Here is a 115,343-nt window from a genome sequence, read left to right as displayed (position 1 = left end):
CCAACCGCTTCCACCCAGGACTCATCACCGTCAGCACCCGAATCCGGTGCTGAGGTGTCCGCCGAACACAACAGCGCCGATGCCATGTTCGCCCAGATGATGATTCCCCACCACCAGCAGGTAGTGGAAATGAGCGACATGATGCTCGCCAAGGACGGCATCAGCCCTGAGATCACCGACCTCTCCACCAGGATCAAAGCTGCGCAGGGCCCCGAAATAGAAACCATGACCAGCTGGCTAGAAGCCTGGGACCGGCCGGTCATGCCCGAAGGTGGCATGGACGGGCATGACATGGGGTCCATGGGTGGCATGGACGGGATGCTGGACGAGGATCAGATGGCCGAACTACAATCAGCCGAAGGCGACGACGCTGCCCGGATGTTCCTTGAGTTTATGACCGAACACCACAACGGTGCGATCGACATGGCGCAGGAAGAAATCGACAACGGCGAGAACCCGGAAGCGATCGATCTCGCTGAGACGATCGTGGAAACCCAGCAGGCCGAAATCCAGGAGATGGAAGAACTGCTCTCCGAGCTCTAAACATGCCGCGAGTTCACTAGGGGGAGGGCTAGACATCTGGCCCTCCCCACTTTCTCCCTTACTTCCTTGACCCGAAAGATCATCACCGTGCCCCGCACCAAACTTCTTCTCTCATACCCGCAACGACACGCCAAGCTCGTGGTTCTCACGGCCGGCCTCCTGGTCCTCACGGCCTGCTCACCGCAAGCGGCACCGAGCTCCGGCACCAGCGAATCCTTCGGCTCTGCCACAAGCGCGCAGGGCTATCCCACCGGTCACGTCCACGGAATGAGTGTGAATCCGGACACGAACCAAGTCTTGCTGGCCACCCATGATGGGCTGTTCGACATCTCGGAGTCGCCAGCAATCCAGATCGGGCCGACCATCGACCTGATGGGCTTCACCACGGCAGGGAACGGCGACCTATATGCCTCGGGTCATCCCGGTCCGGGAACCAATTTGCCCGACCCGGTGGGGCTGATCCGGTCCACCGATCGAGGCCGAACCTGGGAACCGCTGTCCCGGCAAGGAGAGTCCGACTTCCATGCCCTCGCCGTCACCGACGGAGGAATAGTCGGTTTCGACGGCCAGCTTCAGACCAGCGCCGAGGGAACCTTGTGGCAGCCCGTGGCAGAGCAAATACCCGTGTTCAACCTGGCTGCCAGCCCCCGGGACAGCGTTGTGCTCGCTACCACCGAGGAAGGCCTGCAACGCTCCACCGACGGCGGCGTGACGTGGGCAGCCGTGCCGGAGGCACCGTTGCTGATGTTCACGGCACTTACTGAAGGGAAAGCCGCCGGAATCACGCCCGACGGGCAGATCCATACCAGCGCTGACGCTGGTCTGACCTGGGTCGAACAGGGTTCAGCTCCCGGCGAGGCAGCAGCGGTTGCCACTCAGATGCTCGACGACTCCACACTGCGGATCTGGGTGGCGACCGAAAACAGTGTCCAGGTCTCTAATGACAACGGGCAAACCTTCACGGACATCAGATCCAACCATCAGTAGTTGGTGGTGAAGCACGCATCGCTACAGGAAGCGGCGATCCGGCCATTCGGGCACCTTGCGGCGGAAGCGCTATTCACCGTCGCCGACGGCACAGACGGTATCGAATGATCCCGAGAAGTGGACCCCGGCACGGGGGCCGAAACGCCTTCATAGGTTTGATTTGAGTCGCCGGCACGCAAAACGGCAGGGTCGGTGTAGACCGGCCTCTCGCCGTCATCGGCTGCGAAAATCGCGGCCACCACGCCAGGCGCAATTGCTGCGGCTGCGATCGCGCCTGGGATCCGCGAGGCCCCGGAGTCATCGGAGGAACCACTCACCAACTCGATCTGGATCGGTACACTCCCGCTGCCGTCGTTGGCGGCCATGTCGTCCTCCATGATCTGAGCCGAGCATTGATGGGATAGTCCAGTTTCTCCGGGAAAACCAAGAGGCGAAATGGGGTCCCTCGACCGTCGGTTACCCGTGAGTAGGGCACCACCCTAAAGAGGGCCGTAACCGTAACGTGACATCCATACCTCCGTGGGGTACTCTCATTCGAGTGATCCCGGCACCCCGCCGAGATCACAATCCCGCGCAGAATGCCGAGCCCTGCCGCTGCACCGGGACCCGTTCGCACAATCCAGATGGCAGGGACGGGGGAACCACGTTTCCACCGGGCCACCGCACGCGGTGACCCTCGGGGTTAAGTCGATCTGACTATCCAGTGCAAAATCTGCCGCATCGTTTGCGATGGGCAGAAAGCTCAAGGATGGTGGACGGCCGGGTGACTCCCATCCGAACCCGACAGCTCACCCCGCAGGCATGGGAGAGGCAACCACCATGTCACGTAAGTCCATTTCGGCACGCCACCGCGCGGCCACCACCCACTCCATCGCTCTTGAAGGTCTGACCCAGTCCGCCAAGACCAATGCCGTAGCACTGGGCAAGCCAGCCATCATCGCCGTCGCGACCGGCAGCCTCGTCTTCTCCGTCGGAGCGACCGCCCACGCAGGAACCTACACGCAGGGCGAAGCAACGACCGCCTCCGCAGTCTCAGCACCCGCCGCTTCCGGAGTTCACACTGTTGCTGCCGGGGACACCCTGGGCGCAATCGCGGCACAGAATGGTATCAACCTCGACACCCTCCTGGCGCAGAACGGGCTGTCCTACGCCTCGGTCATCTACCCCGGACAGCAGATCCAGCTCACCGGTGGGGCAGCCGTCAGCGCGGCAGCCGTGCCAGCAGCTACTGCAAGCCAGGCCTTCTACTCGGCACCTGCACCAGTCGCTCCGGCAGCAGCACCAGCCGTTCAGGCAGCAGCACCCGCTCCAGCAGCAGCACCCGTTTCCGCAGAACCAGCAATGATGACCTTGGCTTCCAGCCCCATCACCCCGATTGCGTCTGCAGCTAAGGCAGCTCCGTCAGTTCCAGCCAGCGGAGTCGGCGCAGCACTGGTCGCTTCGGCCTATGGGCAGATCGGGTCCATCCAGGACTGCACCGTCCTCGTCGAACGCGCTCTGCGCTCCATCGGCCTGAACGTCGGCGACCTCGGCCCCTCACAGTTCGCTCAGTACGGCTCGGTTGTATCCTCGCCAGCACCGGGTGACCTCGTGATCAATGCCGGACACATCGCGATCTACGTTGGCGGTGGCAAGGTCATCAGCAGCGGCATGAACGGTGCCAACCTGACGATGGAGCACCCACTGTCCGATCTCGCCGGTTCATACTTCGTGCGAGTCACCGGCTAACATCTCAAGCTCTCGGACTCGTTCCGTGAACTGAACATAAGTGGCAGGTACCCTGGACGGAGGGCACCTGCCACTTATGTGTTCCATCCAACCCCGACTCGACATGCCGCTGTTTTGTCACGGTGTCGTACTTGCTAGCCGGAGATGTTTGCTGCGTCGTACCAGCGCAGAACCCGCAGTGCCCTGAGGGTGTTCCACCGACTCGAGCTGCCATCGGGTTCTTCGAATCGAAAGTGGACCGCGCCGGGGTGAGTCTTATCCAGCAGCCAACCTCCATCTGGCTGACGCTTCGCGCGAACATGTTCGACCGCCTCGGCCAGCCGCGGATCAGCCGGTCCGCCACGCAGGGCGAAGTAGCTTGTCGCCTTGAGCAGGTCATAGTGCCAGCGGGGAGGGTAGGGAAACTGAAGCCATCTCGGGTTCACCACCTCACCGGTGCGCAAGGACCGGAACAGGCTGCGTCGAAGCAGATACTCCTCGCCTTCATAACGGGCCCGGCGGGCCTCGTCGGACCCACCAGTGTTTCGCTCCCACCTCAGTAAGGCGTCGACCACGTCAAGAGTGCTCGCGAAAGATCCGGGAGCCGAACGCGACTCGGCCCAGCAGTTCCAGCCACCATCAGGCAATTGGTCGGCCACGAGTCGCTGCACTACCGGGCCGACGTTGACGCCTAGGTAGGTGCCGATCAGTATCGTGCCGGCATTGATGCAGCAGTCGACTTCACCGGCGAAGAAGGGCAATCCGTCGTACTCCCACCGGCAGTTGCGCGCGACCAGCCGGGCTGTCTCACGCATCACAGCGCTGTTCGGAGGTAAGCCCAAGTGACACAGGTCGAGCAGCACCGGGTAGGTAGAGGTCCATGGTTGCCCCGGCTGTTCACCTGGTGTCTCGGTCGGTTCCACGTCAGGTGATGGGAACGACGGCGGTGGCTCACCAGCAGCAAGGGCCTGCGCCGTGCTTTCGGCGAACGCCGCGGTATTCGGGAAGCATGCGCCGTCCGCCCACTGCCCATCGGGTGCCCGCAAGGCGAGCAACCGAGCGCCCCACCCCACGTGTTCCACCCGCGCCCGCTCTGTTACTACCTCACCCTGCGGGGCGTCGAGGAGATCGCGCAACACCTGCCACCGGATCGCAGGATCGCTTTTCAGGAGCCACTCCACTACCGGGTCGTTCTCGGTCAGCGGTGGCGTTTTCGGGTGGTAGGGATGGTACTTCAGCGAAGTGTCCACCGTTGGATCCTAATTGAAAGCTAGGACGCAAGAAAGGGGCGACGGCATCGGACACCGACCCGCCGCTGCCATCCCATCCGTTCCGATACCCAGCTTCGCCTCAGGTGAGGACGGCTATCACGAGCCGCCTCAACGCAATCATTCCTGTGCAACCAGACCGGACGGACGGCCAGGTCCCGCATCCCGTATCTTTAACTGGTGGTTACACGACGTGAAGCAGCTCAGATTCTCGATATTCCGCTGGAGATGGCACACCGCCACGGTATCCCCAGCAGGCTGACCGACGCCGAACTGTCGGAGCTGGTGGAAAATCCCCCAGCCTGGCTCGTCCAGTCCAGGGAAAACCGGACGGGCAAGCGGCCTGTCTGGGTCCAGCTGACCTGTGTGGTCTGTGGTTTCTCGGAAGCTGCCCGGCCGAAGAAATGGTGGCCGCCGTTCACCTATGTCTCCTGTGCCCACCACTCCCACGATGAAATCCCGCAGGCAATGCCGAGTCTCGTTCGCAGCGAGTACGAAGGAATTGGGAGCCGGTTTGTCGGCATCGTCGATGTAGAAGTGCCCGTCACCTAACCGGGATACGTTTCATCCTGCCCTCGGCCCGGGGGACCGTAGGCGGCAAGGGTCGCTCCACTGCCTGCCGGGCCAACACCGTTCACGCTGGTCACCGCCTCAGCGTCGGCGTCGTAATAGAGATCCCAATTGAATCTGTCCCCGCCAGCGGTCCCGCCCGGGTTGGAGAGCCTCGACTCACGGTCCAGGGGAATGAAAGGCTGCCTTAGCCTAGTGAGGTTTTTCGGCTAACTTCGGTAGGCTCCGGATACCGCTATAAGCGGATCGATAATTGAGGAGGAACCAGCATGGCAGGAAATGTGGTTGTTGGGGTCGATGGCAGCGACACCGCGTATATGGCCGCTTCGCGCGCCGCGGTCCTTGCCGAGGGCCTGGGAGTGGAGCTTGTGGTGCTCAGCGCGCACATCAAGGGCAACACTGAGGTTGTCCGGATCGGAAATGACACCTGGATACTGGACGACGCCGAGCAGGCTCTGAAGTTGGCTGAGCGGGTGGCGGTGAAACTGCGCGAAGAGCACCCCTCGGTGAAGGTCCGTTCGGCCGCGGGCCGGGGCAAACCGCAGGATGTCCTCATCGAGGAAGCCGATCGCATAGGTGCCCAGTTGCTGGTTGTTGGCAACGTGGGTATGACCGGACTGTTGCGGGTTCTGGGAAGCGTCGCGTGGAGCGTCGTGCACAACGCTCCCTGCGACGTACTGGTGGTCAAGACTGCTTCCTAGGGTTCGCCGAAGAAGTGCGGTGGTGCGCTTCCAGGCTGCCCGGTGGCCTGCCACGAGGACAAGTGGCCAGGCCACTGGGAACGCCGACGCCGAGTGATAGGTTTGCGTCCAGTGGACGGCACCCATGGCGGCGCACCACGGACCTGTCCAGGCTGGAGAGGTCTGCTCTCCGAACGCCAAGCACCCGATCCACGCCCAAAATGACACACTTCGCAACGCGAACGCCGTTCTGAGCGGCTGCAGTCGTAACGTTTAAGCGCATCCGGATCTTGTTTTCCTCACTTCGCTTCAAAGGACTTTACGACCTTGTCACTCGAATCATTGCCCGTCCTGGACTACTCACGACTGAGCGCGGGTCAGGAAGAGGCCGCACAATTCAGGGACGATCTGCGCGACGCGATGCACGACGTCGGCTTCCTCTACCTGGGCGGTCATGGCATACCCCAGGACCTCACCGATCAGATGCTCGCCGTCTCCCGTCGCTTCTTCGATTTGTCCGAGGAGCAGAAGCTCGAGCTGGAAAACGTCAACAGTCCCCAGTTCCGCGGCTATACCAGGATGGGCGCCGAGCTCACCGACCGGGCCGTGGACTGGCGCGAGCAGATCGACATCGGTGTGGACCGCGACGCCGTCAAGCCGGGCCCGGGCGTGGCCGACTATTGGCGCCTGGAAGGTCCCAATCTGTGGCCAACTGACCTGCCCGAGATGCAGGAAATTGTTTCTGAGTGGACACAGCGCCTGAGTGCCATTTCCATGGATCTGCTGCGGGCGATAGCGGTGTCCCTGGGCGCACCGTCGAATAGCTTTGACGAAGCGTTTGGCGCCAGGGCCTTTCCGATGCTCAAAATTGTGCGCTATCCGCGGGAAACCGGAGACAAGCCCAAGCAGGGCGTCGGGTCACACCGCGACGGCGGCGTGCTGACACTCCTCCTCGTTGAACCCGGAAAGGGCGGACTCCAGGTCGAACACCAGGGCAAGTGGATCGACGTGCCTGAGGTTCCCGGGACCTTCGTCGTCAACATTGGCGAAATGCTTGAGCTTGCCACCAACGGATTCCTCAAGGCGACCCTGCACCGCGTGATCTCACCGGCAGACGGCGCCGAACGGATCTCCCTGCCCTTTTTCTACAACCCCGCGCTGGACGCCACCATGCCTGCGCTGAGAATGAGTCCGGAGTTTCACGCCAAAGCCGGCGGGCTCTCGGTGGATCCGACCAACAGCCCAATCCTGGAAACCTACGGGGACAACGCGCTCCGCTACCGGCTCCGAGCCCACCCCAATGTCGCCGCTATGCACCACGCCGATCTTCTAACGCAGAGCTCCCCGCGGACCAGCTGACGCACAGCGGATACAGATAGCCCGGGGGAGCCTTCCTCCGGGCTGTCGTGGGGGAGGCGGTGGCTGTCACGAGGGTACCTGGTCGGATCAGCCCTCCTGGAGTATTTTCGCCAGATCCACTAGATCGCGCGCTACGACGTCGGGCGGGGAGAAGTAGGACGGATAAGCGGCCGCGGACCGGTTGATCCACGCGGTCTGGACGCCGGCGGCGTTTGCTCCGTGGATATCCCATGGGTGTACCGCGACCAGCATCAGGTCCTCGGGCGCATGGCCGGTCTCCTGAGCGGCGTACTCGTAGGCCGGGCGGGCAGGCTTCCAGAGCTGTGCGTCCTGAACACTCAGCAGCCGCGAGAATCTGTCCCGGATGCCGCCCCGGGTCAGCAGGGATTCGGCAACGGCAGCGGCGCCGTTACTGAGCGTCACGAGTTGGGTGATTGCGCTGAGTGCCTCGACACCCGGCGCTACATCCGCGTGGAGGGGAAGGTTTCTGAACGCAGTCAACAGGTGATCGATGTGCTCCCGATAGTCGGCTGGCCCCAGATTCTGCATGAGAAGGCGGTGAAAGCTGTCCGAGGCGAGGTCCGCGAACAAGGGGTTGCTACCCGAAGCGGTCAGGGCAAAACCGTCGCGGAGCAACTCCGCGAACCACGGTCGGGGAAGATCGCTGGCCAATCCGGCGTCGATGAAGGTGGATTGCAGCGGCGCCAGATCTGACAGTGTCTCGTTAACGTCAAAGATCAGCGCAGAGGGGTTCGTGGACACGGGGATGGTCCTCCTTAGCTGCCGAGCGCCGCGAGCAGCGGACTCATGCGGTAGGGGATGGGTTGGCGCAGGAACATACTTGTTCGGGTGCGCAGAATTCCTGGGCAGAGGCGGATTTCTTCGGAGACCCGATACAGGTCGTCCGGGTCGCGGGCGACAACCCGGCAGAGAAGGTCTGTCTCACCTGCGGGAGCGAGGCATTCAATGATTTCCGGGATAGCCCGGAGGCCCTCCACCGCAACATCGATTCTGTGCTGATCGAGCTCCGCCGCGACGTGCGCTGAAATGTTCAGGCCAAGCGCCTCGGGTGCTATGCGGACGCTGTGATCCCTCAGCGCACCTTCGCGCTCGTATCGCTCCAACCGGGCCTGGACTGTGCCACGGGCCAGGCCGGTGCGGTGCGCGATGGCGAGCACAGTCATGCGTGAGTCGGCGTCCAATGCCTCGAGGACGGCCCGATCAATGGCGTCCCGGATGGGACGATGATCCCTGGTGGCAACCATGGGTGCTCCTTCATCTCTCGGTCAGGTTATTCGCAGTCAGGATGACCAGGTTTAGCGGTCCCCAGGCTTGAAGTGTAGTCAAATTGACCAGTGCATGCTTTGACTGTTGCACAATGGGACTGCCATGTCGCTCAATGGGAGACAGAACGGTCGGGAAGGGTGATCCTCTACCTCGGCTTCGGGAGCAACCAGTGGGTAACCCCTGACAGGTTGTAGGAACGACGCTCGCACAACGAGCGCCTTGTGGTCCGTGGCACCATCGACAGCAACGGACTCCTCTTTCCAGACTAGCTCCCCGCCGTCGGCAGCGAACCAGTGCCGGCAGGATTGGAAAGGAACTGTGTAAAGGCCAATTCGGCGGCTCCGATCATCATCAGATCGGAGCCCAGCTCAGTGCGGTGGATGGTTACCTCGCTCGCCGGTCCGCCCAACGCCTGCGACAGCAGGTGGTTGTTCAGAGTAGCCGGGGACAGGGCGTGAAGAACGCCGAGGAATTCGTCGAGGACGATGGCGTCCGGGTTGAGGGTGGTGACCGCATTACGGAGGGCTATGCCTAGATACCCCAACTGGCGTGCCACTTGGCTGTCGAGATCGTCGCTCCTGCTGGTGCGGACGAATGTGTGGCCGATTTCCCCCGCGTACCCCGAGGAGCCCCGCAGCAGCGTTCCGTCGGAGACGAGGCCGCCACCGATCCCGCTCGCACCGCCGTTGAGGTAGACAATATTCCGCTGGCCTGCGCCAGCTCCGAAGATGAGCTCGGCTTCCGCCGCCAGGGAAGCGTCTTTGGCCGCGTGGCATACGTAGCCGGACGCCTAGCTCACGGGTGGTGATCGGTTAGCGGTGAAGCCACACGATCACTGGGCGCGGTCACTTCAAAATCTTCTCCAAAATCATCCTCCCGCTGATGCTCCCGGCTCTGGCCACCACCACGATCTTCACGTTCATCTGAACCTGGAGCGACTTCTTCAGCCAACTCATCCACCTCACCAACCCCGAAATGTATACCGTCGCAGCCGCTGACTGCTGGTCCTTCGCAGCGATAGCGACCGGTGAGATGCAACGCGGGACGGAAGCATCAGGACTAGGCTCGGGGACATGGACCACACCATCAGCCTCACCCAGCACGTCAACGCCTCCGCGGAGAAGGTGTGGACGGTCATTTCTGACATCCCCGGTTCAGCTTCGACTCTTTCGGGCGTTCAATCAGTCGAGATGCTGAGCGCGGGACCCTATGGGGAGGGAACCCGCTGGAAAGAGACCCGCACCATGATGGGCAGGACAGAGACGGTTGAGATGTGGGTGACCCAGTCCGACGCGCCCCACAGCACCACGGTGAGGGCGCTGCAGGACGGCGCCGACTACACCTCCCGCATGACGCTGGTCGAGCGCGACGGCGGCACCGACCTCACCATGACCTTCGGAGGGGAGCCGGCCAACCCCTCCCTCCTGACCAGAGTGGGATTGGCAATCTTCGGCAAACTCGGACTACGCATGACCCGCAACGCACTCGCGAAGGACCTCACGGAAATAGCGGCGAAGGCCGAATCGCTCTAACGACCGGTTCACCGGCCCGTGGGAGTCCGCAGTTTCGTCCTAGGCATGCGGGTGGTGGGCGAGCTCGCCGACCACCCAATCGATTTCTTCCTCGAGTAGCTCCAAACTGGTACCGACCGGCTGGTAGCCGAGACGTTCGGAGGCTGCGGTCTCCAGCACAAGGGGGTGAGGGGTGAACCAGGGGTGAGCACCCGGGTTGGGATCGGGTGATTCAGCCAGGAGATTGAGGCTCCCGCTCCATCCCAACCGGGCGGCGATCACCTGGACGATCTGCTCCGCTGTCGGCGTATCCGGGTCGGCGCTATTAAGGACCCGCGCTTCGGGCATGGCGGCGACAGCAGCGATGAGAACGGCTGTGTTCGTGGCCGCGGTCAGATGGTCCACTGTGGCACCTCGATGGGCAAGCGCGATCGTGTCGTCGCCGCGCAGCATGCGTTCGATGAAGAACCGGGTGCGTGGATTCCTGGCCCAGCGGCCATGGACCTTCGACGGACGGATCACGGTAAACGGTAGGCCGCTGTTCAATGCCACCTGCTCGGCGGCCACCTTGGACGGCGCGTATCCTTCACGCGTGAAGGGGTCGACGCCGTCGCCGGCTGGCGGCAGCGTCGGCGTCTGCTCGCTGATCGGCCCTGGGAAGCGTGGTGTGACGTCGCCGTTAAGGTGCCTGCCAACCGGGTCGACGTAGACGGCCCTGCCGGAAACTAGGACCGGGCAAGCGACGGACGACAGCGCGGGGAGCAGTGCCTCGACGTCGGTGCCCCGGTAGGCGAGCAGATCCACCAGAACCTCAGCCCCGGCGCCGACGAGCCGTTCAATGGCATGCACATCGCTCCGGGGAATCGAGTGGAAACGGACACCCACTGCCGCAAGCTCGCCTGGCATCGATGCATGATCACGCCCGGTAACGTCAACGTCCCAGCCCGCGGCAGCGAACCTTGCCGCCGTGGCTCCACCGATTGCACCGGTACCGCCAAGAATGATGGCCCGCACGCGCCCTCCCTTGTAGGATCATTGCCCGATTGGTCGCGGCGAACCGGATTGTGGGCAGCTCTGACACTACGCTCCGCCCCACCCTCAGAGGAAAAGTCTCGGCTGATAGCGTCGTGGCGAGTTCATTCGGTGAGGGCGGTGCTGGGCATGGCAGAGGAAAATTACTATGCGGTTCCTTCTCTGTCGGCCAGGTACGACGGCGATACCCCGATCCGTTCCGCCAGCGCAGGTATAGCCGACTGATGCATATCCTTCGTGTGCTTCAATGGCGGGATGGATATGTGGGGGGACGGCCTGGAGGCTCCAAAGCTTCATAGCGGGGACCGTGTGGCGGTCCTGTCCCCATCCTTTGCGGCCCCCGGTTTCGCTCCCGCCGTTCATGAGCAGGCAATGCGACGACTGACAGAGGCGACCGGTCTCATTCCGGTCGAGTACCCGACAACCCGCCAGCTTGGAGCCACGCCAGAAGCGCGAGCCGCAGACCTTAACGCGGCGTTCGCCGATCCGGCGATCCGTGCCATCCTTTCGACGATCGGGGGCGATGACCAGATCACCGTGATTCCCCACCTTCGAGCCGACTTGGCGCGGGCCGATCCGAAAATTTTCCTCGGATACAGCGACAACACCAACCTGCTCAATTGGTTGTGGGCACAAAGGATCGGTGGGTTCTACGGAGGTTCCACGCAGGTGCATCTTGGTTCCGGACCTGGTATCGATGACATTCATCTGGCCTCCCTCCGTGCTGCCTTGATGATCGGCGGTGAATTGACCATTGGTAACCCGGGAGAATCTGAGGATTTCGGACGCGACTGGCGTGATCCCAGTGCCCTCCTCCGCTATGGTGATCGCGAGCCAACCGAACCCTGGACCTGGGCTGGCCCGGCCCGGCAGGTGACGGGAAGGACTTGGGGTGGTTGCCTGGAAGTCATCGATCAGCTCGCGCTGGCCGGCCGGATACCGCGGCTGGAGCACCTGGCAGGTTCGATCCTGCTCCTGGAGACGAGCGAGCTGATTCCACCCACTGATTGGGTCAAACGGTGGGTTCGGGGGCTGGGGGAGAGGGGAATCCTTAGTGCGGTCCAGGGAGTACTCGTGGCCCGCCCCCCGACCAGCGACTTCGATAGCAGGCCCGACTCTGAACAACGTTCCCGTCTGCGAGCCGACCAGCGGGACACTGTCATCGGCGAGGTAAGCCAGTACAACCCGGAGGCGGTGATCTGCGTCGGGGTGCCCTTCGGCCATACCCGTCCTCAATGGATTCTGCCCTTCGGCGGAATGATCACTCTGGACGGATCACATCACACCATCACGGCGCACTATGGGTGACCGGCGAAAAGGCTCGGACCTAAAGACCGAGGCATCCGCTGGTGCAATGGTTACCGAAATCGGCCGGAGCGGTCATACTCGGCGAATGGTCCGAACCGTTGCAGTCCTGCACGATATCCACGGTGTGCTGCCGGTGACCGTCAATGTATTCCCTGAGCAAGTCCGTGTGACCGCAGTGCCTCGCGTACTCCATAATTCGGTGGATCACCGAGCGCAAACCAGTTGCACCAGTCGCTTGATCTGTTTGTCCACGCTGGTCATCCTTACCGACTCATCATCCGTGCGCCCAAAATATTCGGCGATCCACCCGGGGCCTAGGATTCGACGTCGGCCGCGTCGATTGCCTTGTCCGTGAGGATTGGCATCAGCCCGAGGAGCGCAACGGTTAATAGCCCCATGATGCCGAACATGACCTGCAGCCCCAACCAGTGGGCCAGCAACCCGCCGGTTGCCGCACCCAGGGGCATCGTGCCCCAGGCCAGCAGACGGTAGGCACTGTTAACCCTCCCCAGCAGGCGGTTGGGGGCGATGCGCTGGCGCAGTGACACGGTGATCACGTTCCAGAGCATGAGGAGCATTCCGCCCACAAAGAAGATGCCGCCGAGGACATAGGGGTTATCGGTGATGGCCGGCGCGCCAACGAACAGCGCGCCGCCAGCAATTGTGAGCGCCAATGACCTGGATCGACCCAGCGTGGACTCGGCCCACTCAGAGAGGAATGAGCCTGCGAACGCACCGAGAGCAGACGATGTCAGGAGCACGCCGAAGCCCACCTCGGACAGTCCCATCACCGAAGCTGGGCCCACGGCGAATAGGACAAAGACGGCGAAAGCAGCGCTGGAGGCAAAGTTGAATACCCCTGTCATCACTGCCAGGGTCCGCAGGATCTTTTGGTTCCAAAGGAAACGCAGGCCCTCCGCGATATCGAATCGGAGAGTCGTCTTTTGCTCGCGTTCAATGTGGAAACTGCCGGGCACCAGGAAAAGTGCCCCTACGGCGAGCAGCCACAGGGCTGCGGGCACCCCGAAACCCAGGGCGACGCCGGCTGCCACCAACAATCCCCCGAGCGGAGGCCCGACAAATTGATTTGCGGTGAGTTCGACGGCGTACAGCCGGCCATTCGCGCGGGAGAGCTGATCCCGCCGCACAATCTGCGGCATGAACGATTGGGCCGAGGTGTCGTAAAGAGTTTCGGTGACCCCGACCAGGAGGGCGATCACGTACAGCGCCCACAGGGTTCCGAGATCCAGCAGGATGATCGCTGTCAGTCCGGCGAGCAGTGCCGAGCGGGTGAGGTTCGCTGCCAGCATGAGTGTGCGGCGGTTGAACCGGTCAGCCAACGCACCTGCCGTCAGCGCAAAAAGTAGCCAGGGGAGTGAGGCGGCGACGGCGAGCCCGGCGATCAGCGTGGGGGATTGGGTGAACTGGATCGCGAGCAGAGGCAGGGCGATCTTGAAGACGCCGTCGGCCAGGTTGGACAGCCCTGTCGAGGTCCATAGCTTCCAATATGACGCACCCAGGGGAGCGCTATTTCGCTCCCGCACCCGTTCCATGTTTCTGGTCATATGTGAACAATCTCACGGCGATGTAGAAACTTCAAGGTGATTACAATTACGTACATCAGCCGGTATGCTGGACGCATGACTGATGGCACCCCGACGGGCGAGGGCGCGCTGAATCCCGCGGCGAGCGCGCGCGAAATCAAAGCGCTGGCTCATCCCCTCCGGCTGAGAATTCTGCGTCTATGCGGCCTTCATGAACTGACCAACAAACAGCTCGCTGACCGGTTGGGCCAGGACCCGGGCACCATGCTCTATCACGTTCGGCAGTTGCTCGCGACGGAATTCCTGGAGCCGGGTGAAGTCCGCACCGGGGAGAGCGGTGCGCTGGAAAAACCGTATCGATCGACCGGGCGATCCTGGCGCCTGGATACGGCATTGGACGACGCCGGCTCTAACGGTCCGCTGGCGCCAATCGACGCTCTACGTGAGGAACTGGCTGAATCCGGGCCGCATGCGCTGGCAAGCCTCTCCCGCTTTGTGCTGCATCTTTCGAAAGCCGATGCCGATGACCTCATTTCCCGGATTTACGATGTTCTGAGGGAATACACCGATACCGAGGCTTCGCGGACGGGTGAGCCCGCCTATGGCGGAATGTTTGTGCTTCACCGTTCACCGGACTGAACACCGCTCACCGGACTAGACACCGTTCAGCGGGCCGGGCGTTCAACCGATGTGGACTGCGGAGGTCACCGATGATGAGCGTGGTGCAGCGCCCACCCGTCTTCGGTCTCGTGAAGGAACAGGCCCGCTGACCGAAATTCGCGGACGGTCTGGGCGACAGCGATCAGGCCAACAAGAAGAACGCACGCAACGAACCACCACAGCCAACCAGAGGTGTGAAAAAGGTTCGACGAAACGCTGAACAGCACGACTGGCGCGATCAGCAGCGAGGTTGCTGCGGTCTTCCGAAGTTGTACAGCGGCCGCCCGGCTGACATCCAGATGGGCCTGCTCGGTTGGGATCTTGCGCAGTAGTTGCCGCCGCACCCACTTCTGCTCGTCGCTTTCAAGCGACATCAAGACATTTAGCCTTCCTACCTCGACCGCGGGACGGATGCGCTTTACGTGGTAAATCCAGCCGACCGCCCCTGCAAACGTGAGAAGGATAAGGCTACCCTCCCGTCCTCAGGACCTTTCCGGTACCGAGCTGATCACCAAACTGCCGAGGAGGCTTCCCGTCGAAATCGGTCCGCTGACGACGCCGAGGCGTGATTGGTGGGAGCGGAAGTTTGGCAGGAAACGCTGAACGGGAAGCCCGCGTGAATTAGCCCCTCTTCTGCGCCAGTCTGGCGAGGAGATCCTCCTCAGCGTCCGCTCCGGGCTTGACACCGGTCGGGATTCTGAACAGGAAGAACATTCCAAGTACCCACCACAGCCCAAACAGAATCCACGGCGGCGGCGTAAGCGACGCGGGCATCCCCGGCAGGTACAGGCTGAGCAGTCCGACACAGAGGATGACTGCCGCGAAACCGATAATCACGCCACCGTTGCCTGCGCCACCAATGCGCAGGGGCCGGTCCATTGCCGGTTCCTTGCGGCGCAGGATGATGAACACGATTGCCACCAGTAGGTACGCGATCACAATGCTTGGAGCGCCCGAGTCCACCAGCCACACCAGCATTGCCTCACCGAAGAAGGGAGCGAGGAAGGACAGCCCGCCAATGAACAGCAGGGCGTTCGACGGGGTGCGGTATTTTGGGTGCAATTTGCCGAACCAGCGGGGAAGCATGCCGGAGCGGGCCATCGAGTACATCAGGCGGGAAGCCCCGAGCAGCAGCGAGTTCCAGGACGTGAGAATGCCCGCGATGCCGCCAGCAATCAGGATCTTGGCCATGACATCGGTGCCAAACAGTGCGCCCATCGCATCTGCCGTTGCGATGTCGGCTTGGGCGATCTCGTTCGCGGGCATGGCCGACGAGGTGGTCAGCACGGTCATGACATACCAGATGGTTGCGAGAATCACGGCGATGACCACAAGGCGGCCAATCTGCCTTGCCGGGATATTCACTTCTTCGGCTGACTGCGGGATAACGTCAAATCCGACGAAGAGGAACGGCACCACCACCAGGACGGCGAAGTACCCACCCATGCCACCGGTGAAGAAGGGTTCCATGTTCTCGGTGGAACCACCCGTGAACGAACCGAAGATCAGCATCAGGCCGATGACCATAAGTAGTACCACCACGAAGGTCTGTGCCACGCCGGCAAGTTTCACGCCCCGGATATTAACGGCGGTAATGACGACGGCGGCCACGGCGCCGACCAGAGCCCAGGTCAGGTGGACCTGGCTCCCCGCGATCTCCCAGAGCGGCACCTGATTCAGGTTGGGAAAGAGATACAGCGCGGTGCGGGGGAGAGCGACCGCTTCAAACGCGACAATCGTGACATAGCCGCCAGTGATTGCCCACGATCCGATGAAGGACCAACGCGGTCCCATTCCCCGGAGCAGAAAATTGTGTTCGCCACCCGCCTTCGGCATCGCCGCCGTGAGCTCCGCATAGGTCAGGCCGACCACACCCATGATGACGCCGCCGGTGATCATGGCCAGGGTGGCCCCCATGGTGCCCGCCTCAGCAATCCAGCCGCCGGTCAGGACGACCCAGCCGAACCCGATCATGGCACCGAAGCCCAGTGCAAGGGCGTCCCAGTTACCCAGAACCTTCAGGAGGGAGGTATCCGTCGGTGTTGATGATTCAGTACCCATGGGAGCCTCTTCTTGGTGCTTGATGGATGGCGATTACGATCAGAGTAGTACCGGACGGCGCTTCCAGCGCCAACGAAGCCTCACATTTCTTGGCATCAGCTGGTGAGTTGCAGGATGAGGCCTTCCTCGCTATATTCCTTGGTGCCCTCGCTGGTCTCACTCCGGGGTGGGAGACTGTTCGCATGAGCCTTGGCCTAGCCCCTGAGCATGGCCCTCGCCCTGGCCTGGCTGATCGCCATGACTAGTGGTGACGAAACCCGGGTCCTATCCCGCACAACGTGCGCGATTGTTGGCGGCGGACCAGCCGGGCTGGTGCTGGGTCTGCTCCTTGCCCGCGCGGGCATCCAGGTGACAGTCCTCGAAAAACACGCGGACTTCCTCCGTGACTTCCGCGGGGACACAGTCCATCCGAGTACCCTCGGCCTCCTCGACGAACTCGGCTTGTTCGAGCGGTTTGCTACGCTGCAGCAGTCCCACCTGACTCGGGTGTCAGTGCCGGGTGCCGATGGTGGGCAGGTAGTGCTCGCCGACTTCAGCCGCCTTCCCCTCCGGCATCCCTATATCGCCATGGTCCCGCAATGGGACCTGCTCAACCTCCTTGCTGACGCAGCGGCTAGTGAGCCGAGCTTTACCCTGCTCATGGAACACCCGGTGACGGGAGTGATTCGCGACGGCGACCGGGTGGTTGGCGTGGATTATGACTCCACGGTCGGCCCGGGACGGCTGTCCGCAGATCTGACGATCGCGTGTGACGGACGCTGGTCAGTGGTGCGTCAAAGTGCTGACCTCCCTGCGCGGGAATTCCCCGTCGGCTTCGACGTCTGGTGGTATCGCGTCCCCAGCGACAGCAAGGGAGATGACGCCCTCCTGCCCCGGATCGGAGTGCGCCGCGCCGCGGTCGTGATACCCAGGGAGGGGTACCGACAAGTCGCTGAGCTACGTCTCAAGGGCGCTGACCCGGGAATCCGGGACCGGGGAATCGATGTGTTCCGCAAAGAGTCAGCCGAACTTCTTCCGGATCTGGCAGTTGGCCTCGCCGGTCTGTCCTCGATGGACGACGTGAAACACCTGGACGTGCGCGTCGATCGGCTACAGCGCTGGTATGCCCCGGGCGTGCTCTGTATCGGAGACGCCGCGCACGCCATGTCCCCGGTGGGTGGCGTCGGCATCAACCTCGCCGTTCAGGATGCGGTGGCTGCAGCGCGACTGCTGGCCCGGCCGCTCCGGGAAGGCAGGCTCGCCCATGCGAACAGCACCCGGTACCTCGCCCGTGTCCAGCGCCGACGGATGATTCCCACCGCGTTGTTACAGCGCCTACAGCGGGTGATTCACGCGGCGGTCATCATGCGCGTCCTTCATGGAAAAGTCACCACGCCGCCGCCACTGCTCGGCTGGGTGCTGGAGCGCGTCCCAGCCCTTACCGCGATTCCCGCCTTCCTGATCGGAGTCGGGCCCTGCCCCGAGAGGGCTCCGGGTTGGGCGCGGCGGTCGTCCTAGCCGGATCCAGGCGACCATCAGCCCCACCAATTCGGTCTTCCGGGTCCTCTTCGCGGCCTTGCCCAGCGGATTGTCTTCCGGTCCGCACCATCCGGTCGAAGGTTCCCGACGACGTCCGGACGGTCGATGGGCGAATAGCCCCAGTGGGCCGGGGTGGCTTCACCCGGGCCGAAAATTTCGTCTCTGCACTGGGCACTTGGCACTCGGCCCCGACCGATAGGAATCAGTTACCCGCGACACTTCGTTGTCGGTGAGTAAACTTTCATGCCACAGGACGTACCTCCTTCGCCGAAATGTCGGAAGGTGGTGGCATACTTCCGGTAGTGCGGCGGTACCCTCCGCCACCGTTCACCATGGGGGAAACATGGATCACAGTCTGACTTCCGCTACGCCTGGCCACACTGAACAGCCCGGCGGCGATGACGACAGACCGCCGCAAGACCAGGACGGGCAGATTGTCAGGGTCCCGGACGTTCCTCCCTATGCGCCAGAGTTTCAGCGACACTACTGGCCCTGAACCGGCGCCGTACCCGGACCGCCTACGTCGGGCGCCCCTTTGACCGACGGTGGACTGCGATCGATCCGATGACAATGAGCGCGTTTGCCGCGACGAAGACCCACCCTCGACTCCAGTTCTGCTGCACCAGAATCCAGTAGAGCGTGAGAAAGAGGAGAGTGATTCCAGCTGCCAGGAAGCCCCAGCCAATCAGGGCAACCCACCCCGGCGCGGGCTCCCTTAGGTCTCCCATCTGCGTGCTCCTGGTCGCGATGCGTGAGCCATGCGACCAGAGTAGCCACGCTCAACCTACTCGGCAAACAGTCCAGAACCGGGTCGCTTTTCCTGTGCCGGGTCTTTTTGCCAGTGCCAGTGCTAGTGCCAGTTCCAGTGCCGGTGCCAGTGCCAGTGCCAGTTCCAGTGCTGAAGTCTGCAGCCAGGAGAGGCTTTTGGTAGCTTCCTCCCTCGGGTGCTCAGGGGTGACTGGAAGTCCCGCAGAATGCAGGCTGAGTAGCCGCTACCTGGTCTGGAGGGAGTGAATGAATTCGTCCGCCTGGCGGAGATTCCGGGCGAGCTTCTCCCTTTTGGCCTCCGCTTCGCTGATGTAACGGACGAGGAGGTCCTGATCGTCCGGGTGGGCGTCGGCGCCGTCGAGGCGGCCGATGGCATCGAGTAGCTCGGCCATTTGCTCGAGGGTGAACCCGAGGGGCTTCATCGACCGGATGACCAGGAGCCGCGCGAGGTCAGCCTCCGTGTAGACGCGGAAACCGCCGTCGGTCCGGGTGGTTGCGGGAAGCAGGCCGACGTCGTCGTAATGGCGAATGGTCCGCAGCGAGAGGCCGGTCTCTTCGGCCAGTTCCCCGATATGCATGGTCCGGGCGGCTGTTGCCCCCGGGCGATTGGGCGTTGTCAAAGCCATTCGTTCCTGTCCCGATTGAAACCCTACCCTCACGTTAGGGTAGGGTTTCGATTGTACCGGGTGTTGCAGCTGGCTTGTTGTCCGCCACCCCCGGGTTCCCTTGCAGCTACGCTATCCGCGCAGTGCTGCGCCCCCGATTTTCGACTCCAGGCCCAGCGCGGGCCCTGACCCAGTGAACGGAGCCAGTATGGCTATGAAGACGGCCCCGGCTGAACCGGTCCTGACGCCGGAGCAGCGTCAATCAGTTCGTGCGACCTTGCGATCCCCCCGGCGCCTGAAAACTGAGGTGCTGGCGGGACTGGTTGTAGCGCTGGCCCTGATCCCCGAAGCGATCGCTTTCTCAATCATCGCCGGAGTTGATCCCCGGCTGGGGCTTTTCGCTTCCTTCACCATGGCCGTGTCGATTGCGTTCCTCGGCGGCCGGCCAGCAATGATCAGTGCGGCGACCGGAGCCATCGCCCTGGTGATCGCACCCCTGGTGGCTAGCCACGGCGTGGACTACTTCATAGCGGCGGTGATACTTGCCGGCATCTTCCAGATTGTGCTTGGCCTGTCGGGGGTGGCGAAGCTGATGCGCTTCATTCCCCGCTCGGTAATGGTCGGGTTCGTCAACGCCCTCGCGATCCTTATCTTCATGTCTCAGGTCCCGGAGCTCATCGGTGTCCCGTGGCTCGTGTACCCGCTGGTGATTCTGGGCCTCGTCATTGTCTTCGGACTGCCCAGGCTGACCAGGGCCGTGCCGGCACCGCTGGTAGCGATCGTCGCGTTGACCCTCATCACCGTTTTCGCCGCCGTCGCGGTACCTACCGTCGGCGACAAGGGCGAGCTGCCCGACAGTTTCCCATCCCTGTTCGTGCCCAACGTTCCGCTGACAGTTGAGACCCTGCAGATCATCGCCCCTTTCGCGCTGGCGATGGCGTTCGTCGGTCTGCTGGAGTCGCTGATGACAGCCAAGCTGGTGGATGACGTGACCGACACCCGGTCGAATAAGTCCCGTGAGTCATGGGGGCAGGGAGCCGCCAACATCATCACCGGGTTCTTCGGGGGGATGGGCGGGTGCGCGATGATCGGGCAGACCATGATCAACGTCAAAGCGTCCGGTGCCCGGACCCGGATCTCCACCTTCCTGGCCGGAGTCTTCCTGTTGATCCTCGTGGTGGTGCTGGGTGACATTGTCGCCCTGATCCCCATGGCGGCGCTGGTAGCGGTGATGATTTTCGTGTCAGTGGCCACGTTCGACTGGCACAGTATCCGACCCTCCACCCTGCAGATCATGCCCAAGAGCGAAACCATCGTCATGGTTTCCACCGTGGTGGTGGTCGTTGCCACCCACAACCTGGCCATCGGCGTCGGGGTGGGCGTGCTGGTCGCAATGGTGCTGTTCGCCCGCCGGGTGGCGCACTTCGTCACCGTCGAACGTCAGGTGACCGGGCCCGACGGCGACCAGGTCGCCACCTACCGGGTCACCGGCGAGCTGTTCTTCGCCTCCTCCAATGACCTCTACACCCAGTTCGACTACGCCTTGGACCCGGCCAAGGTGATCATCGACATGAGCGGCTCCCACCTGTGGGATGCGTCGACGATTGCGTCGCTGGATGCGATCACCGAGAAATACCACCGGCACGGGACCCAGGTTGAGGTGACCGGTCTCAACGATGCGAGCGTCCTCATGAGGGACCGCCTCGGTGGCAAGCTGGGGGCGGGTCACTGACCCGACGGTCACTATTGCGGGTTACTGGCCCGACGGTCAGGTAGGCCGATGGTCAACGAGAAAGAGCCAGCCCTCAGCGCGGTAACGCGCGGGGGGCTGGCTCTTTCTCGTTCTTTCAGTTCTGCTGGTGTCAGCGTGGTCCCTGGGCGTCGGCTCCCGGCACGGCGTCATCGGGGTCCGGCGCGGTGATTGTTTCGTCCGCGGGGTTTCCCGGTTCCTGGTAGACATCGGGGATCCCGTCGCCGTCGTCGTCGACGCTCTCCTCAGCTTCGATCGTGCGGTAGTGCTTGTTGCGGGCCTTGAGGATCACTGAGGCAATGAGCGCGGCCAGGATGGACGCCATCAGGATTCCCACCTTGGCGTGATCATTGGTGGTGCCATCGGGCGTGAAACTGAGGTCGGCAATCAGGAGGGAGACGGTGAAACCAATGCCGGCCAGCAGCGCCACCCCAACCAGGTCCACCCAGCGCAGCGCGGGGTCCAGGTTCACCTTGGTGAGCTTCGTGAGGAGCCAGGTGGTGCCCACAATGCCGATCGGCTTGCCCAGCACCAGGCCGAGGATGATGCCCAGTGCAACGGGGTCGGTGACCGCCGAAACGAAGCCGCTCCAGCCGCCGACGGTCACGCCGGCTGAGAAGAAGGCGAAAACCGGGACAGCGAACCCAGCCGACAGCGGGCGGATGCGGTGTTCGAAGAGCTCAGCGAGTCCCGGCCCGGCATCCGGTCCGGCGACGGCCTTGCGGTGCAGAACGGGAACAGCGAATCCGAGGAGGACGCCCGCCACGGTCGCGTGGATCCCACCAGCGTGGACCAGCGCCCACACCACAAACCCGATTGGCAGCAGGATGAACCAGGCGGCAGCAGGTTTCAGATGGAAGAACTGGCGGTATTTCTGCGCCAGGATCGTGTACAGGGCCAGCGGGATCAGGGCCAGGAGCAGGGGAGTGACCTGGATGTCGTCGGAGTAGAAGATCGCAATGATGGAGATGGCAATCAGGTCGTCGACCACTGCGAGCGTGAGGAGGAAGATCCGCAGCGCGCTCGGCAAATGTGAACCGACGATGGCGAGGACCGCGACGGCGAAAGCGATGTCGGTCGCCGTGGGAATGGCCCAGCCACGCAAAGTATCGGGGCTGAAGATGTTGATGCCCACGTACACCAGGGCGGGGACTACGACGCCGCCTATCGCAGCCGCGACAGGGACGATCGCTTTGGCGGGATTGCGCAGGTCGCCCGCAACGAACTCGCGTTTGAGTTCGAGGCCCACCAGGAAGAAGAAGATCGCGAGTAGGCCGTCAGCGGCCCACGCGCCCAGGCTCAGTTCCAGGTGCCACGGCTCGTACCCGAAGGTGAAGTCCCGCAAGGCGAAGTAGCTGTCGGACGCGGGGGAGTTGGCCCAGATGATTGCGGCAGCCGCGGTGATCACCAGCAGGATGCCGCCAACGGTCTCCTTGCGGAGAATCTCACCGACTCGCAGCGATTCGGAATAGGTACCGCGGCCGAGTACGCCTGATTTCGGCTTGGGCTCGGTTGATCGTTCTGCCATGAAGAAGTCTCCTGGATTGGGGTCGCCAAATTTACTGCCGACCAGTCTTCCCGGCTCACCTTTTTTCCAGTCTACCGGCCCGACGAGGGTTCGGGTTCAGCCGGACTGCCCGGCGGCGCGGCCCCGTGGCTCAGGAAATCGTCGGTGTCCTGATCCAGCCGGAACGGCGGGTACTCGTCGCGCATCAGTGCCCCGTACACCAACACCCTGGTGGTCCACCGGTTCAGCCCCAGGATGAAGGCGAAGAGAGGGCGCGGGTAGCTTCCCGTGAACAGCAGCGTCACGACCGCGATCAGTACCAGCAGCCCCAGCAGCGACAGCCCACCGGTGCCGTCATACTCGCCCCGCTGCACCTGCCATCCCCAGGTGGCGGACCCGGTGATTGCCGCCACGAAGAGCAGATGGGGGATGAGGAGGAGCCAGGACTTGATCAGCACGAGGCCGCGGGAGAGCCGTTCCGGGTACTCGACGACGACGTCGGCAGGGTAGTCGGCGCGCGCCAGGGTAAAGGGCGGATACCGGTCAGTGCCGGCGGCGGCGTAGGCATAGAAGGCCACCCGCCAATTCCAGCGGATGACGCCCACATTGAAGTTGAAGAGTGAGCGCGGGTAGCGGCCGGTGAAGAGGATGGCGAACCAGGCGACGATGGTGGTCACCGCGAAGGCGAACCACAAAAAGAACAGAACAAAATAGTGGGGTATCGCCAGGAACCATTTCACCAGCCACAGCCATCGGGAGAGCCCCGGGTCCAGGCGGCCGATGAGTTGGGCGGGGTAGGGCGGCGGCGTCAGGGCGGAAGTTGCCAACCCGGTGGCCGCCGGGGCGGGAATCGATTCACTGCCCTGATCGGAGGACGCCGGGGCAGGCGGAACGGGTGCCGTCGACGTGGGCTGGCCTGGTTCGTGGGCGGCACGCCCCAAACCGACGGCGCCGAGAACCACGAGCGGGACACCGATCGCGAGTGTCACGAGCCCGATGAGGAGGATGGCGGTGCCAGCCGGTTGGATCAGCTCGGAGCGGAAGCCTGCCTGCAGGTCGGCGGAGATTCCGGGGGAGGCATCGGCGTTCATCACCACCACTGTCCAGTCACCCGCGGCGATGTTCCAGGTGATTTCCTGCTCGCCGGGTCCCGAGGCTGCGGCAGCCCAGAACTCCTGGGAATCCGGTGTGCCGGGAGTGGATGACCCCGAAATGTTGCGGTACACGGGTCGGAATGGGTTGAAATCCACGTCGCGCAATACGGTCCGGTCCACCCCCTCCAGGTAGTCGTCCACTGCGTCCTGCGGGGCCAGGCCGATGAAGATCTCGTCCGATGGATCCGATGCGGTGACGCGGATCCTGAGGGTGCCGACGTCAAACGGTAGCCGCTCTGCGGTTCCCTCACCGAAGGCTTCCAGGCGCGGCGACACGAGGGCATGGGAGGCGACGGCGTAACGCTCCGTGGGGGAGGTGAAGTAGCCGTCATCGCGCTGATCGGACGCCAGGACTGCCACGGCCAGGCCGCCCGCGGCCAGTGATACGCCAATGAGCGACAGGACGATCCCGATGATGAGCATTGCAATGGAGCCGGCCCTGTTCATGGAAACGTCCCTCCTGTCGGGCGGCGGCACCCACCCCGCTGTCCTGCCAAGGATGCTGTGGCCAGACTGGTGCTGGTAGGGCCAAAAGTCACCTTCTGGCCGCACAGCGCCAGCTTCGGGGTGTGCTCTTCAGATTGGGGTCGAAAGGCACTTCCGGGCTGCAACACTGGTCGGGTCAGATGAGTCAATGCGCCTTGTCAGCCGGTTCCCTCTGGTCACCACCACTGTGATTGTTGGCGCGTGCACCGCAGTGCTGCTTTTCCTTGGCCAGCCAGGTGCGGCGCAGCTGCTCGCGAGTGGTTTTGCCCTGGCGATAGCGGTGTACCGTTCCGCGTCGATGATCAAAGGACTGCTGCAGGGTCGGCTCGGCATCGACCTGTTGGCAGTCGCCGCCATCGGCGCCACGGTCGCGGTGGGCGAATATGTTGCGTCGCTGATCATCGTGCTGATGCTGACCGGGGGACAGGCCCTGGAGGACTTTGCCCAGGGCAGGGCAACGAGAGAACTGCGGGCGCTCCTTGAGCGTTCGCCACGGGTCGCGCATCGCGAGCTTGAAGGCGGACCGCCCGAAGAAATCCTCGTGGAGGCTGTCCTCCCCGGGGACGTCCTGGTGGTGAAGCCCGCTGAACTGGTGCCGGTGGACGGCACCCTGCTGTCGGACGCCGGGACCTTCGATGAGGCGGCCCTCACCGGCGAGAGCCTGCCAGTGGATCGGGTGGTGGGCGAAGCGCTGCTCAGTGGGACGGTCAACGGGGCTGAGGCGGTGCGGATGGTCGCGACGGCGACCGCCGCCGAGTCTCAGTACAGCCAGATTGTGGCGCTGGTCCGGGAAGCATCGGCCAGCCGCGCGCCGATGGTGAGGATGGCCGACCGGTACGCGGTGCCTTTCACCGCCTTCGCGTTCCTGCTGGCCGCGCTGGCCTGGTTCGTCAGCCAGGACCCGGGCCGCTTCGCCCAGGTGCTGGTGGTGGCCACTCCCTGCCCCCTGCTGATCGCCGCGCCGGTCGCTTTCCTCGCCGGCACGAGCAGGGCCGCCCGCGCCGGCATCATCATCAAGAACGCGGGAACGTTGGAGCAACTGAGCAGGGTCCGGACCGCGGTCTTCGACAAAACCGGCACACTCACGTCGGGGCGTCCCACGTTGTCCCTCGTGCAGGTTGCGGGTGGGGCTTCGCCCGCAATGACCCCCGATCGGGTCCTGCAACTGGCGGCCTCTGCTGAACAGTACTCCTCGCACGTATTGGCGGGGTCGGTCATTGACGCGGCTGCGGCACGCGGGCTGATTCTCCTGCCCGCGGCGAACGCGAGTGAACACGCCACCGAAGGCGTGAGCGCAGTGTGCAGCGCCGGCACAGTGGTTGTTGGCAAGCCCGGCTTCGTGCGTTCCCGCACCACGGGGTTCGAGCTGGCGTCCCTCCACGGCGGACAGCTTGGCATCTATGTGGGAGTCGATGGGGTGTTCGTAGGGTCACTGATCATGAGTGACCCGCTGCGGCTGAATGCCGCCGACACCCTGGCCGATTTGGTCCGGCTTGGGGTGACTGAAACGGTACTCCTGACGGGGGACACCTCGCTGACCGCTGAACATATTGCCAGGGAGGCGGCGATCACGCGGGTGGTCGCCGATTGTCTGCCGGGCGACAAGGTGCGGGTGGTTGCGTCGCTTCCGTTGCGCCCGGTGCTGATGGTGGGGGATGGCGTGAACGACGCGCCTGTCCTCGCTTCGGCCGACGTGGGCATCGCGATGGGCGCTAAGGGCGCAACCGCGGCAAGTGAATCGGCGGATGCGGTGCTCCTGGTGGATGATCTGTCCCTGGTCGCCACCGCGGTGGAGATCGGTCAGCACACCATCCGGGTTGCGCGCACCAGCATCTGGACCGGGATCATCCTCAGCGTGGGGCTGATGGTTGCGGCAATGTTCGGAACCATCCCCGCAGTGACCGGGGCGCTGCTCCAGGAATTGGTCGATCTCGCGGCGATCCTGAACGCACTGAGGGCGCTCGGAGGCGGACGATCGGCGCGGACCCCACGGATGAAAGGGTCACGGGTCAGTAGCGGTCCGGCTCCCCGCCCAATTCAAAGTGGCGACCGTGGACCGTTGTAGGGACGATCTCGACGTAGGTGTACTTTCGGGTGCCGGTCCAGGGCTTGAGAGGTAGCTGATCGACGACGTCTACCTCGGACTGGGTATCGATCACCCGTGCCACCCCCTTGACCACCACGCTCCGGGCTTCTGCCTCGTCGATTTCGTCCACCTCGAAGGCCACCCGGTTGTTCACGGTGAGTTCCGCGAGCTTGGTGCCGGGGTTGGTCCGGAAGAGGAGACGGTTGTCGTGGGCCAGGAAGTTGATCGGATAGATGTCGGGCGCGCCGAGGACGCTCACCGCCAACCGGCCATGCTGGTTGCGTTCGAGGACCCGCCAGGAGTCTTCGGCGGAGAGGACAGTTCCGGGTCGATCGTCATTCACCACAGTGGTCTCCTTTGACAGCTATCCGGTACACCGGGTTAGCGATTAGGGCTTCCAGCGTGCGCCCGAGTGCAGGCACACACTAGGGCCGAAGGGCACGAATCAGGGGATTCCTGCCGCAAACGATGGCTACCGCAGGGGTGGCGATCGATTCCCCAGGGGAAGTCCGCGTCAATGACCGATCCGTTCCTCGCAGGTCGCCGGAGGATTCACCCGAAGCGGCTCAACAGCGGCAGCAGCGCAGGCCCGGCCAAGGTTCCAGCCCTGCCAGTCATCGGTCGTCCCGGTGGCCGGCTGCAGCGCCACCACACACTGCGCCACCTCCCTGGGCAGCCCCCCAGTAATCGCTGGAATGGCGTCGGCGCCGAGCGTGGCGAGGTAGGCAACATCCAGTTTGCCGGTGAGCTCGTACCGCTGGATATTCTGTTCCGCCACCCACGCCTCCGGGTTGGCCAGACCAAGGGCGAGCACCAGTGCGGTACCGGTCGCCAGCGCGGCCCGGGGGAGCCAGCGTCCGGATAAGCGCACCCCGGCGATCATCACCAGCACCACGAGGACACCAAGCCACACCTCGAACGCGTCCACGAGCACCCGCAGCACCGTGAAGCCGTAGGCCTCCTGGTAAACGGACATGCGGTAGAGAGCCGACGCCACGACCACCAGGGTGAGAACCGACAACGTGCCCAGCATGACGCGCAGCAGGAGCCGGTCCCGGACGGTGGTCTGGGGGGCTTTGCGGACGGCGAGCGCAATGGTGGCCAGGGTCAGCGCCGTGGCGATCGTCAGCTGGGCGAAACCCTGGTGGACGTAATCCGCATAGCTCACACCGGTGGTGCTCCGCACAAACGCGTGGCCTCCCCACATCACCGAGGCCTGCGCGACGACGAACGTCAGGAACACGGCGACGACCACACCGACCGGAACCAGCCATTCCCACGGCCGGGTGACCGCTTGCCCGGGTCCCAGGGCGGACTTCTCCACCAGGGGCGGGTTGAGGGCCAGGTAGCAGGCGGCGAGGACCACTCCGCCGACGACGAACCAGACGAAAGCGCGCAGCACGAGGGTATCCGCAACCTGCACGTCGGGGAGAAGTGTCTGCACCCAGGAGCCGAAGACCGCGTCTCCGGAGGCGAATAGGCCACCAAAGACGACCAGCGCGACCAGCGAGATCGCAGCGGTCCGCAGCATCGGCCAGAGCGCGCGGCGGCTGGTGGTGGCCGCCATGGTGCGGCCCAGCAGTGGAAGGCCCCGAATCCCGCTCAGCACCCAGGCGGCGCCGCTGGCGCACATGGGCAGGAAGCGTCTCGCATCAGTCACGCTGGTGGTGACGAGGATCCCCGCCGCCAGGACGGCCAGCACCGCCAGCCATTCGGCGTCGCGCAGCACAACAAGTGACGCCAGTCCCAGGCAGAGCACCGCTGCCAGTCCCGTCCATGAGCGGCGGCGGTGGATCGACAGGGCCAGCACCAGCCCGCCAGAAACCAGCAGAACCAGCAGGGTGCCGAGGCCCAGGTGGCGGTTGGGCAGGACGACGGCGGCCAGCGCGCCGATCGCAAGCGATGCGTAGACCGGCAGCGGTGCGGTCAGCAACCTGCGTTCCGGCCAGAACCGGTCCACCACCGCCTCAGGAGGGACGGACGCGGGTGGGTCCGCCGCCGCCGTAGCTGGCGACCCCGCCGGTGGGATGGGGTGTGGGTGGCCAACAGGGTTCACGGCAGTCTCCTCGGGGGTGGTCGCAGTGGTGTGCGCTGCAGCGGCGCTGGGGGTCGGCGGCGTTGACGCGGAGGTGACCGAGCCCTGCTCCTCGGGGCGAGGGCTGGGGGTGCGGGGGAACTGGGCCACCACCCGGGCCCCCGCTGCTCCGGGTGCGGCGGGGAGAGCAGCGATAGACCCGCCATGCAGTTGGGCGATCCAGCTGGCGATGGCGAGGCCCAGGCCGGTGCCGCCGCTGCTGTCGTCACCGACGCCGAAGCGGGTGAAGACCCGCTGCGCCTGCTCCACCGGTATCCCCGGTCCCTCGTCGGTGACCGCCAGGGACCAGGAGTCATCCTCCTCAAGGGCAGCGCGGAGGGTGACCGTTCCGTTGGTGGGGCTGTGCCGTACAGCGTTGTCAAGGAGGTTGGACACGACCTGTGCCAGGCGCGCGGCGTCGGCGGTCACCACCAGGCCGGCCGGTTCAACCTCGGTCGTCAACCGGACTGCTCTCCCACCCACCGTTGCCTCGCTGACCGCCTGGTCAAGGAGGTCAGTCACCCGGACGGGCGCCAGGTCAAGTGAGGTCGCGCCGCCGTCGACCCGGCTGACATCGAGGAGGTCGGTGACCAGCCTGCTGAGCCGCTCGGATTGGGCGAGCGCCGATTGCAGGACGGCGTCGTCGGGTTTGACCACCCCATCGACCAGATTCTCGAGGAGGGCCCGCTGCGCCGCGAGGGGTGTGCGGAGTTCGTGGGACACCGTGGCGATCAGTTGCCGGCGCTGCTGCTCATCAGTGGCGAGATCCGTCGCCATGGTATTGAACGCCCGGGCCAGGATCCCCACCTCATCGGCTGAGGTGGCGGTGACGCGGGCCGAATAGTCACCGGTGGCCATCCGGCCGGCTGCCCGTGTCATTTCCCGCAGCGGGGACGTCATCCCGCGCGCCAACCACTGGGTCATCCCGAGGGCCGCGGCAAGCGTGGCGGGCAGGGTCAGCCAGCCTGGCACGCCCGCCCGGATGCCTACCTGCAGGACCACTACCGCGGCGATGATGCTCAGCGCCACCAGAAGGCCGATCTTGACCTTGATGGACGCCACCGGGTCCAGCGGCCGGCGGGGGCGCAGGGGACTGGCCGGCATCGTCACTGCTCCAACGCGTAGCCGACGCCGTGCACGGTGCGGACCCGGGTGGCCCCCACCTTGGCGCGCAGGGATTTCACATGGCTGTCGAGGGTGCGGGTGCCGCGGGCGTCCGCCCAGCCCCAGACCTCGGTCATGAGGGCTTCCCGGGTCCGGACGGTCCCCACCTGCTCGGCGAGCATCGCGAGGAGGTCGAACTCGAGGGGGTGAGATGGATGTCCACGGCGGCGAGCTGCACTCTCCGGGTGTCGCGGTGCAGGACCAGGTCACCGACCGTCACCTTCGGATCCCTGACGACGGCCAACTGGGCAGCCCGGTCAACCCGCCTCAGGAGGGCCCGGACCCGGGCGACCACCTCCCGCATGCGGAACGGCTTGAGCACGTAGTCGTCGGCGCCGACGCCCAGGCCGATCAACAGGTCGGTCTCCTCGACCTTCGCGGTGAGCATCAGGACGGGGATGGGCCGAAGGGCCTGGATCCGTCGGCACACCTCGAGTCCGTCGTAGCCCGGAAGCATAACGTCGAGAATGACCAGCTGCGGATCATGCTCGGTGTACGCGGTGAGGGCCCCCGGCCCGTCGAAGGCGCTGACGGTCCTGAACCCTTCGGCCGCCAGCCGGTCGGCGAGCGCCTGGTTGATGGTCGGATCATCTTCGACGATCAACACTGTGTGGGCTGGTCCGCTGCCGTTTGTCATGGTCCTGAGCCTACAAGCGCGAATCTGGACACGGTTGGGATGACATGTGGAGAACCTGTGAAGCTCTCGGACGCGGGATTGCCCGCCGGTTTCGCGACGGTCAACCAGCTGTTCTACACTGTGTAGAAGTCAGCTTTTCTACGCAGCGTAGAAACCACAATAGTGGACCTCTGTGTGGAAACCCTGGATCGGAGGGCGTCCGCCCTGAAAGGTTCAAAGGAAGTCGTATGGAAGCCCTGGAGCTTGCCCGATGGCAATTCGGTATCACCACCGTGTACCACTTTCTGATGGTGCCCCTCACCATCGGGTTGGGGTTGCTGGTGGCCATCATGCAAACCATGTGGGTCCGCACCGGCAAGGCGCAGTACCTGAGAATGACCAAGTTCTGGGGAAAGCTGTTCCTCATCAACTTCATCATGGGGGTAGCCACCGGGCTGGTGCAGGAATTCCAGTTCGGCATGGCGTGGAGCGAGTATTCGCGGTTCGTCGGCGACGTCTTCGGTGCCCCACTGGCGATGGAGGCGCTGCTCGCATTCTTCGTTGAGTCAGTCTTCCTGGGGCTCTGGATCTTCGGCTGGGACCGCCTCCCCAAAAACCTGCACCTGGCCACCATCTGGGGTGCCAGCACCGCGTCGATCCTCTCGGCCTACTTCATCCTCGCCGCCAACTCCTGGATGCAGCACCCGGTAGGAGTGGAAATGGTGGACGGACGTCCGGTCCTCGTGGACATCTGGGCGGTCCTGACCAACAACACCCTGCTGGTCGCATTCCCGCACACCATCCTGGGTGCGTTTTCGGTGGCCGGCGGGTTCCTGCTCGGCATCAGCTGGTACCACCTGTGGAAGCGCCGCCGCGACGGCATCGACACCGTCGGACCCGATGGCAGGGTCACCGTGGGCAGCGTCGAGAGCACGGGCCGGGACGCCGCCGACCACCAGGTCTGGCTCCGCTCACTGCGGATCGGCGCCGTCGTCGCCGTCGTGTCGTTCGCCGGCGTCGCCGTCACCGGCGACCTGCAGGCCAAACTGATGTTCGAACAGCAGCCGATGAAGATGGCCGCGGCAGAAGCGGCCTGCCACGACGGAACCGGATTCTCCGTGCTGTCGGTCGGCAACCTCGGCTCCCAGAACTGTGATGACATCGTGGCGGTCATCGAGGTCCCCGGCATGCTCTCCTTCATGGCCAACGGGGATTTCGCCACGGAGGTCCAGGGCGTCAATTCCCTGGTGCCGCAGTACCAGGAACAGTACGGAACCCACCTCCCCGATGATCCGATGTACGGGGAACGCGCCGGCATGGAAATCGACTATGTGCCCGTCATGGAAGTGACCTACTGGGGTTTCCGGATGATGATCACCTTCGGAGCGGTGGCAGCATTCGCGGCGGCGGTTGCCCTGTTCCTGACCCGCAGGGGGACGGTCCCGGAATCCAAACGGATCATGCAGCTCGCGGTCCTGGGGATCCTTGCCCCCTTCGGTGCCAACGCCGCTGGCTGGATCTTTACCGAGATGGGCCGGCAGCCGTTTGTGGTGGCCCCCAACCCCGACCCCAGCGGCATCGACAACGTGTTCATGTTCACTGCCGCCGCCGTGTCGCCCGGCGTCTCCGCCGCGGAGCTTGCCATCTCCCTCATCGCCTTCACGGTCGTGTACAGCGTCTTGCTGGTCGTCGAGGTCAAGCTGCTCGTCAAGTACGTGCGAGGGGGCGTGCCCTCGGCCATGCCCGAGCTCCTGCCGCAGCATGACGACCCCGACGACGACACTTCCGGGGGCGACCCCTCCCGGAAAAAGGGCGACGGCGACGTGCTGGCATTCGCGTACTAGCCCGGTGTCCGCCACCGAAGTGTCCACTGCCCCCGTGCTTCCCGCCGCGCACGCGGTGGTCCTGATCGATCGACTGGAGACCTGAGATGGAATTCCTCCCCACCCTATGGTTCGTCATCATCGCGTACCTCTGGACCGGGTACCTCCTGCTGGAGGGCTTCGATCTGGGTGTTGGCATGCTGATGAAACTCTTCGCCCGCACCGACCAGGACCGGCGGGTACTGCTCAACACCGTCGGGCCGGTCTGGGACGGCAACGAGGTCTGGCTGATCACGGCCGGTGCGGCCACCTTTGCTGCCTTCCCCCTCTGGTACGCGTCACTGTTCTCCGCCCTCTACCTGCCCCTGCTGCTCGTCCTGATGGGGTTGATCTTCCGTGCCGTGGGCTTCGAGTACCGGGGGAAAGGCAACAACGACGCGTGGCGCACCCGGTGGGACTGGGCCATCGCGCTCGGATCGCTGGTATCGGCCTTCGGCATCGGAGCGGCCCTGGCGCTGACGACGACGGGCCTGCCCATCAACGACAACGGTGACCGGGTGGGCGGGGCCTTCGCCTGGTTCAACGGCTACGCTGTCCTCGGCGGCTCAGCCGTAGTGCTGTTCAGCCTCGTCCATGCCCTGGGATTCCTGGTGCTCAAGACCGACGGCGAGATCCGTGCCCGTGCACGGCGGCAATTCCTCCGGTGGATGCCCTGGGGGCTGCTGCCGATGGCCGTCTGGGCAATAGTGGTGCACTCCTCGGGTGGCAAGGGCATCACCTGGCTGACGCTGATGCTCGCCGTCGGGGGCGCGGCCTTTGCCTGGGTCATGGCCCGCCGGCGCCGCGACGGGTGGAGCTTCATCGGAATGGCGGCGTTCCTTGCCGCGGGAACCACCACCATCTTCACCGCCGCGTTCCCCGTGGTCCTCCCCTCAACGCTCGACGCGGCGTTCGACCTGACGGTCGCCAACGCCTCCTCCTCCGGGTACACCCTGTCCGTGATGAGCGTCGTCGCGCTGGTGGGACTGCCGGGTGTGCTGGTCTATCAGGGGTGGACCTACTGGGTCTTCCGCAAACGGGTCAGCCGGAGCCACATCCCGCCCGCCCACGCCGTGACAGCCCAATGAGGCCAACGCTGCCGGTGGGTGCCGCCGGTAAACGTGCGCTCTACCTCCTCGGCCTGCTCGCCGCACTGAAAGCGGCGGGCCTGGTCCTGATCGCCCAGGCGGTGGCAACCGGCGTCGCCTCGCTCGCTGTTTCCGGGAACACCCTGGGCGTCGATTTCCCCGCCGTCCTGATGCAGGGGGTCGCCGGAGCGGTCCTCCGCGCGTTAGCGACCTGGTGGCAGGAAACGGTGGCGCAGCGGGCCGCTGCGGGATCGAAAGAGGAGCTGCGCACCGCGATTGCCACCCGCGTGATGAACGACAGCGGTACCTCGGCCGACGCCGGGACCGGCGCCCTGAGCGTCCTGGTCACGCGGGGGCTCGACGGACTCGACAACTACTACACCAAATACCTGCCCGCAGTGGTCACCTGCGCAGTAGTCCCTCTGCTGATCGGTGCGCGTATTCTTGCCGCGGACTGGCTCAGTGCCGCCATCATCGTGGTGACCGTCCCCCTGGTGCCCATCTTCATGATCCTGATCGGGCAGCACACGGAGGATAAGGTAGGGGAGGCCTCGGCTTCGCTGAACCGGCTTTCCGACAACCTCCTCGAGCTGTCCCGCGGACTGCCCGTGCTGGTGGGGCTGGGCCGGGCGGGCAGCCAGACCAGGGCACTCCGCGAGGTCGCCGGGCAGTACCGGACCCGGACCATGGAAACGCTGAGGGTCGCGTTCCTTTCCTCCCTTGCCCTGGAACTTATTGCCACCATCTCGGTTGCGCTGGTGGCCGTGGTGATTGGCGTCCGGCTCATCGGGGGAGACCTGAGCCTCGAGATCGGACTCCTCGCGATCATTCTTGCTCCCGAGTGCTTCGCTCCGCTCCGGGACCTTGGTGCTGCTCATCATGCGAGCGAGGACGGGGTCGACGCGCTGGAACGATCCCGCCGGGTTATCGACGCCCCGCCCATCCGCAGCCTGCTGCCCTCGACCGACCCACAGACGCAACGTTCGACAATCACGGTCAGGGATCTCACCATCGGCTATGAGCGCCGTGTGGGAACGGTGGTGGACGGGCTCAACCTCACGCTGCCCCGCGGAACCATCACCGCCCTCACCGGACCCAGTGGAACAGGGAAAACATCGGTGCTGGAAGTGCTCGCCGGGCTTCGCGGTCACGGGGCAGGTGTGCGGGTATCCGGCACCATCACGGGGATTACCCGGTCGCAGATCGCGTGGATTCCGCAACACCCGGTCCTCACCATGCCCACTGTTGCCGAAGAAATTGGTCTCTACTCCGGGCTGGCCGGTCCGGGCGAACAGCGGAATGCAGCGGTGCGCGCTCTCACCCACCTCGACGCCCTGGATCTGCTGGACGCCGGGAGCGGCGACCTGAGTCCGGGCGAGCTTCGCCGGGTGGCGGTAGCGCGGGCGCTCGCCCGGGTTGAGCACGCCGACGTCGCGTTGCTGCTGGCGGATGAGCCCACCTCCCATCTGGATGCCCGCGCCGCCCGGACCGTGGAGACCGCGCTGGCGGCACTGCGCGGGCGCACCACAGTCCTACTGGTTGCCCATAACCCGGCGACCGTGTCGCTGGCCGACCAGGTGATCGCGGTCGCGGGCGAATCGGCAGGACAGGACGACGGCGGCCCCCCACCGGAGACCCCGGCGATCGCCGCGCTGCCGGCCAGCGCTGCTGTCCAGCGCCGTCGACCCGGCACGTGGCCGCCGGCCCGGACCGGGAAGGTTGCCCTGGCCCGCAGCGTTGCCATGGTCCAACCGTGGCGCCCACGGTTTGTCTCCGCCCTGCTCTTCGGTACCGGCGCCACCCTGTTCGCCGTGGCGCTGACCGCCACCTCGGGGTGGATGATCGTGCGCGCGTCCGAACAGATCCCGATTCTTTTCCTCCTGACCGCCATTGTGGGAGTACGTTTTTTCGGGATTGGGCGCTCGGTGCTGCGCTACTGCGAGCGCCTCCGCCTTCATGACGCCATTTTCGAAAGCACCAACAGGCTGCGGCTGCGGCTGTGGAATGGGCTGCTGGAGCGTCCTGCCGCGTGGCGGAAACTCGGACGCGGCGGCAAGGTCCTTGAACAGCTGGTCGGCGACGTCGACGAGCTGCGGGACCTGTCGCCGCGGGCGATCTTCGCGCCGCTGGTCGGTGTCCTCACCGCTCTGGCCGCAGCCATCACCACCGCCCTGCTGCTTCCCGCGGGTGTGCACTGGCAGTTGGTGCTCCTCGCCCTCTGCCTGGTGGCGGCGCCTGCCCTGGTCCTAGCCGCCGACCGTTCATCGCGCCGCGCCGCGGTGGGACTCAAGGCTGAAATTCTCGACACCACCTCGCGGATGTTCGCCGCCGCACCGGACCTTAGCGCCAACGCCGCAGACGGGCTGCTGCGCGCCGACGTCGCCAGATTGGAGGCGGCACTCTCGGCCAGGCTTGACCGAAGCGCCTGGGCGCAGGGGCTGGCCAACGGGTTGACCGTGCTCGCCTGTTCGCTGGGCGCCCTGGCCATGGTGGGCTCCGCCGCGGGGGTGGACCCGGCCGTGGCCGCCGTCGTCGTGCTCATGCAGTTGGCCCTGATTGAGCCGTTCGTCGCGGTCAACACGGCTGTGCACCAGGTCGGTGCGTGGCGGGCGGTCGGTGACCGGGTGGTGCCCGATCTGGGGTCCACCGAGATCCGGGCCGAGCGGACGGCCGCGACACCGGTCGATTCCCTCGAGCTTCGCGATGCCTCCTACACCTATCCGGACCGGTCGATCCCCGCCTTCGCTGGGCGTGTCGCTGGACCTGCAGCGAGGTGAATGGCTGGCGGTGACGGGACCCTCCGGCAGCGGAAAATCGACGCTGCTGGGAGTGCTCCTTGGGTTTTTGCCGCTCAGTGCCGGCAGCTACCTCATCAATGGTGAACCGACCAGCAATGGTGAACCGACCAGCAATGGTGAACCGACCAGCAATGGTGAACCGACCGGCAATGGTGAACCGACCGGCAGTGGAGAGCCGGGCGGGGCCTGTGCGCCGCGGATCGCGTGGTGCCCGCAGGAGGCGCACCTGTTCCAGTCCAGCGTCCGGGCCAATCTGGCCCTGGCGCGGGATTCGACGGCGTCACCCTCCGACGCCGACCTTTATGCGGCCCTGGACCGTTCCGGATTGGGGGACTTCGTCAGGACGCTGCCTGCAGGGCTGGACACGCAGGTCGGCCCGGGTGGAACCTGGCTGTCCGGTGGGCAGATGCAGCGCCTCGCCGTCGGCCGCGCCCTGCTGACCCAGGCCGACGTCGTGCTGCTCGACGAACCCACCGCGCACCTGGACCCTGCGGCCGCCCGCGAACTGCTGACCGATCTGCGCCGGGGTCTGGCGGACAAGTTCGTGGTGATGGTGACCCACAGCCAGGACGAGGCATCGCGGTGTGAGACGGAGCTTGAGCTGACGAGTCAGGGAACGCTCGCGGCGGTCGCTCGCTAAGCGCCGCGCCGGGGAACAGCAGGTCTGCCGCGAGGTGATCGGCGGACACTGAACCGCGCTGTCCGGGGGCTTTGGCTTTACCTAGCCCGCTTTACCTAACCCGCCCTGACAATGGCGAGTTCGTCCCATTCCGTGGTGTACCGGGGGGAGGAATAGCGGCGGCTCATCGTCCAGTCGGACGGGGCGCTGATGCCGGCCCGTCCCAGTCCAATGCTGGTGGCCCCATACCGGTCGGTTACCTGGCCCAGCAGTGCCCCGATGTTGCGTCGCTCGTGCACCGACACGAACGTATCGAACTGCGGCTGGTAGCCGGCGGGGGAGAGGTCGGTGAGCATCACGCCGGCCCGCGCATAGGGCACGCCCTCGACCAACTGCCCGTCAAGGGCACCGACGGCGGCGCGGGTCAGTAGCACCGGATCGGCTGTCGGAGCGGCCAGCCGGAGCGCCACGGAGGGAAAGGAGGAGGCGGTGTGGTGGAACGGCGATGTCCCCGCGAAGACCGTCAGGCTCTTGGCCAGCTGGTTCGCCCGGGACAGGCGGATGGCGGCTGACTGGGCATAGAGGCTCATCACCTGCTGCATGCCCTCGAGCGTGGTGACCGGCGTCGAGAAGGACCGCGAGAAGATCATCTGCCGTTTGTCCGCGCGCTCCGTTTCCAGCTCGATGCAGGGGATCCCGCGCAACTCCAGAATGGTCCGCTGCATCAGCACCGAAAACTTGCGCCGCATCAGCACCGGATCCGCGGCGCGAAGGTCGGCGATCGTGAAGACCCCGATCGCGTTGAGCCGCTTCCCGAGCCTCCCCGCGATCCCCCAGATGCCGGTCACCGGTACCCGGGACATGATGTGGTCGATATGGGCGTCGGGCATGAGGTCCAGGTTGCACACCCCACCCATTGCGGGGTTCTGTTTCGCCACCCGGTTGGCGAACTTGGCGAGCGTCTTGGTGGGGGCAATCCCGACGCACACCGGAAGGCCCGTATGCAGGGCCATCGCCGTCCGGATGGCTGTCCCCTGCTCCTGCAACGCCCGCGGTGACCCCGTCAGTCCCAGGAACGACTCATCGATCGAATACACCTCCTGCCACGCGGCAAAACGTCCCATCAGCTCCATCGCCCGGGCGCTCAGGTCGCCGTACAGCTCGTAGTTGCTGGACCGCTGGATCATCCCCCACCCGGGTGCCTGCGCCGCGATCTTGAACCAGGGCTCACCAAGGGGGATGCCCAGCGCCTTCGCCTCGTTGGAGCGTGCCACCACGCAGCCGTCGTTGTTGGACAGGACGACGACGGGAACGCCCGCCAGCCGGGGATCGAAGACCCGCTCGCAGCTGACGTAGAAGCTATTGACATCCACCAGCGCTATCCGGGATGTCCCGGTCCGTCCCGCCGCCGCGGCCGAGGGGTGGTGGCCCGGGGTGGCACGCGTGGGACGTTCACCCATGGTGGTGCCTAAACGTAGTGGAGGCAGCGGGTCACGACACCCCACACCGTGAGGTCGGAGAGTTCAGCCACCGTGATGTCGGGGTAGTCCCGGTTGTCGGCTTTGAGAATGATGCCGGCGGCACCGAGGTGCAACCGCTTGATCGTCAGTTCGCCGTCGAGGATCGCCACCACCACCGAGCCGTGGAGGGGAGTGAGGGAGCGGTCGACGATCAGTTCGTCCCCGTCGTTGATGCCGGCACCGGACATGCTGTCCCCGGAGACTCGCACGATGAACGTGCACGTGGTGTCCTTAATGAGGTGCTTGTTGAGGTCGATCCCGCCGTCGTAATAGTCCTGGGCGGGCGACGGGAAACCGGCCGGAACGGAGACCGGGCTGACCTCGGTGAGCTGCCCGGGCGGGGTTCCCTGCAAAGGGGCGATCTGGGCTACAACTGTCACAGCATCCCTTTAAGTAGAACGTATCTTCGAACGTAATCAGCGTAGCACTTGCCGGTCCCGCTGGTGCTAGATTTCACGGGGACGCGGCAACGCTACGGGGGCGACTGGCCAGCCGGGCTGTCGCCTGTAAATGAAGTAGGAAACGAGCGATGGACTGGATCTTGATCCCCGTGCTGGCAGGAGTCGCGGCGGGCTTTGGTTTTGCCGGTGGATGGGCGGCGCTCGCGGTCGACCGCAAGCGGCGCACCCCGGCCGCCGCACCCACCCCCGTGGTGGAACCCGCCGAGGCGCCGCGGGAGAGGGAAGCCGATTGGGCGGTGTACTGGCAGAAGGACAACATCTGGGTACTGACCAACACCGGTTCAGCCAAGGCCACGGGGGTGGATGTGCAGTTCGAGCAGTTCACGGTCGACTCCTCGCACCTGCGGAGTACCATGCAGACCTCGGGGGAAGCCACCTTCAGCGGGTACCTGCGGGGCAAGAAGCCGGCGGTCCTGATTTCCTGGACCACCGAGGACAACGAGCAGCGCGGGCCGTTCCGCCGTGCCATTCCCCTGCAGGGCAACCGCCGCTGGCAGGACTGGTGACGCCAGCCGCCGTCGGGCTCACCTGGGGTCGAGTACCCGGCCGACAATCCAGGCGTGTTTGCCCACCTGGCGGCGGCGGGTAAAGCCGCAGTCCTCGAACAGTTCGACGGTGGCACTGAACAGGAAGTGGCCGTGCGCGGTCCGGCCGGCCGTGACCTCGGGAATCGCTTCCACCAGGCCGCCGCCCCGCCGGGCGATCAGGTCCAGCGCACCCTCAAGTGCCGTCCTGGCAATACCTTGCCCCCGGTGCTTCTTGTCGACGTAGAAGCAGGTGATCCGCCAGTCCGGGACCGGTGGCTCGGCCTTGAGACACTCCCGCTGGTGTTTGATCCGGGTCAGCTCACGGGGACTGCCAAACTGGCACCAGCCCTGCGCGGCGCCGTTATCGTCGAAGACCAGCGCCGCGTGCGCGCGGTCCGAGAACACCCGTTCCCTTTTAGCCTCGCGGTGGTCGAGGCCACGTTCGGCACCTTCCGGATGGAACCCGATGCACCAGCAGCCGCCAAACACGCCGTTGTTGCGTTCCATCAGTTCGGCGAAGGCGTCCCAGGTCGAAGCGTCGAGCGGACGGACGGCGTGCGGCATGATCAGCTCACTTTCACTCGAAGCGGGAGGGGTCACCCATCCCGTGCCGGACCACCTCAGCGACGCCGCTGGAGTAATCAATGACGGTGGTCGGCTCGGCACCGCAGTCCCCGGAGTCGATGACGGCGTCCACCTGGTGGTCGAGCTCTTCCTTGATTTCCCAGCCCTGTGTCAGCGGCGTTTCCTGGTCGGGGAGCAGCAGGGTGCTCGACAGCAGCGGTTCGTCCAGCTCGGCGAGGAGCGCCTGCACCATCCGGTGGTCCGGAATACGGACGCCCACGGTCTTCTTCTTGGGGTGCAGCAGCCGGCGTGGCACTTCCTTGGTGGCGGGCAGGATGAACGTGTAACTCCCCGGCGTCACCGCCTTGATGCTGCGGAACACGTCATTGTCGATGTGCACAAACTGTCCCAGCTGGGAGAAATCCTTGCAGACCAGGGTGAAATGGTGCTTGCTGTCGAGCTTCCGGATGGACCTGATGCGATCCAGTGCGTCCTTGTTCCCCAGCTGTGCGCCCAGTGCGTAACAGGAGTCGGTGGGGTACGCGATCAGCCCGCCGGACCGGATGACGTCGACAATCTGGGCGATCGCGCGCGGCTGCGGATCCTGCGGGTGTACATCGAAAAATTTGGCCATGCGAAGAGCATACGTCGGGCAGCGGCTCTGGGGTCCTATCCCGCGGTGCGCTGGGAGAGCAAACCCGCGAGGGTTTCGTCCCCGGGCGTCGCCCGCTTCTCGTGCTCGCCGGCACGGGGCAAATGACTGTGAGATAACGCGGAAGTAACGCGGCGGGGGATACCTTGGCGGTGCCCCAGAAGATTGTGCGTCAGGTGATTGCCCGGGACCCTATCCCCATGGCTTGATCCCGAAAAGGTTATTCCCCGGAATGCTTTATCGCCCAGCACCCCAAAGGTAGAGTGCCACAATGATTGAATCTGAGTCCTCCGGCAGCCGCTCCCGCGGACAGGAGCCGGAAACCACCGGTCGTTTCATCGTCGTCTTCGCCGACGCGGAACAGGATGCACCAGGTTTCCTGAGGTCCGCAGGGATGGCCAGCATCGCCGACTCCCGCGAGTTCGGGTCCCGTGCAGCGACCCCGGACCAGACCGAGGGCGCAGCTGCCACAGTGTTCTCCCGGCTGGGCGTGGCAGTGGTGTCGGCCGATCCGCAGCAGGCACGGGCGCTGCGCTCCTTTTCCGAGGAGGGCACGATCGCTTCGGTATCGCCCGAGCTGATCCACCATGTGCTGACCGAGTCGCCCGGGGAACCTTCCACACTGTTCCAGGACTCTGGCGAACTGACCTGGGGTCTCCAGGCGGTAGCCGCCGACACCTCGCCGTGGAGTGGAGCGGGCATCCGGGTGGCGGTCCTGGACACGGGCTTCGACTCCAGCCATCCTGATTTCGCCGGACGACAAATCACCACCGAATCGTTCGTGCCGGGTGAAACCTCCCAGGACGGCCACGGCCATGGGACCCACTGCATCGGCACGTCCTGTGGACCGCGGTCGCCGGAGGAGGGCCCGGCGTACGGGGTCGCATTCGAAGCGGATATCTTCGCCGGGAAGGTCCTGGGAGATTCGGGGTCGGGCAGCGACGGTGGCATCATCGCCGGCATCGACTGGGCGATGGCCAACGAGTGTGCAGTGATCTCCATGTCCCTCGGAGCCGACATCGCGCAGGTCCACCCGCCCTACACAGCGGTCGGCCGGCGGGCACTGGATCAGGGGTCACTGATCATCGCGGCGGCCGGAAACAACGCCGACCGGCGGCAGAACGACTACGGATTTGTGGGCGCTCCAGCCAACAGTCCGTTCATCCTGGCGGTCGGAGCGTTGGACCAGCAGCTTGAGATGGCGTTCTTCTCGGCCCGGACGTTACCGGTCCGCGGGGGACAGGTGGACGTGGCCGGCCCCGGATTCCAGGTGAACTCGTCCTGGCTGATGCCAGGGAGGTACCGGAGCATCAGCGGGACGTCGATGGCGACGCCGCACGCGGCCGGCGTCGCCGCGCTCTGGGCTCAGGCTACGGGCTACCGGGGGCGGGAACTGTGGTCGGCGCTGGCGCAGGAGAGCCAGCGCCTCCTGCTGCCCTCCGTCGACGTCGGTTCAGGCCTCGTGTTGGCGCCGCAGGACTAGCTACGACTGAAGGAGGACAGGTGAACTTCACTGTCACCGTGCGGGACTCGCACCGGTCAGAAATCCAGGAGGTCGCTGAACGGTTGCGGTCCTGCGGGCTGGAGATCGATCGGGTCCTGGAAACCGTCGGCATGATCACCGGTTCCGCACCGGACGACCGCCGGTCGGAGTTGGAGGCTGTCGAGGGAGTGTCCTCAGTGGACGGGGAGGTACGGTTCGTGCTGCCTCCGCCGGACAGCGACATCCAGTAGCTCCGACCTGCCCGGCAGCAACACCAGCCAGCTGCCGCGCTAGGGACCGTTCCCGTCGGCGGTTGTCCCCGTCTTGCCGCCGACGTCGTCGAGCACCGTCTGTGCCTGCCGGTCCACCAACCCGGTGAACAGTTGCTGGGCCGCGCCGAAGGTGATGGCCCAGGCGACAATCTGGGCCGGATTGTCCAGGTCGCTGAGGCCCGGGACAAACCCGCCGCGCATCAGCTGCAGGCCCAGGACCGCGGTCAGCGCACCCGCCGGCAGCTTGAGGATGGCGAGGGCGATGGGCAGTCCGTACGGCGTGGAAGTCCCGCGCACGTGCCGGAGCGAAGCGGCACCGGAAACCGCTGCCGCAATCAGCCCGAACGCTTCAATGAAGAAGACGTCCCACGGTCGGGGGCGCTCGCCGGTGGGGCAGACAGATTCCCCGGCAGGCTCGAAGCACAACCGCAGTTCCTCGGGGCGGAACCAGCCGGCGACGGCGAGCGCCGCGGCGAGGATTGCCAGGACCAGGGCACCCATGAAGAGCACGTTGCGGAAGCTGCGGACGCGGGAAAACTCCTCCCGGGATTCCAGGCAGGACGCCCTGAACGCGGCCACTAACGTCATCCGCCCCGACTCGTCCAGAGGGGCTGCTGCTGCGGCCTTCACCACCTTTTCGACGGCGACCCGGTGCGGATCCAGCCGGGGCAGGTGCTGCCGGGCGTGGGCCTGGATGCCGGGCAGCTGCGACTGGACGTAACTCAGCGGTGCCCTGAGCAGCAGCGCCACCTGCGCGGCATCCAGCTGGCTGAGGACCCGTTCCACCACCGCCCCGTTGAAGGAGGTCTGGATGGCGGGTGACCGTTCGGATGCCACGTCTGTGGCCGCGTTCAGATGCCACAGAATTGCGCGATCGAGGGCTGTCTTCGCGCTGGCCTGGCCCGAACTCAGCCCGACGGGCGGGTCCGTCAGACTGACCCATTCGGCGAGGGTCCTCAGCTGGGCGGCGGTGGTGATCGACTGTTCCCGCCAGGTGCGGTTGGTTGGCGGTCCCAGTGGGGGTGGCATGAGTGGTTGGGAGGAGCTGGGCTCGGACATGACTCCACCTACTCAAAGGACGGGTGCAGGCTGACACGGTAGCCGGGTACCGGACCCCGCAGGGTCTGTTCCTGGCCCCCACGCTCCTGGCCCTGCAGCAACGGCCTGATCAGTTCGGTGATCCGCGCCGACGGGCATACTCCGCATTCCTGCTGCAGGGTCGCCAGGTAGGTGCGGTAGCTGCGCATCGCCGACCCGTTGTTTCCGGCCGCCAGGTGGATGCGCAGCAGAGAGCGCTGAGCGCTTTCCAGCAGCGGGTCGAGCGCCACTGCTGCGGTGGCGGCATCGAGGGCTGCCGGCAGCTGCCCCCCAGCCAAATACGTTTCGGCGAGGGTTTCCAGGGCGGCAAGGCGCTGTCGGAAGACCCGGTCCTGGTCGGGAAGCAGCCAGTCCTCGTCCCACCCTGGCAGCAGGTCGGCGGCCCGCAGCTCCGCGGTAAATTCCTGCGGCACGGAGGCGCCCGTGTCCACGAGGCTTATCGTGCCCCGGAGCTCGTCGACGTCGATGGTAATCCCGGGTGCAAGGGCCAGCGTGTCGCTGACGGGGTGGAGCAGCCCGGGAAGCTGGTGTGCAATGTTCCACAGGCAGGCACGCAGGCTTCCCGAGGCCTGGGCATCGGTCCGGTTGGGCCACAGGAGGCCAGCAATATAGCTTCGTCGTCGACCACCGCGGAGCGCGAGGGCCGCGATCAGGCGCTGCTGCCGGAAGGCCACGGTGAGAGGCTGGTGATCCCGTTCAAGGCACCAGTACCCCAACATTTTCAAGTTCCACTGGACCGGAGTGTTCAATGACATGCCCCGTCCCCACTTCCTGCTTCATCGGGGAGAGGCGTCCCCTATCCGCTGAAACGGTTGACCGCTGTCAGTGCTAGCATCCTCAGGCAGCAGAACCTTGTCAATGCCTCAGAAGAAAGTTCACCCGTAGAGGATTACCCCCGTATCGACGGCGGATTCCCGGGCCCCGGAAGCGCGAAAAAATCAGCGTCTATCGCGGATGATGTTGGTGATCCGGGCGGTGGACAGGCGGCGGCCGTCGTCGTCAGTCATCACCACCTCGTGGGTGGTCAGGGTACGTCCCAGATGGACGGCTGTGGCGGTGCCGGTGACCATCCCCGACGACGCCGACCGGTGGTGCGTCGCGCTGATCTCAATGCCCATCGCCTGCCGGTCGCGGCCAGCATGGAGCCCGGCGGCGAACGAGCCCAGGGTCTCCGCGAGGACCAGGTGCGCCCCGCCGTGAAGGATCCCGGCCACCTGTTCGTTCCCCTCGACCGGCATGGTGGCCACCAGATGTTCCGGCGTCATCTCCGTGAACACGATCCCCATCTTCGCGGCGAGACGCCCGATACCGTGGCCGCTCAGCCATTCGTGCATCTCTTCCGGCACACCGGCGGCGGCCAGCTCGGTGGCGTAGGGGTTTGCGGTCGGTTCCTGTCCGGACGGCTCCGGAGTGTAATTGTGGGTCATGGGAACTAGGCTGGCACCTGTGAGTCAAACAACCAAACCCGATGTTCCCCCGGCCGCTGCGACTCTTTCGGACGCTCCTCCCACGGCCACCGAGCCGGCTGACGGATCCCGCAAACGCTTGCTCGTGATCGACGGCCACTCGATGGCCTACCGGGCGTTCTATGCGTTGCCGGCCGAGAACTTTTCCACCGACACGGGGCAGCACACCAACGCCGTCTACGGGTTCACCGCGATGCTGATCAACCTGATCAGAGACCAGAAGCCCACCCATGTGGCGGTTGCACTGGACCTGAGCACCCCGACGTTCCGGACCGAGGAGTACACCGAGTACAAGGCTGGCCGCGCCAAGACGCCCACGGAATTCCACGGCCAGGTGGACCTGATCATCAAGGTGATGCAGGCGATGCACATTCCCACCCTGTCGATGGCAGGCTACGAGGCCGACGACATCATTGCCACCCTGTCGGTCCGTGCCGCGGCCGAGGGCTGGGATGTGCAGGTGGTCAGCGGTGACCGCGACGCCTTCCAGCTGGTCAACGACCGCGTGACGGTGCTGTACCCGAAGCAGGGCGTCACCAACATCCCGCAGATGGATGCGCAGGCGGTGGAGGAAAAATACCTCGTCCCGCCCAACCAGTACTCGGACCTGGCCGCCCTGGTGGGGGAGACCGCCGACAACCTTCCCGGGGTTCCCGGGGTGGGTCCCAAGACTGCCGCCAAATGGATCAAACTCTACGGTGGGCTCGACGGCATCCTCGAGAACCTTGCGGCGATCAAGGGGAAGGTGGGGGACTCCCTCCGAGAGAACGTGGAACTGGTCAAGCGCAACCGCCGACTGAACCAGCTGCACCTTGACCTGGATCTGCCGGTGGAACTGGACACCATGGTGTCCCGCACCCCCGACCGCCCGGCCGTGGAGGAACTGTTCGACTCCCTCCAGTTCAACGTCCTCCGCAAGCGTTTGTTCGACCTGTTCGGAGAGGAGGATGCCGCCGAGTCGCACGACGAAATGACCCCGCCCCAGCACGTGGTCCTCGCCGATGCCGTTGCCTTGACCTCCTGGTTCAAGGCCACAAACCAGGCCACTGCCGCCGTCCAGCTGGTGACCCAGGCGACCACCGGGAACGACGACGTCGCCGGCCTGGCGATGGTGACCTCGACGGAGGCGGCGTACGTGGATCTGGAAACGCTCGACGCCGAAGCGGAGCAGGCGCTTGCCGCCTGGCTGGCTGACCCGGGTGCGCCGAAGGTGGCCCACGATTTCAAGGCGGCGTACAAGCTGCTCGCCGCCCGCGGACTGAAACTTGCGGGGGTCGTGGACGACACCGCCATCTCCGGCTACCTGATCCAGCCCGACCGCCGCGCCTACGACCTCGGTGACCTGAGCCAGTCGCACCTGAAGATGGCCATCGCACCCCCGGCGGAGTCCACGGGTGGTCAGCTCGCGCTCCAGCTGGAGGAGGAAGACGTCGCCTCACCGGCCATCGCCCGTGCGTTCGCGGCCCTGCAGCTCAGTGAGTACTTCGCTGGCCAGCTGGTGGAACGTGGTGCCAACCAGCTGCTGGGTGGGCTTGAACTGCCACTGGCCCAGGTGCTCGCTGAAATGGAACTCACCGGCGTCTCAGTGTCCATGGAGCGGCTCGACCAGCTGTTCGACGACTTCTCGGCGACCATGAGCACCACCAGCGCCGAGGCGTTCAGGATCATCGGCAAGGAGATCAACCTGGGCTCACCCAAGCAGCTCCAGGCGGTCCTGTTCGACGAACTGGAACTCCCCAAGACGAAGAAGATCAAGACCGGCTACTCCACCGATGCCGACGCGCTGACCGACCTGATCGTCAAGACCGGGCACCCGTTCCTGGAACAGCTACTCGCGCACCGCGACGCCTCCAAGCTGCGCCAGACGGTGGAGGGGCTCAGGAAATCAGTGGCCGACGACGGCCGGATCCACACCACCTACGTCCAGACCATCGCGGCGACCGGGCGGCTGTCCTCCACGAACCCGAACCTGCAGAACATCCCGGTCCGGTCGGACGAGGGCCGGCGCATCCGCGAGGTGTTCGTCGTCGGCGACGGGTTCGAGTGCCTGATGACCGCCGACTATTCGCAGATCGAGATGCGGATCATGGCTCACCTCTCCGGCGACGAGGGGCTGATCCAGGCGTTCCGGGAAGGTGAGGACCTGCACCGGTTTGTCGGCGCGCACATTTTCGGGGTCGCCCCCGAGGACGTCACCAGCGCCATGCGGTCCAAGGTGAAAGCCATGTCCTACGGTTTGGTCTACGGCCTCAGCTCATTTGGCCTGTCCAAGCAGCTGGCCATCTCGGTGGATGAGGCACGCACCCTGATGGGCGACTACTTTGATCGGTTCGGCGCCGTCCGCGACTATCTACGCGGAGTGGTGGAACAGGCGCGCGTCGACGGTTTCACGTCCACGATTGAAGGCCGCCGCCGTTACCTGCCGGATCTCTCCAGCGACAACCGGCAGCTCCGCGAAATGGCTGAGCGGGCGGCGCTGAACGCCCCCATCCAGGGCTCGGCAGCGGACATCATCAAGAAGGCGATGCTCGGCGTCGACGCCGAACTGCGCAGGCAGGGCCTGGCCTCCCGGATGCTTCTGCAGGTGCACGATGAACTGGTCCTGGAGATCGCTCCGGGCGAGAAGGACACTGTGGAACTGCTGGTGCGGGAACAGATGGGCTCGGCCGCTGACCTGACCGTACCCCTTGACGTCTCAGTCGGTGTGGGAGCGAGCTGGCACGAGGCTGCCCACTGACCCGCGGTGCTGGTGCGCGGGGTGCTGCGGCACTAGGCTGATGGATCGTGACTGCTTCCCAGGACCCCGCCGCCCCCGCCCCGCTGCGCATTGACACCTTCACGGTGACCGCCGAGACCGATTCGACGCCCGACAGCGCCCTCGCCCACTGGTTTGAGGCGATCCGCTTCGGGTTCCATGAGATAAGGACGGAGCCGGAGGACCTGTCGACCTACGCCGGCGCCTTCGCCTCCGACGGCCGCACCCTCTGGGGCGCCTACGACGACGCAGCGGGCACCCACGCCTGGGATCCCCGGATCCCGGTGGCAACCTACGGAACCATGATCAACACCCTGAACGTGGGGAACGGGCAGCTGATCGACGCGCACCTGATCACGGCCGTCACCGTGCGGCCCACCCACCGCCGCCGTGGCCTGCTCCGCCGGATGATGACCGCCGACCTCGAGGGGGCGGCGGCCAAGGGCTTCGCCGTCGCGGCGCTGACCGCGTCCGAGGCGACCATCTACGGACGGTTCGGTTTCGGCACGGCCACGTTCACCCGCAACATCGAGGTTGACGTGAAGGAACGATTCGCCCTCCGGCCGCCCGCCTATGGTGCCACCGAAGTGGTGTCGCCGGCGTCCGCCGCTGCCCTGTCCGAGCAGATCTTCGGCCGATTCCACCACGCGACCACTGGTTCCCTCGGCCGCCAGTTCTCCTACCCGCAGCGCGCATCGGGCCGGTGGGGTGAGGAGCGGCCCGTCGAGGACAAGGGTGTGCGAACCGCCGTCCACTACGACGATGACGGCCGGCCCGACGGCTATGTCTCCTACAAGTTCTCCGGCTGGGGGACCAACCCCTACACGATGAAGATCATCGATCTGGTGGCCGCCTCCGGCGCCGCCTACCTGGAACTGTGGCGGTATCTGGGATCGATCGACCTGATCGAGCGGATCACCTTCGACCTGGCTCCGGTCAATGACCCGCTGCCCTGGGCGCTGGAGGACCGTCGATGCTACAAACTGACCGGTGACGAGGATGTGCTCTGGCTGCGGATCCTCGACCCGGTGAAGGCGCTGGGAGCGCGCGGGTACCAGGGCACTGGCACGGTGACCCTGGAGATTGTCGATCCGCTCGGCTACGCCACCGGCCGGTACCGGTTGTCGGCCGCCGACGGAACGGGTGCGCTGACGCGCCTCGACGACGACGCCGAGACGCAGCTGCGCGTGGACGTCGCCGCGCTCGGATCGCTCTATCTCGGGGGTGTCCCCGCGCACACTCTGGCCGCGGTTGGTCACATTGCCGAGCAGGGCCCGGATGGGGACGGCAGCATCGCCGTCCTCGACCGGATCTTCCAGACGCCGTCGGACCCGTACTGTATTACCCACTTCTAGCCCGCACTGTATTACCCACTTCATTACCCACTTCGAAACCTTCTTTCGCCGGCGGTGGCGCTTTTGACCTGTGTTGTCGCAGGCGGCTAGACTAAACGGGCGTGTAATGCGCACTGCGAAACGGGTTATCCGACTGTTACTGGTTGGCCGTTTCCTCTCCAAAAGTCCACTTCCGGACGGGTTCCAGAAGAATCAGCAGGGTTTCCTGTTGGCTTGGCGGCGCCCGCCGGATCAACTAATCATCCACAACGGAGTCCCAACTACATGACCATCACCACCACCGAGAAGCCAGGTGCACCGCAGGTCGCGATCAACGACATCGGCACCGCTGAGGACTTCCTCGCAGCCATTGACGCCACCATCAAGTACTTCAACGATGGAGACCTCGTTGAAGGAACGGTCGTCAAGGTTGACCGCGACGAAGTTCTGCTCGACATCGGTTACAAGACCGAGGGTGTCATCCCTTCCCGTGAGCTGTCCATCAAGCACGATGTTGATCCCGGGGACGTTGTCTCCGTTGGCGATCAGGTCGAAGCCCTGGTGCTCACCAAGGAGGACAAAGAAGGCCGCCTGATTCTGTCCAAGAAGCGCGCTCAGTACGAGCGCGCTTGGGGCGACATCGAGAAGGTCAAGGAAGAAGACGGCGTCGTCACCGGTACGGTCATCGAGGTTGTCAAGGGTGGACTCATCCTCGACATCGGCCTCCGCGGCTTCCTGCCTGCGTCCCTGGTTGAAATGCGTCGTGTACGCGATCTGGCTCCGTACATCGGCCAGAAGATCGAAGCGAAAATCATCGAGCTGGACAAGAACCGCAACAACGTGGTCCTGTCCCGTCGTGCGTGGCTTGAGCAGACCCAGTCCGAGGTGCGTTCCACGTTCCTCAACAAGCTGGAAAAGGGCCAGGTTCGTCCCGGCGTTGTCTCCTCGATCGTCAACTTCGGTGCCTTCGTGGACCTCGGCGGCGTCGACGGACTCGTTCACGTCTCCGAGCTGTCCTGGAAGCACATCGACCACCCGTCCGAGGTTGTCGAAGTTGGCCAGGAAGTCACCGTTGAGGTGCTTGAGGTTGACCTGGACCGCGAGCGTGTTTCACTCTCGCTCAAGGCCACCCAGGAAGATCCATGGCAGACCTTCGCCCGCACCCACGCCCTTGGGCAGGTTGTTCCGGGTAAGGTCACCAAGCTGGTTCCGTTCGGCGCGTTTGTTCGTGTCGAAGACGGTATCGAAGGCCTCGTTCACATCTCCGAGCTGGCTGTCCGCCACGTGGAGCTGGCAGAGCAGGTTGTCTCGGTTGGAGACGAACTGTTCGTCAAGGTCATCGACATCGACCTCGAGCGTCGCCGGATCTCGCTCTCCCTCAAGCAGGCCAACGAGGGCGTCGATGCTGACAGCACCGAGTTCGATCCCGCTCTGTACGGTATGGCTGCCGAGTACGACGAAGAAGGCAACTACAAGTACCCCGAGGGCTTCGACCCAGAGTCGAACGAATGGCTCGAGGGTTACGACACCCAGCGCGCTACCTGGGAAGCTCAGTACGCTGAGGCCCAGTCACGCTGGGAAGCACACAAGAAGCAGGTTGTGCAGCACGCATCCGACGATGCAGCTGCGGCCAACGAGCCTGTCGAGTCCAGCTCGACCAGCTACTCGTCCGAGCCAGCCGCTGCTGAGAGCACCAACAACAGCAGCAGCAACAGCAACGTCGGCACGGGTACCCTCGCGTCAGACGAAGCACTTGCTGCACTGCGCGAAAAGCTGACCGGCAACTAGGTCCAGCGTTAGCATCTAAAAAAGGCCCCCACCGCGAGGTGGGGGCCTTTTTTGTGCCGGGAAGGGTGGCAGCTGGCAAGGCTTCCCGCCAGCCAGGGGCGGTGAATGGGACTGTCTAGACAGTCCCATTCACCGCGCCTGATCACTGGGACGGAGCGCCAGGTGCTCCAGCAGTGGGAACCGCATCGGGGCCGGGACCAGAAGCTGAATCACCGGCAACGGGGGGCTGCTGCGTGTCTGGATCCGCCCGTGCCTCGGCGTACGAAGGCTCCCGCAGCGCGCGGGTCCAGGCGTAAGTTTCTGACCCAGGTAGCGGATGACGGATCGGGTCAAAACGAAGACTCGACTGCTCGGGATCGTGGAGCAGCCTCAGGGTGCCGAACCTGATCCACGAACCCAGTGGCCGGCTGAAACACAGTGCGAGCTCCAGCGGTCGCTTCGCCAGTCCGGTGCGGAGGCCTACGGGTGTAGCGGGGAGGTTCCCGCCCGGGTCCAGCGGGAAGGCGCCCAGAAGCACCGCTGACTTATCCCCTTTATACGGCATGAGCGAGGTGAACGTGGCAGCCATAATGTTCTGCTGGGGGACCAGCACAAACCGGCCCGGGAACGATACGCCGGTTGATGCCAAGAGCACATCGAAGTGGTTGGCCCCGCTGGGGACACGGACGGCCAGGCCCAGGATGTCGGGACTCCAGCGGGGGAGTCCCACCGAACGGGACAGGCGGGCCCTGACCTTGTCCTCTCCCGGAGCGTCGATCCAGGAGATGCCGCTCGGGATCACCGGACCTGTGCGGGTGAGGGTCCCGTGCAGCATCACCCCGTCCGGGTGGATGGGCCGGTGCGGTCTGACCTTTTTAATCGCTGCGAACAGTCCGGCGAAACCGGAGCCGAGAGCTGCAGTGGGGCGCATGGGTCAGCCCCCGACCGTGGGGCGCTGGTCGGTGCCTTGAGAATCCGAGCCTCGCCGTGAGGCGAAGCGCTGCACTGCGTAGAGCGCGAGCCCTATCGCCAGGAGGAGAACCACGACGGTTTCGGCCAGCGACGCGAGGTCACCGGTGCTGCTGAGGACCAAAACGGCGGCAGTCGTCACGACAATCGCGGCCCCGGGGGTCCGGCGGTTCGGGAGTACCTGGCCGAGCACGGAGGGAAGCAGCCCCTGTTCTGCCCTGCCATAGGTAACCCGGCTGGCCATGATCATGGTGAGCAGCAAACGGTTGGCGACAGCGATGAGCGCGACGAGCCCGAAGATCCACTCCGGGATACCGAATCCGGTGGCGTTGACGACGCGCTGATCCCCTGCTTGAGTTTCGATGGTGACGGGCGCTGTGCTGTGGTGGACATGCCAGTAGTATATTGCAGAAAGTAAGCCTGCTGACTAGATGACTCTTTCGGGTGCCAAAGGCAGCACCGGATTAGGTCCGCGTTGACACCGTTACGGTGAATTTCGGGTTCCGCGCGGCCTGGCGGGTGGGCCCCACCAGTTGGGTCAGGGGCCCCCGGTACTGCAGGTGGCTGTTCCAGACCGTCCAGAGTTCGCCGCCCGGACGCAGGACCCACCCGGCGTCGGCGAACAGCTTCAGCGCGATTCCTGAGTGGACCGTGCCTTCCAGGTGGAAGGGCGGGTTCAGGACGATCAGGTCGGCTGACGACGCCGCCGCCAGGGACAGCGCGTCGTCACGCACCACGGTGATCCGGTCACCCACGCCGTTGGCTTCAGCGGTGGCCCGGGAGGATGCGACCGCCGACGCCGACTGGTCGGTTGCGGTGACCTGCAGGGTAGGCCGCGTCAGCGCCAGGTAGGCGGCGATCGTGCCGTTGCCCGACCCCAGGTCGATGGCGTGCCCTACTGACCGCGCAGCGGACAGGGCCGGAAGGAGGTAACGGGTACCCGCATCGAGCTTCGCCCCGCCAAAGGTGCTGCCGAACGCCCGCAGGATCAGCGGGGAAGCCAGGCCGACGTCGTGCTGCTCCTCGACGGGGAACCCGCTGACAGCGGATTGCACCGGCCCGGAGGCGGTCAGCACCCGGGACTTCTGGCGGGCCAGCCCCGCCGCTACGGAGCCGAAATGGCGGGCGAGCACGCCGTTCATCGCCGTGGTCATGTGTTTCACCCGGCCGCCCGCGAACACGCGGACATTGGGCGCGGCATGGCGGGCGATCGTCCAGGCGATTTCATCGAGCGCGGCCAGCGACCGGGGAAGTTGCAGCAGGACAATGCGGGCATCGGTCAGCAGCGCGCCGTCCAGCGGGTGGTGGGTGTACCTGTCGGGCAAACGTGTCGCTGTTGCATTGCGGGTCAGCGCGAGCTCCCCGGACAGCGGATCCTGGTGGGTGCGGATCCCCGTCGCACCGTGCAGCGCAGCAGTACCGAGTGTCAGCGCGCCATAGTGATCACCGATCACGACGACGGCCGCCGGATCCTCGCTGATAGCACTGCCGGCGGTGTCCAGGAGCAGACGGTCGGTGGCGTCGAACGCGAAGAGGTTGGGGGCCTCAACATCGGGAGCCCGCCGAAGGTTGTCGAAGGAAAAGTCAGTCACAGTCCACCCATTTCAGGTCTTGGAGTTCGGCGCCGGATTGCCCGGCGGTCAGGGAGGCGAGCCGGGCGGTGAAGTCACTCACCGAGGCTTCCCCGGCTGGCACGGCCACCTGGATCAGCGCACGGTCGGCGAGATAGTCGGTTCCCAGTATCCCGGTGCCAGCGGCTCGCAGATCATTTTCGACCCGACCGGCGTCGGCGTGGGCCACCGGGACCGTCAGCTGCTGGAGTAGTCGGCGCTGAACGGTTGGTGCAGCGTCCAGTGCCTGGGAAACGGCGTCCGAGTAGGCGCGGACCAGGCCGCCGGCACCCAACAGCACACCGCCGAAGTATCTCACCACCACCACGGCGAGGTCGCTCAGATCGGTGGCGCCCCCGGTGGTAACGCGTTTCAGGATGGCGTCCAGCATGGGTGCCCCAGCGGTCCCGGACGGCTCGCCGTCGTCGTTGGCCCGCTGAATTGACCGGTCCGGGCCGAGGACAAACGCGCTGAAGTGGTGGCGTGCATCGTGGAATTCCCGCCGCAGGTCGGTGACGAGTTGCCGCGCGCCATCCTCGGTGTCGGCGCGCCGGACGACCGCGACAAAACGGGACCGGCGAACCTCGGTCTCGTGGCGGTGTTCGCCCCGGACCGTCGTATATCCGGTTATTCCACTGTCGCTCACCGGATCAAGCATACGGGGCGGGCACTGCGAGTGATCCGCGTACTAGGGTGGGGGACATGCTCAGAATCGGCCTCACCGGCGGGATCGCCGCCGGGAAATCACTCGTCGCTCAACGTCTGGAAGAGCTCGGGGCGGTGCTGGTCGACGCGGATGTCCTGGCCCGGGAGGCCGTCGAGCCGGGATCGGCCGGGCTGGCGGCCGTCGTCGCGGAGTTCGGCGCGGAGATGCTCCTGCCCGACGGCGGCCTGAACCGGCCCGCCCTGGCGAAAGCCATCTTCGGGAACCCGTCGCGCCGGATGACCCTGAACTCCATCATCCATCCGCTGGTCCGCGACCGGGCGCGTGAGCTGACCGCCGCCGCTCCGCCGGACGCCGTCGTCGTGCAGGACATTCCCCTGCTCGTGGAGACCGGCCAGCAGCACCAGTTCCATCTGGTGGTAGTGGTCGATGCGTCCGACGAGGTGCGGTTGGGACGGCTGACCACCGACCGCGGGATGAGCGACGCCGACGCACGGGCCCGGATCGCGGCGCAGGCGACGCGGGCCGAGCGCGCCACCGCGGCCGACGTCGTCATCCCCAATGAGGGAACCACCGAAGAACTGCTGGCCGCGGTGGACCGGTTGTGGCGGGACCGGGTGGTCCCGTTCAACACCAACCTGGTCAGGGGTGTGCGTGCGGGACGGACCGGCGGGCCGCAGCTCAAGAAATACCGTGATGACTGGCCGGTGCAGGCGGAGCGGATCGCGGGCCGGCTGCGCCTGGCGGATCCCCTGGTGCTGGGAGTGGACCATATCGGCTCGACAGCGATTCCCGGCCTGCCGGCCAAGGACGTCATCGATCTGCAGGTCACCGTGGCGAGCCTGGCGGACGCCGACAGGATTGCAGACAGACTCACTGCGGCGGGTTTCCCCCTCGTCGAGGGCATTGTGCAGGATGAGCCGAAACCAGCCGCACCCGAGCCGGACCGGTGGGCGAAGCGACTGCACGCCAACGCCGACCCCGGACGCCCGGCGAATGTGCACGTCAGGGTCCAGGGCTCCCCGGGGTGGTGTTACGCGCTGTCCTTCCGGGACTGGCTGCGGTCCGATCCGGACGCCGCAGCCCGGTATCTGGCGGAGAAGGAACGCTGTGCGGCCGACCACGCTGGCGACCAGGGAACGGATGGCTACGCGCAGTGCAAAGAAGCCTGGTTCACCCAGGTTGCCGACCCCCTGCTGACCCGGTGGATCGCCGACACCGGCTGGCGGCCGGGACCGCCTTCCGCCGTCGGCTAAGTCACGGGCATGAGGACAGTAATTGTCCGGGGGAGGGTCTAACGTATTTATATGAGCCTTGCGCAGCAAATTAACCGGGTGGTCGCCCCGTTCGAAGTGATCAGTGATTTCAATCCGGCTGGCGACCAGCCGGCCGCGATCGCCGAGCTGAGCGAGCGGATCAAGGGTGGCGAAAAGGACGTGGTGCTCCTGGGTGCCACCGGCACCGGCAAGAGTGCGACGACGGCGTGGCTGATCGAGCAGGTCCAACGCCCCACCCTGGTGATGGTGCAGAACAAGACCCTCGCCGCACAGCTGGCCAACGAATTCCGTGAACTGCTGCCGAACAATGCCGTCGAGTACTTCGTCTCCTACTACGACTACTACCAGCCTGAAGCCTACGTACCGCAGACCGACACCTTCATTGAGAAGGACTCGTCGGTCAACGAGGAGGTGGAGCGGCTCCGCCACTCGGCCACGAACGCCCTGCTGACCCGCCGGGACGTCATCGTCGTCGCCACGGTGTCCTGCATCTACGGACTGGGCACCCCCGAGGAGTACGTCGCCGGAATGGTCACGCTGGAGACCGGCCAGCAGATGAACCGGGATGACCTGCTGCGAAAGTTCGTGTCAATGCAGTACACCCGCAACGACATCGACTTCCACCGCGGCACGTTCAGGGTGCGCGGCGACACCGTCGAGATCATCCCGATGTATGAGGAGTTGGCGCTCCGCATCGAGTTCTTCGGCGACGAGGTCGAAAAGATCTACACCCTGCACCCCCTGACCGGTGAGATTGTCCGGGAAGAGACCGAGATGTACGTGTTCCCGGCATCGCACTATGTTGCGGGTCCGGAACGGATGAACCGCGCGGTCAAGCAGATCGAGGACGAGCTGCAGGTCCGGCTTGATGAGCTGGAGTCACAGAACAAGCTGGTCGAGGCGCAGCGCCTCCGGATGCGCACCACCTATGACCTGGAAATGATGCAGCAGATGGGGTTCTGCAACGGTATCGAGAACTATTCGCGGCACATTGACGGGCGCGGGCCGGGCTCGGCGTCGCACTGCCTCCTCGACTACTTCCCCGACGATTTCCTGCTGGTCGTGGATGAATCCCACGTGACCATCCCGCAGATCGGCGCCATGTATGAGGGGGACATGTCCCGAAAGCGCACCCTCGTGGACCACGGGTTCCGGTTGCCCTCCGCCATGGACAACCGGCCCCTGAAGTGGGACGAATTCCTCGAAAGGATCGGCCAGACGGTGTACCTGTCGGCGACGCCGGGCAAGTACGAGCTGGGCAAGTCCGACGGTTATGTGCAGCAGATCATCCGTCCGACCGGGCTGATCGACCCGGAGGTCGTGGTCAAGCCGAGCAAGGGCCAGATCGACGACCTGCTGGGCGAGATCCGCACCCGGGTGGAACGCAACGAACGCGTCCTGGTCACCACGCTCACCAAGCGGATGGCCGAGGATCTCACCGGCTACCTGCTGGAACACGGGGTGAAGGTGGAGTACCTGCACTCCGACGTCGACACCCTGCGCCGGGTCGAGCTGCTGCGCGAGCTGCGGCTCGGCACCTTCGACGTCCTGGTGGGCATCAACCTGCTCCGTGAGGGCCTCGACCTCCCCGAGGTCTCACTGGTCAGCATTCTTGACGCCGACAAGGAGGGGTTCCTGCGCAGCGCCACGTCCCTCATCCAGACGATCGGGCGTGCCGCCCGAAACGTTTCCGGCGAAGTGCACATGTACGCCGACCGGATCACCGATTCGATGGCCAAGGCGATTGACGAAACGAACCGGCGCCGCGAAATCCAGGTGGCCTACAACCTCAAGCACGGGGTGGACCCGCAGCCGCTGCGGAAGCGCATTGCCGACATCACCGATTCGATTGCCCAGGAGGACGCCGATACCCGGGCGCTGCTTGAAGAAACAGGCAGGAAACGCAAGGGTGGTAAGACTGCCAAGGGTGGGACTCCGGTCCGTCACGACGGGCTTGCAGCTGTGCCCGCGGAGGACCTGACTGACCTGATCAGCCAGCTCACCGACCAGATGCACTCCGCGGCAGCCGACCTGCACTTCGAGCTGGCCGCCCGGTTGCGCGACGAGGTGGGTGACCTCAAGAAGGAACTACGGCAGATGCAGACGGCCGGGCACGCCTAAACTCCATGACAGGTCGCCGCCCGCCCACCACCGGACCCTTCACCGAGATCCGGGTGCACGGGGTAGGAGACCATGACTACCTGAGCGCGCTGGGACGGCCCCGCGTCCGCCAGTTCAACTCCTGGGTGGAAACGGCCGACGCACCGGCGGTCCCACAGCACCGGCTGAGGATCATCAACTGGTCGCGGTCGAACCGCCGGAACACCGGGTTCCTCTGGTACCTGGCGTTCCCCTTCACCCTGGCCAATGTGGCGGGGCGCATGCACACCGTCGGTCCAGCTGGGGTGGGCGGCCCTCTGTTACGGATGTGCGTCGGCCTGGTGGGACTTGTCCTCACCGTCAGCCAGTTGGCCTGGCTGGTGGTGCTTGGCGAAACCGTGCTGCGCCACCTTCCGCCGGAAGTCAGCGGATCGGCCGCGGGAAGGACGACGGCGATCGTCGCCGCAGTCGGCCTCGCCGGTTGGCTGCTTTACCGGTGGCGGGCGGTCATCAGCCGCCAGGCCGAGGGGCGCCAGCAGGCAGGGAGCCACAGCGAGGGGAGGCGTCAGGGAGGGAGCCACACCGAGGGGCGCCAGCAGGGAGAGCAGAGTCTCCCCGACGCCCGGGGTGTCTTCACCCACCTCGGGCTGATCATGGGCGCAGGATTGGCCGTCGCCTGGCTCCGTCCAGCGCAGCTGGCCTACGGCGGGTGGCCTTCCGTCGCCACCCCCATTTCTGCCAACGCTTCCAGTCAGGTGCCCACCCTGGAGCGGCTGGACGCGATGGCCCTCTGGATGGCGCTCAGCACTGGGGTTGCTGTCCTCGCCGCGACGCTCCTGCTGGTCCGCTATTGGGCGGCGCGTCCGGAAGACCGCCGTGCCCCGGAGGCCGCGGCGGGGGTGCTGCTGGTGGCGGCGGTCCTGCTGCTGCACAGTGTGACGTCCCTGCTGCGCATGGTGCTCGACAACATTCTGGTGTACATCACCGGCCTTTTCGGCGCGTCCAGTGCGGACGGCCCCACCCCTGCCCGCAACACGAGCCACGCGATCCTGCTCGCCTACGACAGCACCGCCGAGGCAGGGGACAGCCGGCTCGATCTTTTCCCCTTCCTTGCGCTGATCGTCGTGGCGGCCGTTGCCCTCGCCGCCGCCGTCGTCCTCTCACTCACCCGGACTCTGGGCCTCCGTGCACTGTGGGGGACCCCGGTGCAGCGGGCCCGGTGGCTCCACCGCCTGACCGCGGGCGCGCCCACGCTGGTGCCCCGGATCCTGCCCGCGGCAGGACTGTTGGCCGCCGCCGGGATCGCCGCTGCGGTCACCCTCGGGGAGGGACGGTTGGGCGGTCCGTGGCTCGCACTGGCCATTCTTGCGCTCCACCTGGCGGGCGCTGCCGTGATCCTGGTGCTGTTGCTCGGCCAGCTCGCACCGGTTCGCAACGTGCTGGGGAAAATCGCCGACATTGCCGGCTTCTGGCCCATCCGTGACCACCCACTCGCCGGGGTCTCCTACCGCGATGCGGTAGTGGAGGGTATCCGGGCCGAAACCCGGCGGGCCGACGTCGGGCAAGTGGTGCTGGTGGCGCATAGCCAAGGTTCAGTGATCTGCGCATGGCTCCTGGCCCACACGCCGAGATCGGACGCCAGTAGTCCCCTCCTGGTCACCGCCGGCTCACCGCTGGCCTCCCTGTACGGTGCGTTCTTTCCCGCCTACTTCAACGATGACCTCTTTCGGCGTATCAGCAGCAACACCGCCGGCCGGGGCTGGGTGAATCTCTGGCGGGATACCGACCCGATTGGGACAGCCGTCCCGTGCGCCGACAACCGGCAGCTCGCTGACCCTGACGCTGTCGGGGTACTCCGTGGGCACGATGACTATTGGACGGCCGCCCAGTTGACCGAGGAAATTGAAAGGTTACGGCTGTCATTTCCTGATCCGAGAGGTGGTTAGGCTACGATGATGCGGACGTAGGGGAGTATCCCGAAGCGCTACGAACGTCAACACGCAGGGCATCGTTGCCCTGCCGGGCGTAGCGGCCGACTGGCAGATGCCGCGGCGGAGAGACTTGCGGACACCGCTGCACCCTCCGAAAGGTCTTTCATGCCCGAACCCACACTGGAGTTGCCGCTGGCTTTCGAGGTCGGCACATTCATTGTGCTTGGCCTCATCCTTCTCTTCGACCTGCTCCTGGTGGTCAAGCGCCCCCACGAGCCGTCCATGAAGGAAGCCGGCCTCTGGGTCACGTTCTACGTGTCCCTCGCCCTGGTCTTCGCCGTCCTGATGTTTATCTTCACCGGCCCTGACTACGGCGGCCAGTTTGTGGCCGGCTGGGTCACCGAGTACAGCCTCAGCATCGATAACCTGTTCGTGTTCATCATCATCATGGCCCGGTTCTCGGTACCCCGGAAATACCAGCAGGAAGTACTGATGGTGGGCATCATCATTGCGCTGGTCCTCCGCGGTATCTTCATCCTCCTGGGCGCCGCATTGATCAGCAACTTCAGCTGGATCTTCTACATCTTCGGCGTTTTCCTGCTTTACACGGCCTATCAGCAGGCCAAGGACAGTGGTGAGGATGAGGAGCATGGCAGCGAGAACAAGCTGATCGGCAACCTCCGTAATGTCCTGCCGATGACCGACAAGTACGACGGCAACAAGATCCGCACCGTGGTTGACGGCCGGAAAGTCTTCACCCCGATGCTCATCGTGTTCGTCACGATCGGCCTCACCGACCTGCTCTTCGCCGTTGACTCCATCCCGGCCATCTTCGGTCTGACCGAGAGCGCGTTCATCGTCTTCACGGCCAACATCTTCGCCCTGATGGGTCTGCGTCAGCTCTACTTCCTGCTCGGTGGACTGATGACCCGCCTGATCTACCTGAAGCACGCACTCTCGGTGATCCTCGCGTTCATCGGCATCAAGCTGATCCTCCACGCCATGCACGAGAACGAGCTTCCATTCATCAACGGCGGGCAGCACATCGAGTGGGCACCGATCATCCCGACGTTTGTGTCGTTGGGCATCATCCTCGGGACCATCGTGATCGCCGTCGTCCTGAGCCTGCTCAGCCCGAAGGCCGAGCAGGCTGCCATCGACGCCCAGCTGGAAGAGGATGCCCGCAAGGCCCGCGCGGCCGACGTCGACAGCTAGCCTCCTCGGCTCTACCAAACGATCAGCGCGCCGCCCCGGCCCGCCAGCACCGCAATTCCGGGACTGGCGGGCCGGCTGCGTATCGGGGCAGCTACTTTTAGGCCGGGTCCGGCATCGGTCCGTTCACTGACTGATCCGGCTAGGCACGCCCGTTCACTGACACATCCGGTCAGGCGAGCGATCCGGTCACTGACCCATCCGGCCAGGCACGCCACCCGGTCAGGCGGGCCATCCGGTCATACCCAGTAGCCGGTTGAAGATCGCTTCGCCGTCGTCGGAGATTCCGTCGTGGTGGAAGTCGGCTGTTTCCCATGCCCGCAAACCGTTGACAGCCCGTGCTGTCTCCATCGACAGACCGTGGTCCACGTAGATGTCCTCCTGATACACGGCGGCGGCGGCAGGAACGGTGTTCCGTGCCAGCTGGTCGACGTCGTACAGGGGGCCCCAGTCGGTCCTGGCGGCTAGGAGGTCGGCGGTTTCCCGCAACGGGGCCAACGCGGGGTCCTGTTGGAAGTACCAGGGGTAGACCATCTCACCGGTCAGGAGGAGCTCGTCAGCGGTGGGAAGGAACTGGGGATAGGCGGCCAGGACCCGGTCCGCGGACCAGGCGGAGGCCGCACCCTGACAGTAGATCGACTCGTGTAACAGTGCGTACAGCGGGTTGGAGGACCGGCTGACCTGCGCCCACACCGCGTCGAGGAACACGTCGGAGAGTCGATCGCCCTCAGGGGCCGCGACGAAGGCGTCCGCCAGGAGATAGTGGAGCGCGTCGACGCGGGTATTGCCGCCCAGGAACGAGCCGATCATCTGGAGGCGTTCGACAGTGAGCCGTTCACCGGTCGGGAGCCGCTCGTCGACGGCGGCGACGTGCCGGGCGATCCGGGTGAGGATGTTCCGATCCCCGGGGTACCTGGCAAAATACTCCCTGTTCCGTGCCTCGACGAGCCGGTAGGTGGCTGCATAGACCCGGTCGGGTGACCCTTCGAGCGGTGCGAGCCCACCAGTGATCAGGGCCCGGTCCATGCCCTCCGGGGCGAAAGAGAGGTACGTCAGGGCGCAGAAACCTCCGAAGCTTTGACCGAAGACCGTCCAGGGCGCTCCGACCAGCTGACGGCGGATCAGTTCAGCATCCGCAACAATCGAGTCGGCCCGGAAGTGCGTGAGGTACTCGGCCTGGGCTGCGGCGTCGCCGCGGGTCGGCAGCGTCCTGGCATCCGCCGGAGTGGACCGGCCGGTGCCCCGCTGATCAAGCATCAAAATCCTGAAGTGTTTGGCCGCTGCTTTCATCCAGCCACCCAGCTGGGTCACCCTGGCGCCGCGGCCGCCGGGGCCGCCCTGCAGGAACAGCAGCCAGGGCAGCCCGGCAACGTCGTCGTGATCCAGGGAGCTGTACTCGCGGGCGAAGACGGTGATGGTTTCGCCGTCGGGCTCGCTGTGGTCCAACGGGACGGTGAAGTGGTGACCGGTGGTGCGGGCACCGTGCATCAGGTGGGTGGTACCGGGCTGATGGGGGACAACGTCGGCCTCTGGCTGAGCACTCACGTGGTGGAACCGCTGGCGACGGCTGTGAGGGCGGGGCCGGTGAGGCGGTAGGTAGTCCACTCGTCCTGGGGGAAGGCGCCGAGGCTGTCGTAGAAGCTGATGGACGGTTCGTTCCAGTTGAGGACCGACCATTCGACCCGGGCGTAACCGCGCTCGGCGGCGATGCGTGCCAGGTTCTGCAGGAGTGCCTTGCCGTGGCCTTCGCCCCGGGCTTCGGGCCGGACATACAAGTCCTCAAGGTAGATCCCGTTGACGCCCTCCCAGGTGGAGTAGTTCAGGAACCAGAGCGCAAAACCCTGAATGGCACCATCTGATTCGGCGACGTGGGCGAACACTGCCGGTGAGTCGCCGAAGAGGGCCTGGTTGAGATGCTCGGGTGTGTTCCTGACGGCGTCGGGTTCCTTCTCGTAGATGGCCAGGTCATGGATGAGCTGGAGGATAGTGGGTACATCCTCCGGGCGGGCGTCTCGGATAGTCATGTCTTCAACCCTAGCGATTCCGCTGGCGGCCGGTAGCCCAGGGGCAGCGTGCGGGAATTCTGGAGAGGCTCGAACCTGCACCTCGCCTGAACCTGTCGTTCAACGGGAGCGATGATGGTTACGTCGACGGGTTGCTTGACGGGTCGCTTAAGGGGGTGCTTGACGGGTTGTTTCGGAGGCCCGACATCAGGGCAGTTTGAGCCGTGCGCGAGGGCCGTTTGAAGGCTGCCAAAGCGATGCCAGAGCAGAATCACCTGCCCAGAAAAAAGATCCAAAAGTTTCTTGGGCACCCCTCGATCGCCCCTTATTTTGTCAGTGCCGGGTGATGGAATTGAGGTATGGAAAGCAGTGAAGCTTCTTCTCCCGGACCGGGATCATCCCCCGATTCTGGCGCGGATTCTGCTTCCGATAGCGGGACTCCGGATACTTCCACGGAGACAGCTGGGGAGACGTCCGGGGATACGTCCGGGGAGACGTCCACTGGGTCTTCCACCGGGTCTTCCTCGGGGTATGGGCCGGCTGGTCCGTTGGGTGTCGAGTCGGTGTGGACGGCCCCGGTAGTTGAGCAGCCCAGGCCCACCGCCGCCACGGACCCCGCTGAGGACGACGCTGATCCGAACCAAGGGGAGACTGCCGAGTCCGATTCAACAGGGCCAGAATCAACGGAGTCAGATTCAACAGAGTCTGAATCTACAGAGTCTGATTCGGCGTGGTTGTTCTCTGAATCGTGGGGTTCCTTTCACCTGGGAGGCGACCCGGATGAACGGGTCCGCTCCAGCAGTGCACCTCCCGCACTGACTGGGCAGCTTCAACTGGCGGCGGTGGGTGGTTTGGATGCCTGTCAGGCGTTGGACACGTTGAAAGACATCGACGAAGCACGGTCCTGGCTCGACGCCCAGGAAGCCAAGATTGTTACCCGGGTCCTGAACCTGCAAACCGAACAAACCCGCCACGACCCCCGAGGTTGGGGTTACGAAACAACCCTTACCGCTAGTGAGGTTGGGGCGGCGTTGCACCTGCCGGACCGGACGGCGGGGTTCCTGGTCGAGCACAGCACCCTGTTGACCCGGTACTACCCGGCCACCCTGGAGGCATTGGAGGCCGGGAAACTCAGCCGGCGGCACGCCTGGGCCGTGGTGGAGGAAGCCACCAGCATCCCCGACACCGACCCGGCGGTCACCGCCGCCTTCGAGGACCGGCTGATCGAAATGGCGTCCCTGACGACCGTGGTGAAGTTTCGGCAGCAGGCGAACCGGCTCCGGGAAAAACTCCACCCCGAAACGATCACTACCAGGCACAAGAGAGCCGTGAAGGAGCGCGGGGTGTACTTGACCCCTTCCTATGACGGGATGGCGTGGCTCGAAGCCTATCTCCCGGTTGATCAGGCTGCCGGGATCTTCCACCGCGTAGACACCGCCGCCCGCGCATTCCAAGGCCCCGACGAACCCCGGACCCTCACCCAGTTACGCGCCGACGTCCTCACCGATGTCCTGACCAGCGCAGGCGCCACCGACGGTGCCGATGCAGCGGGTGGGTTGGCCGGCCGTGGTGGTGCAGGTGCTTACTGGGGTGTGCAGGCGAAGGTATTCGTCACCGTCCCCGTGATGACCCTCCTCGGCGGGGACACCCCCGGTGAACTCGAAGGGTACGGGCCGATCGACCCCGACACTGCCAGGAAACTCGCCGGGCACGCACCATCTTTCACGAGGATCCTCACCCACCCCTTCACCGGTGCCAGACTCGGTGCCGACGCCACCACCTACCGGGTCCCCCAAGACCTCAAGGACGCAGTCAGAGTGCGGGACCGGACCTGCCGGCACCCCGGGTGTAACCGGTTGGCGGTGTTCTGCGAACTCGACCACACAAAGCCTTGGTCACAAGGCGGGAAAACCAGCTACGGCAACCTGGCAGCGTTGTGTAAACGCCACCACAAGCTCAAATCCGAGGGCTACTGGCACTACCGACAACCTGAGCCAGGAATGATCATCGCCATCTCACCCATGGGCGAAACCTACCTCACCCGACCAGACCCACCACCGGCACCACAGGACGACCCGCCACCCTTCTAACCAGATTCGCCTCTCCATCGTGTAGCGCTCTGTGGCCCTGCTCGTGTATGGCTCTGTTCAGATCATGCATAGGTTCAGATCATGCATAGGAAGTCTGGCCGGAAGGGCTGAGAAGGTCGGGCCGGAAGGCCTGTGGCTGGAGCGAACCCGCCTCTGTGTCCCAACCGCGGACACCCTGGACCCGCTAGGAGTTCCAGACCAGCGAGCCCCAGGCCAGTGCGGTCCAGGCCAGCTAGGAAACCCAGTCCAGCTAGGGCGCCCCGACTCCGGTCACCGTGACCACGGGGACGCCGGCCTCGTCGGAGGCCGCCAGATCGATGACGGCATTGATGCCCCAGTCGTGGTTGCCGAACGGGTCCTTGAAGATCTGGCGGACCTTCCAGCTGCCGGGCACCTTCTCGATGATCAGCAGGGCTGGACCGCGGGCCTCGGGGCCGTCGTCGATATCTTCGTAGTCGCCGAAGTAGCCATCGAGGGCTTCAGTCCACCGATCGGTGTCCCACCCGGAGGCACCGTCGAGGGCACCCAGCGCCACGTCGTCCTCGTCGGCAAAGAGCTTGACCCGGTGGAACATCTCGTTGCGGACCATCACCCGGAAGGCACGCTCGTTGGAGGTTACGGAGTCGGGTTCCGGCGGCAGATCAACGGTGGTGTCGCCGTCGGGTCGTCCGCCGGCGGCCAAGAGCTCCCACTCCTCGAGCAGGCTGGAGTCGACCTGGCGGATCAGTTCGCCAAGCCACTCGATGATGTCGGTGAGGTCTTCCCGGAGGGCCTCGGTGGGAACAGTTTGGCGCAGTGCCTTGTAGCAGTCGGCGAGGTAACGCAGGAGGATGCCCTCGGACCGGGTCAGTGAGTAGAAGGCAATGTACTCGCCGAAGTTCATAGCCCGCTCGTACATGTCCCGGACCACCGACTTCGGGGTCAGCTCAAAGTCGCCCAGCCAGGGAGCGCCGCTGCGGTAGACGTCGAACGCCTGGAACAGCAGCTCCGCCATCGGCTGCGGGTAGGTGACTTCCTCGAGGAGCGCCATCCGCTGGTCATACTCGATGCCGTCGGCCTTCATGGCGCCGATCGCCTCGCCGCGGGCCTTCTTCTCCTGGGCGTTGAGGACCTGGCGTGGCTTCTCCAGCGTCGCCTCGATCACCGAGACCACATCCAGCGCGTAGGTGGGACTCTCGGGGTCGAGCAGCTCCAGGCTGGCCAGCGCAAACGGGGACAGCGGCTGGTTCAGTGCGAAGTTGGCCTGTAGGTGCACCTTGAGACGGATCGAGCGTCCGTCGGCATCGGGCTCGGGAAGCCGCTCAACAATGCCGGCAGTGACCAGCGACCGGTAAATACCGATGGCTTTGCGGGTCAGCTGCAGCTGGGATGCGCGGGTCTCATGGTTTTCATTGAGCAACCGCTGCGCCGCCGAGAACGGGTTGCCGGGACGTTCCAGCAGGTTCAGGAGCATCGAATGGCTGACGGCGAAGCTCGACGTGAGCGGTTCGGGCGTGCCAGCGGCCAACCGCTCGTAGGTGGGCTTGCCCCACGAGACGAAACCGGTGGGCGGCTTCTTCCGGACCACCTGGCGGAGCTTCTTCTGGTCGTCACCAAACTTGCCGACGGCCTTGGCCATGGCCCGCGTGTTCTCAACGACGTGGTCGGGGGCCTGCACGACGACGGTTCCCGCCGTGTCATACCCGGCCCGCCCGGCACGGCCGGCGATCTGATGGAACTCGCGGGCGTTGAGCAAACGGGTGCGGACGCCGTCGTACTTGCTGAGCGCTGTCAACAGGACGGTGCGGATGGGGACGTTGATGCCCACGCCCAGCGTGTCGGTTCCGCAGATGACCTTCAGCAGCCCGGCCTGCGCCAGCTGCTCGACCAACCGGCGGTACTTGGGAAGCATGCCGGCGTGGTGGACGCCGATACCGTGCCGGACGAGCCGGTTCAGCGTCTTTCCGAAGCCGGAGGAGAACCGGAACGTGGCGATCAGATCGGCGATCCTGTCCTTCTCCTCCCGGGAGCAGACGTTGACGCTCATCAGGTTCTGCGCCCGCTCGATGGCCTCCGCCTGGCTGAAATGCACCACGTACACCGGCGCCTGCCGGGTACTGAGTAGCTCCTCCAAGGACTCCTGGACGGTCGTCTCGACGTAGTAGAAGTGCAGGGGAATGGGGCGTTCGGCGCTACTGATGGTGGTGCTGGCGCGGCCGGTGAGCTCCGTCAGCGCCTCCTCGAAGCGGGTCATGTCACCGAGTGTCGCCGACATCAGCAGGAACTGGGCCTGCGGCAGCTCCAGCAGCGGGACCTGCCAGGCCCAGCCGCGCTGCGGGTCGGAGTAGAAGTGGAACTCGTCCATGATGACTGTGCCGACGTCGGCCTGTGCACCCTCACGGAGGGCAATATTCGCCAGGATCTCGGCCGTGCAGCAGATGATGGGGGCGTCCTGGTTCACTCCCGAGTCGCCGGTGATCATGCCGACGTTCTCGGCGCCGAACGTCTCGCAGAGGGCGAAGAACTTCTCGGACACGAGCGCCTTGATCGGCGCCGTGTAGTAACTACGCTTGCCGCGGGCGATGGCGTCGAAGTGGGCGGCCACAGCGACCAGCGACTTCCCGGAGCCGGTGGGCGTCGCGAGGATCACGTTGTTGCCCGAGACCAGCTCAAGCACCGCCTCGTCCTGCGCCGGGTACAGGTTCATTCCCTCGCTGGTTGTCCACGCGAGGAACGCGCTGTAGACATCGTCGGCCTGGTCCGTGCCTGCGGGGAGGTGTTCCTGGATTCTCATAGGACTCCAGCCTATCCGTTGCCGCCCTACCGGGGGCACTGGCTGGCTCGTGCGGGCTGCCCGATACGCTGGAAGCATGCGCTGGGATCCCACACAGTACTCACTGTTCTCCGACCACCGTGGCCGGCCGTTCGTCGACCTGGTCGGTCGGATCAACGCCGCCGATCCGCAGGTCGTCATCGACCTGGGGTGCGGGCCGGGGGATCTGACCCGCCTGCTGGCCGACCGCTGGCCCCACGCCGCGGTGTTGGGCATCGACTCATCGGTCGACATGGTACAGCGCGCCAAGGAACAGTCCGGTCTGCCGGCTAACCTGCGGTTCGAGACCGGAGATGTCCGGGACTTCTCACCAGCAGGCGACGTCGACGTCGTCGTGACCAACGCCGTCCTGCAGTGGGTGCCCGGCCAGGCCGGGCTGGTGCAGAAGTGGGCGCGTGCCCTTCGCCCCGGCGGGTGGCTGACCCTGCAGGTTCCCGGCAACTTCGGGTCCCCGGCGCACACCCTGATGCGGGAGCTGGTCGGATCGAACGCCTGGCGGAACAAGCTCGGGGGAGTGCTGAGGCATACCGACGTCGTGTCGGAACCGGATGAGTACCTGCGGATGCTCAGCGACGCAGGGATGACCGCCGACGTCTGGGAGACCACCTACCAGCATGTGCTCGCCGGACCAGATCCGGTCCTGCGATGGCTCAAGGGCACCGGATTGCGCCCAGTGCTGGACGCGCTCTCCATCGACGACGCCGCGGCCTTTGTCGACCAGTACACCGATCTGCTGCGCGGCGCCTACCCCAAGGAACCATGGGGCACGGTCTTCGGGTTCCGGCGGATCTTCGCCGTCGGCGTCAAGAACGACGAAAACTAGGCTGGTCGGCCGCGGCTACCAGCCGCGAGCCCGCCATTCGTCGAGATGGGGCCGTTCGGCCCCTAGCGTGGTGCCCTTGCCATGGCCCGGGTGCACGATGGTGTCGTCCGGCAGGTAGTCGAAGACCCGCTCCGACACGTCGTTCAGCAGCGACTCGAACCGGCCCGCGTCACCCTGGGTGTTTCCCACGCCACCGGGAAACAGCGAGTCCCCGGTGAACAGGTGCGCCGGACCGTGCGGATCGCGATACAGCAACGCCACGCTGCCCGGCGTGTGCCCGCGCAGCTTGATCGCCTCGAGGTCGAAACCATCGAAGTTGCCGATGTCCCCGTGATCGAGGGAAACGTCGGTGGGTACAGCGATATCCGAAGTGTCCTCCCTTCCGGCGGCGGTCCGCGCCTTCGTCTTCCCGACGACGTCGGCCAGCGCCCGCACATGATCCCAGTGCGAGTGGGTGGTGATGATCAGCGCCAGCTTGGTCTCGGCGGTGCTGTCGGCGGCGCCATCCTGCAGCAGCTGGCCGATGGCGGCGGCGTCGTCAGCAGCGTCGATCAGCACCTGGACGCCGGTCGCCTTCGAGGTCAGCAGGTACACGTTGTTATCCATCTCACCCGTTGAAATGTAGCGAATGGTTACCACAGAAAGATCGGCTATCAGCATGCGGTCAGCCTACACACAAGAGCGCCCTGCGTAGAAGATTACGTAGGGCGCTGAGGTTAAGCGCTTCAGTCAATCCTCAGGTCTTTCCTCATGAGGTTCAGTATGTTTTGGATGCGCTCATCAACGGGCATGATATTGGCTTCGTTGGGCTTCTGAGCGGTCCAGTCATCTATGTAGGCATTCGTCCTCCGTAATACTTCGCCTACCTCTGCTGTGATCTGGGTAGGCAGGAAGAGAGTTGATTGATTTTTCTTTAGCCGTTCCGTGGTTGCCTTCACTTCAAGCAGACTTTCGATCGGTACACCCCTAGACCTTCGCGGAAGGCTTTCGCTTAAGTGTGCTAGTTCTTGATACAGGTGCCAGTACTGCTGTCGTTTTTCGTTACGTAGCCACTGCTCATGCTCCGTCTTCTTGCCCCAGCGGGTACCTAGCCAGCCACCCAAGAGGGCAAAAGCGCCGCCTGTAGCTGTTGTAATTACCGCGATCTGCCAGGGTTCCATATTTAGACGCTATCAAGCTGTGTTTGAGCGACGGTTTAGTAAGCTAACCCAATGAGCAAATATCGCATGCGGATCACAGTGGATATCGAGGTACCCGAGCTGTCGTTAAGACAGGCGGCTCTATCTCGCCCGGTCTTCGACAATGACGGGGATGCGGGACCTGATGCTCAGCTTTCACTTTCGAATGATGCAGAAGCCGCGCTGGGCCTGATTTTCATTGACCCGATCACGGATCTTGTCCAATCAAAGTTGGCGGATTCCGTAGTGACCTTGCGTGCCTTCGGTGCAGTAGAGCTGGATAATTCTAAAGACGAATGACAAGGCCCCCACCCTCTTTCGAGGGTAGGGGCCATCATTTCTAACGTGTGCGTTTGCGAGCCTGCGCTAACGCGCTTGCTGCTGCAGACTTCGAGGCCTTGCTGGTGCGTCCATCGCGCAAGATCTTGCTTGCGATTCTGGCGACTTTTGAACTGGTTTGTTTGGTGTTGGCCATTTCAAAGCTCCTAGCAAATTCAGTAGAGTGGCCACGCGAGTGGCGAGTGCACCGCTGGCGGGACCCTGACGACTGTGCGCTAAATCAGCGCAGTACAGGGCGGATCCTGATGGTCCGCTTGATACGAATGCGTACAACCCGTGAAGGCATAACGCACCCCCCTTCTTGAATCGGGGGAAAATCCAGATCGTAGCCACGCGGCGGTCATAATTGACTACCGAACCCAGCACTCATAAGCTAGTGGAACTTCGTGAAAGAAGAAGGAACCACTCATAGACTGCGATCTTTCTTGGTCTTCCCTATGGTGTTTTCAATCAGAAGCGCCGCCGTCTCACCGGTGGCGCTTCTGGTGTATCGAGCCGTTTTTGCCTCGATATGTAAATTCTACCTCGCGAGCAAACCCATGGATACGGACCGGGGAAGATGTATTACATGTTTGTCATTCATCGGCCGGTTCGTCCACAGGTAATGCACAATCGGACAGGGATAGATCCGCGGAAATCCGCTGATCTCCGGCCATAATCCACACCTCTGTGGAGTACTTGCGCACAGGCAAAATACTTTCGTTTCGCTAACAGCCGGCGTGTCGTCGGTGACGGCAGGGTTAACGGGACTATTCTTTTAAATCTGGATTTTGATACAAAAGCGCCCCGCAGCCGGGAGAACTGAGAGACGCTGGTCTATTCAGAAGTCTCGCGGTCTTCCGAAGCTTCGGTCCCCTGCGGAACAGCTTCGCAGATGGCACAAGCGCCAAGTTCGGCTTACAAGAATATTTAGCTATTCCGAGGCAGTACTGGTATCGACCCGAGGCAGTACCGTTTCCTCATGATTAATCTCGTTGGTAGCTCACGTGAGCCGAGGCTACCCCCATGTCTACGGTGTGGGACTGAGGCCTGGAAAATCGCGTACGGCGAATACTTCCCTGACGTCCAAGAAACGATGCCCAACACGGTCTTCGCAGGCTGCTGCGTGGAGATGCTGGAACAGATCAGCCTCCGGACTGGACTACTTGAGCGGAAATCTGCCAGATGGAAGTGCCAGAACCGCTCTTGCGGGTTTCGCTGGTGGTGATCTCGCCGCTTCCCGCAGCTTCGGAGATCTCCGGATTGGTGTAAGTCACGCGTCTTTCTGGTTACCACGCTGAAGGCGGTCTGGGACATATGATCGAATAGCTGGATCGGAGTCTCATCCAGCATGATCTGATGTCTATTCTCTGGGGGCACCGTGGCTACCACGTTCGATTCTCTGCTTGATTCATACCGCGATCTAGCGGATTCAGAGCGGATGAAAGGCAACTACTTCGAACAGCTGGTAGGGCAGTATCTGGATAATGACGGGGTTCAGGCACCGCAGTACCGCAACGTGTGGTTGTGGCGAGACTGGCCGGATCGGGCCGGGAAGAAGGACAACGGAATCGACCTGGTGGCGGAGCGCCAAGATGGTGGTTTCACCGCCATCCAGTGCAAGTTTTACGCCGAGGGCCACCGTATCCAGAAGTCGGACATCGATTCGTTCATTTCCGTTTCCGGCAAGCCACCCTTCACGCACCGCCTCATCGTAGATACGACGGGTAGGGAATGGTCGCCCAACGCGGAAGAGATGCTGGAGAACCAGCATGTTCCGGTACAGCGCATTGGTCTGACCGATTTCCGGAACTCCAACATCGACTGGGCAACCTACGAGCTGACCGACCCGGCAACGGCACCGCGTCTACACGAGAAGAAGCAATTGCGGACGCACCAGCACGAGGCGGTGAACGCTGCGATGAAGGGTTTTGAGACTAACCATCGCGGCAAGCTCATTATGGCCTGCGGTACCGGCAAGACCTTCACCGCGCTGAAGGTCGCAGAGCGTTTTGCTGAGCAGGAGGGCCACGCCCGGATCCTGTTCCTTGTCCCCTCACTTGCGTTGATGTCTCAGACGCTTAAGGAATGGTCGGATGAGACGACGCAGGTCCTGCACGCCTATGCAGTGTGCTCTGATACGAAGGTCGGGCGGCAGAAAAACTCAGACTTTACCGACGTCGCTCTCCACGACCTGCAGATCCCAGCCACCACGGATGGGACCACGCTGCTTGACGCGATGGGCTCTCGCGAGCTTGATGAGGGCATGACGGTGGTGTTCTCCACCTACCAGTCCATCGAAGCGGTATCCCAGGCGCAGAAGGCCGGGCTTCCAGACTTTGATCTGATCATCTGCGACGAGGCTCACCGGACAACCGGTGCCACCTTGGCCGGCACTGCGGAATCCCACTTTGTGAAGGTGCACCGCAATGACATCGTTTCCGGCGTGAAGCGCTTGTACATGACAGCCACACCCCGCCTGTTCAACGACGACACAAAGAACAAAGCACTTGAGCGCGACGCAATCCTGTGCTCCATGGACGACGAGAGCATGTACGGGCCGGTGTTTTACCGCATCGGCTTCGGCGAAGCAGTCACTAAGAAGCTTCTGACCGACTACAAAGTCCTAGTCTTGGGGGTAGAGCAAAGCCAGGTCGTGTCGAGCTTTCAAGACCAGCTCGCGGACTCCAACATGGAATTGCAGATCGACGACGTCGCGAAACTCATCGGCTGCTGGAACGGGCTTGCCAAACGCCGCTCCGGCCTGCATGAAGCGTCCTTCGGCAACGACACTGCTCCCATGCGCCGAGCGGTCGCCTTCAATCGGGACATTAAGTCCTCCAAGCTCGTCGAGTCTGAGTTTGGGGACTTAGTTCGTGTGCATCTGACCAATCTCGACAACGACGATGTCACAGACGACCTGAGCGTCGAAGTGAAACACGTAGACGGTGGCTTCAACGCCATTACCCGCGCCGAGCGCCTGGACTGGCTCAAGGAGGAGCTCGATACCGATCACCCGAAGTGTCGGATCCTCACCAACGCCCGCTGCCTCACCGAAGGCATCGACGTCCCTTCCCTGGACGCTGTCCTGTTCCTCAACCCTCGAAACTCAATGGTTGACGTCATCCAGGCCGTCGGTCGCGTGATGCGCATCGCCGAGGGCAAGCAGTTCGGGTACATCGTCCTGCCGATCGCCATCCCCGACGGTATGTCCACATCCGAGGCGCTTCGGGATAACGACCGGTACAAGGTGGTCTGGCAGGTCCTGCAAGCTCTGCGCGCCCACGATGAGCGGATGGACGCCGCAATCAACCAGATCGAGCTCAACGCCAAAGCACCCGAATCTATTCTCGTCGAGACTGTCGACCTGGCACCGAAGAAGAAGGCCAAAACCAACGTTGGCGCGAACTCCCAAAGTGGATATTCCTCCGGTGACGCAGGCGGCGAGCGCGAAAGTGGCGAGAGCCAGTCCGTCTATGAGCAGCCCGAGCTGTTGTTCCCGGTGAATGAGTGGAAGGACGCCGTCTACGCGAAGATCGTGGACAAGTGCGGCAATCGTATGTACTGGGAAGACTGGTCCAAGGATATCGCGGACATCGCCGGCAAGCATATCGCCCTCATCAACAACCTCCTGAACGAAGCGAACTCAGAACATCGAGAAGCCTTTGATGACTTCATTCAAGGCCTGCAAGCGAACCTGAACCCGGACATCGACCAAGCGCAGGCAGTCGAGATGCTCGCTCAGCACTTGGTCACCAAGCCCGTCTTTGACGCCATGTTCAAGGACTCCAACTTTACCGAGCACAACCCCGTGTCCGTGGCGATGCAGAACATCCTGAACCAACTCGATGAGAACTCGGCTTTCGAGAGGGAACGCGCTGGCTTGGAGAAGTTCTACGATTCCGTCCGAGCCCGAGTACAGTCGATCGACAACGCAGCCGCCAAGCAGAAAATCATTCTGGAGCTGTATGACAACTTCTTCCGTAATGCCTTTCCCCGCGTCGCGGACCGGCTTGGCATAGTATTCACCCCTGTCCCCGTAGTCGACTACATTCTCCGGTCGGCAGACGCAGCGCTGCGGCTTGAGTTCGGCAAGTCTCTATCCGATGAAGGCGTATCCATCCTGGAACCCTTCGTGGGCACAGGAACGTTCCTGACTCGGCTGTTGCAGACCGGGCTAATCAAGCCGGAGGATTTGCACCGAAAGTACACGCAGGAACTCTTCGCCAACGAGATTGTTCTGCTTAGTTACTACATCGCGGCAATCAACATCGAGGCTGTGTTCGCCGAGGAATCGACGCGGCAAGGGCTAGACCACGGATATGTTCCCTTCGAGGGTATTACCCTGACAGACACTTTCCAGTTGAATGAATCGGACGGTGCGTTCGAGTCAGTGGTATTCCCGGAGAACTCAGAGCGCGTGCAGCGGCAGAAGACGCAGGATATCCGGGTTATTGTGATGAATCCGCCGTATTCAGCAGGACAGAGCAACGCGAACGACGACAACCAAAATCAGGCGTACCCCGTTTTGGATGCCTCAATTTCCGCTACTTACGTCCGAAGCAGCACCGCGACCAACAGTGCCAATCTATACGATTCGTACATTCGCAGCATCCGCTGGGCTTCAAATCGAATTAATCGCGACGGCGTCATAGCTTTCGTTTCGAATGGCAGTTTCATCGACGCCAACACTGCGGACGGGATACGGAAGACATTTGCGAACGAGTTTAGTCGGATGTTCATCTACAACCTTCGTGGAAACCAACGGACTTCGGGCGACCTCTCCCGAAAGGAAGGCGGTAAGGTATTCGGCAGCGGGTCACGCACACAGGTTGCCGTTTGCGTGCTAATTAAAAACTCCGCAAGCACAGACCCCACGGAAATTCACTATCGAGATATCGGCGATTACCTAACAAGAGAACAGAAGCTCGACATATTGGACACCGAGCAGTCCATTGAAGGGACAAATTGGGATCGTATTGTCCCAAACGAGCACGGTGACTGGGTTAATCAACGAGACGAACGGTACGACGCTTTTCAGCCGGTCGGAGTAAGAACATCGAAGCGAGTCACCACCAAGAAGCCCTTATTTGAGACGTATTGCCTAGGATTGACTACAGCTCGTGACAGTTGGGCATATAACTTTTCGATGCAAAAGCTGACTTCGAACATCTCGGGGATGATTGACGAATACGACCGCCAGCGGTCAGACAACCGGTTGACCGTCGCGATGGATTATGATCCAAAGTCAATCAGCTGGACACGTGCACTCAAAAAGAGCGCAGAAGTCAGCCGGGAGATTCGTTACTCACATGATAGAATTCGCCCAGCGGTGTATCGCCCGTATTGCAAACAAAATGTTTACTTCGATCGCATCCTAAATGAGTATGTGTACTCCTTGCCGAAGCTGTTTCCAACACGTGCCCACCATAACCGAGCGATCGGCATGACTACTGACTACCGCAAGGATTGGTCGGTTCTAATGGTCGATGTGCTGCCCGACCTCAATCTACTAAGCGCCACGCAGTTCTTCAGCCTCTACACGTACGAGCCGCTTCCTGAAGGCGAGCTGCCGTTGAAAGCGAAAGACAGCGTTGTCATGGACGGGTACGTTCGTCGCGATAATGTGACAGCGGCAACACTTGCTACCTACCAGAGCTTTTATAAGGATTCGAAGATAGGTAAGGAAGACGTCTTCTATTACGTATACGGCCTCCTGCACAGCCAGGCATACAGGGAGACGTACAAGGCGGATCTAATGAAGATGTTGCCACGTATCCCCAAGTTGAAGGACTTCTGGGGATTCAGCTTTGCTGGCCGCAGTCTCGCCGATCTGCATCTCAACTACGAAACGGTGGACCCCCACCCTCTTGAAGAGATGTCTTCATCGCTCGCGCCTTCAGGGGACATCGACGGACAAGAGGCTCGATACGAATATTACCGTGTAACGAAGATGTCCTTCGGTGCTCGGAAGGACCGGTCCCGGATTATCTACAACTCGCGCATTACACTTGCCGGAATCCCGGACGAGGCCTTCGAGTACCAGGTCAATGGCAAGTCCGCGCTTGAGTGGATTCTTGACCGATACCAGGTGACCACGCACAAGGATTCGCAGATCGCTAACGATCCCAATGATTATTGCCGTGAAGTTGATAATCCGCGATACATCATTGACCTGATTAAGCGGATCGTTACGATTTCGATTAAAACAAACCGGATCGTTGCCGCCCTTCCAAGTATGGATATTCTTGAATGACGGCAGAGCAGGTGGTCGGCTTTCTTGCAGCAGCGCTAGCCTGGCAGTGGTCCCAGCATCTCCCTTTGTTGGTTCGACTCGTGGAGGTGGGCGACCACGTGTTCTTTCATCTTGGTAACTTCGCACATGACTTTCTAACCGGTCCGCCGATGGCTGGACTGTTCGCTGTAGGCGCGGCATTGATAGCCCTGCACGGAATTAACCAGCAAGTTTCTGAGACAAGAGCAGCAAATCAGCTTAACCAAGACGCGAACAGGAGCGCAGATCGCGCGAATAGTGAAACTGCGCGGAAAAATACGGAAGATCAATGGTGGTCCACGCTGAGGTGGGCTTATTCTGAGGCCAAAGAGTTCAGAACGAAGCAATCTGGAGAGATTCTGGCCGTTGTATCAATCCTCCGATCCCTATCGGAACAGGGATCTCTTTCCGAGTTGCAGGCCGATACAGTGCGGGAAGTACTTGGAATGTTCAGCGAGGCAAAGGATCCCGTGGTCAAGGACGCGGTGGAAGATTCACTGGCGGCCATACCCGCACCACTCCTCGGTCCAGCCGCCGAATACGCTGTTTACGAGCGCTCCGTCGATCACGTTCTGCGGTCAGTTGTTCCAGAAGGCGCGCACATACACGAAAGTCGCTCGAACTATGGCCAAAGGTTTGACTGGATACTTGAAACGCAAGACGGACAACTCATCGGTATTGAGGCGAAACTTCGGTCTCGGTTGATAGACCGTAGGGTTGTGGAACAGATCCTTGGCGAGTTGGGCAGTGTCGGTCCAAGGCTGCTCTCCTCACATTCTTCAGGGGAAGTATCCAGGGCACTGTTGATCGGTAATCAGGATCTAAGCGCAAGCGCTAAGCAAGCCATAGCGAGGTATCCCGACAGCTTTACGTACACGATGTGGAACATCGGTGATGATCCGATCGATATTAGGAATGCCATTGTGAGGCTCATCGGTGAGCAAGGACTGGACGGCTCTGTGGGTGGACATGGGATCTGAATTTAAACAATTCACAACTCCGTTCCTTGAGCTCCTGAAATGTCGCTATGGCTTGAATGGGAAAGCGCTGTCTTCTGGATACGAGCCCGAGGACTCAGGCTCAGCTGAGGCTGGCGACAGGCGACGGCGCAGGGTGCAAGGTGCTGGTGGGCCGGGGTAGACCGGCTGGAAGTTCAACCTTGCTCTTGTTTCGAACCACGCCATCTTGTGGTTGTGAGCGCACCAAATGATATTCATATTCTCGAGTGCCCTTGACCCGGCGAGGGAAACTGTTATCCTTCCAGATGAAAGACGTTACATATATATTGCTATGGGCGAATCAGTCGAGGCTGCGATGGCCAGTTTAGGTGGAAGTACTTCGAGAACCAAGACGACCAACTTCGCTGCGCTTAGTCACAGAGTGGTACATGAACGAAAGCTAGCGCACAATAGTTGGACGGCCGGACAGATAGCACGCGAGCTCGGAGAGTATTTATCAAAAGTTGCCCTTTTCAATCCAGATGGGGCTACCCCGGGCAGTGTTGCAATTGGTTTAGAACTACGCCGCGAATTGATAAAAGCATGTACTTCACGCCCGGAGACACCGCCCGCCTGTGCTGCGGCCCTGCAGAGCATCTCATCACTGATTGAACTTGCGCAAGACAAGCTTCTGATTTCTGAGAAGCTGGACGATCAGGCGGTTCAGGAAGGCTTATCCGTACTTGGTCACGAAGTTCACCTTTCATTCAACCTAGTGCGTTAGCAATGAGCCCCCGTGAGGATGTTGCGGTTCTTATAAGGGCAAACGCGCAGATCTCGTCTGCTACGGATCTTCAAAATACTCAGCCACCTGTGGTCAGTCCGGACGTAGCTACACCTGTGGTCAGTGCAGACGTAGCTACACCTGTGGTCAGTGCAGACGTAGCTACACCTGTGGTCAGTGCAGACGTAGCTACACCTGTGGTCAGTACAGACGTAGCTACACCTGGGGTCAGTACAGACGTAACTACACCTGTGGTCAGTGCAGACGCAGCTGCTAAAGCCTTGGAAGGGCTTCGTCTAGCCATGGTCGATCTCGAGTCAAACGTTTTTCCGACAGATAACGAGGAGGTTTTTCAGAAAGTTTTTAATTTTGTCTACGATTTGCGCAAATACATCGAGTCCCTCGACGGAAACATCAACCGTGGTTTGTTCAAGAATGAAAGCCCGCTTGCTGAAGCTCATAAGACGGTCGCGCTACTCGACCGGCACCTCAAGCTAACCAGATTCTATGACGCTACTGAAGAGCAGAGGCTGTCTCGAGGTCTTTCTGCACAGGATGCGGAATTGGAGCTTTTGGAGAAGAGGGGGGAAGCCGCCAAGAAGGCTGTTCTGAATCTCCTGCATCAAACGGAGTCTTACCTCAGTGCATTAACTGGATTGACCTAAGTGTTCCCTCTATCCGTTTGTCTTGGTCGACCGCGAGCCCCTCTCGAATCAGTTCGAGGCGCCAATCCTGATCGCTTGCTGAGCGTACGCGAATCCACTCCTGAAGAGTAATGGCTATCAATAGGCGGACATCCGCTGGGAATGCAATCGGCCAGTGGTCCAATACACGGGGCCATTCATATTGATTCTCAAATACGTCCAAGCGTTTTGTATTGTTTCGCAGGAGCATTGCGGCTTCATATTGCGTATCGGTTTCGGTGCTCAGGAGACCGGCTTGAATGAGTTGAACCGCAGAACTCGCTGATATCTCATCGTTAGGCCATAGCTCGTGCGCCAGGTCCAGCGCTAAGCGCAATTCACCGAGTTTGGAGAGTACGATGAGTGCAGCGGATCCCCCTACGTGTCAGGGTTGGGTGAGGCCAGTACTTCGTAGCAACTTCGTCTAGTTCGTAGGGCGAGAACCAGGATCACCACTAATGTCTATCTCCACAATTTCCCCGCCGCGGGAGAATGGGTCCATGAGTAATCCTGGCCCCAGGTCCGGAGGCCCGACCCCTCGTAGGTCGTTCACTCCGGCACAAAAATTGGCGTACTTGGATGCGTACCAGCAGGCCTGTGACGATGGCACCGGCGGCGGGGCTTACCTGCGCCGCGAGGGCCTGTATTCCTCCCAGATCACCGAGTGGCGTAAGCTCCGCGACGCCGGTGTCCTCGAGGGCAAAAAGCCCGGGGAAAAGATCGGCAAGCCCACTGCTGAACAGGCAGAAATCGGGCGTCTACGTCGGCAGCTGGAGGTGAGTGAACGCAAGCTGGCACGGACTGCAGCTGCGTTGTCGATAATGGAAAAAGCACGGCTGCTTTTGGAGGATATCTCCGAAAGCGCGGAGCAGCAGCCCTGGTACAAGAAACCCTGATGAGCGCCTACACCGCCCTCACCCTGGCGGACATTTCTACCCGGGAAGCGGCCGTGATTGCAGGGGTATCCAGGGCCACAGCGACCCGCAAACCCCGCATCGCGGTGGAAGACCCTCCGCCGGTCCCGGCGCCGGCAAACAAGCTCTCAGTGGCCGAGCGCGCCCACATCCTGGCGACCGTGAATTCGAAGGATTTCGTGGACCTGCCGCCGGTGCAGATCTATGCCCGGCTCCTGGACGAAGGCGTCTATTTGTGCTCAATCTCCACGTTCTATCGCGTCCTGGAGGAGAACTGCCAGGTCAAGGAACGCCGCCGGATCGCACGCCACCCGGCGCGGGCCGTGCCGGAGCTGGTCGCGACCGGACCCGGACAGGTTTACACCTGGGACATCACCAAACTCGCTGGCCCGATCAAGGGAAAATACTACGACTGCTACGTCATGATCGACATCTATTCCCGCTACATCGTCGGCGCCTACGTCCATGCCCACGAGTCCGGGGAACTGGCCGTGGAAATGATGAAGGAAATCTTCGGCATCCACGGCATCCCGCAGATCGTCCACGCCGACCGTGGCACCTCGATGACCTCCAAAACAGTCGCGGCGCTGCTCTCGGACCTGGAGGTCACCCGGTCCCATTCCCGTCCCCGGGTCAGCAATGATAATCCGTACAGTGAGGCCTGGTTCAAGTCGCTGAAGTTCGCTCCCACGTTCCCCGAACGCTTCAGTTCCCTACCCGACGCGAGAGCGTTCATGGACTTCTTTGTCGACGGGTACAACCACACCCATTGCCACACCGGAATCGGCCTCAACACACCGGCGGATGTCCACTACGGACTGGCCGCCAGCAAAGCCCTCGAACGAGCCAAAATCTTGGCCGCCGCACGGGCAAAAACACCCGAACGATTCACCACCAACAACGACCCCAAAATCCTCGCCATCCCCAACACCGCCTGGATCAACAAACCAACCGAGAAAAACGACACAAAAGCAGCAGCCTAATTCCCACTGGCCTCATTCACCTTGACAAATTCCGTCCCCGCACTACAGGTGCGCTGCCTTGATCGGAGCCTAGGAGCTTTACGGTCTGCAAGGCTGTTTCCATCAACAGCCGCTGTTGATCGGCAGTAGCCCTGTCCGCCGCTTGCTCGGCTAATGCGGTTGTCCGGAGATCGATGGACTGTTTTAGCAAGGCCCCGGTGAGGGTAGCAGCTGCCGCGGTCAGTACGCCGGTCACTGCTATGGCTGCAGCTAATGCTGGCACAGCGTTCTCGTCGGTAGGGGAAATCGATAGCACAGGGTGCAAAAGGTTAACTGCGAGACCAATAGCGCTGACCATGATTGCTACAGTAACCAACACGAATACGTTGCGTTTCAACCAGGCCATCAGATCTCCTCCGGGATTCTCAGATAAAGTTATTGGAAAGCCTACTTCTCCGTTGACCACTCCAAACCGGTTTTGAGCCCGCCATCTGAGGTGTTTGGAAAGCCGGCTCGGAGGGATCCTGACTAATTTGTGCGCAAAGATGCCTTCCACCCGAATGTGTTCTGTACAGCCCCGGCGGCAACTCCACCCCTCTCGTGCACGCCAGAGGGCAACTGTAAGGGCTTCTACCCCACCGCGGAGTTCAACACGCGCTTCACGGGCCCCGCGTACCATTTCGCCCCAAGAGCTGTGGCAGCCCTCGTGCTCGAACGGCTATCCGCTACCGTCGAGGAAGCAAAGCCGGACGCACGGAGCGTAATCAAACATCCTTTCGAGTATCCAAGATACGCCTACAAACCCTGGTGAGGACGCCGATAATCGACCTTGGCTCAGGCCCTCGGTATTCTCCTCAGCCCCACCTAATCCAGACCGCTATGACAGCAAAGCACCTCTACTACCGAGGCATTCGGCAGTGGGATCGGCATCAGTTCGGTAAGGCGGTCGGGTTGCGGGTTCAAGATTACGTAGGCCGGCAACTCAAGCACACAGGCCAACTAGGCGTCCGACCCGAGTTCCGGTGGACGAAGAACCGGGTCGGTGACTGGAAGCTCTTGGTGACACTGCGGGCAGGAAGCCGTGTTTCCCTTTCCTAGCGTTGCGCGGTTTGGTACTTCTCGACGACGTTCTGCGGGACACGATCACTCGCGCGCTTCTCACCGCGCTACGGAGTCTAGAACGCGCTTGACGGTCGAGGCGTACCATTGCGCCCCACCGTGCGCCGTAGCAACACCATCGGCGTTGAGAGCGTCTGCAATTCTCCCCATACTCATGCCGGTGGACCTCATATTGGTAATTCTCCCAACTGTGGCCGCCCCAAGCATCCGTGGCCGGCCCATCTTCACGCCCTCGATCTTTCGCTGCGCCATGCCCTCCCGCGTGCGGGCTCCAATCAGCTCCCGCTCGTACTGAGCTGCTGAGGCCAGGACGTTACCCGTGAAGCGCCCGGCCGGGTCGGTGGTATCAATGTTTGGGGACAGCAGGACGAGTCCCCAACAGCGCTTTACGCTGCGGTCGAGCAGGCCAGCAAAGTCAGCGACGGAGCGGGATACGCGGTCGAGGCGGATGCTCAGTAGGTAGTCGGCGGCGCCGCCATCGAGACGGGCAAGCGCCCCTTGCAGGCCGGGACGGTTCAGCGTCTTTGCGCTCACGCCTTCGTCAGCGACGATCTCGACATCCCAGCCGCGCTTATCTGCCTCTGCGATGAGGGCTGCACGTTGTGCATCGAGTGAGGCACCCTGCTCTACTTGCTCCGCCGTGGAGACGCGGACGTATCCGAGGGCGAGGGGCCTGATGCGTGTGCTCGATGGCTGTGTCATACCCCTCACTTTATACACAAAAGGTTCCTTTTGTATATAAATATATCTTTCGACCAGTTATTGGGGAGCATCGCTCGACGGCTTCACTTAGTCGAATGCCCGGTTTCGAGATGGCTTGCCCGAACCAGCCTCAATGCATGTTCCGCACCTGCAACGTAGGCTCTTTGCGACGGGGTCGCTTCAATGTCGCCCGATTCGATCTGAACGATAATTGCGCCCAACGTGTCAGCTGCTCGCTCGATCTGCTTTTGATCCATAGGTCTATTCTCCGCCCTGACCAGTCCATGAGTTACAAAAAGTTTTAGCGGCTTTTGCTCGGTCCAGGGGATTTGCAAAAAAAAATTTAGCCCGCCCCGTCCTTCCTGGACAGTGGGTTCCTGAACAGGGATGCGGCGGTAGTTTACAAAAACTATTAGGGCAGTTTTCAGGACCTATGGCCTAGCCTCTTTGATGAAATAGCTGCGAAATGTTCACAACATACCCCCTCGTCAAGTCCAGCCTTGGAAGTAGGCCCCTAGGAACTAGCACCTGGAACCTCCACGTAAGGAACCGTCTCCGGAACTAACGCTCTTGAAGCTATGCCATTGCATATAGTTGCGCCGGCCGTTGTCGAGTCCGCCGTGTCCGAAGAGTCCGTGTGGCAGTGCAACAGCTCATTTTCCCTGAACGGTTCAGGCAGCTCTGCCTCTACATGGAAGGGCGGCACAAGGCGTTCTACGGGGATTTTTTGTGTACCGGTCATGCGGGTTCCTCTTAGAGCAGGAACGCCCTGCGAGTGCCCTCAGAGCGTCTTGAGTGCCGTCTTTCCGGCTGTCACCTCGATATGATCCGTGGGTTCGGAGGAATACGCAGGTCTTTCCCTGCCGTCAACATAACAACCACCAATTTTTGACTTACTGAAATTAGTGCTGCGTCGATTATATCGATGCTTTCCTGTGACTATCCTGAGTGGTTCAGAACTCGCAGGTACTCTATGCGCACCGAGTGTAAGCGAACCACTGAGTATCCGGCGATAAGTATTAATGAGCTGATCATCTCTCAGTCAGCGCTTTCCTGATTGCCTGAAGCTCAGTCAAGATATCAGCGAGTGTGATTTCTGGCTCGTAGACGTACTCCGGTGATGGGTACTTGCGTGGCCTGCGCCATGGATGGGCTTCCGATTCCGGTTTCGGTTTCCAATCGTCGTTGTCTACGATCTCATTGGTGAGGCCATGTGGGTTATCGTTCATGCTGTCCGCCTTTCAGGCGATTGGGGGTGTTGAGAAGGGCGTCGTTTCGTCGTGTTGCTCAGGTTTTAGAGTTTTAGAGTTTTAGATGGGGGGCCCGAGACTTTCTACTAGAGTGAATATCTGAGGCATATACCCCTACCTACTCCTATATCTACTACTTCTATACCTCTATAGATACTTTTACAATATCTACTCTAAAACTCTATTTCTCTAAAGACGGTAGTGCATCCCTTTGTTTATAAGGATTTCAACTTTAGAGTTTTGTTAGAGTTTTAGAGTAAATACCCGTCCTTAGATGCTGGCGAGTACCAAACCGGAGAATCGGACGGTCTGATAGGTGACCTTTGGATACGTGCGAGCCACTTCTAGATTGAACTGCTTGCGCTGCATACGGGAATTGACGGGCACTCCGTAGGCTATGCACCACTGGTAATAGTCCGAGTAGAGGGTGGCCATTGGAACGGACAGTGCATCCTTGGCCGCCGGATCAATACGGAGGTACTTGGTCTCCACTCGGTCCTTGATGTACTGAGTGACAGATACCTCGTCGTCGCGCTCGGATCGCTTGGCCGCTTCCATGGTCTCGGTTTTGTCGAGTCCACTCTTCAGGTACTCCAGATATGAGCGCTTCATCCACTCAAGAAATCCTGGCGCTTCGGAAACGATCTTGTCTTCCAGATCAGGGTCAAGGATGTGCGTACCATCCGTTGAAACCTTCTCGAATGTGCGCGGGAAGGTAATCGGGGCGATCCGTTCGAAGACGGCTTCGTCTGTCTTGTCTATGTCCATGCCGTGATTGGAAGCCATGAAGATGATTCCCTGTGGCTTGACGGTACCGCCTACTTCATACTTCTGCTCTACGGGCATACCGTCGCCGCCAGTGTATTTGAGAACGAACTCGCGGTCCAAGGGGTCCGTGATCTCGGTGAAGGCAATGTAGCGTGCAATGCGCATATCGTGGCGTGCGTGCTTGGGGTTAGTGCCACCTTTGACAATGGCATCCCTCGGAGGTTCAGCGTAGATTCCGTTTTTGTTGGTGAGTCTGTCAATCGCTCGGTTGATCATTGACTTGCCACTCTTGCGCTTCCCTTGGAGGCTGACAATGGTTCTGCTGGATATCGGAGCGCCCATGCATGCCAGTGCGACTGCTTTGGAGAAGAAGTGGCTCTGTCCACGGTCCTCGATGGATTCATCGAGGAACTTATTCAGTGCTGGGCAGGGAGCGCCGGGAGTATCAGTGATGCTCCACATTCTGTAGACCGGACGGGCTGAGTCATGGGGGAGCAGGTCGAAGCGCTCATCCCGGCGGACGCCTTCCATGTCGAACACGCCGTTCTCTACGACGAACCAGCGGCGGTCATCTCCGAAGTAGTCATGATTCACATCAAGCTCTGTCTTCAGAAGGCGAACCAGTGCGGAGTTTCCATCAGCGGTAGCGATACGTTCACGGAACTTCTTATGCTTGAGCGCTTCGCCTTTGTTGTACTCATCACGCTGTGCTTTCGCTTTCTTCTCCCAATCCTGGCCTTGAGCAGATTCAATGACCTTCGCTTGACGCTCGTAGTGTTCCTTGATGAAGTCCAGCGCGTCTACGGTCGCCTTGTAGTAGTACTTGGCTACCTTGATAGCAATTCCGTCATCGACGCATGGACGGTGGATTCGCCCATCCCAGATGTACCAAGTACCTGATGCCGCAACGTAGGAAACGGTATTCGCGAACTTTCCCTTGATTGCTTCAGCGGCTCTAACTTCGGTGCGGGGGAGTGTGCCCAAAGCTAGCTCGATGTTGAACTTACTGTGGTCGGGCTTCTGCCCCAGTAGGGCGTGGTGCCATTCCTTGAGGTTAAGGGTTCCTGCTGCGGTCTCTAGTGCTTGTGTTTCGGTTTCCATTGTTCATCTTTCTGTAGGTGTTCGGTGGGTCCATGTACTCCTGTCGCTATTTACCGGAATGCTGCTTTTGCACCGCCGGCGAATTATCGTGTCAAAGCTGGATGGTCGAATGAGGTCGTCAGGTCAAGATGCTCTTGAGATTTCCAACTGGGCAACTTCCTGAGCGATCTCGTACTTTTCTCTCAGTGCTTGATTCAGTTTTTCTTGCATCCTGATGAGCCTGCTCTCAGCACGTGAGAGCCTGTAGCGCGCAAGCGTTAGAGGGGTCCTAGTGTGTGTTCCACGTTTCATGCCTTGGTCTTTCCTTGACAAGTTGATTGTATACATCTATTGTATCATGAATTTCGACCTCTTTACATTGTTTTGAGTTTAACGGGTCGCGAATATATACAATACCCCCGTGCAATATATAAACGTTTTTGGGAGTCATAGACTATCTAAGTCGGCCTTTAACGCAGAAAGCGCCCCGAAACCGGAGCGCTTAGTGCAACCTGGATCCTACCACGGACTCACTGCGGAACGAAAACTATCTCCGGTCGCATATCCCGGTTAGGGCTCCGGTTGCCGTCCACAGGAGGAAGCACGCGTACCTCTTTCAAGAGTTTTGAGACAGCTTCCCTGAATGCTGGAATCGCTTGCTCGGAAAGCTCTTCATCCTCAGGCTTCATCCCCATAAGCTCAAAGCCCTTATCAAGTTGCTCACTGATGGTCGTCGCCGGGATGAATCCCCCAAGGGCTAGCTGAGCCTGCCTGAGGTCTTCTGACGCGTCAGCAAGTTCAGTCTTGCGGACTGCGATAGCGTCAGCGGCCATTTCCTCAGTCAAACCATGCTTAGCCATGGTCAACAGGAGATCCGTTAACGCCTTCCTGGACTTGTCCAAACTCGTCTGTGCTTCCTCGACTGCACTCTCTGCGGCCAAGCGTGCTTCATCATCCGTGGGCATCACAGCGGCCAGAGCCTCACGCTGACGGAAGAGCCACATTATCGTGTGATAGTTCACCGTGGCACGCTTCCTGAACACTCCAGCGCATGCGGCCTTACCTTTGTTGTTATAGACAGAGCAGTTCACGGACTGCTTACCTTTGATGGTTGTACTGACGAGGTTCGCGCCACATCTGCCGCACTTGGCAATGCCTGCCAGCCACCACTTCGGATTCCGTGGTGCTTGATGCACCTTGCGCTCCAGTCGCTTTGCTTGGTATCGCTCCCATTCAGTAGCGGTCAGGATCGGCTCATGTTTTCCCTCGTACTCCTTGCCGTCCCAGATGAAGTAGCCAGCGGCGAACGGCTTATCCAAAAGGTCTAGGAGCTGTGAGCTTGAGAAGTCTCCACCGCGCACTGTCTTGACGCCGCGCTTAGTCAGGTCTTGCACAAGAGCAATCGAGCCTTCTCCTTGGGTATACCTCTTATATAGGTCATGAAGGATCGCGGCTTCATCCTCGTTGATCCGGTATTCTTGCACGCTGCCCTTGGCGGTCGGCAGTACCGGCTTTCCGTCCTTATCAAACCGGTCATAACCAAACTGCTTGACTCCATTGGGCGGTAGCTTTGCCGCTATCCGGTATGCGTGCGCAGCCCTCCAGCGCTTGCCCATTTCTTTGCCGTATTTATGAGCGAGCAACATATACAGCAATGGCGCGAAGTCGTCCTCCGGATCTGGGATGCCTTCAGCATAGGTAGCAACCGACATTGAACCGATGAGATCCGCACCATCTGCCATGTTCCGTGCGAACCTGCTGTAGTCGTCAGCTACCGCTATGTCGAACTTCTTTTTGTTGTAGTCAGCTACCAGAGCGAGCAGTTCCGGTCGATTGGTGGTCTTGCGTCCGGATATGTCGATATCGGAGTAGACCTTAGTGACCGTCCAGCCGTCCTGCCGTGCAATGAACTCCCTAACGTGCTGTTCCTGCAAGGCAGGGGAGATGGTGCCGTCTGAAGTCTGAGACTGACGGATGTAGATAGCTGCACGTTTCGGAGCCGGCGAAGCGGTCATAAATTTTCACGCTACATTCAAAGGGTGTTGTTGTCCATCTCGCTGACGGAGATGGAGCGGATGGTGAGGTCCTGAAGATTATGCATGGCCCAAGTCTAGGCACGCCGGGAAGTGGGCGGGACTATCGGGTCGAATCGACGCGTGGAACAATGTCTGAATCTGCACAGCGCCCGTAATGCGGGCTGATAGAGCACAAGATAGTCCTCAGACCGAAAGGCAACAGTGAATCCTGGCGCAACAGACAGCACCGATGTCACCGGCTGGCTGCGCATCGACCAGGCAAGCTCGGTTCCCCCGTATGAACAGCTCCGCGTCCAGATCCTGGACGCCGCGAACAGTGGGACCCTGCCCGTTGGCACCCGGCTGCCACCGGTGCGGACCCTCGCCGGCCACCTGGGCGTCGCGGTGAACACCGTCGCCCGGGCCTATCGGGAACTGGAGCAGGCGAACATCGTCGTCACCCGCTCCCGGGCCGGAACCGTCGTGGCAGCAGCTGGAGACGAAGCCCGCCAACGCGCCGCAGAAGCCGCTGACGACTATGCGGATGTGATCAAGGCCAACGGCCTGACCGAGGACGAAGCAGTCGCCTATTTACGGGCGGCTCTGCGCCGTCGGTGAACATCCCGCCCCAACCCGCCGACGACACGCTGAAAACACGCTGATCGAACATGTATTCGAACGCAGTTTCAATTAGAGTAGTCAGGTGTCTATTGCAACTTCGCTCGAATCAGAGTTTTCCGACCCGAGAATGTCCCAGGACCTGTCGCGCCTGATCGTCAAGGGGGCGCGTGAGCACAACCTCCGCAACGTCGATCTGGACCTGCCTCGGGATGCCATGATCGTGTTTACCGGGCTGTCCGGGTCCGGTAAATCCTCCCTGGCGTTCGACACCATCTTCGCCGAAGGACAGCGACGCTACGTGGAGTCCCTGTCCGCGTACGCCCGGCAGTTCCTTGGCCAGGTGGACAAGCCCGACGTCGACTTCATCGAGGGCCTCTCGCCGGCGGTCTCAATCGACCAGAAGTCCACCAACAAGAACCCCCGGTCCACTGTTGGCACCATCACCGAGATCTACGACTACATGCGGCTGCTCTGGGCCCGTGTGGGACGCCCGCACTGCCCCACCTGCGGTGAGCCGGTGGCGAAGCAGACCCCCCAGCAGATCGTCGATCAGTTGCTGGAACTGGAAGAGGGCACGCGTTTCCAGGTCCTCGCCCCCGTGGTCCGCGGACGCAAGGGCGAGTTCGTCGACCTGTTCCAGGAACTTACCGCCAAGGGCTACGCCCGGGCCCGCGTGGACGGCGACGTCATCCAGCTGTCCGACCCCCCGAAGCTCGGCAAGCAGTACAAGCACACCATCGAGGTGATCATCGACCGCCTGGTGGTCAAGGACGGCATCCGCCAGCGCCTGACCGACTCGGTGGAAACCGCGCTCAAACTCGCCGACGGTCGCGTCCTCGCCGACTTTGTCGACCTCCCCGAGAAGGATGCCAAGCGCATCAGGGCCTTCTCCGAGCACCTCGCCTGCCCCAACGAGCACCCGCTGGCGATCGACGAGATCGAGCCTCGCTCCTTCTCCTTCAACAACCCCTTCGGTGCCTGCCCGGCCTGCACCGGTATTGGCACCAAGCTAGAGGTTGACGAGGAACTGGTGGTACCCAACCCCGACCTCTCCCTCGCGGAAGGCGCCATCGCCCCCTGGTCACTGGGCACCGCAACCCTTGAATACTGGACCCGGCTCCTCGAGGGCCTGTCCAAGGAACTGAACTTCAAGATGGACGTGCCCTGGCGGAAACTGCCGGACCGCGCCCGCGAGGCCGCCCTGTACGGCAAGGACCACAAGGTGGTTGTGCAGTACAAGAACCGCTTTGGACGCGAGCGGAAGTACAGCACCGGTTTCGAAGGCGCGGTGCAGTACATCCACCGCAAGCACCTGGAAACCGAGTCGGATCACGCCCGTGACCGTTACGAAGAGTACATGCGGCAGATTCCGTGCCCCACGTGTGGGGGAGCCCGGCTGAACCCCGCGTCCCTGTCGGTGCTGATCAACGGCAAATCCATCGCTTCAGTCGCCGCGATGCCGATGCGGGACTGCAGCGACTTCCTGAACAACCTGGTCCTGACCGGGCGGGAAGCCCACATCGCAGCCCAGGTGCTCAAGGAGATCCAGGCGCGCCTGCAGTTCCTGCTCGACGTCGGGCTGGAATACCTGAACCTGGAACGTTCCTCCGGCACCCTCTCCGGTGGCGAGGCCCAACGGATCCGGCTGGCTACCCAGATTGGCTCCGGCCTGGTGGGAGTGCTCTACGTACTCGACGAGCCGTCCATTGGCCTGCACCAGCGGGACAATCGACGCCTGATCGAAACGCTCGCCCGGCTCCGCAACCTGGGTAACACCCTGATCGTGGTCGAGCATGATGAGGACACCATCCAGGAAGCCGACTGGATTGTCGACATCGGTCCGGGCGCGGGGGAGCACGGTGGCGAGGTGGTCCACTCCGGTCTGCTCGAAGACCTGCTCACCAACGAGCGCTCGATCACCGGCGACTATCTTTCGGGGCGTCGGAAGATCGAGATTCCCAAGAAGCGCCGGAAGATCGACAAGTCACGCCAGCTCAAGGTCATCGGAGCACGTGAGCACAACCTGACCTCGTTCGACATCGCATTCCCCCTGGGTGTGCTGACCGCAGTGACGGGTGTCAGCGGATCCGGAAAGTCGACCCTGGTCAACGAGATCCTCTACAAGGTCCTCGCCAACAAGCTGAACGGGGCGAAGCAGGTTGCCGGCCGGCACAAGCGGATCGACGGTCTGGAGCACCTGGACAAGGTGGTTCACGTCGACCAGAGTCCGATCGGCCGGACGCCGCGCTCCAACCCCGCCACCTACACCGGGGTCTTCGACAACATCAGGAAGCTCTTCGCCGAGACCACCGAGGCAAAGGTGCGCGGCTACCTTCCCGGCCGTTTCTCCTTCAACGTGAAGGGCGGCCGCTGCGAAGCCTGCTCCGGCGACGGCACCCTGAAGATCGAAATGAACTTCCTCCCCGACGTCTATGTGCCGTGCGAGGTCTGCCACGGACAGCGCTACAACCGTGAAACCCTTGAAGTGCATTACAAGGGCAAGACCATCGCCGACGTGCTGAACATGCCCATCGAGGAGGGAGCCGAGTTCTTCGCCGCCTTCAGCCCGATCGCCCGGCACCTCAACACGCTCGTCGAGGTGGGCCTCGGTTATGTGCGGCTGGGTCAGCCTGCAACCACCCTGTCCGGTGGTGAGGCGCAGCGCGTGAAACTGGCCAGCGAGCTACAGAAGCGATCCAACGGACGCAGCATCTACGTGCTCGACGAGCCGACCACCGGCCTGCACTTCGAAGACATCCGCAAGCTCCTGCTCGTCCTGCAGGGACTCGTCGACAAGGGGAACACCGTGATCACGATCGAGCACAACCTCGACGTGATCAAGAGTGCCGACTGGGTCATCGACCTCGGGCCCGACGGCGGATCAGGTGGCGGCCAGATTATCGCAACCGGCACCCCCGAGCAGGTGGCCAAGTCGACGAAGAGCTACACCGGGACCTTCCTCGCCGAAACCCTCGGACGATAGGTAGCGGTCGATATATTCCGTGAAGGGAATGCAGTTTTCCACTGGGGACCGGCTGTGGGAAACTTGGCCGGTGATGAACTACCGCCTGCTCGTGCTCTTTGACCTCGACGGAACCCTCGTCGACCCTGCAGGCGCCATCACCGGCGGAATCACCGCGTCGTTGAAGGCCCACGGGCTTCCGGAGGCGTCGGATGATCAGCTGCGCGCCATGGTGGGGCCGCCGCTGGTCACCTCCCTGCGCGAGATCGCAGCGGTTCCGGAGCATCTCTTGGACCCGGTCATCGCCCATTACCGGGAGGGTTACCGACTAAAGGGCATGGCAGGCAGCCAGCCTTACCCCGGGATTATCGCGGTCGTGGAACGGCTGCGTGCCGCCGGACACCTGGTCGCCGTCGCGACCCAGAAGCCGCAGGGGCTGGCGGGTGAGCTGCTCCGCGTCCAGCAGATGGAAGGATTGTTCGACTCGGTCGATGGTTCGCCCGACGAGGAACAGGTTCCAGGCCCGGACGGCAAGACCCCGATTATCGCCGCGGCACTCGCCCGTCACGAGGGCAGGTACGACGGCGCCGTCATGGTGGGCGACCGATCGCACGACATCAGCGGAGCGGCGGCCAACGGGCTTGACTGCATCCCCGTGGGCTGGGGCTTCGGCTCACCCGAGGAGTTCCGTGCCGCGGGCGCCACCGAAACGGCCGATACGGCTGAGGTCCTGCTGGACCTGATCCTCGCACGGGTGCCGCGGGAGGTGCGTCATGGGCATCTATGACCTCACCCGCAGCGGCACCCGGGGACTGATCGCCGGGCTCTGCCGCCCCACCGTCGAAGGTCTGGCCAATGTCCCGGCGGACGGTCCGCTCATTGTCGCCGCCAACCACCTTTCATTCCTGGACAGCGTCCTGATCCAGGCCCTGATGCCCCGTCCGGTCGCGTTTTTCGCGAAGGCCGAGTACTTCAACGGCCGCGGCCTGAAAGGCAAAGCAATGCGCTCCTTCTTCGAGGGAGTCGGCTCCATCCCGGTGGAGCGGGGACAGCAGGCGGCCAGTGTGCAGGCGCTGAAGACCCTTCATGAACTGCTGGAAGGCGGCAACGGGATCGGCATTTACCCGGAGGGCACCCGGTCCCGTGACGGGTTGCTGTACCGGGGGCGGACCGGCGTCGGCTGGCTCGCGCTGACCACCGGTGCGCCGGTGCTTCCCGTCGGTCTGCTGGGTACCGAGAACCTGCAGCCGGCAGGCCAGAAACGGATCAAACCCCAACACTTCACCATGAGGATCGGCGTGCCCCTGTACTTCGAGAAAACCGGACCCGGGCACTCCCTACCGGCCCGCCGGCAAGTCACTGACACCATCATGGATTCAATCGCCCAACTGAGCGGCCAGCAGCGCTCGGCCAGCTACAACCAGAGCCCGGTCCTCGACTGATGGCAGATCCCCGCAGCTACCGCCCGCAGACCGGAGAGATCCCGGTCGATCCGGGCGTCTACCGCTTCCGCGACGAACACTCACGGGTGGTCTACGTGGGCAAGGCCAAGAACCTGCGCTCCCGGCTGAACTCCTACTTCGCCAACCCGCAGGGCCTGTTGCCGCGCACCCGGGCGATGGTGTTCACCGCGGCGAGCGTTGAATGGACGGTCGTCGGCAGCGAGCTCGAAGCATTGCAGCTCGAGTACACCTGGATCAAGGAGTTCAACCCCCGCTTCAACGTCATGTTCCGTGACGACAAGTCCTACCCTTACCTGGCCGTCACGATGGGGGAGAAGTACCCCCGCGTCCAGGTCATGCGCGGTGACCGGCGGAAGGACACCCGCTACTTCGGCCCCTTCTACCCCGCCAAGGCAATCCGCGAGACGGTCGACACCCTGCTCCGCGTTTTCCCCGTCCGTACCTGCAGCAGCGGCGTCTTCAAACGGGCAGAGCGTACCGGCAGGCCCTGCCTGCTCGGGTACATCGACAAATGCTCAGCTCCCTGCGTGGGACGCATCAGTCCCGAGGACCACAAGGAACTGGCAGCCCAGTTCTGCGACTTCATGGGCGGGCAGGCCACCCGGTTCATCGTCGACCTGGAGAAGCGGATGGCCGCCGCCGTCGCCGACCTGGACTACGAGTCCGCGGCGAGGATCCGCGACGACATCGCTGCACTGAAACGGGTGTTCGAACGCAACACGGTGGTGCTGTCCGAGGACACCGACGCCGACATTTTCGCGCTCAAGGAAGACGAACTCGAGGCGGCGGTCCAGGTCTTCCACGTGCGCGGTGGCAGAATCCGTGGCCAGCGGGGCTGGATGGTGGAAAAGGTCGAGGACATGAGCACTGCCGACCTGGTGGAGCACCTCCTGCAGCAGGTCTACGGCGACGGCAGCAGCAGTAACAACCAGATTCCCCGCGAGGTGCTCGTCCCCGAGCTGCCGAGCAACGCGGAGGAGATGTCCGTCTGGCTCGCCGGACTCCGGGGCGCCCGGGTGGACCTCCGGGTCCCGCGGCGCGGCGACAAGGCCACCCTCCTCGGGACGGTGGAACAGAACGCCGCGGACGCCCTCAGGCTCCACAAGAGCCGCCGCGCTGGCGACATCACCACCCGGTCCGCCGCCCTCCAGGAACTGCAGGAGGCACTGGACCTGCCCCAGCCCCTGATGCGCATCGAGTGCTTCGACATCTCCCACGTGCAGGGCACCAACGTGGTCGCGTCGATGGTGGTCGTCGAGGACGGGCTGCCCCGCAAGGCCGACTACCGCCGGTTCTCCATCACCGGCGACGCCGCCCGGGACGACACCGCCTCGATGTACGACGTGATCCAGCGCCGCTTCCGCAACTACCTCCAGGAGAAGGCGGCACCCGCTGTCCAGCCTGCTGGCAGCAGCGTGCCCGACGGCGGTATGGTCGACGGCGGTGCTCCACCGGTCCCGCTGGCCGACACAACCACGGCGTCCACCCGCCAGAAGTTCGCCTACCCACCCAACCTGGTGGTGGTCGACGGCGGGCAGCCGCAGGTACACGCCGCCGCGCGGGCGCTGAAGGACCTGGGGATCGACGACGTCTTCGTGATCGGACTCGCAAAGCGGCTGGAGGAGGTCTGGCTCCCCGACAGCGACTTCCCGGTCATCCTGCCCCGCGCCTCCGAGGGGCTTTTCCTGCTGCAGCGGATCCGCGATGAAGCGCACCGGTTCGCCATCGCCTTCCACCGGCAGAAGCGCGGCAAATCGATGACGGCGTCGGCGCTCGACGCGATCCCGGGCCTGGGCCCGGCCAAGCGGAAGGCCCTGTTAGCGCACTTCGGGTCGGTAAAGAAGGTGCGCGGCGCCTCGGTGGAGGAACTCCAGGCGGTGCCCGGGGTGGGACCGTCCCTTGCCGAAACGGTGCGCAGTGCCCTGGCCGCCGCGACGGCCGACGGTTCCGGCAACGCACCGGCCCCGGCCGTGAATATGGCCACCGGCGAAATCCTCGATTCTTAGCTAGGGTAGAGCGTGGGGGAATCCGCAAGAACCGCTAATACCTGCCGGGATGGAACACGCAAATGACTGAGGGCGAAGCCACCCTGACTCCGATCAAACCTGCCGAATCGGAACTGCTGGTGGTGACCGGTATGTCCGGGGCCGGCAGAAGCACTGCCGCCAACGCATTGGAAGACCACGGCTGGTATGTGGTGGAGAACCTTCCGCCCCAGATGCTGGGCACCCTGACCGACCTGGTCGCCCGCATGCCCCAGACCATCCCGAAGCTCGCCGTCGTCGTCGACGTCCGCAGCCAGGAACTGTTCCATGACATCCGCAGCTCCCTCGAAGCCCTCCGGGTCTCGGGGGTCAACTACCGGGTCCTCTTCCTGGACGCGAATGATGACACCCTGGTCCGCCGGTTCGAACAGGGCCGCCGCCCCCACCCGCTGCAGGATGAGGGCCGGATCCTCGACGGCATCGCTGCCGAGCGGGAGGTGCTCAAGGAACTCAAGGAAGCTGCCGAACTGGTGGTCGACACGTCGGAACTGAACGTGCATGCCCTCGCCACCTCCATCACCGAACTGTTCTCCGAATCAGGTCCGATCGTCCTGCGGATCAACGTGATGAGCTTCGGCTTCAAGTACGGACTCCCGGTCGACTCCAACTATGTGGCGGATGTGCGCTTCATTCCCAACCCGCACTGGGTCCCGGTCCTCAGGCCGCAGACCGGACTGGACCAGCCCGTCCGAGACTACGTGCTGGGAGCCACCGGAGCCGCCGAGTTCGTCAACCGGTACGTGCACGCGCTCGAACCCGTCCTGGACGGCTACCGACGTGAGAATAAGCACTATGCGACGATCGCCATCGGCTGTACCGGCGGCAAGCACCGCTCGGTGGCCGTGACCGAGGAGATCGCCAAGCGCCTCGCCCAGCAACCCCACCTGCAGGTGAGCGCCCACCACCGTGATCTGGGCAGGGAGTAGTGGCACTCCTCACCGGTTCCCTCCCGCTGCTCCCCGCAGCGGCGGCCAACCGTCGCGGCTCCGGTCCGCAGGAGAACGCCCCCTCGGTGGTGGCGCTCGGAGGCGGGCACGGCCTGTCGTCGTCGCTCTCCGCGCTGCGGCTGCTCACCTCCGAACTGACTGCCATCGTGACCGTCGCCGACGACGGCGGTTCCTCGGGGAAGCTGCGCCAGGAACTCGGGGTACTGCCACCCGGTGACCTGCGGATGGCCCTCGCCGCGCTCTGCGACGACACCGACTGGGGGCGGACCTGGCGCGACGTGATGCAGCACCGCTTCACGTCCCGGGAAGGAATCGACGGCTCCCTGGACAACCACGCGCTCGGCAACCTGCTCATCGTGACGCTCTGGGAACTGCTTGGTGACCCTGTGGCGGGCCTGCAGTGGGCCGGTGCGCTGCTCGGTGCACGCGGGCGCGTGCTGCCGATGGCCAGCGTGCCACTGACCATCGAGGGCGACGTGCTCACCGAGGAAAACGGCTCCCTGCGGCTGCGCACCGTCAGTGGGCAATCCCAGCTGGCCGTGGCCGGCAGCGCAGCGAATGTCAACAATGTCCGCCTGCTCCCGGCCGATGCCCCCGCCTGCGTTGATGCGCTGACCGCGGTGGAGCTTGCCGACTGGGTCATCCTGGGCCCCGGCTCCTGGTACACCTCGGTACTACCCCACCTCCTCCTGCCCGAACTGCGGGAAGCCCTGTGCAGCACCACCGCCAAGCGGTGCCTGACCATGAACCTGAGCAACGAGACCAAAGAAACCGCGGGCATGTCGGCGGTCGACCATCTGGAAGTGATCAGGCGGTACGCTCCCGATTTCACCGTCGACGTCGTCATCGCAGATCCTGCAGTCATTGGCAACCGCGAGCAATTTGTTGCTGCCGTCGCCGAGATGGGAGGCCGTGCCGTGTTGGGTAAGGTAGGTTCTTCAACGGGCAAACCTGTTCATGATCCCCTGCGCCTCGCAACGGCGTTCCATGACATGTTTGGTGAAGACTAATCGAGCTGAGGGTGTATTTGTGGCGCTGACTGCGGACGTTAAAGAGGAGCTGTCGCACCTCTCTGTCAAGAAGTCATCGGTTCGCAAAGCCGAGGTGTCGGCCCTGCTGCGATTCGCTGGGGGCCTGCACATCATTTCCGGCCGGATTGTCATTGAAGCGGAGGTGGACCTCGCGTCGACTGCACGTCGGCTGCGCACCACCATCGCCGAAGTGTATGGACACAACAGCGAAATCATCGTCGTCTCCGGAGGCGGCCTGCGCCGCGGCAACCGGTATGTGGTCCGGGTGGTGCGCGACGGCGAATCCCTCGCCCGGCAAACCGGCCTCCTCGACAACCGTGGCCGCCCGGTCCGCGGGCTCCCCTCCGCCGTGGTGAACGGTTCCACGGCCGACGCCGAAGCGGTGTGGCGGGGCGCCTTTCTCGCCCACGGCTCCCTGACCGAGCCTGGGCGCTCCTCCTCCCTCGAAGTCACCTGTCCCGGCCCGGAGTCCGCGCTGGCACTGGTGGGCGCAGCACGCCGGCTCGGCATCGCTGCCAAGGCACGCGAGGTCAGGGGAGTGGACCGTGTGGTCATCCGCGACGGGGACACCATCGCCGCTCTGCTCACCCGCATGGGAGCACACGACGCACTCATGGTCTGGGAGGAACGCAGGATGCGCAAGGAAGTGCGCGCTACCGCGAACCGGCTGGCCAACTTCGACGACGCCAACCTCCGCAGATCCGCCCAGGCGGCGGTCGCTGCGGGGGCGCGGGTGGAGCGTGCCCTCGAAATTCTGGGGGAGGGTGTACCCGACCACCTCAAGTACGCCGGTGAGTTGCGGGTGGCCCACAAGCAGGCCAGTCTTGACGAACTCGGTGGACTGGCCAGCCCTCCCATGACCAAGGACGCGATCGCTGGGCGTATTCGACGGCTGCTCGCGATGGCCGACAAGCGTGCCATAGAGATTGGAATACCGGGAACCGACGCCAATGTGACAGCCGACATGTTGGACGAGTGAATCTCTGCATAGGATGGAAGAGGCACGGGAATACCTCCGACTACGGCGGGGTTCCATGCCATATTGAACCAACTACGGTGTCTGACCTGCTGCGGTGCCAAATCACCCGCTGTGTCGGACCGACCTGGAGGAATTCGTGAGCGAGTACGTACTGCCCGAACTGAACTACGACTATGCTGCCCTGGAGCCGCACATCTCCGCACGCATCATGGAGCTCCACCACAGCAAGCACCACGCCGCCTATGTCAAGGGTGCCAACGACGCCATGGCCCAGCTGGCGGAGGCCCGCGAAAAGGGTGACTTCGGAAATATCTCGAAGCTCTCCAAGGACCTCGCCTTCCACACTGGCGGCCACATCAACCACTCAGTCTTCTGGAACAACCTCTCCCCAGAGGGCGGCGACTCTCCCGAGGGTGAACTCGCCGCAGCCATCGACGACGCCTTTGGTTCGTTCGACAAGTTCCGCGCCCAGTTCAGCGCGGCTGCCCTTGCCCTGCAGGGCTCCGGGTGGGCGTTCCTCGCCTACGAGCCCATCGGCGGCAACCTGGTCATCGAACAGCTCTACGATCAGCAGGGCAACGTGGCGGTCGGCACCACGCCGCTGCTCATGCTGGACATGTGGGAGCACGCCTTCTACCTGGACTACGTCAACGTCAAGGCTGACTACGTCAAGGCCTTCTGGAACATCGTGAACTGGGCCGACGTCGCCAAGCGCTTCGCCGCTGCCCGCACGTCGGCTACCTCGCTGATCGTCGTCGGCTAGTCGCATCAGGCTCAGCGCCCTTTGGGCGTACCCGGGACGCCGCCATGGCGGCGGCGTTCCGGACCTTACCCGCAATACAGTTCAAGGAGATAGAACGAATGACTACTCGTGTAGGAATCAACGGCTTCGGTCGAATCGGGCGCAACTTTTTCCGCGCCGCACTGGAGCAGGGTGCTGACCTGGAAATCGTTGCCGTCAACGACCTGACCAGCCCTGAGGCCCTGGCCCACCTGCTGAAGTATGACTCCGTCACGGGTCGTCTGGCAGCCACCGTCGAGGTCAAGGACGGGAACATTGTGGTGGACGGCAAGTCCATCAAGGTCCTCGCGGAGCGCGACCCCGCGAGCCTGCCGTGGAAGGACCTCGGAGTGGACATCGTCATCGAGTCCACCGGCTTCTTCACCAAGGCCTCGGATGCGCAGAAGCACATTGACGCCGGCGCCAAGAAGGTCATCATCTCGGCTCCAGCCACCGATGAGGACTTCACGGTTGTGCTGGGCGTCAACGACGACCAGTACGATCCCGAGAACCACAACATCATCTCCAACGCCTCCTGCACCACCAACTGCCTGGGGCCGCTCGCCAAGGTGCTCAATGACAGCTTCGGCGTCGAGCGTGGCCTGATGACCACCATCCACGCCTACACCGCAGACCAGAACCTGCAGGACGGCCCGCACAAGGATCTGCGCCGCGCCCGTGCCGCAGCCCTGAACATGGTTCCCACCTCCACCGGTGCGGCCAAGGCCATCGGCCTGGTGCTTCCGGAGCTGAAGGGCAAGCTTGACGGCTACGCCATCCGCGTTCCGGTCCCCACCGGATCGGCCACCGACCTGACAGTCACGGTCTCCCGCGAGGTCACCGTCGAGGAAGTCAACGCCGCCTTCAAGGCAGCCGCCTCGGAGGGCAAGATGGCCGGCTACCTCACCTACACGGACGCCCCGATCGTGTCGTCGGACATCGTGGGCGATCCGTCGTCCTCCATCTTCGACTCGGGCCTGACCAAGGTCATCGGCAACCAGGTGAAGGTTGTGGGCTGGTACGACAACGAGTGGGGCTACTCAAGCCGCCTGGTCGACCTGACCAGCATCGTTGCCTCCAAGCTCTCCTAACCCCGAAGGACCGAAGTGGCCTCCTCCCTTGATGACCTCCTGCAGCTCGGCGTCCGTGGACGCACCGTCCTGGTCCGGTCGGACCTGAACGTCCCGCTCGACACCTCGGGGTCCGCCCCGCGGGTGACCGATGATGGCCGGCTCAGGGCTTCCCTGCCGGTGCTGCAGAAGCTCACCCAGGAGGGGGCCGCGGTGATCGTGATGGCTCATCTGGGACGCCCGAAGGGTGCACCCGATGAGCGGTATTCGCTGAAACCAGCGGTTGACCGGCTCGCCGAGCTGGCAGATTTCCCCGTCACGCTCGCCGGGGACACCACCGGGGAGGACGCCAGGGAGCAGGCCGCGGGGCTGCGCTCCGGTAGCGTCCTGGTGTTGGAGAACGTGCGCTTCGACGCCCGGGAGACCAGCAAGGACGACGGCGAACGGCAGGCCTTCGCTGCCGAACTCGCCGCTCTTACCGGCGACGACGGCGCTTACGTCAACGATGCCTTCGGTGCGGTGCACCGGAAACACGCGAGCGTCTACGACATCGCAGCGGTCCTGCCGTCCTACCAGGGCGACCTGGTCAGGACTGAGGTGGAAGTGCTGCAGCGTCTCACCGGCGAACCGGTGGCACCCTTCGTGGTGGTGCTCGGGGGGTCCAAGGTGTCGGACAAGCTTGCGGTGATCGAAAACCTGCTGGGTATCGCGGACCGCATCCTCGTCGGCGGCGGCATGGTGTTCACCTTCCTTGCTGCGCAGGGCCACAGGGTGGGCGCGAGCCTCCTCGAGGAAGACCAGCTCGACGTCGTCAGGAGCTACCTCGAACGGGCGCAGCAGGCGGGCACCGAGTTCGTGCTCCCCACCGACATTGTGGTGGCCGCGAAGTTCGCTGCCGACGCCGAGCACGAGACCGTCGCCGCGGATGCCATTGAAGGAAGCTCTTTCGGCGCCGACGGGATCGGCCTCGACATCGGACCCGAGTCGGGTGCCGCCTTTGCCGAGTCCATCGCGACCGCAGGGACCGTGTTCTGGAACGGGCCGATGGGTGTGTTCGAGTTCGACGCCTTCGCGGGCGGTACCAAAGCCGTGGCGCAGGCCCTCACCGAGGCGACCACCCGCGGTGCACTGACGGTGGTCGGCGGTGGCGACTCTGCCGCGGCGGTCCGCTCACTCGGTTTCAGCGACAACCAGTTTGGCCATATTTCGACCGGCGGAGGTGCCAGCCTCGAGTACCTCGAAGGCAAGGAACTCCCCGGACTGACCGCCCTCGGGCAGTAGGAGCAGCAGATGACTTCCTCAACCAACGGCACGTACGACCGCCGTCCCCTGATCGCTGGCAACTGGAAGATGAACCTGGACCACGTCCAGGGAATCACTCTTCTCCAGAAGCTCGCCTGGACCCTCGACGATGCCGGGCATGACTACCGGTGCGCCGAAGTGGCAGTTTTCCCGCCCTTCACCGACCTCCGCGGGGTGCAGACCCTCGTCCGGGGCGACGACCTGCAGGTGGTGTACGGCGGCCAGGATCTGTCCCCGCACGACTCCGGGGCCTACACCGGGGATATTTCCGGGCAGTTCCTCGAGAAATTGGGATGCTCCTACGTTCTCGTCGGCCACTCCGAGCGGCGGGCGATCCACCAGGAGTCCGACGAGCTGCTAGCCAGCAAGGTCAAGGCTGCGTTCCGTCACAACCTGACCCCCATCCTGTGCGCCGGCGAGGGCCTTGAGGTACGGCAGGCCGGCAACCATGTGGAGCATACCCTCAGCCAGCTGCGGAGCGGCATCGAAGGACTCAGCGCCGAGCAGGTCGCCGAGCTGGTCGTCGCGTACGAGCCGGTCTGGGCCATCGGCACCGGCGAGGTGGCGGGTCCGGAGGATGCGCAGGAGATGTGCGCCGCCCTGCGGGCCGAACTTACCACCCTGTACGACGCGGAGACGGCTGGGAAGGTGCGCCTGCTCTACGGCGGATCGGTCAAGGCCGCGAACGCAGGCTCCATCCTGAAGGGCCGCGACGTTGACGGCTTGCTGGTCGGTGGTGCCAGCCTGGACGCTGCCGAGTTTGCTAGTATTGTCAGGTTCGAACATCTTCTGGTCACTGACTAAGAACGCTTCCTGCTGTCGGCCGATCGCGCACGTCAGTTACCCCTGAAAGGCCACTGTGGACATTCTCCGAATCATCTTGTTGGTTCTCCTTGCCATCACCAGCATGCTGCTCGTCCTGCTGATCCTGCTGCACAAGGGCCGCGGCGGTGGCATGTCCGACATGTTCGGTGGCGGCATGACCACCAGCATGGGCTCGTCAGGTGTTGCTGAGCGGAACCTCAATCGTTTCACGGTCGCCCTCGGGCTGAGCTGGGGCGTAGTCATCGTGGCGCTTGGACTGATCCAGCGGTTCGCCGACTAGCAGTTTTGCCGGCCGTCTCTTCCGCGCCGGCACGGCAAAAGTTTTTTGCTTTCCCGCGTTAACCATCATTTACTGGGCGTAGACTGACCCTGTTGTCGGAGCCTAGTCCAGGAGCAATCCATGGTTATCGCGGGAAACGCATTTAAGGGCACACGAATCGGAACTGATTCCTACGGGGGAATGGCTGGCTGGCAAGCCGAATCCGGACGGAGTCCGGCTGTCGTGGACCGAACCGTAGTGAGCTATTGGTGCATCGAAAACCACGAGACGAAACCGACGTTTGCCAAACTCCACGAGGACGAGATCCCCGAAGTCTGGGAATGCGGGTCGTGCGGTCGTGCAGCTGGCAGGCTGCCCGGCGTGGAACCCCTCGTGGATTGCATCGAACCGTTCAAGAGCCACCTGCAGTACGCGAAGGAGCGCCGCACCGACGAGGAAGCGGCTTCCGTCCTCGAGCAGGCACTCTGCAACCTGCGGGCCCGGCGGTCAGGTCTTCGGGTTACCTAGTCTTCTGGTTACCTAGCGCAGCTGAATCTCAAGGAGCCTCGTCGTCGGGTTCGTCATTCCCGGAGTCGATCAGCCGCCCGGGAAGTTGAGCCGCTGCTTCCTGATCGATAAGCCAGAGCGTCTTGCGCCGGCCGCGTGCACCCGACGCTGGAACCTGCACAGTGCCTGCACCGGCCAGGGCAAGGCCCACTGCGCCCGCCTTGTCCTGCCCGCCCGCGGCGATCCAGATCTCCTGCGCGGAGTTCAACGCCTCGAGGGTCAGGGAAATGCGCAACGGTGGCTGTTTCGGCGCGTCCGTCACTCCCACCACGGTCTGCTCCTTGGTCCTGATACCGGGCATCTCCGGAAACAGGGACGCAATGTGGGCGTCCGGTCCCACCCCCAGCAAGAGGACATCGAACCGGGGGAGCCGTGCATCCTGGCTGTCTCCCGCACGGTTGCCGTCGGCGGTTCCATCACCGGCGAGGGCCCGTTCGGCGTCGGCGGCGTCCTGAAGCCGCGCGGCATAGTCGGCCGCGGCAGCGTCCTGGTCTGCGAAGTCATCGCTCGAACCGAACTCGTTGACCTGGGACTCGGCAAGGCCGAGCTTCCCGAGAAGGGCCTCACGTGCCTGGACTGCGTTGCGATCCGGGTCGCTGGCGCTGAGGAAGCGTTCGTCTCCCCACCAGAAGTCGACCCTGCTCCAGTCGACCGCCGAGCAGGCCGGCGATTCGGCGACGGCCGCGAGTGCCGCAGTACCGATTGCGCCACCGGTGAGCACCACGGTCGCGGATCCGCGTTCGTTTTGCACGTCGACGAGCCGGGTGATCAACCGGGCGGCGACAGTGGCCGCCAGCAACGAGGAATCAGGGTGGATACTTACTTTGGGTTCAGCGTTCACTTGGACGCACGCTCCTTAGGTTGGTCCGTGCGAGCCCCTCCATAATCACCTCGCCGAATACCTCATCCGGGTCGAGACGGCGGAGCTCTTCTGCCAAACAGTCTTGCAGGCTCCGCCGTGGCAGGGAAATCCGCTGCACCGGCTGGCCCGGCTGGTAAAGCTCGGCGACGGACTGGTGGGGCCGGTTCAATTCGACGTCGCCTGCGGGTCGGGACAACCTCACCCGACGCAGTCCGGTGCCCGCCGGTCCGGCTGCGATGGTGACCGGTGCGTCCAGCGCCAGGGTAAGCCAGGCGGCAAGGAGCACGGTGCTGGGCGAATCCACTGCACCCTCCACTGTGACAGCGGTAATGGGTGAGTCGTCCAGTTGGTCGAGGACCGCCGCGAGCTGGATCCGCCAATTTGTCAGCCGGGTCCAGGCCAGGTCGGTGTCACCGGCCGCGTAGGTCCCCCGGATCGTTGACAGGGCAGCCACGGGGTCCGGCTCGTTGGCTGCATCGGTGATCCGCCGGTGCGCAATACTGCCGATGGATGTCCGGGAGGCGTTTTCCGGTGCACCGTGGGGCCACCAGGCCACTATGGGAGCATCGGGGAGCAGCAGCGCCGACACGAGGGATTCGTTTTCCTCGGCGAGTTGCCCGTAGCCCTTGAGGACGATCACGTCGGAGGCGCCGGCGTCACCGCCCACCCGGATCTGGGCGTCCAGCCGGGTCTGCTCCTCATCGGAGCCGAGCGCGAGGACGATAATCCGGCAGGGGTGCTCACGGCTGGCCAGGTTCGCAGCGAGGATCGCCTCCTCCTCGTGGCCGGACGACGTGATGACCACCAGGGTGAGCACCCGACCCAGCGCGACGACTCCGCCCTTGTCGCGCAGCGTCATGATTTCTTTGGACACCTTTGAGGTGGTGGTGTCAGGCAGTTCGACGATCATGGCCTGCGCCACGTCCTTCCATCACGGGCGAGGAGCTCGTCAGCGGAGGCCGGGCCCCAGCTTCCCGGCACGTACTTCTCCGGCTGGTCGCCGAGGGATGCCCAGTATTCCTCGAAAGGATCGAGAATCTTCCAGGACAGTTCCACCTCTTCGTGCCGGGGGAACAGGGGCGGCTCGCCGAGCAGCACGTCGAGGATCAGCCGCTCATAGGCTTCGGGGCTCGACTCAGTGAACGAGTGCCCGTAGCCGAAGTCCATGGTGACATCCCGGACCTCCATCTGGGTGCCGGGCACTTTGGAACCGAACCTGATGGTCGCGCCCTCATCCGGTTGCACGCGGATGACCACGGCGTTCTGGCCGAAGTCGTCCTCCCCGTGGTCCCGGAACAGCAGGTTGGGTGCACGTTTGAAGACAACGGCGATCTCGGTCACCCGGCGGCCCAGCCGCTTACCCGCCCGCAGGTAGAAGGGAACGCCGCTCCACCTGCGGGTATGGATGTCGAGGCGGAGCGCAGCGAAGCTTTCGGAGGTGGATTGTGCGGGGATGCCTTCTTCCTCCAGGAAGCCCCTGACCTGCTCACCGCCCTGCCATCCGGCGTCGTACTGACCACGCGCGGAGGAACCGGAGAGGTCGTCCGGGAGTTTCACCGCTGCGAGGACCTTCTCCTTTTCCGCCCGGAGGTCGTTGGCGTTGAAGGAGATGGGTTCTTCCATTGCGGTCAGTGCCAGCAGTTGCAGCAGGTGGTTCTGGATGACGTCGCGGGCCGCGCCGACCCCGTCGTAGTAGCCGGCCCGGCTGCCGATGCCGATGTCCTCGGCCATGGTGATTTGGACGTGGTCCACGTAGTTGGCGTTCCACAGTGGTTCGAACAGCTGGTTCGCGAACCGGAGGGCCAGGATGTTCTGGACGGTTTCCTTGCCCAGATAGTGGTCGATCCGGAACACGGCGTCCGGTGGGAAGACCTGTTCCACCACGGCGTTGAGTTCGCGGGCCGACTGCAGGTTGTGCCCGAAGGGTTTCTCGATGACCACCCGTCGCCACTGGCCCTCGTTGGGCTGGGCGAGGCCGTGCTCCGAGAGCTTTTGGCAGACCAGTTCGAAATCTTTCGGCGGGATGGACAGGTAGAACGCGTGGTTCCCCCGGGTTCCGCGACTGGAGTCCAGCTCCTGAAGGGTAACCTCCAGCCGCCCGAAGGCGTCGTCGTCGTCGAAGTTTCCCTGCACGAACCTGATCCCGGCGGAAAGCTGCTCCCAGACGGTCTCATCGAACGGGGTCCGCGAGTACTGGGTGACAGCCTCGCGCACCTCCTCGACGAACCTCTCATCGTCCCAGTCCCGCCGGCCAAACCCGATCAGCGCGAAACTCGGCGGCAGCAGCCCCCGGTTCGCCAGGTCGTAGATCGCTGGCATCAGCTTCTTGCGGGCCAGGTCCCCGGTGACCCCGAAGAGCACCAGCGACGACGGCCCGGCGATACGGCTGAGCCGGCGGTCGCGCGGGTCCCGCAGCGGGTTGGCGGGTCGCGCGTCGGTTGAGTCGGGCACTATGGTGTGCCGTTCTCGTTGACGGCCCGCTGGCCTGCGGCACCGCTGAGCAGATGGGAGACCACCTGAACGAGCTGGTCCAGGCCAGCAGTCCGGTCTGCCAGGTGCAGGCTCAGCACCGGGCGTCCCTTGCCGGCGAGGACCTGGGCGTCGCCTGCCGCCTGCGCGGTAATCAGTTCACCAAAGGTGAAGGGACGCTCGGGGATGTCCAGGTCTTCAGCCGCTGCACCGGTGATGGTGAGGAACACACCCTGCGCCGGACCACCCTTGTGGAACTGCCCGGTGGAGTGCAGGAACCTGGGACCCCAGCCAAACGTAACGGGACGCCCTGTCAGGGACGCGAGTGGTGACCTGATGTCTTCCAGCCGTGACTGCACGGACCTGTCCAGGTAGGCCTGGACGGCCAGGTACCCGTTGGGCTCGAGGGTCGCAAAGAGTTGCTGCAGAGCATCGCCGAGGGTGCTGGCGTCCCCGAGCAGTCCTCCATCGGCGCGGATCTCCACGGCACCGTCCACGAAATTCGCGGGGGTGGACTCGGGTTGCGCATCGAGCAGGCCGCGGGCGGCTGTCTTGGCGGCCTCCACGTCGGGCTGGTCGAACGGGTTGATGCCCAGGAGCCGTCCGGCAACCGCGGTGGCGAACTCCCACACGAGTAGTTGGCTGCCGAGGCTACCGCTGACGGTGATCTGGTTCCCCACGGGCTCAATGTCGGCGTCCGGTGCGGTCAGGCGGACGGCGAGGACGTCGTCGTCGCCGGCAAGGATCTCCGGCGCGCCCTCCTCGGCGACCACCGGCAGTACCCCGGTGCCCAGTTTGCCGGTCGATTCAGCGATGAGCTGCTCCGCCCAGTCGGCGAGTCCGGGGATCCCCGACGCCTCATCGGCGAACACAATCTTGTCCCGCAGGGGGCTCGTGCCGCCCAGCACGGCTCCGAGCCGCAATCCGATGTTCGTCGGATCGTCCTCGCCGAGGAACTCGACAGTTTCCTCAGCGTCGTCCAGCAGGGCATCGAGGTCGACTCCCGCCAGACCGGAAGGGACGAGCCCGAACGCGGTCAGGGCTGAGTACCTGCCGCCGACGGTGGGGTCAGCGTTGAATACGGCGCGGTAGCCGGCCTCACGGGCTGAGGCGTCCAGCGGAGACCCCGGGTCGGTGACGATGACCACCCTGCTCAGCGGGTCGATGCCTGCTGCAGTGAAGGTAGCCTCGAAGATCCGGCGCTGGGAGTCGGTTTCGACGGTCGACCCCGACTTCGAGGAGACCACCACGGCCGTCTCCGCCACCCGTTCCCCGACCGTCCGGCGGACCTGGTCCGGGTCGGTGGAGTCGAGCACCGTCAGCTCGACGCCTGCGGTCTGGGTGATCACCTCGGGCGCCAGGGAGGAACCTCCCATGCCGCACAGGACGATCCGGCTGACCCCTTCCGCCCGCAGGGAATCCCGCAGTTCCATGATGCCCGGGACGAGGCCGCGGGACGCGTCGACGAGGTCAACCCAGCCCAACCGGACCGCCGCCTCCGCTTCGGCGTCGTGACCCCACAGGGTGGAATCCTTGGCCATCAGCCGCGACGCCACCCTGTCCTCGACGAGGGTGGCGGTGACGCGGTCGATGGCTTCCAAAGCGGCGCCGGCCGCCGCGAGCGTCATGGAACTCATCTGGTTTAGCCCTTCGCCTTGTCCAATGCGGTCTGAACGGTTTCGAGGAGCTCGTTCCAGCTCACCACGAACTTGTCCAGCCCTTCGATTTCCAGCTGTTCAACCACTTCAACGTAGAAAACACCGATGTTCTCGAGGTCGTTGAGGACCGCGTGGGAGTCTTCGTAGGACCCGGTGACGGTGTCCCCGGTGATGACGCCGTGGTCAGCGGTGGCCTCCAGCGTCTTTTCCGGCATCGTGTTGACGACGCCGGGTGCCACCAGCTCGGTGACGTACAGGGTATCCGGCAGGGCGGGATCCTTGACGCCGGTCGAGGCCCACAGCGGGCGCTGAGGACGGGCACCTGCTGCTGCGAGTACCGCCCACCGCTCGGTGTCGAACAGCTCCTCGTATACCTGGTAGGCCAGTCGTGCGTTCGCGAGCCCGGCCTTGCCCTTGAGGGCCGCTGCCTCGTCGGTGCCGATGGCGTCCAGCCGCTTGTCCACTTCGCTGTCCACGCGGGACACGAAGAAGGAGGCTACCGAGTGGATGGTGGAGAGGTCGTGTCCGTTCTCCTTGGCCTGCTCAATGCCCAGCATGAAGGCGTTGATGACGGCACGGTAGCGTTCCAGCGAGAAGATGAGCGTCACGTTCACGCTGATCCCCTCGGCAATGGTCGCCGCGATGGCTTCGAGACCTTCCACCGTGGCGGGGATCTTGATCAGGACGTTGGAGCGCTGCACCTTGGCGTGGAGCCGTTTCGCCTCGGCGATGGTGCCCTCGGTGTCCTTCGACAGGCGTGGGTCCACCTCAATGGACACCCGGCCGTCGACACCGTCGGTGCTCTTCGCTGCCGCAGCGAAAATGTCGCAGGCCTGGGCGACGTCGTGGGTGGTGATGTCAAAGACGGCGTCATTGACGGGGATGTCGGCGGCCGCGAGGGCTTCAACCTGGGTGGCGTACGATTCGCCCTGCTGCAGTGCGGCAGCGAAGATGCTCGGGTTGGTGGTCACACCAACCACGTTGCGCTCCTCGATGAGGTGCTTGAACGCGCCCGAGTTGATGCGCTCCCGGGAGAGGTCGTCGAGCCAGATGGAAACGCCGGCGGCAGAAAGGTCTGCCGTGGGAGTAGAAGTCATAGTGGATCTCCTTGGATTGTCGACGGTTACTGCTGGTCGCCGGTTTCGGATGAGGTGGGGCCGGACCAGGCCGGCGTGCCGTTCGGTGCCCGGTGGTTGCCTGCCGCGGCGATGGAGTCGCGGGCGGCCTGGGTCACGGCTTCGGCGGTGATGCCGAACTCGTTGAACAGGCGCTTGTAGTCGGCTGACGCACCGAAGTGCTCCAGCGAGACCGATCGGCCGGCGTCGCCAATGAGTTCGCGCCAGCCCAGGGCTACGCCGGCTTCAACGGAGACCCGTGCCAGGACGTTGCCGGGCAGTACCGACTCGCGGTACGCCTCGTCCTGCCGGTTGAACCATTCGAGGCTCGGCATCGAGACGACGCGTGCGGCGATCCCTTCGGCCTGAAGCGTCGCGCGCGCCTCGACAGCCAGCTGGACCTCCGACCCGGTGCCGATGAGGATGACGTCGGGGGTTCCCTGCGCTGCTTCGGCAAGGATGTACGCTCCGCGGGCAGCGCCTTCGGCCGAGCCGAACGTATCGCCGTTGGCGGCACCCTCACCACGCTCGTACGTCGGGATGTTCTGCCGGGTGAGCACAATGCCGGCCGGGTTTTCGGTGTTCTCCAGGATGGTGCGCCACGCGACGGCAACCTCGTTCGCGTCGCCCGGGCGGACGACGTCGAGACCGGGGATTGCGCGGAGCGCCGCGAGCTGTTCCACGGGCTGGTGGGTGGGACCGTCCTCGCCGAGGCCGATCGAGTCGTGGGTCCACACGTAAATGGACGGCACTCCCATCAACGCGCCCAACCGGACGGCTGGCCGCTGGTAGTCGCTGAAGATGAGGAAGGTACCGGAGAAGGCCCGGGTGCTGCTGTGCATGACGATGCCGTTGACGATCGCCGCTGCCGCATGCTCCCGGATGCCGAAGTGCAGCACCCTGCCGTACGGGTTGCCCTGCCAGGCGTCGGTCTGCTTGCCCACGGGGACGAACGACGGCGATCCTTCGATCGTGGTGTTGTTCGATTCCGCGAGGTCAGCGGAGCCGCCCCACAGCTCGGGGAGCACCGGGCCGATCGCCGAGAGCACCTTGCCCGACGCCGCACGCGTGGACATGTCCTTGCCGGCCTCGAAGGTGGGGAGTGCGTCATCCCAGTTATCAGGAAGCGTGCGGGAAGAAATCCGGTCCAGGAGCTTCGCGTTGTCCGGGTTGGCCTGCTGCCAGGTGGCGAACGACTGCTCCCACTCAGTCCGCAGGGCCCTCCCGCGCTCACCCACCTGCCGTGCATGGTCCAGGACCTCGGGGGCCACGTCGAAGTGCTTGGCCGGATCGAGGCCGAGCGTCTCCTTCAAAGCCGCAACCTCGTCGGCGCCGAGGGCGGAGCCGTGGATTTTTCCGGTGTTCTGCTTGGTGGGGGCGGGCCAGCCGATGATGGTGCGCAGGGAGACGATCGACGGCTTCGACGTCTCGGCCCGGGCAGCCGTCAGGGCACGGTGGAGCTCTTCGATGTCTTCGACGTATTCGCCGGTCTTGGTCCAGTCGACGCGCTGGACATGCCAGCCGTACGCCTCGTACCGGCCCAGAACGTTCTCGGTGAACGCGATGTCGGTGTCATCCTCGATCGAGATGTGGTTCTCGTCATAGAGCACCACCAGGTTGCCGAGTTCCTGGTGCCCGGCCAGCGAGGAGGCCTCGGCCGTGACACCCTCCTGCAGGTCGCCGTCGGAAGCGATGACCCAGATGGTGTGGTCGAACGGGCTCTCGCCGATTGCGGCGTCGGGGTCCATCATGCCGCGCATGCGGCGCTGGGCGTAGGCGAAACCGACAGCGGAAGCCAGGCCCTGGCCGAGCGGCCCGGTGGTGATCTCAACGCCGGCCGTGTGCCGGTACTCCGGGTGTCCGGGGGTCTTGGAGCCCCACGTTCGCAGGGACTGCAGGTCCTCGAGCTCCAGGCCGTAGCCGGAGAGGAAGAGCTGGATGTAAAGGGTGAGCGAGGTGTGACCGGGGGAGAGGACGAAACGATCCCTGCCGGTCCACTCAGGCTGGGAGGGGTCGTGCCTGATCAGTTTCTGGAAGAGGAGGTAGGCCGCGGGCGCCAGGCTCATCGCCGTGCCCGGGTGGCCGTTACCCACCTTCTCCACAGCGTCGGCTGCCAGCACGCGCACGGCATCCACCGCGCGGTTGTCCAGGTCAGTCCAGGTCAGTTCTTGCGTATCAAGCTGCGGCACGAAAACCTCAGCCCCTCTCTGTGCTCCACGGCCAGCGCCGCGGCGCCTCAGTAAGACTGGCGATCGCCGTCCCCTAGCACCTGGCCAGCTGGCCGTTCACCGTTGAAAATCTGCATTGTCGTCTAGATCTGCATTGTCGCTACCCACGCTCCGCTCACACCGGCAGATGGCACCGACGGAAACGGCCTGGGCGTTACCGTCAACCCTATCGCTTTGGGCAGTTAATCAAATTCATTGTGCACATCGTGACGCGGAGAGTCTCGCCCCAGCAACGGGGGCCCATACTTCTACACGCTGTAAAATCTGGGATGGACGGGACGGTATGATGAGAGAGGACTTTCCCCCCAGCAGAAACGGCAGTGTTACCTCGTGAAGACCGAGCAGGATCCGGGCCTTGCCAGTACAACGGGCAGCAGTACGGGTTTCAAACGCAAGGCGAAGGCCTACCTCGCGCTGACCAAACCGCGGGTCATTGAGCTGCTTCTGGTGACCACGCTACCTACCATGATCTTTGCCCAGGGCGGTCTGCCCGGTGTTTGGCTGATCATCTCCACCATGGTGGGCGGGGCCCTGGCGGCAGGTAGTGCAGGCTCGTTCAACTGCTATATCGACCGGGACATTGACAAGGTCATGCACCGTACGGAGAAGCGCCCGCTGGTCACCGGTGAGGTGACACCGCGGGAAGCACTGATCTTCTCCTGGGTCCTCGGCATCGCAGCCATCACCGTGCTGTGGTTCGGTGCGAACCCGCTGGCCGCCGCGCTCGGCGTGGCCGCGATCTTCTTCTACGTGGTGGTGTACTCGCTGATACTCAAGCGCCGCACCCCGCAGAACATCGTGTGGGGCGGCGCCGCTGGCTGCATGCCGGTCCTGATCGCCTGGGCCGCGGTGACCAACACCGTCGAGTGGCCCGCCGTCGTCCTCTTCCTCATCATCTTCCTGTGGACGCCGCCGCACTACTGGCCGCTCTCCATGAAGTACAGCGACGACTACAACGCAGCGAAGGTACCCATGCTGGGCGCCATCGCGGGAGCCCGCGTGGTCTCCGTCCAGGTGGTTCTCTACGCCTACGCCACCGTCGCCTGCTCCCTGCTGCTGATCCCCGTGGGCGGTGCCGGCTGGGTGTTCACCGGGGCCGCCGTTGCCGCTGGCATCTGGTTCCTGTCGGAAACGCACAAGCTGCACACCTCGGCCGTCCGCGGGACCGTGACCGACAAGGGCTCGATGAAGGTCTTCCACGGCTCCATCAGCTATCTCACCGTTGTGTTCCTGGCACTGGCCATCGACCCCTTCATCGGCGGCCCGGTCTTCTAACCCTGTGCGCCCCGCCGGGGGCAAGACAGCTAGCATGAGCACATGGTGTTCAACGGTCTTATCGCGTATCCGGTCACTCCCTTCCTCGAGAACGGTGACATCAATTTCCCCGAGCTGTCCTCGCTGGTGGCGTCGCTGGCGTCCTCAGGGGTTGATGCGATAGCGGTGCTCGGTTCATCGGGCAGTTTTGCCTACCTGAGCGCCGAGGAGCGCTCCCGGGTGGCCGCGACCGCCGTGGACGCCGTCAGCGCGTCGGGCGCCGACGTCCCGGTGGTGGTCGGCATCAGCTCGGTGGGCACCCGGGAGGTGCTGGACGCCGCCCGCGACGCGGAGCGCGTCGGTGCGTCGGGCGTGGTGCTGTCACCGGTCTCGTACGTGCCCCTGAACAACGACGAGGTGGCCGCGCAGACCGCTGCCGTCTGCGACGTGACGAACCTGCCTATTTGCCTCTACAACAATCCGGGCACCACGCAGTTCCACTACGATCTGGAACTGGTTGCCGAACTCCTGGACCTGCCCAACGTGGTCGCCTTCAAGGACACTGCCGCCGACGTCGTAACCTTCAGGCAGCGTTACGACCGGTTGCGGTCCCTGACCAACCAGCCGGTGAGCCACGGACTCAGCGGCGACCTCCTGATTGCCTCAGGCGATGTCGCCGCCGACGCCTGGCACACAGGCCCGGCTGCGCTGCTTCCCGTCGCCTACACCGAGTTCCGGGCGGCGGTCCTCAGCGATGATGCGGCACGCATCGCTGAGTCGCGGAAACTCTTGCTCCCCGTGGTCCAGGCGGTCCTGCGGCTACGGAAACTGAGCGGGCTCCACTCGCTGGCGAAGGCCTGCGGCGTGAACGCCGGCGAACCCCGGCTACCCGTCCTGCCGGTCCCGGGCAGCGAGCAGCGCGACCTTGCCCGCCTGGTCGACGCGCTGGAGGTTACCGGGCGTCTCTGAGATCCGCCGGTGCCACCCCGGCGCCCGCTGAACCGGCGCCTGCGGAATTGGTCGTCAGCGTGGCGCGCTCCTTGCGGCTGACCGCCAGATACAGGCTGTTCGCCATTGCTGCTGTCAACACTGAGGCCCCCAGCATGTGCAGGGCCACCAGGGCGACCGGCAGGTGGAGGAAATGCTGCAGGTAGCCGACGGCGCCCTGCGCCAGCACCACGGCGGCGAGGAGTTCCACCGACTTCCTCAGCCGTGGTGCCGAAGATTCGCGGTAGACGAGAACCAGCGCGACGGCGACCGTCAGGACCAGCAGGTAGACGGGCGCCGCATGGATGCGGGTCATCAGGTCCGGGTCGAGGTTGTTCCGGGCGGCGCCGGCGTCGCCCGCGTGGGGTCCGGAACCGGTGACGATGACGCCGAGGAAGACCGTAATCGCGGTGAGGGCCGCCGCGGCGGTCAGGATCTGCCGCAGCAGCCGCGAGCCGAGGGGCGAGGCTGAGCTCGCCGCCTGTGCGGTGCTGAGCCGGACCCGGTTGAGAAGCACAGTCGCCAGCACAATCAGGACCATCGAGACGATGAAGTGCCAGCCCACCACCCAGGGGTTGAGCTGGGTCAGGACGGTGATACCGCCGAGGATGGCCTGGGCGGGGATGCCGGCGGCCAGGGCGATCGCGAGCCGGAACAGATCTTTGCGCTCCTTGCGGAGGTTCCAGAGCGACACCACCATGGCGATGGCGATCGCCGTCAGGACGAAGGTGAGCAGCCGGTTCCCGAACTCGATGACCCCGTGGATGCCCATCTCCGGGGTGTTGACGATCGAGGTGGCGGTGCACCGGGGCCATTCGGGGCAACCCAGCCCCGACGCGGTGAGCCGGACGGCGCCCCCGGTGACCACGATCATGATCTGGGAGATCAGCGAAGCAAGGGCCAGTCGACGGACGAGCCGGGAGGTGGTGCGGGGGAGCTTCGCCGTGACGCGGCTCCAGCCGGTGGGTGCAGGGTGTGTCATGAAACTAACTCCATTTGAACCAGCGGATGGCGGCGAGGCTGGACAGGACTGCCCAGGCCACGAGGATGAGCAGGGCGGGGAGGTTGAACGCCCCGTCGATGAGCGCTGAGCGCAGTCCATCGCCGAGCGCGGCGGACGGCAGGATGTCGACAAACGGACGGATGGCGTCGGGCAGCAGGGTTCCCGGCAGCACGATGCCGCCGCCGACCGCCAGCAGGATCCACAGCAGGTTGGTCACAGCGAGGGTAGCCTCCGGGCGGAGGGTTCCGGCCACCAGGAGGCCGAGGCCGGTGAACGCGGCAGCGCCCAGGATCAATTGCACCAGCCCGATCAGCAGGCCCGCAGGATCGGGCCGCCATCCCAGGAGCGCCGCGGCCGTGCAGATCACCACCAGTTGCACCGCCAGCACCACGACGACGCCGAGCGCCTTGCCCAGGATCAGCCCGGGTTTGCCCAGGGGAGTGGTCGAGAGAAACCGCAGTACCCCGTACCGGCGGTCAAACCCGGTAGCGATCCCCTGTCCGGTGAACGCGGTGGACATGGCGCAGAGGGCGATGATGCCGGGGGTTGCGGCGTCGATCCGGCTCGATGCCATTCCGTCGAGGAACGGGGTGAGGACCAGTACCACCAGCCCCAGCAGTGGGAGGGCGATGGCGAGGACCAGCTGCTCACCGTTGCGGAGCATGGCCAGCGCCTCGTAGCGGCCCTGAAGGAGGATCCGTTTGGTCAGGGGAGCGGCCGTACTCATCGGATTTCCCGTCCGGAGATGTCAAGGAACACGTCTTCCAGGGAGCGTGGCTCCATGGTGATGGCGACCGGCAGAATTCCGGCGTCTTCCCACCACCGCGCCAGCGCCGTCAGGTCGGCAGGGGTGAAGCAGCCGGCCACCGAATACCGTCCCGGCTCGGTTTCCCGCAGGGTGAGTGCTGGAAACGCTGCTGCCGGGAGGTCCAGGCTGGGGACGGCCTGGAATCGCAGGTCACGGTAGGTGTCCCCAGCGTCGTCGGCGGTCAGGTCGGCCACCGTGCCGTGGGTCACCGTCCGGCCGCCGTCGAGAATATAGACGTAGTCGGCGAGCTTCTGGGCGTCGTCGAGCAGGTGGGTGGTGAGGATGATGGCCAACCCCTCGGCGCGGAGTTCGCGGATCAGGTCGAAGACGATGGTGCGTGACTGCGGATCCAGGCCAGCGCTCGGCTCATCAAGGAACAGCACTTCGGGGTTGCCGATCAGCGCGCAGGCCAAGGCGAGCCGCTGCTTCTGACCGCCGGATAGCCGCCGGATGCCGGTGCCGGCGTAGGAATTGATGCCCAGCCGGCCGGCCAGTTCAGCGACGGGCCTCGGCGAGCCATACATGGCCGCCACGTGGTTCAACAGGGCCAACGGTCGGGCCGACGGCGGAAGCCCGCCCTCCTGCAGCATGACCCCCACCCTGCTGCGCAGTGCCGCCCCGGCGTTGAATGGGTCTTCCCCCAGCAACCTGACGGTCCCACCGTTAGGGCGTTGCAGACCCTGCGCGCATTCAAGGGTGGTGGTCTTGCCGGCACCGTTGGCGCCCAGGAGGGCCGTCACCTGCCCGGGGTAGGCTCGAAGGTGGACGCCGTCGAGCACCCTGACCATTTTGCCGTCGAGCGCCGATACGGGTCCAAAGTCCTTGACGAGCGCTGTGACTTCAAGCGCGGGAGACGGGTTTGGCACTCAATTATTCTACGGCATGTAGTACAGGTGCCCATCCTGCGAGCGGCGCGCTGGGTAGCCTCACCTTACTGGCAGTAGGGAACAGATTAGGACATGATTGTGTTGTCTATTCAATGGACACAGAAATTTCTGTGGCTCCCGACGAGGCCGGATTCCAGAGGAGGCGAAATGAGCCAGATACAGCCAGCCAATACCTATCCGGCTCCAGCACGCCCAGCCGGTTCCCGGTCCGTGATGCCCCGCCCCTCCGACGC

The 115,343-nt window shown here is 63.6% G+C and carries 97 protein-coding genes, 3 pseudogenes and 1 riboswitch (2 of these 101 cut by a window edge); of the genes and pseudogenes, 52 read left to right on the top strand and 48 right to left on the bottom strand.

Features of this window, described 5'->3' with window-relative positions; all coding sequences use genetic code 11:
• From H4V95_RS09940 to H4V95_RS09930, 3 genes are all read left to right on the top strand, one after another.
• Positions 1–543, top strand: partial view of a DUF305 domain-containing protein gene (locus H4V95_RS09940; protein ID WP_209730162.1) — the 3' portion only. 99 nt of this gene lie to the left of the window's left edge; the window shows 543 of its 642 coding nt (coding positions 100–642); the start codon falls outside the window, past its left edge; the stop codon is at positions 541–543.
• 66 nt (positions 544–609) lie between these two features.
• Positions 610–1,530, top strand: coding sequence for a F510_1955 family glycosylhydrolase (locus tag H4V95_RS09935; RefSeq protein ID WP_245345645.1), 921 nt, complete (start codon positions 610–612; stop codon positions 1,528–1,530).
• A 569-nt stretch (positions 1,531–2,099) separates the two neighbouring features.
• A riboswitch (cyclic di-AMP (ydaO/yuaA leader) is annotated at positions 2,100–2,347 on the top strand.
• Positions 2,348–2,349: 2 nt separating this feature from the next.
• Positions 2,350–3,258 (top strand): LysM peptidoglycan-binding domain-containing protein, encoded by a 909-nt coding sequence (locus H4V95_RS09930; protein ID WP_209730159.1) that lies wholly within the window; start codon positions 2,350–2,352, stop codon positions 3,256–3,258.
• A gap of 134 nt (positions 3,259–3,392) precedes the next feature.
• Here the strand turns inward: H4V95_RS09930 and H4V95_RS09925 are convergent, their stop codons facing one another.
• Positions 3,393–4,487, bottom strand: a complete 1,095-nt coding sequence (locus H4V95_RS09925; RefSeq protein ID WP_312883999.1) for a hypothetical protein — start codon at positions 4,485–4,487, stop codon at positions 3,393–3,395.
• 198 nt (positions 4,488–4,685) lie between these two features.
• Here H4V95_RS09925 and H4V95_RS09920 point away from each other — a divergent pair, with 198 nt between their 5' ends.
• The 3 genes from H4V95_RS09920 to H4V95_RS09910 all read left to right on the top strand — a co-directional run bounded on the left by H4V95_RS09920 (position 4,686) and on the right by H4V95_RS09910 (position 7,114).
• Positions 4,686–5,057: a hypothetical protein gene (locus tag H4V95_RS09920; protein ID WP_196866818.1), complete on the top strand. Its 372-nt coding sequence runs from the start codon at positions 4,686–4,688 to the stop codon at positions 5,055–5,057.
• A 287-nt stretch (positions 5,058–5,344) separates the two neighbouring features.
• Complete coding sequence (locus tag H4V95_RS09915; protein WP_196866820.1) at positions 5,345–5,776, top strand: universal stress protein; 432 nt, start codon at positions 5,345–5,347, stop codon at positions 5,774–5,776.
• A gap of 306 nt (positions 5,777–6,082) precedes the next feature.
• A complete protein-coding gene (locus H4V95_RS09910; protein WP_196866821.1) occupies positions 6,083–7,114 on the top strand; it encodes an isopenicillin N synthase family oxygenase in 1,032 nt (343 codons plus the stop codon).
• Positions 7,115–7,201: 87 nt separating this feature from the next.
• Here the strand turns inward: H4V95_RS09910 and H4V95_RS09905 are convergent, their stop codons facing one another.
• The 4 genes and pseudogenes from H4V95_RS09905 to H4V95_RS18775 form a co-directional block, all read right to left on the bottom strand.
• Complete coding sequence (locus H4V95_RS09905) at positions 7,202–7,876, bottom strand: haloacid dehalogenase type II (protein WP_312883998.1); 675 nt, start codon at positions 7,874–7,876, stop codon at positions 7,202–7,204.
• Positions 7,877–7,890: 14 nt separating this feature from the next.
• Positions 7,891–8,379 carry an Lrp/AsnC family transcriptional regulator gene (locus H4V95_RS09900; protein WP_196866822.1) on the bottom strand — a complete coding sequence of 163 codons (489 nt, stop codon included), beginning with the start codon at positions 8,377–8,379 and terminating at the stop codon, positions 7,891–7,893.
• Positions 8,380–8,666: 287 nt separating this feature from the next.
• On the bottom strand, positions 8,667–8,957 hold the full coding sequence (locus H4V95_RS18780; protein WP_312883997.1) for a hypothetical protein: 291 nt from the start codon (positions 8,955–8,957) through the stop codon (positions 8,667–8,669).
• A gap of 90 nt (positions 8,958–9,047) precedes the next feature.
• Positions 9,048–9,131 (bottom strand): annotated as a pseudogene (locus H4V95_RS18775) (hypothetical protein); the annotation flags it as partial.
• A 101-nt stretch (positions 9,132–9,232) separates the two neighbouring features.
• Between H4V95_RS18775 and H4V95_RS18340 the strand changes: the two are divergent.
• Both H4V95_RS18340 and H4V95_RS09885 read left to right on the top strand, forming a co-directional pair.
• Positions 9,233–9,397, top strand: a pseudogene (locus H4V95_RS18340) (carbohydrate ABC transporter permease); the annotation flags it as partial.
• Positions 9,398–9,474: 77 nt separating this feature from the next.
• The gene (locus H4V95_RS09885) at positions 9,475–9,933 is read left to right on the top strand and encodes an SRPBCC family protein (RefSeq protein ID WP_196866824.1); all 459 of its coding nucleotides are present in this window, start codon (positions 9,475–9,477) and stop codon (positions 9,931–9,933) included.
• A 39-nt stretch (positions 9,934–9,972) separates the two neighbouring features.
• On the opposite strand, the gene H4V95_RS09880 is transcribed toward H4V95_RS09885, so the two are convergent.
• Positions 9,973–10,926: a nucleoside-diphosphate sugar epimerase gene (locus tag H4V95_RS09880; RefSeq protein ID WP_196866825.1), complete on the bottom strand. Its 954-nt coding sequence runs from the start codon at positions 10,924–10,926 to the stop codon at positions 9,973–9,975.
• 279 nt (positions 10,927–11,205) lie between these two features.
• On the opposite strand from H4V95_RS09880, the gene H4V95_RS09875 reads away from it, so the two are divergent.
• Positions 11,206–12,252, top strand: a complete 1,047-nt coding sequence (locus H4V95_RS09875; protein ID WP_196866913.1) for a S66 peptidase family protein — start codon at positions 11,206–11,208, stop codon at positions 12,250–12,252.
• Between the two features lie 19 nt (positions 12,253–12,271).
• Here H4V95_RS09875 and H4V95_RS09870 read toward each other — a convergent pair whose 3' ends face one another.
• The gene (locus H4V95_RS09870; protein WP_196866826.1) at positions 12,272–12,469 is read right to left on the bottom strand and encodes a DUF664 domain-containing protein; all 198 of its coding nucleotides are present in this window, start codon (positions 12,467–12,469) and stop codon (positions 12,272–12,274) included.
• 97 nt (positions 12,470–12,566) lie between these two features.
• A complete protein-coding gene (locus H4V95_RS09865; RefSeq protein ID WP_245345644.1) occupies positions 12,567–13,817 on the bottom strand; it encodes an MFS transporter in 1,251 nt (416 codons plus the stop codon).
• A gap of 75 nt (positions 13,818–13,892) precedes the next feature.
• Here H4V95_RS09865 and H4V95_RS09860 point away from each other — a divergent pair, with 75 nt between their 5' ends.
• The gene (locus tag H4V95_RS09860; RefSeq protein ID WP_209730155.1) at positions 13,893–14,435 is read left to right on the top strand and encodes a transcriptional regulator; all 543 of its coding nucleotides are present in this window, start codon (positions 13,893–13,895) and stop codon (positions 14,433–14,435) included.
• A 65-nt stretch (positions 14,436–14,500) separates the two neighbouring features.
• On the opposite strand, the gene H4V95_RS09855 is transcribed toward H4V95_RS09860, so the two are convergent.
• Both H4V95_RS09855 and H4V95_RS09850 read right to left on the bottom strand, forming a co-directional pair.
• Positions 14,501–14,830 carry a hypothetical protein gene (locus H4V95_RS09855; RefSeq protein WP_209730154.1) on the bottom strand — a complete coding sequence of 110 codons (330 nt, stop codon included), beginning with the start codon at positions 14,828–14,830 and terminating at the stop codon, positions 14,501–14,503.
• A 247-nt stretch (positions 14,831–15,077) separates the two neighbouring features.
• Positions 15,078–16,517 carry an APC family permease gene (locus tag H4V95_RS09850; protein WP_209730151.1) on the bottom strand — a complete coding sequence of 480 codons (1,440 nt, stop codon included), beginning with the start codon at positions 16,515–16,517 and terminating at the stop codon, positions 15,078–15,080.
• A 207-nt stretch (positions 16,518–16,724) separates the two neighbouring features.
• On the opposite strand from H4V95_RS09850, the gene H4V95_RS09845 reads away from it, so the two are divergent.
• Positions 16,725–18,014 carry an FAD-dependent oxidoreductase gene (locus H4V95_RS09845; protein WP_245345643.1) on the top strand — a complete coding sequence of 430 codons (1,290 nt, stop codon included), beginning with the start codon at positions 16,725–16,727 and terminating at the stop codon, positions 18,012–18,014.
• A 539-nt stretch (positions 18,015–18,553) separates the two neighbouring features.
• On the opposite strand, the gene H4V95_RS09840 is transcribed toward H4V95_RS09845, so the two are convergent.
• Both H4V95_RS09840 and H4V95_RS09835 read right to left on the bottom strand, forming a co-directional pair.
• Entirely contained in the window at positions 18,554–18,763 is a 210-nt protein-coding gene (locus H4V95_RS09840) for a hypothetical protein (protein WP_209730149.1), read from the bottom strand.
• A 264-nt stretch (positions 18,764–19,027) separates the two neighbouring features.
• A complete protein-coding gene (locus H4V95_RS09835) occupies positions 19,028–19,381 on the bottom strand; it encodes a MerR family transcriptional regulator (protein ID WP_209731331.1) in 354 nt (117 codons plus the stop codon).
• Positions 19,382–19,616: 235 nt separating this feature from the next.
• Between H4V95_RS09835 and H4V95_RS09830 the strand changes: the two genes are divergently transcribed.
• Positions 19,617–21,140, top strand: a complete 1,524-nt coding sequence (locus H4V95_RS09830; RefSeq protein WP_209730147.1) for a SulP family inorganic anion transporter — start codon at positions 19,617–19,619, stop codon at positions 21,138–21,140.
• Between the two features lie 130 nt (positions 21,141–21,270).
• Here the strand turns inward: H4V95_RS09830 and nhaA are convergent, their stop codons facing one another.
• Positions 21,271–22,686 (bottom strand): Na+/H+ antiporter NhaA, encoded by a 1,416-nt coding sequence (gene nhaA / locus H4V95_RS09825; RefSeq protein ID WP_196866832.1) that lies wholly within the window; start codon positions 22,684–22,686, stop codon positions 21,271–21,273.
• Between the two features lie 71 nt (positions 22,687–22,757).
• Positions 22,758–24,266: a DUF4389 domain-containing protein gene (locus H4V95_RS09820; protein WP_209730145.1), complete on the bottom strand. Its 1,509-nt coding sequence runs from the start codon at positions 24,264–24,266 to the stop codon at positions 22,758–22,760.
• Positions 24,267–24,453: 187 nt separating this feature from the next.
• On the opposite strand from H4V95_RS09820, the gene H4V95_RS09815 reads away from it, so the two are divergent.
• A complete protein-coding gene (locus H4V95_RS09815) occupies positions 24,454–26,370 on the top strand; it encodes a heavy metal translocating P-type ATPase (RefSeq protein ID WP_209730143.1) in 1,917 nt (638 codons plus the stop codon).
• Here the strand turns inward: H4V95_RS09815 and H4V95_RS09810 are convergent.
• The 3 genes and pseudogenes from H4V95_RS09810 to H4V95_RS09800 form a co-directional block, all read right to left on the bottom strand.
• Positions 26,315–26,734 (bottom strand): pyridoxamine 5'-phosphate oxidase family protein, encoded by a 420-nt coding sequence (locus H4V95_RS09810; protein ID WP_312883994.1) that lies wholly within the window; start codon positions 26,732–26,734, stop codon positions 26,315–26,317. The two genes, H4V95_RS09815 and H4V95_RS09810, sit on opposite strands and share 56 nt — an antisense overlap.
• Positions 26,735–26,905: 171 nt before the next feature.
• The gene (locus H4V95_RS09805) at positions 26,906–29,569 is read right to left on the bottom strand and encodes a DUF4153 domain-containing protein (protein WP_245345642.1); all 2,664 of its coding nucleotides are present in this window, start codon (positions 29,567–29,569) and stop codon (positions 26,906–26,908) included.
• Between the two features lie 2 nt (positions 29,570–29,571).
• Positions 29,572–30,266, bottom strand: a pseudogene (locus H4V95_RS09800) (response regulator transcription factor).
• 227 nt (positions 30,267–30,493) lie between these two features.
• Here H4V95_RS09800 and H4V95_RS09795 point away from each other — a divergent pair.
• The 4 genes from H4V95_RS09795 to H4V95_RS09780 all read left to right on the top strand — a co-directional run bounded on the left by H4V95_RS09795 (position 30,494) and on the right by H4V95_RS09780 (position 36,633).
• A complete protein-coding gene (locus tag H4V95_RS09795; RefSeq protein ID WP_209730137.1) occupies positions 30,494–32,089 on the top strand; it encodes a cytochrome ubiquinol oxidase subunit I in 1,596 nt (531 codons plus the stop codon).
• A gap of 86 nt (positions 32,090–32,175) precedes the next feature.
• Positions 32,176–33,195 (top strand): cytochrome d ubiquinol oxidase subunit II, encoded by a 1,020-nt coding sequence (gene cydB / locus H4V95_RS09790; RefSeq protein ID WP_196866839.1) that lies wholly within the window; start codon positions 32,176–32,178, stop codon positions 33,193–33,195.
• The gene (gene cydD / locus H4V95_RS09785) at positions 33,192–35,972 is read left to right on the top strand and encodes a thiol reductant ABC exporter subunit CydD (RefSeq protein ID WP_209730136.1); all 2,781 of its coding nucleotides are present in this window, start codon (positions 33,192–33,194) and stop codon (positions 35,970–35,972) included. Before cydB ends, cydD begins: the two co-directional genes overlap by 4 nt.
• Entirely contained in the window at positions 35,947–36,633 is a 687-nt protein-coding gene (locus H4V95_RS09780) for an ATP-binding cassette domain-containing protein (RefSeq protein ID WP_312883993.1), read from the top strand. The genes cydD and H4V95_RS09780 overlap by 26 nt, the downstream gene beginning before the upstream one ends.
• Before the next feature lie 95 nt (positions 36,634–36,728).
• Here the strand turns inward: H4V95_RS09780 and H4V95_RS09775 are convergent, their stop codons facing one another.
• On the bottom strand, positions 36,729–38,072 hold the full coding sequence (locus tag H4V95_RS09775; protein WP_209730132.1) for a Y-family DNA polymerase: 1,344 nt from the start codon (positions 38,070–38,072) through the stop codon (positions 36,729–36,731).
• Positions 38,073–38,080: 8 nt separating this feature from the next.
• On the bottom strand, positions 38,081–38,512 hold the full coding sequence (locus H4V95_RS09770; RefSeq protein ID WP_312883992.1) for a translesion error-prone DNA polymerase V autoproteolytic subunit: 432 nt from the start codon (positions 38,510–38,512) through the stop codon (positions 38,081–38,083).
• Positions 38,513–38,661: 149 nt separating this feature from the next.
• On the opposite strand from H4V95_RS09770, the gene H4V95_RS09765 reads away from it, so the two are divergent.
• Entirely contained in the window at positions 38,662–39,099 is a 438-nt protein-coding gene (locus tag H4V95_RS09765; RefSeq protein WP_209730129.1) for a hypothetical protein, read from the top strand.
• 18 nt (positions 39,100–39,117) lie between these two features.
• On the opposite strand, the gene H4V95_RS09760 is transcribed toward H4V95_RS09765, so the two are convergent.
• Positions 39,118–39,684, bottom strand: a complete 567-nt coding sequence (locus tag H4V95_RS09760; protein WP_209730127.1) for a GNAT family N-acetyltransferase — start codon at positions 39,682–39,684, stop codon at positions 39,118–39,120.
• 13 nt (positions 39,685–39,697) lie between these two features.
• Complete coding sequence (locus tag H4V95_RS09755) at positions 39,698–40,318, bottom strand: L-threonylcarbamoyladenylate synthase (RefSeq protein ID WP_196866844.1); 621 nt, start codon at positions 40,316–40,318, stop codon at positions 39,698–39,700.
• Positions 40,319–40,607: 289 nt separating this feature from the next.
• Between H4V95_RS09755 and H4V95_RS09750 the strand changes: the two genes are divergently transcribed.
• Entirely contained in the window at positions 40,608–41,819 is a 1,212-nt protein-coding gene (locus tag H4V95_RS09750) for a S8 family serine peptidase (protein ID WP_209730125.1), read from the top strand.
• A gap of 20 nt (positions 41,820–41,839) precedes the next feature.
• On the top strand, positions 41,840–42,070 hold the full coding sequence (locus H4V95_RS09745; RefSeq protein WP_196866846.1) for a hypothetical protein: 231 nt from the start codon (positions 41,840–41,842) through the stop codon (positions 42,068–42,070).
• Positions 42,071–42,109: 39 nt separating this feature from the next.
• Here the strand turns inward: H4V95_RS09745 and H4V95_RS09740 are convergent, their stop codons facing one another.
• From H4V95_RS09740 to H4V95_RS09730, 3 genes are all read right to left on the bottom strand, one after another.
• Positions 42,110–43,150 (bottom strand): hypothetical protein, encoded by a 1,041-nt coding sequence (locus H4V95_RS09740; RefSeq protein ID WP_196866847.1) that lies wholly within the window; start codon positions 43,148–43,150, stop codon positions 42,110–42,112.
• Positions 43,151–43,158: 8 nt separating this feature from the next.
• Positions 43,159–43,944, bottom strand: a complete 786-nt coding sequence (locus H4V95_RS09735) for a BTAD domain-containing putative transcriptional regulator (protein WP_209730123.1) — start codon at positions 43,942–43,944, stop codon at positions 43,159–43,161.
• A gap of 183 nt (positions 43,945–44,127) precedes the next feature.
• Complete coding sequence (locus tag H4V95_RS09730; protein ID WP_209730121.1) at positions 44,128–44,616, bottom strand: PaaI family thioesterase; 489 nt, start codon at positions 44,614–44,616, stop codon at positions 44,128–44,130.
• Between the two features lie 142 nt (positions 44,617–44,758).
• Between H4V95_RS09730 and polA the strand changes: the two genes are divergently transcribed.
• The 3 genes from polA to rpsA all read left to right on the top strand — a co-directional run bounded on the left by polA (position 44,759) and on the right by rpsA (position 50,532).
• The gene (polA, locus tag H4V95_RS09725) at positions 44,759–47,392 is read left to right on the top strand and encodes a DNA polymerase I (protein ID WP_245346072.1); all 2,634 of its coding nucleotides are present in this window, start codon (positions 44,759–44,761) and stop codon (positions 47,390–47,392) included.
• 47 nt (positions 47,393–47,439) lie between these two features.
• Positions 47,440–48,765: a GNAT family N-acetyltransferase gene (locus tag H4V95_RS09720; protein WP_209730117.1), complete on the top strand. Its 1,326-nt coding sequence runs from the start codon at positions 47,440–47,442 to the stop codon at positions 48,763–48,765.
• 264 nt (positions 48,766–49,029) lie between these two features.
• On the top strand, positions 49,030–50,532 hold the full coding sequence (gene rpsA / locus H4V95_RS09715; protein WP_196866852.1) for a 30S ribosomal protein S1: 1,503 nt from the start codon (positions 49,030–49,032) through the stop codon (positions 50,530–50,532).
• A 142-nt stretch (positions 50,533–50,674) separates the two neighbouring features.
• Here rpsA and H4V95_RS09710 read toward each other — a convergent pair whose 3' ends face one another.
• The 4 genes from H4V95_RS09710 to H4V95_RS09695 form a co-directional block, all read right to left on the bottom strand.
• Positions 50,675–51,442 carry a hypothetical protein gene (locus H4V95_RS09710; RefSeq protein WP_209730115.1) on the bottom strand — a complete coding sequence of 256 codons (768 nt, stop codon included), beginning with the start codon at positions 51,440–51,442 and terminating at the stop codon, positions 50,675–50,677.
• 3 nt (positions 51,443–51,445) lie between these two features.
• On the bottom strand, positions 51,446–51,724 hold the full coding sequence (locus H4V95_RS09705; RefSeq protein WP_209730113.1) for an APC family permease: 279 nt from the start codon (positions 51,722–51,724) through the stop codon (positions 51,446–51,448).
• A gap of 220 nt (positions 51,725–51,944) precedes the next feature.
• A complete protein-coding gene (locus tag H4V95_RS09700) occupies positions 51,945–53,072 on the bottom strand; it encodes a methyltransferase (RefSeq protein ID WP_209730111.1) in 1,128 nt (375 codons plus the stop codon).
• The gene (locus H4V95_RS09695) at positions 53,065–53,736 is read right to left on the bottom strand and encodes an IMPACT family protein (protein ID WP_395939832.1); all 672 of its coding nucleotides are present in this window, start codon (positions 53,734–53,736) and stop codon (positions 53,065–53,067) included. The genes H4V95_RS09700 and H4V95_RS09695 overlap by 8 nt, the downstream gene beginning before the upstream one ends.
• Before the next feature lie 56 nt (positions 53,737–53,792).
• On the opposite strand from H4V95_RS09695, the gene coaE reads away from it, so the two are divergent.
• From coaE to H4V95_RS09675, 4 genes are all read left to right on the top strand, one after another.
• Positions 53,793–55,010 (top strand): dephospho-CoA kinase, encoded by a 1,218-nt coding sequence (gene coaE / locus H4V95_RS09690; protein ID WP_209730107.1) that lies wholly within the window; start codon positions 53,793–53,795, stop codon positions 55,008–55,010.
• 51 nt (positions 55,011–55,061) lie between these two features.
• The gene (uvrB, locus tag H4V95_RS09685; RefSeq protein WP_196866858.1) at positions 55,062–57,152 is read left to right on the top strand and encodes an excinuclease ABC subunit UvrB; all 2,091 of its coding nucleotides are present in this window, start codon (positions 55,062–55,064) and stop codon (positions 57,150–57,152) included.
• A gap of 5 nt (positions 57,153–57,157) precedes the next feature.
• Positions 57,158–59,077, top strand: coding sequence for a hypothetical protein (locus tag H4V95_RS09680; protein ID WP_196866859.1), 1,920 nt, complete (start codon positions 57,158–57,160; stop codon positions 59,075–59,077).
• A gap of 150 nt (positions 59,078–59,227) precedes the next feature.
• A complete protein-coding gene (locus H4V95_RS09675) occupies positions 59,228–60,277 on the top strand; it encodes a TerC family protein (protein ID WP_196866860.1) in 1,050 nt (349 codons plus the stop codon).
• 219 nt (positions 60,278–60,496) lie between these two features.
• On the opposite strand, the gene H4V95_RS09670 is transcribed toward H4V95_RS09675, so the two are convergent.
• Positions 60,497–61,762 carry an alpha/beta fold hydrolase gene (locus H4V95_RS09670; protein WP_209731329.1) on the bottom strand — a complete coding sequence of 422 codons (1,266 nt, stop codon included), beginning with the start codon at positions 61,760–61,762 and terminating at the stop codon, positions 60,497–60,499.
• A 53-nt stretch (positions 61,763–61,815) separates the two neighbouring features.
• The gene (locus H4V95_RS09665; RefSeq protein ID WP_209730105.1) at positions 61,816–62,298 is read right to left on the bottom strand and encodes a GNAT family N-acetyltransferase; all 483 of its coding nucleotides are present in this window, start codon (positions 62,296–62,298) and stop codon (positions 61,816–61,818) included.
• 821 nt (positions 62,299–63,119) lie between these two features.
• Between H4V95_RS09665 and H4V95_RS09660 the strand changes: the two genes are divergently transcribed.
• The gene (locus H4V95_RS09660; protein WP_312884092.1) at positions 63,120–64,367 is read left to right on the top strand and encodes a DUF222 domain-containing protein; all 1,248 of its coding nucleotides are present in this window, start codon (positions 63,120–63,122) and stop codon (positions 64,365–64,367) included.
• A gap of 250 nt (positions 64,368–64,617) precedes the next feature.
• Here H4V95_RS09660 and H4V95_RS09655 read toward each other — a convergent pair whose 3' ends face one another.
• Positions 64,618–67,140 (bottom strand): RNA helicase, encoded by a 2,523-nt coding sequence (locus H4V95_RS09655; RefSeq protein ID WP_209730103.1) that lies wholly within the window; start codon positions 67,138–67,140, stop codon positions 64,618–64,620.
• Positions 67,141–67,216: 76 nt separating this feature from the next.
• Here H4V95_RS09655 and H4V95_RS09650 point away from each other — a divergent pair, with 76 nt between their 5' ends.
• On the top strand, positions 67,217–68,002 hold the full coding sequence (locus tag H4V95_RS09650; RefSeq protein ID WP_209730101.1) for a trans-aconitate 2-methyltransferase: 786 nt from the start codon (positions 67,217–67,219) through the stop codon (positions 68,000–68,002).
• 15 nt (positions 68,003–68,017) lie between these two features.
• On the opposite strand, the gene H4V95_RS09645 is transcribed toward H4V95_RS09650, so the two are convergent.
• Together H4V95_RS09645 and H4V95_RS09640 are read right to left on the bottom strand one after the other, a co-directional pair.
• Positions 68,018–68,662, bottom strand: a complete 645-nt coding sequence (locus H4V95_RS09645) for an MBL fold metallo-hydrolase (protein ID WP_209730099.1) — start codon at positions 68,660–68,662, stop codon at positions 68,018–68,020.
• 65 nt (positions 68,663–68,727) lie between these two features.
• Positions 68,728–69,162, bottom strand: a complete 435-nt coding sequence (locus tag H4V95_RS09640; RefSeq protein ID WP_209730097.1) for a hypothetical protein — start codon at positions 69,160–69,162, stop codon at positions 68,728–68,730.
• 51 nt (positions 69,163–69,213) lie between these two features.
• On the opposite strand from H4V95_RS09640, the gene H4V95_RS09635 reads away from it, so the two are divergent.
• On the top strand, positions 69,214–69,480 hold the full coding sequence (locus H4V95_RS09635; protein WP_209730095.1) for a hypothetical protein: 267 nt from the start codon (positions 69,214–69,216) through the stop codon (positions 69,478–69,480).
• Between the two features lie 1,163 nt (positions 69,481–70,643).
• Here H4V95_RS09635 and H4V95_RS18640 read toward each other — a convergent pair.
• Positions 70,644–70,775, bottom strand: a complete 132-nt coding sequence (locus H4V95_RS18640; protein ID WP_281064526.1) for a hypothetical protein — start codon at positions 70,773–70,775, stop codon at positions 70,644–70,646.
• A 104-nt stretch (positions 70,776–70,879) separates the two neighbouring features.
• Between H4V95_RS18640 and H4V95_RS09630 the strand changes: the two genes are divergently transcribed.
• The 5 genes from H4V95_RS09630 to H4V95_RS09610 all read left to right on the top strand — a co-directional run bounded on the left by H4V95_RS09630 (position 70,880) and on the right by H4V95_RS09610 (position 80,074).
• On the top strand, positions 70,880–75,754 hold the full coding sequence (locus tag H4V95_RS09630; RefSeq protein WP_312883991.1) for a type ISP restriction/modification enzyme: 4,875 nt from the start codon (positions 70,880–70,882) through the stop codon (positions 75,752–75,754).
• Positions 75,751–76,752 carry a hypothetical protein gene (locus tag H4V95_RS09625; RefSeq protein WP_209730093.1) on the top strand — a complete coding sequence of 334 codons (1,002 nt, stop codon included), beginning with the start codon at positions 75,751–75,753 and terminating at the stop codon, positions 76,750–76,752. Before H4V95_RS09630 ends, H4V95_RS09625 begins: the two co-directional genes overlap by 4 nt.
• A gap of 310 nt (positions 76,753–77,062) precedes the next feature.
• Positions 77,063–77,494: a hypothetical protein gene (locus tag H4V95_RS09620; RefSeq protein WP_209730091.1), complete on the top strand. Its 432-nt coding sequence runs from the start codon at positions 77,063–77,065 to the stop codon at positions 77,492–77,494.
• 2 nt (positions 77,495–77,496) lie between these two features.
• The gene (locus H4V95_RS09615; RefSeq protein ID WP_209730089.1) at positions 77,497–78,159 is read left to right on the top strand and encodes a hypothetical protein; all 663 of its coding nucleotides are present in this window, start codon (positions 77,497–77,499) and stop codon (positions 78,157–78,159) included.
• Between the two features lie 518 nt (positions 78,160–78,677).
• Positions 78,678–80,074 (top strand): IS3 family transposase gene (locus H4V95_RS09610; RefSeq protein ID WP_395939811.1). Its coding sequence is split into 2 segments (ribosomal slippage): positions 78,678–79,029 and positions 79,029–80,074, totalling 1,398 coding nucleotides; the frame shifts between segments, so codons are not numbered across the junction.
• Positions 80,075–80,090: 16 nt separating this feature from the next.
• Here H4V95_RS09610 and H4V95_RS09605 read toward each other — a convergent pair.
• From H4V95_RS09605 to H4V95_RS09585, 5 genes are all read right to left on the bottom strand, one after another.
• Positions 80,091–80,459 (bottom strand): hypothetical protein, encoded by a 369-nt coding sequence (locus H4V95_RS09605; RefSeq protein ID WP_209730087.1) that lies wholly within the window; start codon positions 80,457–80,459, stop codon positions 80,091–80,093.
• A 752-nt stretch (positions 80,460–81,211) separates the two neighbouring features.
• Positions 81,212–81,874: a recombinase family protein gene (locus H4V95_RS09600; protein ID WP_209730084.1), complete on the bottom strand. Its 663-nt coding sequence runs from the start codon at positions 81,872–81,874 to the stop codon at positions 81,212–81,214.
• A gap of 83 nt (positions 81,875–81,957) precedes the next feature.
• Positions 81,958–82,131 carry a hypothetical protein gene (locus H4V95_RS09595; protein ID WP_209730083.1) on the bottom strand — a complete coding sequence of 58 codons (174 nt, stop codon included), beginning with the start codon at positions 82,129–82,131 and terminating at the stop codon, positions 81,958–81,960.
• A 1,263-nt stretch (positions 82,132–83,394) separates the two neighbouring features.
• Entirely contained in the window at positions 83,395–84,993 is a 1,599-nt protein-coding gene (locus H4V95_RS09590) for a hypothetical protein (protein WP_209730081.1), read from the bottom strand.
• 509 nt (positions 84,994–85,502) lie between these two features.
• Complete coding sequence (locus H4V95_RS09585; protein ID WP_209730079.1) at positions 85,503–86,987, bottom strand: recombinase family protein; 1,485 nt, start codon at positions 86,985–86,987, stop codon at positions 85,503–85,505.
• 222 nt (positions 86,988–87,209) lie between these two features.
• Between H4V95_RS09585 and H4V95_RS09580 the strand changes: the two genes are divergently transcribed.
• The 14 genes from H4V95_RS09580 to H4V95_RS09515 all read left to right on the top strand — a co-directional run bounded on the left by H4V95_RS09580 (position 87,210) and on the right by H4V95_RS09515 (position 101,800).
• Positions 87,210–87,605, top strand: a complete 396-nt coding sequence (locus H4V95_RS09580) for a GntR family transcriptional regulator (protein ID WP_209730078.1) — start codon at positions 87,210–87,212, stop codon at positions 87,603–87,605.
• Between the two features lie 130 nt (positions 87,606–87,735).
• Positions 87,736–90,591 (top strand): excinuclease ABC subunit UvrA, encoded by a 2,856-nt coding sequence (uvrA, locus tag H4V95_RS09575; protein ID WP_209731326.1) that lies wholly within the window; start codon positions 87,736–87,738, stop codon positions 90,589–90,591.
• Positions 90,592–90,664: 73 nt separating this feature from the next.
• Entirely contained in the window at positions 90,665–91,357 is a 693-nt protein-coding gene (locus H4V95_RS09570) for an HAD hydrolase-like protein (RefSeq protein ID WP_245346069.1), read from the top strand.
• Positions 91,344–92,012 (top strand): 1-acyl-sn-glycerol-3-phosphate acyltransferase, encoded by a 669-nt coding sequence (locus H4V95_RS09565; protein ID WP_209730074.1) that lies wholly within the window; start codon positions 91,344–91,346, stop codon positions 92,010–92,012. Before H4V95_RS09570 ends, H4V95_RS09565 begins: the two co-directional genes overlap by 14 nt.
• Positions 92,012–94,039 carry an excinuclease ABC subunit UvrC gene (uvrC, locus tag H4V95_RS09560; protein WP_209730072.1) on the top strand — a complete coding sequence of 676 codons (2,028 nt, stop codon included), beginning with the start codon at positions 92,012–92,014 and terminating at the stop codon, positions 94,037–94,039. Before H4V95_RS09565 ends, uvrC begins: the two co-directional genes overlap by 1 nt.
• Positions 94,040–94,101: 62 nt before the next feature.
• Positions 94,102–95,004, top strand: a complete 903-nt coding sequence (gene rapZ / locus H4V95_RS09555) for an RNase adapter RapZ (protein ID WP_196866869.1) — start codon at positions 94,102–94,104, stop codon at positions 95,002–95,004.
• On the top strand, positions 95,004–96,035 hold the full coding sequence (gene yvcK, locus H4V95_RS09550) for a uridine diphosphate-N-acetylglucosamine-binding protein YvcK (RefSeq protein ID WP_196866870.1): 1,032 nt from the start codon (positions 95,004–95,006) through the stop codon (positions 96,033–96,035). Before rapZ ends, yvcK begins: the two co-directional genes overlap by 1 nt.
• A 19-nt stretch (positions 96,036–96,054) precedes the next feature.
• Positions 96,055–97,035, top strand: coding sequence for a DNA-binding protein WhiA (gene whiA, locus H4V95_RS09545; protein WP_196866871.1), 981 nt, complete (start codon positions 96,055–96,057; stop codon positions 97,033–97,035).
• 136 nt (positions 97,036–97,171) lie between these two features.
• A complete protein-coding gene (locus tag H4V95_RS09540) occupies positions 97,172–97,798 on the top strand; it encodes a superoxide dismutase (RefSeq protein WP_196866872.1) in 627 nt (208 codons plus the stop codon).
• A 98-nt stretch (positions 97,799–97,896) separates the two neighbouring features.
• Positions 97,897–98,907: a type I glyceraldehyde-3-phosphate dehydrogenase gene (gap, locus tag H4V95_RS09535; RefSeq protein ID WP_209730069.1), complete on the top strand. Its 1,011-nt coding sequence runs from the start codon at positions 97,897–97,899 to the stop codon at positions 98,905–98,907.
• A gap of 15 nt (positions 98,908–98,922) precedes the next feature.
• Positions 98,923–100,167 (top strand): phosphoglycerate kinase, encoded by a 1,245-nt coding sequence (locus H4V95_RS09530; protein ID WP_196866874.1) that lies wholly within the window; start codon positions 98,923–98,925, stop codon positions 100,165–100,167.
• Positions 100,168–100,176: 9 nt separating this feature from the next.
• Positions 100,177–100,992, top strand: coding sequence for a triose-phosphate isomerase (gene tpiA / locus H4V95_RS09525; RefSeq protein ID WP_209730067.1), 816 nt, complete (start codon positions 100,177–100,179; stop codon positions 100,990–100,992).
• 55 nt (positions 100,993–101,047) lie between these two features.
• Complete coding sequence (gene secG / locus H4V95_RS09520; protein WP_196866876.1) at positions 101,048–101,293, top strand: preprotein translocase subunit SecG; 246 nt, start codon at positions 101,048–101,050, stop codon at positions 101,291–101,293.
• A gap of 120 nt (positions 101,294–101,413) precedes the next feature.
• On the top strand, positions 101,414–101,800 hold the full coding sequence (locus H4V95_RS09515; protein ID WP_209730065.1) for an RNA polymerase-binding protein RbpA: 387 nt from the start codon (positions 101,414–101,416) through the stop codon (positions 101,798–101,800).
• A 28-nt stretch (positions 101,801–101,828) separates the two neighbouring features.
• On the opposite strand, the gene pgl is transcribed toward H4V95_RS09515, so the two are convergent.
• Genes pgl through tkt form a run of 6 tightly spaced genes read right to left on the bottom strand, consistent with a single transcriptional unit; the run spans position 101,829 to position 110,132 of the window.
• Positions 101,829–102,680 carry a 6-phosphogluconolactonase gene (gene pgl / locus H4V95_RS09510; RefSeq protein WP_196866878.1) on the bottom strand — a complete coding sequence of 284 codons (852 nt, stop codon included), beginning with the start codon at positions 102,678–102,680 and terminating at the stop codon, positions 101,829–101,831.
• Positions 102,670–103,611, bottom strand: a complete 942-nt coding sequence (locus H4V95_RS09505; protein ID WP_196866922.1) for a glucose-6-phosphate dehydrogenase assembly protein OpcA — start codon at positions 103,609–103,611, stop codon at positions 102,670–102,672. Before H4V95_RS09505 ends, pgl begins: the two co-directional genes overlap by 11 nt.
• Complete coding sequence (gene zwf / locus H4V95_RS09500) at positions 103,608–105,152, bottom strand: glucose-6-phosphate dehydrogenase (RefSeq protein WP_312883990.1); 1,545 nt, start codon at positions 105,150–105,152, stop codon at positions 103,608–103,610. Before zwf ends, H4V95_RS09505 begins: the two co-directional genes overlap by 4 nt.
• A complete protein-coding gene (locus H4V95_RS09495) occupies positions 105,152–106,807 on the bottom strand; it encodes a glucose-6-phosphate isomerase (protein ID WP_209730063.1) in 1,656 nt (551 codons plus the stop codon). The genes zwf and H4V95_RS09495 overlap by 1 nt, the downstream gene beginning before the upstream one ends.
• 5 nt (positions 106,808–106,812) lie before the next feature.
• Complete coding sequence (gene tal / locus H4V95_RS09490) at positions 106,813–107,925, bottom strand: transaldolase (RefSeq protein WP_196866880.1); 1,113 nt, start codon at positions 107,923–107,925, stop codon at positions 106,813–106,815.
• 26 nt (positions 107,926–107,951) lie between these two features.
• Positions 107,952–110,132 carry a transketolase gene (gene tkt / locus H4V95_RS09485; protein ID WP_196866881.1) on the bottom strand — a complete coding sequence of 727 codons (2,181 nt, stop codon included), beginning with the start codon at positions 110,130–110,132 and terminating at the stop codon, positions 107,952–107,954.
• Positions 110,133–110,501: 369 nt separating this feature from the next.
• Between tkt and H4V95_RS09480 the strand changes: the two genes are divergently transcribed.
• Both H4V95_RS09480 and H4V95_RS09475 read left to right on the top strand, forming a co-directional pair.
• Positions 110,502–111,446, top strand: coding sequence for a heme o synthase (locus H4V95_RS09480; protein WP_209730061.1), 945 nt, complete (start codon positions 110,502–110,504; stop codon positions 111,444–111,446).
• 42 nt (positions 111,447–111,488) lie between these two features.
• Complete coding sequence (locus H4V95_RS09475) at positions 111,489–112,394, top strand: dihydrodipicolinate synthase family protein (RefSeq protein ID WP_209730059.1); 906 nt, start codon at positions 111,489–111,491, stop codon at positions 112,392–112,394.
• Here the strand turns inward: H4V95_RS09475 and H4V95_RS09470 are convergent.
• Genes H4V95_RS09470 through H4V95_RS09460 form a run of 3 tightly spaced genes read right to left on the bottom strand, consistent with a single transcriptional unit; the run spans position 112,378 to position 115,089 of the window.
• Positions 112,378–113,394: a heme A synthase gene (locus tag H4V95_RS09470; protein ID WP_245345640.1), complete on the bottom strand. Its 1,017-nt coding sequence runs from the start codon at positions 113,392–113,394 to the stop codon at positions 112,378–112,380. The two genes, H4V95_RS09475 and H4V95_RS09470, sit on opposite strands and share 17 nt — an antisense overlap.
• Before the next feature lie 4 nt (positions 113,395–113,398).
• Positions 113,399–114,142 (bottom strand): ABC transporter permease, encoded by a 744-nt coding sequence (locus H4V95_RS09465; RefSeq protein ID WP_196866884.1) that lies wholly within the window; start codon positions 114,140–114,142, stop codon positions 113,399–113,401.
• A complete protein-coding gene (locus H4V95_RS09460) occupies positions 114,139–115,089 on the bottom strand; it encodes an ABC transporter ATP-binding protein (protein WP_196866885.1) in 951 nt (316 codons plus the stop codon). The genes H4V95_RS09465 and H4V95_RS09460 overlap by 4 nt, the downstream gene beginning before the upstream one ends.
• A gap of 168 nt (positions 115,090–115,257) precedes the next feature.
• Between H4V95_RS09460 and H4V95_RS09455 the strand changes: the two genes are divergently transcribed.
• On the top strand, positions 115,258–115,343 hold the beginning of the coding sequence (locus H4V95_RS09455; protein WP_209730056.1) for a metalloregulator ArsR/SmtB family transcription factor. 730 nt of this gene lie beyond the right edge of the window; 86 of the gene's 816 nt are visible here — the first part of the coding sequence; the start codon lies at positions 115,258–115,260; its stop codon lies beyond the right edge, outside the window.

The sequence above is a fragment of the Arthrobacter sp. CAN_C5 genome, assembly GCF_017875735.1.
In the GTDB taxonomy this organism is placed as follows: Bacteria; Actinomycetota; Actinomycetes; order Actinomycetales; family Micrococcaceae; genus Arthrobacter_D.
The sequence above is the reverse complement of the archived record's forward strand: the minus strand, read 5'-3'. Positions and strand labels throughout refer to the sequence as shown.

What these genes read in the sequence shown, in the direction of transcription:
- H4V95_RS09670 (WP_209731329.1), bottom strand. Translation starts at nt 61,762, where the DNA reads ATGCACGGTGCCCGCACCACCGGTCACCACTTCACCGTCCCGTTGGAC.
- H4V95_RS09615 (WP_209730089.1), top strand. Translation starts at nt 77,497, where the DNA reads ATGAGCCCCCGTGAGGATGTTGCGGTTCTTATAAGGGCAAACGCGCAG.
- H4V95_RS09605 (WP_209730087.1), bottom strand. Translation starts at nt 80,459, where the DNA reads ATGGCCTGGTTGAAACGCAACGTATTCGTGTTGGTTACTGTAGCAATC.
- H4V95_RS09875 (WP_196866913.1), top strand. Translation starts at nt 11,206, where the DNA reads ATGTGGGGGGACGGCCTGGAGGCTCCAAAGCTTCATAGCGGGGACCGT.
- H4V95_RS09850 (WP_209730151.1), bottom strand. Translation starts at nt 16,517, where the DNA reads ATGGGTACTGAATCATCAACACCGACGGATACCTCCCTCCTGAAGGTT.
- H4V95_RS09515 (WP_209730065.1), top strand. Translation starts at nt 101,414, where the DNA reads ATGGTTATCGCGGGAAACGCATTTAAGGGCACACGAATCGGAACTGAT.
- H4V95_RS09855 (WP_209730154.1), bottom strand. Translation starts at nt 14,830, where the DNA reads ATGTCGCTTGAAAGCGACGAGCAGAAGTGGGTGCGGCGGCAACTACTG.
- H4V95_RS09835 (WP_209731331.1), bottom strand. Translation starts at nt 19,381, where the DNA reads ATGCATATCGGGGAACTGGCCGAAGAGACCGGCCTCTCGCTGCGGACC.
- H4V95_RS09465 (WP_196866884.1), bottom strand. Translation starts at nt 114,142, where the DNA reads ATGAGTACGGCCGCTCCCCTGACCAAACGGATCCTCCTTCAGGGCCGC.
- H4V95_RS09845 (WP_245345643.1), top strand. Translation starts at nt 16,725, where the DNA reads ATGGCCCTCGCCCTGGCCTGGCTGATCGCCATGACTAGTGGTGACGAA.
- coaE (WP_209730107.1), top strand. Translation starts at nt 53,793, where the DNA reads ATGCTCAGAATCGGCCTCACCGGCGGGATCGCCGCCGGGAAATCACTC.
- H4V95_RS09820 (WP_209730145.1), bottom strand. Translation starts at nt 24,266, where the DNA reads ATGAACAGGGCCGGCTCCATTGCAATGCTCATCATCGGGATCGTCCTG.
- H4V95_RS09470 (WP_245345640.1), bottom strand. Translation starts at nt 113,394, where the DNA reads ATGACACACCCTGCACCCACCGGCTGGAGCCGCGTCACGGCGAAGCTC.
- H4V95_RS09795 (WP_209730137.1), top strand. Translation starts at nt 30,494, where the DNA reads ATGGAAGCCCTGGAGCTTGCCCGATGGCAATTCGGTATCACCACCGTG.
- H4V95_RS09760 (WP_209730127.1), bottom strand. Translation starts at nt 39,684, where the DNA reads ATGCCGCACGCCGTCCGTCCGCTCGACGCTTCGACCTGGGACGCCTTC.
- uvrC (WP_209730072.1), top strand. Translation starts at nt 92,012, where the DNA reads ATGGCAGATCCCCGCAGCTACCGCCCGCAGACCGGAGAGATCCCGGTC.
- H4V95_RS09475 (WP_209730059.1), top strand. Translation starts at nt 111,489, where the DNA reads ATGGTGTTCAACGGTCTTATCGCGTATCCGGTCACTCCCTTCCTCGAG.
- H4V95_RS09900 (WP_196866822.1), bottom strand. Translation starts at nt 8,379, where the DNA reads ATGGTTGCCACCAGGGATCATCGTCCCATCCGGGACGCCATTGATCGG.
- H4V95_RS09775 (WP_209730132.1), bottom strand. Translation starts at nt 38,072, where the DNA reads ATGGGTGAACGTCCCACGCGTGCCACCCCGGGCCACCACCCCTCGGCC.
- H4V95_RS09710 (WP_209730115.1), bottom strand. Translation starts at nt 51,442, where the DNA reads ATGCGCCCCACTGCAGCTCTCGGCTCCGGTTTCGCCGGACTGTTCGCA.
- H4V95_RS09665 (WP_209730105.1), bottom strand. Translation starts at nt 62,298, where the DNA reads ATGACTATCCGAGACGCCCGCCCGGAGGATGTACCCACTATCCTCCAG.
- H4V95_RS09655 (WP_209730103.1), bottom strand. Translation starts at nt 67,140, where the DNA reads ATGAGAATCCAGGAACACCTCCCCGCAGGCACGGACCAGGCCGACGAT.
- H4V95_RS09755 (WP_196866844.1), bottom strand. Translation starts at nt 40,318, where the DNA reads ATGGCCAAATTTTTCGATGTACACCCGCAGGATCCGCAGCCGCGCGCG.
- H4V95_RS09570 (WP_245346069.1), top strand. Translation starts at nt 90,665, where the DNA reads ATGAACTACCGCCTGCTCGTGCTCTTTGACCTCGACGGAACCCTCGTC.
- tal (WP_196866880.1), bottom strand. Translation starts at nt 107,925, where the DNA reads ATGACTTCTACTCCCACGGCAGACCTTTCTGCCGCCGGCGTTTCCATC.
- H4V95_RS09620 (WP_209730091.1), top strand. Translation starts at nt 77,063, where the DNA reads ATGGGCGAATCAGTCGAGGCTGCGATGGCCAGTTTAGGTGGAAGTACT.
- H4V95_RS09930 (WP_209730159.1), top strand. Translation starts at nt 2,350, where the DNA reads ATGTCACGTAAGTCCATTTCGGCACGCCACCGCGCGGCCACCACCCAC.
- H4V95_RS09680 (WP_196866859.1), top strand. Translation starts at nt 57,158, where the DNA reads ATGACAGGTCGCCGCCCGCCCACCACCGGACCCTTCACCGAGATCCGG.
- polA (WP_245346072.1), top strand. Translation starts at nt 44,759, where the DNA reads ATGGCCTACCGGGCGTTCTATGCGTTGCCGGCCGAGAACTTTTCCACC.
- H4V95_RS09495 (WP_209730063.1), bottom strand. Translation starts at nt 106,807, where the DNA reads ATGAGTTCCATGACGCTCGCGGCGGCCGGCGCCGCTTTGGAAGCCATC.
- H4V95_RS09840 (WP_209730149.1), bottom strand. Translation starts at nt 18,763, where the DNA reads ATGGGAGACCTAAGGGAGCCCGCGCCGGGGTGGGTTGCCCTGATTGGC.
- H4V95_RS09600 (WP_209730084.1), bottom strand. Translation starts at nt 81,874, where the DNA reads ATGACACAGCCATCGAGCACACGCATCAGGCCCCTCGCCCTCGGATAC.
- H4V95_RS09675 (WP_196866860.1), top strand. Translation starts at nt 59,228, where the DNA reads ATGCCCGAACCCACACTGGAGTTGCCGCTGGCTTTCGAGGTCGGCACA.
- H4V95_RS09805 (WP_245345642.1), bottom strand. Translation starts at nt 29,569, where the DNA reads ATGCCGGCCAGTCCCCTGCGCCCCCGCCGGCCGCTGGACCCGGTGGCG.
- H4V95_RS09640 (WP_209730097.1), bottom strand. Translation starts at nt 69,162, where the DNA reads ATGGAACCCTGGCAGATCGCGGTAATTACAACAGCTACAGGCGGCGCT.
- H4V95_RS09885 (WP_196866824.1), top strand. Translation starts at nt 9,475, where the DNA reads ATGGACCACACCATCAGCCTCACCCAGCACGTCAACGCCTCCGCGGAG.
- H4V95_RS09635 (WP_209730095.1), top strand. Translation starts at nt 69,214, where the DNA reads ATGAGCAAATATCGCATGCGGATCACAGTGGATATCGAGGTACCCGAG.
- uvrB (WP_196866858.1), top strand. Translation starts at nt 55,062, where the DNA reads ATGAGCCTTGCGCAGCAAATTAACCGGGTGGTCGCCCCGTTCGAAGTG.
- H4V95_RS09650 (WP_209730101.1), top strand. Translation starts at nt 67,217, where the DNA reads ATGCGCTGGGATCCCACACAGTACTCACTGTTCTCCGACCACCGTGGC.
- H4V95_RS09915 (WP_196866820.1), top strand. Translation starts at nt 5,345, where the DNA reads ATGGCAGGAAATGTGGTTGTTGGGGTCGATGGCAGCGACACCGCGTAT.
- H4V95_RS09815 (WP_209730143.1), top strand. Translation starts at nt 24,454, where the DNA reads ATGCGCCTTGTCAGCCGGTTCCCTCTGGTCACCACCACTGTGATTGTT.
- H4V95_RS09860 (WP_209730155.1), top strand. Translation starts at nt 13,893, where the DNA reads ATGACTGATGGCACCCCGACGGGCGAGGGCGCGCTGAATCCCGCGGCG.
- H4V95_RS09565 (WP_209730074.1), top strand. Translation starts at nt 91,344, where the DNA reads ATGGGCATCTATGACCTCACCCGCAGCGGCACCCGGGGACTGATCGCC.
- H4V95_RS09740 (WP_196866847.1), bottom strand. Translation starts at nt 43,150, where the DNA reads ATGTCCGAGCCCAGCTCCTCCCAACCACTCATGCCACCCCCACTGGGA.
- H4V95_RS09765 (WP_209730129.1), top strand. Translation starts at nt 38,662, where the DNA reads ATGGACTGGATCTTGATCCCCGTGCTGGCAGGAGTCGCGGCGGGCTTT.
- rpsA (WP_196866852.1), top strand. Translation starts at nt 49,030, where the DNA reads ATGACCATCACCACCACCGAGAAGCCAGGTGCACCGCAGGTCGCGATC.
- cydB (WP_196866839.1), top strand. Translation starts at nt 32,176, where the DNA reads ATGGAATTCCTCCCCACCCTATGGTTCGTCATCATCGCGTACCTCTGG.
- H4V95_RS09750 (WP_209730125.1), top strand. Translation starts at nt 40,608, where the DNA reads ATGATTGAATCTGAGTCCTCCGGCAGCCGCTCCCGCGGACAGGAGCCG.
- H4V95_RS09730 (WP_209730121.1), bottom strand. Translation starts at nt 44,616, where the DNA reads ATGACCCACAATTACACTCCGGAGCCGTCCGGACAGGAACCGACCGCA.
- nhaA (WP_196866832.1), bottom strand. Translation starts at nt 22,686, where the DNA reads ATGGCAGAACGATCAACCGAGCCCAAGCCGAAATCAGGCGTACTCGGC.
- H4V95_RS09705 (WP_209730113.1), bottom strand. Translation starts at nt 51,724, where the DNA reads ATGGCCAGCCGGGTTACCTATGGCAGGGCAGAACAGGGGCTGCTTCCC.
- H4V95_RS09590 (WP_209730081.1), bottom strand. Translation starts at nt 84,993, where the DNA reads ATGGAAACCGAAACACAAGCACTAGAGACCGCAGCAGGAACCCTTAAC.
- H4V95_RS09865 (WP_245345644.1), bottom strand. Translation starts at nt 13,817, where the DNA reads ATGACCAGAAACATGGAACGGGTGCGGGAGCGAAATAGCGCTCCCCTG.
- H4V95_RS09645 (WP_209730099.1), bottom strand. Translation starts at nt 68,662, where the DNA reads ATGCTGATAGCCGATCTTTCTGTGGTAACCATTCGCTACATTTCAACG.
- H4V95_RS09595 (WP_209730083.1), bottom strand. Translation starts at nt 82,131, where the DNA reads ATGGATCAAAAGCAGATCGAGCGAGCAGCTGACACGTTGGGCGCAATT.
- uvrA (WP_209731326.1), top strand. Translation starts at nt 87,736, where the DNA reads ATGTCCCAGGACCTGTCGCGCCTGATCGTCAAGGGGGCGCGTGAGCAC.
- H4V95_RS09585 (WP_209730079.1), bottom strand. Translation starts at nt 86,987, where the DNA reads ATGACCGCTTCGCCGGCTCCGAAACGTGCAGCTATCTACATCCGTCAG.
- cydD (WP_209730136.1), top strand. Translation starts at nt 33,192, where the DNA reads ATGAGGCCAACGCTGCCGGTGGGTGCCGCCGGTAAACGTGCGCTCTAC.
- H4V95_RS09735 (WP_209730123.1), bottom strand. Translation starts at nt 43,944, where the DNA reads ATGTCATTGAACACTCCGGTCCAGTGGAACTTGAAAATGTTGGGGTAC.
- rapZ (WP_196866869.1), top strand. Translation starts at nt 94,102, where the DNA reads ATGACTGAGGGCGAAGCCACCCTGACTCCGATCAAACCTGCCGAATCG.
- H4V95_RS09505 (WP_196866922.1), bottom strand. Translation starts at nt 103,611, where the DNA reads ATGATCGTCGAACTGCCTGACACCACCACCTCAAAGGTGTCCAAAGAA.
- tpiA (WP_209730067.1), top strand. Translation starts at nt 100,177, where the DNA reads ATGACTTCCTCAACCAACGGCACGTACGACCGCCGTCCCCTGATCGCT.
- gap (WP_209730069.1), top strand. Translation starts at nt 97,897, where the DNA reads ATGACTACTCGTGTAGGAATCAACGGCTTCGGTCGAATCGGGCGCAAC.
- H4V95_RS09625 (WP_209730093.1), top strand. Translation starts at nt 75,751, where the DNA reads ATGACGGCAGAGCAGGTGGTCGGCTTTCTTGCAGCAGCGCTAGCCTGG.
- H4V95_RS09830 (WP_209730147.1), top strand. Translation starts at nt 19,617, where the DNA reads ATGGCTATGAAGACGGCCCCGGCTGAACCGGTCCTGACGCCGGAGCAG.